Raw genomic sequence first — 115,343 nt, 5'->3', positions numbered from 1 at the left:
GATGCCGGTGGTCTTCTCGGTGGCGGTGTTGATCGGCCCGACCGTCAGCAGGGTCACCGCGGTGCCTTCGGGATCGGTCGGCGACGGCCGGCGCTGGACGAAATCCAGTGCGGTCTGGCAGAGCAGCGAGCTGGTGTCGACCGGATTGCCGCTGCGATCCACGCCCAGCCGGCAATCGGCTTCACGCTTGAGCACGTAACCGTTGGACAGATCGTTGACGCCCTGGTCGAGCTGGATGCTGTAGTAGTCGGCCTGCACCGACAAGCCGTCCAGGATGTCCCAGACGAAACCGGCGGTCCACGACTTGGAGGTCTCTTCCTCCAGCAGGCGGTTGCCGCGCCGTCCGCCCTCGGTGTAGTAGTAGTAGTCGGTGTTGCTGTTGTCGCGGCAAGCCGCCGCCAGCACGTCGTTGTTGTTCTCGGCGCGGCAGCGGTATTCGTCGAAGATCTGGATGTAGTAGCCGGAGGGTTCGGCGAACACGTAGTGCATGTCCGGTGCGCGGAAGCTGGTGGCGTAGCTGCCGCGCAGCAGCAGGCTGTCGACCGGACGCCATTCCAGCCCGGCGTTCCAGGTGACCGCGCCGTCCACTTCGGTGATGTCGTCGTACTTGTCGTAGCGCGCCGCCAACTGCGCCTTCAGGGTGCTGAAGATCGGCACGCTGAACTCCAGGCCCAGCGCATAGCGGTCCCGGGCGCCGCGGCCGCCGGTGTCGTTCCAGTTGTAGGCTTCCTCGGCGGGGTCGGCGTTGGGCAGGGTGCGCGGATCGGCCACCAGCTCATACTCCTGCGAACCCCATTCCAGCACCGAGGCCATGCCGACCGGCCCGGCCGGAAGTTCGAACAGATCGCCGCTCAGGGTGGCCTGGAACTGGCTGGCCTCGGAGTAGCCGCGTGGCCGGATGGTCGCCGACATCGCCGCGAACTGCGACGGCGTCAGCGGGGTGGTGAAGCGGTCGTAGTCCAGCCGGTAAGCCGGGTAGTAGTCGTAGACCGGATCATTGCCCAGGCGCGGACCAAGGAAGTAGTCGGCGACCTTGCTGGCGATCAGGCGCGGGGTGCGGGTGTCGGTCTCGTACTCGGCATGGCTGTAGGAAAGTTCGTAGTCGAAGCGGTTGTCGAACAGGCTGCCGCGGATGCCGGTGGTGATGCTCCAGGATTCCTCGTCGTTGTCGGTCATCAAGCCGTCGCGACCGGTTTCCTCCGGCTGGAACACGCGCAGCGCGTCCATCAGCGCGCCGCGGCCAACATCGTAGTAGTAGTAGCCGGTTTCCTCGTTGTAGGGAGACCACCACTGGGTGCCGGTGGAATAGCGCGCCTTGGACCGCCACCACATCGCATCCATGAAGATTTGCGCGTTCTCGCTGATGTCGAACACGCCGGAGCCGTACAGCGACAGGTTGTCGTCGGAACTGCGGATGGTGGAATCGGCCAGGCGGTCGTACTGCGCGCAGCGGCTGCCGGATGCGGTCGTGTAGACCACGCTATGGCCGAAGAAGCGGTCGCAGGCGTCGGCGATCTCGCTGACATAGCCGGGCGCGTCGAAGTCGTACAGGTACAGGTTGGCCCAGGGCGTGCGACCGCTGGCGATCGGGCTGTCCCGCATCGAATCCATGAAGTCGCGCTGGCGGGTGAAGATGGCCTCGCGGTTCATGTATTCCATCGCGTAGGTCAGGCTCCAGCGGTCGCCGGACTTTCCACCCACGATCTGCAGGTTGCCGGTGTCGCCGCCGCCGCGTGTGGTCGTGCTCCCGTAGAGCTTGGCTTCCAGCCCCTCGTAGTTCTTCTTGGTGACGATGTTCATCACCCCGGCCACCGCGTCGGAGCCATAGATCGCCGAAGCGCCGCCGGACAGCACCTCGATGCGTTCGACCGCGCTGCTGGGAATCGCGCCCAGATTGACGAAGTTGCTCTGGCCGCCATAGGGCAGCGGGTACTCGGCGACGCGGCGGCCGTTGATCAGGATCAGCGACCGGCCCGGGCCCAGGCCGCGGAGATTGATGATGTTGGCGTTGGGCGCGAAGATCGACTGGCTGGCCAAGGTGGATTCGTTGACCACGGTACCGTTGGCCTGGGTCAGCGTGTTCAGCGCGTCGAAGACGGTCTTGAAGCCCTGCTTCTCGATATCGTCGGCGGTGATTACCGTCACCGGTGCCGGGCCTTCGACTTCGGCGCGCTTGATGCGCGATCCCGTGACGGTGACCTGATCGAGCGTCCTGGTCTGGCCATTGGCCGATTGTTCGGCGGTGTCTTCGTCCTGGTCGGTCGATGCCGTGGCCTGCGGTCTTGCGCCGTCGGCCTGCTGCGCGAACAGCGCCCCCGGTGTGCCTGCCGCCAGCGCCAGCACGAGCGCATGGCACAGGATTGTCGGCCGCAGCCGTTCTGAATGCGTCTTCATTCCCTCTCCCCGATGGTGTTTTGGCCGGATGCCGGCAAACGTCGTTCGCCCCTCCCAGGGCTTACGTGTCATTTTTCACATTAGGTGCGAGAGCCGGCCGCGTTCTAGGCATTGATGGCGCGGAGGGATGCGGAAAACCGCATAACGAAAGTGCGTCATGCGGATGTCGGAGAGCCACGGTGAGCTCTGCCGGAGCAACAGGCGCGCAACGCCCGTCACTGGGTTTGCAGATGACATGCTTGATGCCAATGCCCGATCCCGACAAAACGGGAAAAATGGAAACGGGTTTGTGCTCACTTCGCCGCCAGGACCGACGGAATCCGCCAAGACCCGGGCAAAACGCGCTTTCTAGACTCCATTGACCGCCACGCACGGCCGGATGCACCGGACACGGCACGGCAGGACGAATCGCCCGCGGTTCCCGGTGGGGGCCGCGGGCGGAGCACGGCAAGGCAACGAGCTACCCGGGGGGGATGGCATGCAGCAGGGCAAGTTCAAACGAAGTCTTTCCGTGGCGGACCTGACCCTGATCGGGCTCGGCGCCATCTTCGGATCCGGCTGGCTGTTCGCGGCCAGCCACGTGGCGTCGATTGCCGGCCCCGCGGGAATTCTCTCCTGGCTGATCGGTGGCGTGGCGGTGCTCTTGCTGGGCCTGATTTACTGCGAACTCGGCGCCGCCCTGCCGCGCGCGGGCGGAATCATCCGCTATCCCACCTTTTCACATGGACCGCTGCTGGGTTACCTGATGGGACTGATCACGCTGATCGCGTTCTCCAGCCTGATTGCCATCGAAGTGGTGGCGGCGCGGCAGTACGCGGCGGCCTGGTTTCCCTGGATGAACAAGCCTGGTTCCGGCGATGCCAGCCTGGCCGGCTGGACCGTGCAGTTCCTGCTGCTGTGCCTGTTCTTCCTGCTGAATTATTTCAGCATCCGGACCTTCGCATTGGCGAACAACATCGTCAGCGCGTTCAAGTTCGTTGTGCCGATGCTGGTGATCGGCGTGCTCGCGCTGCATTTCCAGCCAGCCAACCTGTCCGATCACGGCTTCGCGCCGTTCGGCATGGCCGGCGTGGGGGCGGCGGTATCCGGCGGCGGCATCATCTTTGCCTACCTGGGGCTGACACCGATCATCTCCGTGGCCAGCGAGGTGCGGAATCCGCAGCGGACCATTCCGATCGCGCTGCTGCTGTCGGTGGTGTTGTCCACGCTGATCTACGTGCTGCTGCAGGTGGTGTTCCTGGGCAGCGTGCCGGCATCGGCGTTGACGCAGGGTTGGGGACCGGTCGGTGGTAAGTACTCGCTGCCGTACCGCGACATCGCGCTGGCGCTGGGCGCCGGCTGGCTGGCGGTGCTGGTCGTGTCCGATGCCATCGTTTCACCCAGCGGTACCGGCAACATCTACATGAACGCCACTCCGCGGGTGATCTATGGCTGGGCGCGGACGGGTACGTTCTTCCGGTTGTTCACCCGGGTCGGGGTGTCGTCCGGCATCCCGCGCCCGGCCCTGTGGCTGACCTTCGCGCTCTCGGTGTTCTGGACGCTGCCGTTTCCGTCGTGGGAAGCGATGATCAATGTGGTGTCGGCCGCGCTGATGATGAGCTACGCCGTCGCACCGGTCACCGCCGCCGCACTGCGTCGCAGCGCGCCCGGACTGGACCGGCCGTTCCGGATGAAGGCGCTGGACGTGCTTGGACCGCTCGCTTTCGTGGTGGCCTCGCTGATCGTCTACTGGTCCGGTTGGTCCACCGTGTCCTGGCTGCTGGGCCTGCAGGTGCTGCTTTATCTGATTTACCTGGCCTGCGCGCGGCTGATGCCAGCGGGACAGCTGCCGCTGCGCGCGCAGATCCGCTCCTCGCTGTGGCTGATCGGGTTCTACCTGATGATGATCGGCGTGTCGTACCTGGGCTCGTTCGGTGGCCGCGGCGTGCTCGTCCATCCCTGGGACGCCACGGCGGTGGCGGTGGTCGCCCTGCTGGCCTATTGCTGGGGTGCCGCCACCGGCCTGCCCGCCACGCAGCTGGATCTGGGTGCGGAGGACGATCAGTAGCGCGCCACCGCAGGGCGGCGGTCAGGTGCCGGCGATCGGCGCCGCGCGCGGATGCCGGCCAAGCGCGCGATAGTCGCGCGGGGTCATGCCCACGGTGGCCTTGAACTGGCGGGTGAACGCGCTCTGGTCGGCGAAACCGCAGGCCTGACCGATGCTGGCGATGCTGGCATCGTCCTGCAACAGGCGCATCGCGGTCTCGATGCGCAGCTTGGTCAGCATCTGCTGCGGGGTGAGCTGGAAGACGCGGCGGAAGTGCCTTTCCAGCTGGGCGACCGACAGGCCGGCGAGATCCGCCAGGGCGGTGATGCGGACGTTCTCGCCGTGGTGCTCCTGCATGTGGTCCACCACCTTCATCAGGCGCGGGAAGGTCGAATGGCGATTGTCCGGCTGGCCGAGATCGCGCGAGATGCCGATCAGCCCGACCACCGCGCCGGCCTGCAACACCGGCCGCTTGAAGGTGAGCGCCCAGCCCGGCATGCGATTGGGGAACAGGTGGACTTCCAGCTGGTTCTCGATGATCTCGCCGCGCAGCACGCGCAGATCCTGCTGCTGGTAGCTGTCGCCGAAGCGTTGCGGGAACACTTCCACGGTGGTCCTGCCGAGCACGTCGGCGCGCTGCTTGCGACCCAGCCGGCGCATCAGGGTGAGATTGCAATGGGTATAGCGGCCCTGCGCATCCTTGATGAAGAACACCACGTCCGGCAGAGCGTCGTAGAGCGCCTGCAATTCCTGTGACGGGATGTCGATGTCGAACGGCATGGGCATGGACTCCGATGGCGGCGGCGGGATCGCCGCATGGCGGCGAAACGCGGAGAGTGCATGCGCGTCCACGCACCGCCAGGGCGCGCGCCGCGTTCGCAATCCTGCGGCATTCGGCATCCGCCACGACGCCGGCGCGGCATCGTGGCGTTAGTGGAACCGCGTTTCCGCGGGCACCGTGTACCCCTCTCCGTGAAGCACCATAACAGTGATTCGCGCCGATATGTCAATGCCATCCGGCAGGGATGGAAATGCTGCGGCGCACCGTTCCGGTCGCGTCAAAATCATGCCGAATTCCGCATCGGCACCGGACATTGCCGGCTATCCGCTGCCAACCCGCGGATGAAAGCATGTCCGCCATGCAGACACTCGACGTCATCGATTCGCACACCGCCGGCGAACCCACCCGGGTGGTCGTGTCCGGTTTTCCCGATCTCGGCGGTGGCGATCCGGCGGCGCAACTGCGCCGCTTCCGCCAGGATTTCGATCATTGGCGCAGCGCCATCGTGTGCGAGCCGCGTGGCTCGGACACGGTGGTGGGAGCGCTGTTGCTGCCGCCAACCGAGCCGGATGTCGCGGCGGGCGTCATCTTCTTCAACAACGTCGGCTATCTGGGCATGTGCGGGCACGGCACCATCGGCGTCGTGCGGACCCTGCATGCGCTGGGGCGGCTGGCGCCGGGCGCGCATCGTCTGCAGACGCCGGTGGGTACGGTCGGCGTGGAACTGCACACCGACGGCCGTGTTTCGGTCGACAACGTGGAGAGCTACCGGCTGGCGGCCGACGTCGCGGTCGACGTGCCTGGACATGGCTGTGTGCGCGGCGACATCGCGTGGGGCGGCAACTGGTTCTTCATCACCGCGCAGACGCCCTTGCCGCTGATGCTGCGCCACCAGCGCGAGCTGACCGCCTACAGCGAAGCCATCGGCAACGCCTTGCGGAAGTCGGGGATCACCGGTGCCGATGGCGCGGAGATCGACCACATCGAACTCAACGCGCCGGCCGGCGACGGCAGCGGGGTAATCGCCAATTTCGTGCTGTGTCCCGGACTGGCCTATGACCGCTCGCCCTGCGGCACCGGAACCAGCGCGAAGATGGCCTGCCTGGCCGCCGACGGAAAACTCGCTGAAGGCGAGACCTGGATCCAGCAGGGCATCCTCGGCACCCGCTTCGAAGGCCATTACCGGTGCGGCACCCGTGGCATCCTGCCGCGGATTACCGGCCAGGCCTATCTCACCGCCAGGGCGCAGCTGTGCATCGATCCCTCCGATCCCTTTGCCTGGGGCATCGGCGCGGCGGGTGACGGCGCGCGGTGAACACGTTCGATCTCATCGTCGTCGGTGCCGGCATGGTTGGCGCGGCCTGTGCCGACGCCGCCTGCGCGGAGGGACTGAAGGTGGCGCTGGTCGAGCCGGGTCCGATCGGCGGTGGTGCGACGGCGGCGGCGATGGGGCATCTGGTGGCGATGGACGAGGATCCGGCGGAACTCGCGCTGGCGGCGTACTCGCTGTCTTTGTGGGAGGAATTCCCGGATCCGTGCGCGGCCGAATTCAGTCGCTGCGGCACGATCTGGGTCGCGCGCGACGAACGGGAACTTGAGCGGGTAGCGCCCAAGATCGCGCGCCTGGCGGCCGTCGGCATCCAAGCCGAGGCGCTGGATGCCGCACGCCTGCGGGCGCTGGAACCGCATCTGGCGCAAGACGTGGCCGGCGGCCTGCGGGTCGAGCGGGAGGCGGTGGTGTATCCACCACGCGCGGCGCGTTGCCTGGTCGATCGCGCGCGGACCCGTCGCCTGCACTTGTTCCTTGGTCGTCGTGCAGAGGCGCGATTCGATGGCGGCGTGAAGCTGGACGACGGCACCCGCCTGCACGGGCCGGTGCTCGTCGCCACCGGATGCGCGGCGCCGGCGTTGTTGCCCGGACTGCCGCTGCGTCCGCGCAAGGGGCAACTGGTGATTACCGACCGCCATCCCGGCATCGTCCACCACCAATTGCTGGAATTGGGCTATGCCGATTCCGCGCACGGCAACGCAACCAGCAGCGTCGCCTTTAACGTGCAGCCGCGTCCCACCGGGCAACTGCTGATCGGTTCTTCCCGCGAGGAAGGCGTGACCGATCCGGCAGTGTCTATTCCCATGTTGCAACGCATGCTGGCACGCACGCTGGACTACCTGCCGATCCTGCGATCCGTGCAGGCCATCCGAGTGTGGACCGGGTTTCGCCCGGCCACGGCGGACGGGCGTCCGTATATCGGAGCGATGCCCGACGCGCGCGATATATGGGTGGCGGCCGGACACGAAGGGCTTGGCATCACCACCGCGCTGGGCACCGCCCGCCTGCTGATGGATCTGTTCCTGGGACGCGAGCCGGCGATCGACCCGGCACCGTATTCGCCCGCGCGGGGGATGTCGTGAGCGGCCCGGTGCGGGTGAGGGTGAACGGCCAGCCGGTGGACGTGCCGGCGGGCAGCAGCGTGGCGGCCGCGATCGCGCGGGCCGGTGTGCTCTCGACACGCCGTTCGGTCGGTGGATTGCCACGCGCGCCGCTGTGCGGCATGGGCGTGTGCTTCGAATGCCGGGTGCAGATCGACGGCCTCGGCCAGCGACGCGCGTGCATGACGCCGGTACGCGACGGCATGCGGGTGGAAACCGATGGCTGAGCGCGTGCGCGACTACGATGTGCTGATCGTGGGCGCCGGGCCGGCGGGCCTGGCCGCGGCGCTCGCGGCACGTGGCCATGGCGCGCGGGTGGGCTGGGTCGATGCGCAGGCCACGCCGGGCGGGCAGGTGTGGCGACACGCGGTCGGCCAGTCCGCCACGCCCGCCGCGGGATATCTGCGGCAGGCGCTGGCCGCCGGCGTGCAGTGGCACGCGCAGACCCAGGTCATCGCCACTGCCGGAACCACCGGGGAACTGCTGGCCGAAGACCCGTCTGGCGCATTGCGCCTGCGTTTCCGCGCCTTGATTCTCGCCACCGGCGCCCGCGAGCTGCTGCTGCCGTTTCCCGGCTGGACGCTGCCGGGCGTGACCGGCGCGGGCGGCGCGCAGGCGTTGGCCAAGCAGGGCGTTCCTTACGACGGTCGCCGGATCGTGGTCGCCGGTCGTGGTCCACTGCTGCTGGCCGCCGCCGACACCCTGCGACGGTACGGTGCGCACGTGGTCGCCCTCTGCGAACGGACCCCGCCCAGGCGCCTGTGGCATTTCGCGGCCGGATTGCCGCGCTGGCCGGGCAAGGCCGGGCAGGCGATCGCGCTGCGCCTGCGGCTGGCACGCGTGCCGTACTGGCACGACAGTGAAGTGCTGGCCGCGCACGGCGGCGGATGCGTGGAAGCCGTCGACATCCGGCGCGGTCGCGAACGCCTGCGCGTTGCCTGCGACGGCGTGGCGGTCGGCTACGGGCTGGTGCCCAATATCGAACTGGCGCAGTCGCTGGGCTGCGCATTGGAACCGGCACCGCGGCATCCGCGCGTGCGGGTGGACGCCAATCAACGGACCAGCCTGGCCGGGGTGTACGCGGCGGGCGAAGCCTGCGGCATCGGCGGCCGCGACAGCGCACTGCTCGAAGGCGCCATCGCCGGCCATGCCGCCGCCGCCGGCGCGGACGCGGTGCCGGTCGCGCTGCGCCGCCGGCAACGGCATGCCCGCGCTTTCGCCACGTGGCTGCAACGCCACTTCGAACCCGACGCGCCGGACTGGCCGGCGATCGCGCCCGGTACCGTGGTGTGCCGCTGCGAGGACGTCACCTTGGATCAACTGCAGCGGTTCGCCGACGCGCGCGACGCCAAGCTGGCCACCCGCTGCGGCATGGGCGCGTGCCAGGGCCGCATCTGCGGTACCGCGCTCACCGAATGGGGGCTGCTCGCCGGCCCCGTCTCCGCCGGGGACCGCCGTCCCCCCGTGTTTCCGGCCCGCATAGACACGCTGGCCGACTTTTCCGTTCCTACCCAGACAGGTGCATCACCATGAATCCAAGCCAATTCCTGCGCGGCGTCCTGCCCGCCATCACCACGCCTTTCACGCAAGACGGCAGCGTCGATCACGCCTTCCTGGCCGAACATGCGCGGAAGCTGGTCGATGCCGGCTGCACCGCGCTTGTGCCGTTGGGATCGCTGGGCGAGGCCGCGACCCTGAGTTTCGACGAGAAGATCGCGATCATCCGCACCCTGGTCGCGGCGGTCGGCGACCGCGCGCCGATCGTGCCCGGCATCGCCGCCCTGTCCACCGCCGAGGCGGTGCGACTGGCGCGCGCGGCGAAGGAAGCCGGCGCGGGCGGCATGATGGTCCTGCCGGTCTACGTCTACACCAGTGATTGGCACGAAGCTTCCGCGCATGCGCGCGCGGTGCTGGAAGCGGTGGACCTGCCGGCCATCATCTACAACAACCCGATCGCCTACCGGACCGACATCACGCCGTCGCAGATTGCCGAGCTGGCGCGCGACTATCCGCATGTGCACGCGGTGAAGGAATCCTCCGGTGACGTGCGCCGCTTCGCCGCCATCAAGGAACTGACCGGCGACAAGCTGGTGCTGCTGGTGGGCATGGACGATGCGATCGTCGAAGGCCTGTCGATGGGCGCCGAGGGCTGGATCGCCGGCCTCGTGAACGCCTATCCGCGCGAGTCCGTGCGCCTGTTCGAACTTGCCCGCGACGGCGGCTACACGGCCGCGCGCGAACTCTACGAATGGTTCCTGCCGCTGCTGCGGCTGGACACGGTCGCCAAGTTCGTCCAGCTGATCAAGCTGGTGCAGGCGCAGGTCGGCATGGGCAGCGAACACGTTCGCGCGCCGCGCCTGCCGGTGGAAGGCGCCGAACGCGAGGCGGCGCTGGCGGTCATCCGTCATGCCATCGCCCATCCGCCGCGGCAGTCATGAGCGGGCCGGCGGCGCCGGTCCTGCTGGCCGGCCAGTGGCGGCAAAGCCAGGATGGATCCGGCGCGAATGGAGCCCATGCGTTCCAGGCCGATGATCCGGACAGCGGCGAGGCTTTCGGCACCGCGTATCCGATCAGCGGCGAGCGGGATCTGGAAACGGCGATCGCGTCGGCCTGCGCCGTCGTGGACGAACTCGCCGCAGCGGATCCGGCCGCCATCGCGGATTTCCTGGAGCGCTACGCCGACGCCATCGAGGCGAACCGCGAATCGCTGGCGGCGCTGGCGCAACGGGAAACCGGGTTGCCGGTTTCCCCGCGTTTCCTCGGTGCCGAGATTCCGCGCACCTGCGGCCAGTTGCGACTGGCCGCCGAGGCGGCGCGCAGCCACGCCTGGACCCTGCCGACCATCGACACCCGCAATGGCCTGCGCGCGTGGCTGGCGCCACTCGGCAAGCCGGTGCTGGTGCTGGGACCGGGCAACTTCCCGTTCGCGTTCAACGCAATTTCCGGCAGCGACTTCGCGTCCGCATTGGTGGCGCGCACGCCGGTGATCGCCAAGGCGCATCCCGGCCATCCCGGCACCAGCGAGCAGCTGGCGCGGCTGGCCCACGAGGCGTTGGTCGCCAGCGGGCTGCCCGCTGCCAGCGTGCAGATGCTGTATCAGTTGCCGGAAGCGCTTGGCCTGCGCGCCGCCGGTGACGCCCGGATCGGCGCGGTCGCATTCACCGGAAGCCGTGCCGCCGGCGTCGCCTTGAAGCGCGCCGCGGACGCGGCCGGCGTGCTGTTCTACGGCGAACTCTCCAGCATCAATCCGGTACTGATGCTGCCAGGGGCATTGGCCGCGCGCGCGGAGACGCTGGCGCAGGAACTACTGTCCTCCTGCACGCTCGGCGCCGGCCAGTTCTGCACCAACCCGGGGCTGGTGCTGGTGCCCGAGGGCAACGATGGCGACGTCTTCGTCGACACCGCGCGCCGCGGTTTCGCCGAGGCGCCGGAAGGCCTGCTGCTGTCGCGCGGCGGCCAGCGCCACCTGCGTGCCGCCGTGGAAGCGCTGATCGCGGCGGGCGCCACGCCGCTGGCCGGTGGTGGTGTCGCCAGCGGCGGTGGTTTTCGCTGTCGTCCGGCACTGCTGAGCGTGGACGGCGAGCGCTTCCTCGCCGCCGCGGACGCGCTTCAGCGGGAAGCCTTCGGACCCGTCACGCTGCTGGTGCGCGTACGCGATCCCGCGCAGATGGACGCCATCATCCGCACGCTGGAAGGCCAGCTGACCGGCACGATCTACCTGGCCGAAGACGGTAGCGACGCCGACCTGTGGCGACAGCTGGCGCCGCCGTTGCGCGCGAAAGTGGGACGCCTGATCGCCAACCGCATGCCTACCGGCGTGGCGGTCAGCGCGGCGATGAACCACGGCGGCCCCTGGCCGAGCGCGAGCCATCCGGGCTTCACCTCGGTCGGGATGCCGGGTGCGATCAGGCGCTTCGCAGCCCTGCACAGCTACGACCAGGTGCCCGACGCGTTGTTGCCCGCGCCATTGCGGAACCGCAATCCCGGCCGCGTGTCGAGACTCGTCGACGGCAGCTGGACCGATCGCGATCTGGAGATTCCGGAATGAGTGCGCAGATCGGCCATCTCTCGCCGACGCAGGCGACCGGCATGCTGCATCCGTGGGAACGGCGTGCCGCGCCCATCGCCGCGCAGGAGTACCAGCAGCGAATCGAACGCGCGCGCGTGCTGATGCGGGCGCGCGGCGTGGATGCGCTGCTGGTCAACGCGGGTGCCTCGCTGCGATATTTCTGCGGGGTTCCGTGGGGCGCCAGCGAGCGGCTGGTAGCCCTGCTGATCACCGGGAATGGCCTGCCAGTGATGATTTGTCCTGCATTCGAAGCTGGTTCGCTGGAGGCGGTGCTGAAGATTCAAGTCGAACCCCGCCTGTGGGAAGAAGACGAGGATCCCTATGCGCGCGTGGCCCAGGCGATGAAGGAGCGTGGCGCGCGCACGCTGGCACTGGATCCGGCCGCCGCCTTCGCGATTCACCATGGCCTGTGCGAACACCTGGACGCACGCCGCATCTGCGAGGCGGGCGGGATCATCGACGGTTGCCGGATGTGCAAGTCGCCGGCGGAGCTGGCGCTGATGCAGCAGGCCTGCGACATGACCCTGCAGGTGCACCGGCTGGCGGCCGGCATCGCCCGCGAAGGCACCACCACCGCCGAACTGGTGCGCTTCATCGACGATGCCCACCGCGCGCTGGGCGCCGATGCCGGTTCCACGTTCTGCATCGTCCAGTTCGGCCACGCCACCGCGTTTCCGCATGGCGTGCCTGGTGTGCAGTCGCTGCGCGAAGGCGATCTGGTCCTGATCGATACCGGCTGCAGCGTGCAGGGCTACCACTCCGACATCACCCGCACCTGGATCCACGGTCGCGCCGATGACGAACAGCGTCGTATCTGGGATCTGGAACAGGCCGCGCAGGCGGCCGCGTTCGCGGCGGTGCGGCCCGGCGTGTCCTGCGAAAGCGTGGACCAGGCGGCGCGACACGTGCTGGAGTCCGCCGGGCTGGGACCGGACTACCGGTTGCCCGGATTGCCGCATCGCACCGGGCACGGTTGCGGGCTGTCGGTGCACGAAGCGCCGTATCTGGTGCGCGGAAATGCCAGCGCGCTGCAGCCGGGCATGTGCTGCAGCAACGAACCGATGATCGTGGTGCCCGGTCGTTTCGGCGTGCGCCTGGAAGATCACTTCCACGTCACCGACGAAGGTGCGCGCTGGTTCACGCCGCCTTCGCCGGCCATCGATCAGCCGTTCGTCTGAGGCAACAACTGGCGTGGCGGGACCTGATGCGGGACCATGGAGCGCCGCGGGCGCGATGCCACGGCGCTTGCCTGGAGAGGGTTCCCATGCGAAACATGCTGCTCTGGTGCTGTCTGGTTCCGCTAGTGGCGCTGGCATCCGAGGACCCGGCGATACCTGCACACGTCCAGATCAGCGAGGGGCCGGACGGTTATCGGCTCACCGTGGACGGTCATCCGTTCCTGATCCGTGGCGCGGGACTGGCGGATGGCAACCAGGAAGAACTCGCGGCGCGCGGTGGAAACTCCTTCCGGACCTGGAGCACCGGTACGGATCGAGCCAGGGTGGCCGGCATGCTGGATCGGGCGCGGCGCAATGGCCTGATGGTCGCGATGGGCATCGAAGTCGCGCGGGAACGCCACGGTTTCGATTACGGCGACTCGGCGGCCGTGGAAAGGCAGTGGAAGCGCGTCCGCGAGGAGGTACGTCTCTACCGGAATCATCCCGCGGTGCTGATGTGGGTGGTCGGCAACGAACTGAACCTCGAATCCCGCGATCCGCGGGTATGGAACGCCGTCAACGACCTGGCGGTCATGATCCATCGCGAGGATCCCCATCATCCGGTGATGACCACGCTGGCGGGATTCGACCCGGATTTGATGGAGCTGATCAGGACGCGCGCGCCAGCCCTGGACCTGGTCGGGATCCAGCTGTACGGAGATATCGTGGATCTTCCTGCGAAGCTGGAACGCAGCCGCTGGACGGGGCCTTACGTCGTCACCGAGTGGGGACCGACCGGGCATTGGGAAAGCCCGCAGACCGATTGGGGCGCGCCCATCGAGGGCGATGCGTCGCGGAAGGCGGCATGGCTCCAGGAGCGCTACCAGCGCGTGATCGCGCGCGATACCCGCCAGGGGTTGGGTTCCTACGTGTTTCTCTGGGGCGACAAGCAGGAGCGAACGCCCACCTGGTACGGCCTGTTTCTGGCGAGTGGGGAAAGCACCCCGGGCGTCGATACGATGCAATACCTGTGGACCGGCCAATGGCCACGAAATCGCGCGCCATCAATCACCCCGATTGCCATCGACGGGAAGCAAGCGGAAAGCAGTCTGGTCTTGCTGCCCGGACAACGCGTCACCGCCCGGACCACCAGCGAGGATCCGGATGCCGACCGGTTGACGTTCCGCTGGCGGATCCGCGAAGAGAGCAGGGCCACCACCGTGGGGGGCGATGCGGAAGCCGTGCCGCCCGCGGTAGCGTTCAAAGGGGAGGAGGATGGCCGTGGAGGCATCTCCTTCCAGGCGCCCGTGGTCGCCGGCAACTATCGGCTGTTCGTGGAGGTGCATGACGGGCGGGGGCATGCCGCATACGCGAACTTCCCATTCCGGGTCGCCGCATCGCAGTGAAATCACGGGCCGGGGGCATCCGTCTGGACCGCGCCCACGCACCGACGGCTCGCCAAACGCATCGATGTCCGGCGACACACGCTGGACACGCGGCAGATCCGGACATGGGTTGACAGCGCTGTCATGTGACTGCTAAACCATGCCGCCATTCGACGCACCGCGTCGGGACAGCGGCTGCCAGGTGCGGCGTCCGAATGTGCGGTCATTGGTTGCGGCGTCGCGACGGGGGCGGATGAAGAATGCGCAGTCGAATCGAGGACGTGGCGGCGGCGGCGGGTGTGTCCATGAAGACCGTCTCCCGGGTGCTGAACCATGAACCCAACGTGCGCGAGGAAACGCGCCAGCGGGTGATGCAGGCCGTGGAGGCGCTGCAATACCGGCCGAACCTCTCGGCACGCAGCCTGGCCGGCCAGCGCTCATACACGGTGGCGCTGGTCTACAACAACCCTTCGCGCAATTACCTGATGGAAGTGCAGGGCGGAATGCTGGAGGCATGCCGCGCCAGTCACTACAACCTGGTGCTGGCACCGGTCGGCGCGCCACGCCTGCGGAAGGCAGCGGACCTCAGGGCCGTTTTCGAGCATTTCGCGCCGGATGGCGTGGTGCTGATTCCTCCCCTGACCGACGACGCGACGGTGCTGGAATACCTCGAAGAACATGAGGTTCCTTTCGCCTGCATCGCGCCGAGGCATTCGACGGGGCGAATCGGCGTGATGATGGACGAGACCGCGGCGGTCATCGAGTTGGTTCGCGGCCTGATCGCGCTGGGGCACCACCGGATCGGGCACATCAAGGGACCGCCCGCGCATGGGGCCTGCCTCTGGCGCTACCGCGGCTACAGGCAGGCGCTCAAAGCGGCGGGCATCGACGAAGAGCCAGGCCTGGTCGTGCAGGGAAGGTTCTCCTTCGAATCGGGCATCGAAGCCGCACATCGCCTGCTGGACATGGCACACCCGCCCACGGCCATCTTCGCGGCCAACGACGACATGGCGGCGGGTTGTATCCGTGTTGCTTCCCTGCGCGGACTTCGTGTGCCCGCCGACCTTTCCATCTGCGGATTCGACGACACGCCTATCGCGCGACATATCCATCCCGCCCTGACCACGGTGCGTCAACCGACTTCCGAGATGGGGCGAATGGCGATGATGGAACTGTTGGCGAGGATCCGCTCCCCCGATGCTGGGCGGATGGTGCATGTGGAGCACGAAGTGCTGTTCCGCGAGTCGACGGGGCACCCGCCGCGCGCACGCTAGGTCCGTTGTCCGATCAAGTCCATATCGGACATGCGCAGGACATCGGCGGACAAGTGAGTGTCTACGCCAGATAAAACAGCGCGGCGTGCCACACGCGAGTCGTTCTTCCCGCGTGTTTATGTACACGTGTATAGAAAAAAATGAAACGAATTTCAGTAGAAGAATATTGCTGGCCCAATGACTGGAAAACGATTTCAGCTGCATTGCACAAATGACGGAAAAGGCTGAAAACAAGTGTTTTTCAACAACAAAAAGCAAAAATGACACGAAAGTTGACAACGCTGTCAATCGGGCGTCCAATTCGGCGCCAGCAGAGGTGACAGCTATCGCTTGAGCAAACGCGCGTCGTGCAGTTCGTGAATTTCCGGGGAGGAAGATCCATGAAGCAGGTGCAGTTCGTTCCGAAGAAGAAACTCCTGACGTCGGCACTGTTGCTGGCATTGGCCAGTCCGGCCTGGTCGCAGGAAAGCGCGCAGAACGAGGGGAATGCGCAGGGCACGCCGCCGCAGGCTGACCCAACCACTCTCGATACCGTCACGGTCACCGGTATCCGTGGCAGTTTCATGTCGTCGATGAACCTGAAGCGTGATTCACAGGGCGTGATCGACGGTATCGTTGCCGAGGACATCGGCAAGTTCCCCGACACCAACCTTGCAGAATCCCTGCAGCGGATCAGCGGCGTGTCCATCGATCGCTCGCTCGGCGAGGGTTCCAAGGTCACCGTGCGCGGCGTCGGACCGGACTTCAACCTCGTGTTGTTGAACGGCAGGCAGATGCCGGGCGGCTTGCTGGGGACCGGCGGTGCGGGTGTTTCCAATTCGCGCGCCTTCGATTTCGCCAATCTGGCCTCCGAAGCGATCAGCGCCATCGAGGTCTACAAGACGGCGCGCTCGGACACGCCCAGCGGCGGCATCGGCGCGACCATCAACATCAAGACCGCACGCCCGCTCGACAATCCCGGATTGGTCGCCAGTGTCGGACTCAAGGCCGTCAACGACACCACGGTGGACAATCTGCCCCGCACCTTCAAGGGCGAGTCGGTCACCCCGGAAATCTCGGGCATCTTCAGCAACACCTTCGCCGACGGAAAGTTCGGCGTGGCTTTGTCGGCCAGCTACCAGGAGCGTGATTTCGGTTTCAGCCAGGCGTCGGTCGCCAACGGCTGGGCCAAGTTCCGTGGCGATGACACCACCAGCTGGAACCGGTTGCCGCAACCGGGCGAACCCAACTCCGAGCTCATCACCAACCGGCCGGGACCCAACGACGTCTATTCGCGGCCGCAGAACACCGGCTACAGCGTCAACGGCGTGCAGCGCCAGCGCACCAACGGCCAGCTCGTCCTGCAATGGGCTCCCACCGACCGGGTGACCACGACGCTGGACTACACCTATTCGGAAAACAAGATCCAGCAGCAGCGCAGCGAGCTTTCGGTCTGGTTCAACTATCAGCCGGGCGAGAGCACCTGGACCGATGGTCCGGTATCGGCGCCGACCTCCTACTCGGAGTTCACCTCGGGGACGGCGGACGTGGCCATGGGCGGAGCACAGTTCGCCACCAAGAGCGAGAACAAGTCGCTTGGCTTCAACGTCGAGTGGGAAGTCAACGACGCGCTGAACCTCGAATTCGACTATCACGACTCCACCGCCGAGACGATGCCGGACAGCCCCTATGGATCGGCCGGCGTGCTGGCCGCGGCGGCCTTCGTGCGCGGCACCACCACCGTCGACTACAGCCGTCCGTTGCCGATCGTGCACATGGAGTTCCCCAATGGTGGGGTGGAGCCCTCGCGCGCGCTGGTGACCGGTTCGGTCTTCCACAACAGCTATACCAAATCGGAAGTTGAACAGGGTCAGGTCAAGGGTCGCTTCAAGTTCGGCGACTACTCCGGGCTGGATTTCGGCGTGGCTTCGACCGAAGTGCAGAACCGGACAGCCTACGGGTACATGCAGCGCGATACCTGGGGCGGCGTGGGCCAGCCCGGCGACTACGACGACGACATCTGGTACGCGGACGACATGTCGCGTTACTTCAGCAGCTTCGACAACCACAGCGACCCCCGCTGGAGCAGCCGGTTCCTGGTGTTCGACTTCGAACGCCTGCGCCAGCGCGCGGCGCAGGTCGGCGACGAGAACAATCCGGCATGCCCGACCTGCTACGTGGCACCGGACGAGTTCACCCGCGACATGCGCACGACGGAAAAGTCAAAGAGCGCGTTCCTGCAGTGGACCACGACCTGGGACTGGAAGGTGCCCATCCACGCCGCGGTCGGGGTCCGCTACGAAAAGACCGACGTGGAATCCACCGCGCTGGTGCCGATCGGACAGACCATCACCTGGCTCTCCGCCAACGAGATGGTGGTGAACTACGGCGAGGCCGGCTTCACCCAGCTGGAAGGCGACTACGCCTACTGGCTGCCCAATCTCGATCTGCGCGCGGACCTGAGCGACAACATGGTCCTGCGTGCCAGCTACGGCCGGACCATCGGCCGGCCCGGCTGGGAGCAGATCCAGGGCGGCAAGACCATCGCCAACATCGTGCGCGTGGACGGTGGCGATGGCAGCCAGGGCAACCCGGCGCTCAAGCCGCTCGTGTCGGACAACTTCGACGTCTCGTTCGAGTGGTACTACGACGAGGCAAGCTTCGTGTCGGTGGGCTACTTCCGCAAGAACATCGACAACTACATCGGCACCACCCAGGTCGCGGATACCTCCTTCGGGCTGCATACGCCGGTGGGCGGCACCTACTGGAACAATGCGATCGATGCCGGCTGCCCGGCCACCGACATGGTATGCATCCGCAACTACATCTTCCGCAATCATGATGGCGACCCCGGGGTGACCCATACCGGCACCAACAGCAACGGCGAGGAGACCGGAACCATCGTCGGTCAGCCGGGGGATCCGGTTGCCAGTTTCGACATCACGGTGCCGGCCAACCAGAAATCGGCGTCGCTGGATGGCTGGGAATTCAACGTCCAGCACATGATCGAGGACACCGGATTCGGCATCGCCGCCAACTACACCATCGTCAATTCGAGCCTGACCTACGACAACTACAATCTCGGCGAACAGTTCGCGCTGGAAGGTCTTAGCGATTCCTTCAACGTGGTCGGGTTCTACGACAAGGACAAGTGGCAGATACGACTGGCGTACAACTGGCGCGACAGGTTCCTGTCGAGCCGCTTCGATGGCCAGGGGCCCAATCCGAACTACACCGAGCCCTACGGGCAACTGGACGCCAACATCAGCTACCAGTTCAACGACCGCCTGAGCCTGAGCCTGGAAGGCATCAACCTGACCGACGAAACCCAGCGCGTCCATGGGCGGCACGTGAACCAGGCGCTGTGGGTCACCCAGAACGGACCACGCTACATGTTCGGGCTGCGCTACAAGTTCTGAAACCAGGCCCATGAAAGGCCGGGCCACCGCCAACGCGCGGGTCCGGCCTATCATGGGCCAGCCCGGACAGCATGGTTCCCGCAATGCCCCGACACGCCCTGCTCAACAACATCGATCACCGCGATCTGCGTATCGACGTCCGCCGCGGCGAGGCGCTGGGCGACGCGGTCATGCTGGCGCCGATCTTCCCGGCCGAGTTCCGCGCCATCCAGCCGCACTATCCGATCGTGTTCCAGCGCCTGCAGGACGGTAGCTTCCAGCCGGTGGCGCTGTTCGGGTTCCAGCCGGGGCAGAACCTGTTCCTGGAAGGGGACGACTGGCAGGCACCCTATCTTCCGCTGTCGGTGGAGCGGCAGCCTTTCCTGATCGGCGCCTCGGGCGGGGAACTGCTCATCCATGTGGATCTGGATCACCCTCGCGTTGGCGGGCATTCGGGAGAGGCCGTGTTCCGCGAACATGGCGGAACCAGCGACTACCTGGAGCGGATCAACTCCGTGTTGCTGGCGTTGCACGACGGGCTTGCCGCCAACCCGGTGCTGTCGGCCGCATTGCTGGCGCACGGCCTGCTGGAATCCTTCGTACTCGATATCTCCCTGGACGACGGTACGCCATGCCGGCTGGCGGGCTTCCACACGATCCACGAGGAACGCCTGAAAGCGCTGGACGCCGGGGTGCTGGCCAGCCTGCATGCCGCCGGCCACCTGGAAGCGATCTACATGGCGATTGCCTCGCTCTCCAATTTTCGCGACCTCATCGCCAGGCTCAATGGCCGTCATGCTGCCTGCCGCTGAACCCATCGAGGAGGTCAACGACGTCGACCCGCAGGCATTGCCGGCACGGCTGCCGGGCTCGTCCCGGCCGATGATCCTGCGCGGACTGGTTGCCCATTGGCCGATGGTCCAGGCAGCGCGGCGCTCGACGGAGGAGGCGATCGCGTACCTGAAGGGCTTCGAGAGTCCCGGCGCGCCGCCGGTGGTGGCGACGGTCGGGCCTCCGGACATCCGCGGCCGATTCTTCTATGACGCGGATCTGCAGGGATTCAATTTCAGGCAGGAAAAGGTGCCGCTGGGCGTGGCGCTGGACACGCTGCGCAAATACCTGCCGGACCCGGCGCCGCCGGCCATCTACGTCGCCTCCACCACCCTCGATACGTGGCTGCCCGGATTCCGCGAACACAACGATCTTTGGCTCGGCGAGCGCGAGGCGCTGGCAAGCATCTGGATCGGCAACCGGACCCGCATCGCCGCGCACCAGGACGTGCCTGACAACCTGGCCTGCGTCGTCGCCGGCCGGCGGCGCGTCACCCTGTTCCCGCCGGATCAGCTCGCGAACCTGTACGTGGGACCCCTCGATTTCACCCCGGCGGGGCAGCCGATCAGTCTGGTCGATTTCGCCGCGCCCGATCTGGAACGCCACCCGCGCTTCGCAGAGGCGTGGAAACACGCGCGGGTGGCCGAACTGGCGCCCGGCGACGCGGTGCTGATTCCGTCGATGTGGTGGCACCACATGGAGGGACTGGAACCTTTCAATGTGCTGGTCAACTACTGGTGGCGGCAATCGCCGGCCTGGATGGACACGCCGATGAACGCGCTGATGCTGGCGCTGATGACGGTGCGCGATCTTCCGCCGGAACAGCGTGCCATCTGGCGAGACGTGTTCGATCACTACGTGTTCCTGCCCGGCGAAGCCACCGCCGGGCACATGCCGGAAGCCGCCCGCCGCGTGCTCGGGCCGATGGACGAGAACCGGGCGCGCGAGTTGCGCGCACGCCTGCTGAAAAGACTCAACCGCTGAGGAGACATCATGGCGCAGGCCGAAGGCATCAACGGAAAAACCGTCAGGCGCGTGGTCATTGCCGGCGGCGGCACGGCGGGCTGGATGGCGGCGGCGGCACTGTCACGGATGCTGGGCAGGGTACTGGACATCACCCTGGTGGAATCGGAGGAGATCGGGACGGTGGGCGTCGGCGAAGCCACCATTCCCACCCTCGTGACCTTCCATCGCCTGCTGGAGATCAACGAGCAGGAGTTCATGGCCGCCACCCAGGGCACGATCAAGCTCGGCATCTCCTTCGAAGGCTGGCGCGAGGTCGGGCATCGCTACATCCACTCGTTCGGCGTCACCGGACGCGACCACTGGATGGCGAACTTCCACCACTTCTGGATGCGTGCCCATGCGCTGGGGCTGGCGGGGAGCTACGACGATTACTGCATCGAATTGAAGGCGGCGCTGGAGGACCGGTTCGCGCACCTGCCGCGCTACCAGATGAACTACGCCTATCACCTGGACGCCAGCCTGTATGCACGCTTCCTGCGCCGCTTCAGCGAGGGCTACGGGGTCCGCAGGGTGGAAGGCAAGATCGCGGACGTGCAGGTCGATGAGACGTCGGGCTGCATCGCCGCGTTGCGCCTGGAAAATGGCGACGTGATCGAGGGCGACTTGTTCCTGGACTGCACGGGCTTTCGCGCGTTGCTGATCGGCAAGGCGCTCAACGTGGGATTCACTGACTGGTCGCACTGGCTGCTCAATGACAGTGCACTCGCCACCCAGACCGCCGCCGTGCGCGACGCGGTGCCGTACACGCGCGCGATCGCCGGCAAGGCGGGCTGGCAATGGCGGATTCCACTGCAGCACCGGGTAGGCAACGGCATCGTGTACTCCAGCCGCTTCATCGGCGACGACGAGGCGCGCGAGGAGTTCCTGTCCAGCCTGGAAGGCGAGATCATCAAGCAGCCTTGGCCGGTGCGGTTCCGGCCTGGCCAGCGGCACAAGTGCTGGAGCCGGAACTGCGTGGCGCTGGGGCTTGCGGGCAGCTTCATCGAACCGCTGGAATCCACCACCATCCATCTGATCCAGCGAGGCATCCTGCGCCTGCTGCATGCGTTTCCGCATGTGATCACCCAGGAAGCCATCGACGACTACAACGCGCGCCTGGACGCGGAACTGCAGCACGTCCGGGATTTCGTCGTCCTGCACTACCATGCGACCCGGCGCCGGGACACGCCCTATTGGCGCACGGTCGGGACGATGGAGCTGCCGCCGTCGCTGCAGCGGCGGATCGATCTGTTCCGGGAGACGGGCAATGTCTACCACGTGCCGACGGAGCTGTTCGCGGAGAATTCCTGGATCCAGGTGATGACCGGGCAAGGCATCGTCCCGAAGCGCCATCACCCGCTGGCCGACGTGATGGGCGAAGCCGAACTGGCCCGCTTCATGCGCGAGATCCGGGAAGGCGTGGACGCCACCGTGCGCCAGCTGCCCGCGCACATGGATTATCTTCGCGGCTATTGTCCCGGCGAGCGACCGCAGGCCCTGCCGGCCTGAACAGCGATCAGAGGCGGTAGTGGCTCGCTGGCGGCGGGAAGCGGCTGCTCTGGTCCGCCGGCAGCATCAGGCCGGCGCCGAGTTCGACCAGGCGCGACCAGACGTAGGGTTGCAGGTCCACCGGCGCGCCGGCATAGACGCGGGTCCACAGGTCGTCCAGGAATTCCTGCGCGGGTTGGCGCACGAGGCCACGCGCCAGCCGGTCGCTGGCGGCATCCAGAGCAATCCGGATTTCGGCCAAGGTCTCCATGCGGCGGACTATACGAAGGCCGCGTTCTGATTGTGTGACAGTCGGCGCCGGCGATCCTATTCCGTGACCGGTTCCGCGGTTGCCACGCCGTGCAGGCCCAGGCCGTGCCGCTTGGCATGCCGTTTGGCGGCAGCGGCGTCGGAGGCGACCTGCTCGGCGCTGTCGTAGCGGGCCGGGTCCACCTGGACCACGCCGATGGTCAGGGTGGTCAGCGGGAAGGTGGTGTAGCGGCCGCTGCGGTCTTCGCTTTCCAGCACGCCACGCGCCAGGTCCGGTTCGTCGAACAGCGCCCGCGAGGCGGCGTTGAAGTCGGCGATGATGTCGCGGCAGCGCCGCTCCCAGTCCTCGCTCTGCAGCAGCACCACGAAATCGTCGCCGCCGACATGGCCGACGAAATCCATGCTCGGCTGCACGTGCTTGAGCAGGGTGGAGGCGACCAGCCGGATCATGCGGTCGCCGCGGAAGTAGCCGTACTGGTCGTTGTACGGCTTGAAGCTGTTGAGATCGCAGTAGGCCGCGACGAAGGAGCGACCGGTTTCGAGCAGGCGGCCGATATGCTCGGAGATGGGGATATTGCCGGGCAGCAGGGTCAGCGGATTGGCGTAGCGCGCAGCCTCGATGCGCAGTTCGGTCACCCGTCGCACCAGTGCTTCGCCGGTGCCCACGCCCAGGTAGCGACCGTCGCGGGTGATGATGAAGCCATCCGACAGGTAGCGCTGATCCTCGCCCAGCAGGATTTCCGACATCGCGTCGATGCTCTGGCCGACGTCGCAGACGATCGGCGCGGCGTGCATCAGCAGTACGCAGGATTTTCGGCCGTTGAGCTCGCGTGCGAACGGCACCGCCATGCGTTCATTGAATACCCGCCGGTTGATCAGGCCCAGTGGCTGGCCATCGGCGTCCACCACCGGCAGCGACGGCAAATCGGGATGATTGCGGAACAGCTGTTCCGCATCGAAGTTGCTTGCCTCGTCGGTCAGCGACGGCGCATCGATCAGCAGGTGCGCGGCGGTGACCCCGCGGAAATCGGAGGCGCGCCGCGCGCGCGGCCACACCGGCAATTTCTCGAAACGCGCCTCGCGGACTTCCGCCGGCACCGCCAGCGCCACCTCGCTGGCCGGGCGCCCCAGCAGGTAGCCCTGCGCGTAGGGGATGCCGAGATCCTTGATGATCGCCAGGTCCTGCAGGCGTTCGACACCTTCGGCGACCAGTTCGGCGCCCAGGCTTTCGGCCACCTGCACCAGCGAGCGGACGATGCTCAGCCGACCCGGGCTGTCGGCGATGTGGTGGATCAGGTAGCGGTCGAGCTTGACGTACTCCGGCGACAACTCGTGCCAGAGCTCGAAGTTGGAATGGCCATTGCCGAAGTCGTCCAGGGCGATGCGGATGCCGGCCGCGCGCAGGTAGCCCAGCGCGTCGGCCAGCCGGCCGACGTCCTCGACGATGTCGCGTTCGGTGATCTCGATGACGAAGCGGCCCAGGTCGCGGCCGGCCGACAGCAGCACCTCGATGACCTGCTGCGGGCGCAGCGCGCCCTGCAGGATCGCGTGGGCGCTCAGGTTGACCAGCAGGCGGCCGCCGCGATCGAAGTCGAAGCTGCGCGCCAGCGTGCCGGCGGCGACGGTCTCCAGTTCGCCCAGGCGGCCGGCGGCGCGCGCGCGATCCAGCAGCTCCAGCGGCGAGCAGGCGCGGCCGGCGATGCGCATCAGCCCCTCGTGCGCGACCACCTTGTTGTCCTCCAATCGCACCACCGGCTGGAACGCCGCCAGCAGTTCGCGGCCACGCAGGACCGTATCCAGCAGCGGATCAGACGAGACGGCGGAATCGGGTGTGCACATGGGGCCGCGAACCTAGCGCGCCTTCATGACAGTTCCGCGACGCGGCTGATGACGTTCCGTCATCTGCAAGTGGCGCTTCGACATGGCGGTGATCACGCGACGTCATCGCGGTGTCGCACACACCGGGTACAACATCGTTGCCGCCGATGCACTGCGCAAACGGCCTGAAAACCGGCATTAAAGTCCAGAAGGAACCGGCCGATACCGATGCGGAATTCTGCCCGGAGTCCGCCATGCCGACCGCCTTCCGCCTGCCTTTCTCCTGGAAGCGCCCGTTTCCCCGACGCCTTTCCTTCCGCGACACCCACGCCGCGCTGACACGGTGGCTGGGGCGGATGACGATAGCCGGCAAGCTGCGCCTGTGCGCATGGGTGGCCGGCGCGGGATTGTCGCTGATCGCGCTGTCGTACTGGCACGCCAGCACCGGACAGGCGCGCGCCGCCGCCAGCTTCCAGGCGCAACAGGGCTACGGTGCGCTGCTCGCCGCGCTGGAGCGCCAGGTCGAGCAGACCCGGCGATTGCAGACGGTCTATGCGACCCGCCTGGATGACGCCGATCGCGATGCCCTGCGGCAGGCGCAGCAGCGTTTGCGTCGCGATCTGGAACGACTGCGCAAGCATCCGGCCGGCGCGGCGGACAGGAAACTGCTGGACGCGGCGGCCGGCCGCATCGACGAGTTCGCCGCCGGCATCGATGCGCTGAACGCACGGGTGGACGAGATGGGACAGGGCGACGCCAGCCTGTCCGCGACCTTGCGCGGTTCCGGCCAGGCGCTGGAAGAGGCGGTGCAGGTCGAGCAGGTCGTGGCGCTGGACGCCCCGATGCAGCGGATGCGCCGTTTCGAGAGCGAGTTCCTTCGCAGCGGCGATTCCGCATTGGCGGACCGGGTCAGCGAGGAGAAGCTGCCGTTCGAACTGGCGCTGTCGGCGAGCCGCATCGACGAGGTTCGGCGCGACGAGCTTCGCCAGCAGGCGGAGGCTTACCAGGCGGCACTGCTGGCGTATACCGCCGCGCGGGTCGGACTGGACGTGGAAGTCTCGTCGCTGGAAGACACCGCCGCCGCCATCGCGCCGGCGCTGGCGGATCTGGAGCAGGCCCGCGAACGCGGGCTGGCCGTCGCGGCGCGCCAGCAGCGCTCGCAACGGTTCGGCATGGCGGTGTTGTTCGTGGTGACACTCGCCGGCGTCGCCCTGGTGTTGGGTGGCGTGTTGTGGGCAGTGCTGCGGGCGGTGCGCCGGCCCCTGGCCGAAGCCGCCGAAGTGGCGGGCGCCATCGCCGACGACCGCCTCGACACGGTCGTGCGGGTCGACAATCCGCATGACGAAATCGGCCAGCTGATGACGTCGCTGGCGCACATGCAGGCCCGCCTGCGCGAACGCATCGCCGGCGAGCGCGCGGCGGCCCGCGAGAACGCGCGCATCCGCCAGGCGATGGACCACGCGCATGCGGGATTGATGGTGCTCGCCGCCGACGGCACGGTCGCTTTCGCCAACCACGGCCTGCGCGAGGCGCTGGCGGATCACGGCATCGCGGCGCCTGACGGCCTGCCGCTGGAAAAGCTGGATGACACGCTGGCGCCGACGGCGCGACGCATCCAGGACGAGGAGGCGGGTTTCGAACAGACCCTCACGCTGGGCGAGCAAGACTATCTGCTGGTCGCCAGCCCGATCCGGATCGACGGGGAACGGATGGGTGCCACCCTGGAATGGAAGAGCCTGGCGATGGAGAAGATGGTGGAGCGCGAGATCACCGCGCTGCTGCGCGCGGCCGCGGAGGGCGACCTCGCGGGCCGCATCGAGGTGTCCGGCAAGCAGGGCTACCTGCAACCGTTGGCGCGCAGCATCAACGCGCTGTTCGAGGTCCTGCAGGGCAATCTGTCCAAACTCCAATACGTGTTGTCCGCGCTCTCGCAGGGCGACCTGACGGTGCGGATGGAAGGGGATTTCCACGGCGTGTTCGCCCGCATGCGCGATGACGCCAACGCCACCGTCGCCCAGCTCACCGACATCGTCAGCCGGATTCAAGACGCCTCCACCGCCATCAACACCGCCGCCGGCGAGATTGCTTCGGGAAATGCGGATTTGTCCCGCCGCACCGAGCAGCAGGCCGCCAACCTGGAAGAAACCGCCGCCTCCATGGAGGAACTGACCTCCACCGTGCGCCAGAACGCCGACTCCGCCCGCCAGGCCAATCAGCTCGCCATCGGCGCCGCCTCGGTGGCTTCGCAAGGCGGCAACGTCGTCGGCCAGGTCGTCACCACCATGCGCGACATCGAAGCGGCCTCGCGCAAGATTGCCGAAATCATCGCCGTCATCGACGGCATCGCCTTCCAGACCAACATTCTGGCCCTGAACGCGGCCGTGGAAGCGGCCCGCGCCGGCGAACAGGGCCGGGGCTTTGCGGTGGTGGCCTCGGAGGTACGCACCCTGGCCCAGCGCTCGGCCAACGCGGCCAAGGAAATCAAGGGGCTGATTGAAGCCTCGGTGGACCAGGTGGCCACCGGCTCGGCCCTGGTCAACCAGGCCGGCGCGACCATGGGTGAAATCGTCGCCTCGGTCCAGCGGGTCACCGACATCATGGCCGAGATTGCCGCTGCCTCGCAGGAACAGTCCGCCGGCATCGAGCAGGTCAACCAGACCATCACCCAGATGGACGAGACCACCCAGCAGAACGCCGCCCTGGTCGAGGAAGCCTCCGCCGCCGCCCGCAGCATGGAGCAGCAGGCGCAGGGCCTGGCCGAAGCCGTCGATGTGTTCGTCATCGAAGACAGCGCGATGGCCGCATCCCCGTCGGTGGGAGCGCCGTCCCCGGCGCGAGCTTCTCGCGCAAACGGTACCCACCCCGCCAAGAGCTCGCGGCCGGAGGCCGCTCCTGCCCGCGCCTAGCGCTCCGCCTGGCGCGTGGTCACCAGCCGCAGGAAGGCCTCGTGCTGGTAGCGGCTCATGCGCAGTTCCTGGCCGGTGTCCAGGGTGACCACGTGGTGGCCGTTGAACCAGGGATGGATGGCCTTGACCCGGCGCACGTTGATGATCGCCGAGCGGTGGATGCGGGCGAAGTGGCGCGGGTCCAGGCGCTCGGCCAGCGCCGCCATGGTTTCGCGCAGCTCATGCACACGATCGGCCAGGTGCAGTTCCACCGTGTTGCGGTTGGCCTTGATCCAGACGATGTCATCCACCGGCACCAGCACCACGTGCTCGTCCACGCGCACCGGAATCCGCTGCAGCCAGGCATCGCGCTGGCGCAGATCCTCCAGCGCCTGCAGGATGCGCCGGGATTCGCCGCCGTGCGGACCGCGATCGGCCGAAAGCCGATCCTTGGCGCGCGCGAGCGTCGCCGCGAAGCGCTCGCGGCTGAACGGCTTGACCAGGTAGTCCACCGCGTTGGCCTCGAAGGCCTTGACCGCGTACTGCTCGTAGGCGGTGACGAACACCATCGCCGGCATCCGCGCCTGACCGATCGCGTCGACCACCTCGATACCGGTCATCGCCGGCATCTGGATGTCCAGGAACACCAGATCCGGCGACTGCGAACGGATCGCCGCCAGCGCCGACGCGCCGTCGCCGTATTCACCCAGCAGCTCGATGTCCGAATCCGCGCGCAGGTGGCGGACGATCGCATGGCGTGCGATCGGCTCGTCGTCGACCACCAGCACGCCGATGCTCATGCCGGCACATGCTCCGGCACGTCGTCCAGTTCTTCCAGCAACCGGTAGGGCAGGCGGATGCGACAGGCCACGCCCTGCGGCCAGGTCATGTCCAGGCGCAGGTCGGCGCCCTCGCCGTACAGCTCGCGCAGGCGCAGGCGGGTATTGGACAGGCCGATGCCGTGGCCGCCCGGACTGCCGCCTTCTTCCAGCACGCTGTTGCCGTTGCGTACTTCCAGCAGCAGGTGTTCGCCCTCGCGCCGCGCTTCGATCTCGATGCGGTCGCCGCCCACGCGCTGGCCGATGCCGTGGCGGATGGCGTTCTCCACGATCGGTTGCAGCAGCAGGCTGGGCACCGCGCAGTCGAGCAGGTCCGGGGCGATGTAGATCTGGGTGGCGAGGCGATCGCCGTAGCGCTTGCGCTGGATGCCCAGGTACAGATCCAGCAGCGCCAGCTCGCGCCGCAGGGTGATCTCCTGGCCGTCGTAGTCCTCCAGGAACGCGCGCAGCAGATCGCTCAGCCGCAGCAGCATGTCCTCGGCGCTGACCTTGTCCTCGTCCAGCAGGGTGACGATGGCGTGCAGCGTGTTGAACAGGAAGTGCGGCTGCAACTGGGTCTTCAGCACCTGCAGGCGCGACTGCGCCAGTTCGGTGGCCAGCTGGCTGGCCTCCAGTTCGCGGCGGGCCTTCTCGGCCTGGAAGCGCAACGAATGCTGGATGGCCACCAGCGCGCAATAGGTCACCACGCCGATGGTGATGTATTTGGTGAAGAACTGGGCGAGCTGCTCGCCGAAGGAACTGGGTTCGAAGAAGGTGGAGATGAAGGCACCCGCCACCATCGACAGGAAGGTCAAGCCGCTGGCCGCGAACAGATGGAAGAGCAATGGCCCGGCGCGATACGGCGGCTGCACGGGGTGGCGTTCGGCCAGGCGGAACACCCACGGCGCCAGCGCGGCCCAGATGTACCAGACGATGACCGACCAGCGCACGTAATCCGTGAGCGCCCACAGGTGGCCGGAGGCGAGGTCGTCAATGATGCCCTGCACGATGAATACAAAAGTCACCGGCAGCCACAGGGCCAGGTAGCGGGCCAGGCCGATTTCGATGGTTCCCAGACGAATCTTCATGCGGCGGTCGCGGCGGGTCGGTGGCGGATGGGGCAGGGCATCCTAAGCGCACTTGCGCGCAAAGAAAAAGCAAGGGCCTGCCCACTACGATTGGGAATCCGGCCACGACGATTCGTCCCAACTCCGTTGCCGGAAATGCGCGGGACGTCGCCTGATGCATGCAACGGCGGCCATGACGGCGGCCGGTTGCCCTGGAGAGTTCGTCATGCGTCAGCGTCATTGCTTCCCGATTGCCGCGCTGGTCGCGGTACTGATGGTCCTTCCCGCCGTGCGCGCGGCCGCAGCGGAACCTGCCGCATCCGCCGGGATCCGCTACCTGGCGTTGGTCAACCGGGCCCACGACAGCATCGACCGGCTGGAAGTGGCCGAACCCGGCAGCGGCCGGTTCCAGGACGTGGCCCTGGGTGAGGCGGTGCGTGGCGGCGGCGACTCCTCGACCGTCGAACTGCATGGTGTCGGCTGCCGCTACGACGTGCGCTTCACCTTCCGCACTGGCCAGAAGATGGTCTACGAGAATGTCGAAGTCTGCGGCCTGCAGGCGCTGCGCGTGCAGCGGCCGCCGCGGGATCAGCTGGATCGGCGCCATGCCACCACGCCCTGATCGGGCGCGGTCTCAGGTGGCCGGAACCCGTGCCGCGCGCAGCCAGCCGCGCGCGTTCTCTCTCGCTCGTGCCGCTTCGCCTTCCAGCCACTCGCCGAAGCAGGCAATCTTGCGGCTGGCGTGCCGCGCCACCGGATAGGTGAACCAGAACGTGCGGCCGTCGCCGGCGACGTGCGGATGCGCGGGCACCAGCCGGCCGGCGGCGATTTCGTCATGGAACAGCAGCGGCGAGCCGATCGCGATGCCCTGGCCGGCGATGGCGGCGGCGATGTCCAGGTGTTCGGCGGACAACTGGGTGGCGAAACGTTCGGGCGGCGCATGCGCGTCGTTGCCGAGGCTGCGGAACCACAGCGCCCACCAGTCCGGCCGGCCCAGCAGCGGCACGGGTGAGATGCCGCCCGGCCGCGCGAGATCGGCGGCGGCGGCCTTCAGCGCCGGCGCGCACAGCGGCATGAAGATGCTCGGGAACAGTTCGATCGCGCGCAGGCCGGGCCACTGCCCGTGGCCGTTGCGGATCGCCGCGTCGAAACGGCCGCCCGCCAGATCCTCGGCGGTGGCCGACAGATCCAGTTCGATCGCGATGTCCGGATGGCGCTGGCGGAAGCCACCGAGTTTCGGCGTCAGCCAACTGGCGCCCAGGGTCGGCAGGGTGGTCAGGGACAGCCGCGACTCGTTGACCGCAGCGGCGCGGATGAAGCTGGCGCGCAGCGCGGCGAATGCGCGGATGGCCTCCTGCGCGACGATTTCGCCAGACTCGGTCAGCTGCACCCGGTTGGCGCCGCGCAGGAACAGCGGCGCGCCAATCTGCTGTTCCAGCCGGCGCACGTGGTAGCTCACCGAGGCCGCGGTGGTGTCCAGTTCCTCGGCCGCGCGCGCGAAACTGCCCGACCGCGCGGCCGCCTCGAAGGCGCGGATGGCAGCAAGCGAAGGGAAGCGGTGTTCACCGACCATAAGTGCGGCTTAGTCTGGGCACCGATGTTCGCGTGGTCAACGTGCGGGCCGGGGCGGCAGCATGGCGGTGAACCTCACTCCACCGCCGGGTCCGCCATGCCGATTGCTCCCTCCGCCGACACCGATTCCGGGCGCCGCCGCCTGCTGATGGCCTTCGCCGCCAACGCGGCCGCCGCGCTCCCCTGGCCGGTCCCGGCGATGGCGATGGCGGGGAGCACGGCGCCGGCAACCGATCCGCGCGCGGATTGGCGCTGGCTGATCGGCAACTGGAACGTTCGTCACCGGCGCCTGAAGGAGCGTCTGTCCGGCAGCGACGAGTGGGAGTCGTTTGCCGGCCGCGGCGCGGTATGGTCGACCCTGGATGGACTCGGCACGATCGACGACAACCAGATGGACTTGCCCGGCGGCAGCTATCACGGCATGAGCATCCGCGCGTTCGATCCGGCTACGCGCCAGTGGGCGATCTGGTGGCTGGACGCGCGCAATCCCACCCGCATCGACCCGCCCGTGCGCGGCGGCTTCGCCGGCGACGGCGGCACGTTCCTCGGGCGCGACACCCTGCGCGGCCAACCGATCCTCATGCGTTTCCGCTGGCACGACATCCACGGCCCGCGCCCGTGGTGGGAACAGGCGTTTTCGGGCGACGATGGCGCCAGCTGGGAGGTCAACTGGCGCAACTGGTTCACCCGCACGGATGCCGAACCCACACCGTTGCCGCGATTGCCGCAGGCGCCGGACGACTGGAATTTCCTGGCCGGCCAATGGCGGGTACGGCATCGGCGCCGCCCGCGGCTGTCGCGGACCGAAGACTGGGACGAGTTCGATGGCACGTTCCACAACTGGCCGGTGCTGGGTGGTTTCGGCAACGTCGGCGACAACCTGATGCGGATGCCCGGTGGCGACGTGCGCGGGATGGGTATCCGCGCGTTCGATCCGGCGCGCGGGGAATGGTCGAGCTGGTGGCTGGACGGACGCACGCCGGATCGCATCGGCGCACCGCTGCGCGGCCGGATCCGCAACGGCGAGCGCGTGTTAATCGGCGAGGAGATCGTCGATGGACAAGTGATCCTCACGCGGGTGATCTGGTCGCGGATCACGCCGCGTTCGGCGCGCTGGGAGCAGGCCAGCTCCCGCGATGGCGGGACGAGCTGGGACACCGACTGGATCAGCGACTTCACCCGGAACGGCTAGAGGGTCGCGATGATGATGCGATACATGGCGCTGATTCTCGGGATGGTCGCGGCCGACGCCGCGGGCGATCGACCGATGCGGGTGACCGGCGCGGTCGAGCGCTTCGCGCCGGGCGAGGTGTCCACCTCCTACAGCGAGGTGCGCCTGACCCTCAGCCCCGATGGCGATACCGCGGTGTGGTTCAGCCGGGATCGGCCAGGCGGCGCGGGCGGTTATGACCTGTGGACGTCGCGACGGAAGGCGGGCAGGTGGTCGCCGCCGACACCGGTGCCGTTCAACACCACGGGCCGCGATTTCGATCCGGCGTTCTCGGCGGACGGACGCCAGCTGTACTTCTGTTCGGATCGACCGGGCGGCGCCGGTGGCGACGACCTGTACCGGGTGGAAGTGCGCGGCGACGCTTTCGGTGAGGTGGAATGGCTGGGGCCGGCGGTGAACAGTGCCGGCAAAGAGTTCGCGCCGATGTTGTCGCCGGATGGCGAAAGGCTGCTGTTCTCCAGTGATCGCGCGGGTGGCGCGGGGCGGCAGGATCTGTATGTCGCCGAACGGCGCGGCGCGGGGTTTGCAAGCGCCCAATCCCTGCCGGGCGGCATCAACACCGATGCCGATGAATTCGACGCCACCTTCCTGGATGACGGGACGACGATTGTGTTCACGCGCGCGGGCGATCTGCGTCGCGATCGCGTGGACCTGTTCGTGGCCGCGCTCGACGCCGCCGGCACCGGCTACGACACCGGTCATCGCCTGGCGGATGGCCTGAACCATCCACGCTACGACAGCTATGCGCCGATGCTGGACTGGTCGCGCCCCGGGCACCTGCTGTTTTCCGGCCAGCGCGACGAGGCCGGCGGCATGGACGTGTTCCGGGTGGCCTACGCGCTGCCCGGGGCGAAGTGACGGATAGCCGGGGCCGCCGGACGGTTGGCAGGCCCAAGGGAGCGGCCTAACCTGTCGCCTTCGCCGCAACCGGAAGGCCGCATGTACAGGGAACGTGTGTTGCTGCTGGGCGTGTCACTCGCGGTGTTCGCCAGCCTGGGCGCGCTGGGCGGCATGGGCTATCTGAGCTGGCAATCCGGCCTGCGCCAGGAACAGGCGCATCTACAGCGCTACGCGGCCGGCGCGATCGCGCGCACCCGCGATGCCTTCACCGAAATCGATGAGGCGTTCGACACCCTTTCCCGCTCGAACGCGGTGCCGTGTTCGCCGCGGCACATCGAGGAACTGCGCCTGGCCACGCTCGATACGCGTTCCGCCGAGGACGTGGCGTACTTCCGGGACGGTCGCCTGCTTTGCAGTTCCTGGGGCGCGCTGCGTGGACACATCCCGCGCGCGGCGAGCGACTTCACCACCGGCGACGGCATCGGCGTCAGCACGCACGTGCAGCCGCACATCCGCGATGCGCCGTCCATGCTGGTGCTGCATCGCGGCGGCTACAGCGCGCTGGTCAATCCGGAACGGCTGGTGGACGTGCTGGCCGACGACGATGTGCAGATCGCGGTGTATGCACCGGGCGGCGCTCCGATCACGGCCACAGCGCCGGCGGCCTCCGGGTTGCTGGCGCGTGCAGGGGCGGGCGCTTCGCGCGGAACCCAGGCTGGCCAGCTGTACGGCGCGGCCACGCAGGACGGCTGGCGTGCGATGGCGGTCCGGCCGCTGGCGGGGATTTCCGATCGCCTGCGCGAGGAACAGCTGAAGCTGCTGCCCCTGGCGCTGGTGCTGGTGGCCGCGCTGGTGGCGCTGTCGGTCTGGCTGATCCGCCAGCGGCTGTCACCCCTGGCGGAACTGGAACGCGGGATTCGCCGGCGCCAGTTCCTCGTTCATTACCAGCCCATCATCGAACTGCGCACCGGCGCGTGCGTCGGCGCCGAGGCGCTGGTGCGCTGGCGTCGCGAGGGCGCGCTGGTGCCGCCGGACGAATTCATACCGCTGGCCGAGGAGAGCGGCCTGATCGCACCGCTCACCGATCAGGTGCTGGACGGGATCATCGGTGATCTGGAAGCGGAACTGGCCCGGGATCGTTCGCTGCACATCGCCATCAACCTGAGCGCGCAGGACATCCGCAGCGGGCGTTTCCTGGACGTGGTCCGCGAGGCGTTGCCGCGCACCCGGATTCGGCCGGAACAGATCTGGCTGGAAGCCACCGAACGCGGCTTCATCGACATCGAGGCAGCCAGGCTCACCCTGGGCGAGGCGCGCGAAGCGGGCCATTCGGTGGCCATCGACGACTTCGGCACCGGTTATTCCAGCCTGCGCCATCTCCAGGATCTGCCGCTGGACGCGTTGAAGATCGACAAATCGTTCGTCGATACCATCGGCCTGGACACCGCCACCAGCCTGGTCACCGCGCACATCGTCGAGATGGCGCAGGAACTGGACCTGCGCATCGTCGCCGAAGGCGTCGAGACCCAGGCGCAATTGGACTACCTGAAGGCGCGTGGCGTGGATTATGCGCAGGGTTGGCTGTTCTCGCGGCCGCTGCCGGCAACCGATTTCATCGCCTTCCTGCGCCGCTCGCGCGTGGCGCAGGGTGGTGCGGGTTCGGAGTGATCCGCCGCTCCGAGCGCTGAAGCGGTGCCGCCCCTTCCCCCCGCTTGCGGGGGAAGATTGGGATGGGGGGCGCTTTCAGCGCCGCAAGGTGTACGGGCACGTTCGCCCCCACCCCGGCCCTCCCCCGCAGGCGGGGGAGGGAGCGGAATCCGTGGTCCGTTTGTTTCCCCCGCGAGCGGTGCCGCTCCTTCCCCCGCTTGCGGGGGAAGGTTGGGATGGGGGCGCTTTCAGCGCCGCCAACGGTACGGACACGTTCGCCCCCACCCCGGCCCTCCCCCGCAGGCGGGGGAGGGAGCTGAATCCGTGGTTCGTTCGTTTCCCCGCGAGCGGTGCCGCCCCTTCCCCCGCTCGCGGGGGAAGGTTGGGATGGGGGCGCTTTCAGCGCCGCAAACGGTACGGGCACGTTCGCCCCTACCCCGGCCCTCCCCCGCACGCGGGGGAGGGAGCGGAATCCGTCGTCCGTTTGTTTCCCCGCAAGCGGTGCGGCTCCTTCCCCCGCTTGCGGGGGAAGGTTGGGATGGGGGCATCACGGAACTGCCGTGCGGCGGCGGCTGGCTGGAGAGGGGATCACCAGGCCGCCGACCGCACGTCAGTAGTACCCGGTGATGTTGAGGAACCAACCTTTGTGGCGGTAGTCGAGCTGGGTCAGGTCGCCGCTGAAGTCGGTGAAGTTGTAGCCCACGCCGACCTTGAAGTTCTCGCGGATCTGGCGATCCAGCCCGATCAGCCAGCCGCGCCGGTCGCCGCCGTCGCGGACTTTCAGCCAGCGGTATTCGGCCAGTCCGTCCCAGCGCCCGATCAGGTGGTAACGCACCTGCAACGCGGCGAAGTCGGTGCGGCTGTCCAGCCAGCTGCCGGTACCGCGCCCCATCCGGTAGTCGCCCCAACGCCCGGCGAGCTTGCCCGCCAGTTGCCAGCGATCGTCCAGCTGCACCGTGCCTTCGAACGACAGCACGTGCGATCGCTGGTCGTACAGGTCCGCGTCTTCCTGGCCGGGCGAGGCGCGGTCGTACAGGTAGGTGTACTTGCCGAACGCGGCCCAGCGGGTGTTGTCGTGCGGGCGCCAGGCGAAACCGAGATTCGCCTCGGCCAGGCGCGCGCCGGCGGCGGGATTGAGATCGTCCTTCGTATCGGCGTAGTTGGCGCGCAGCGCCAGCCGCCAGTCCTCGTTGACCCGGTAGAACAGCCGGTTGGTGGTCACCCACTGGGTACGCTGTTCGGCACCGCGGTCGCGGCGGTATTCCAGTTTGCTGGACCAGTCGGTACGCGCGTCGGTGCGGCCGCCGCTGACGCTGTAGGCGCGCCGATCCACGCGCCCGTCGCGCGCGTCCAGTTCGCCGTCCATCACGGTGAAGCCGAGGTTCCAGCCCGGCGCCGGACGGAAGTCCAGGCCGAAGGTGTGGACGATGCCGTCGCCGTCGCGGCGGTTGTCGCGCAGGTATTGGCTTTCGTTGTAGACGTTGACCTGGTTGTTCAGCCGCCAGCGCTGGCCGAGGGTCCAGCCCGATTGCAGCGCGGTGTCGAACAGGCCGTCGCGTTCGGTGCGGTCGGTGCTGTAGTTATAGGCGCCGTAGAGCGTATGGTCCGGATCCAGCCGGTATTCGGCGTCCAGTTTTCCGCCGTGGCCGCGGCTGCCGCTGCTGACTTCCGCCCCGATGCTGGAGCGATCGCCGAACAGGTATTTTCCGCCCACGGTGAGCAGGTTGTTGCGATCATAGCGGCCGGAATCGTCGTCCAGCGTGTACTGGCCGACGCCGTAGAGTTCCCACTTGTCGCCGAAGCGCTGGCGGTAGCTGAGCGCCAGCAGGGTGGCGTCGGCATCGCGGTTGGCGTCGCGCTCGCGCAGTTGGCGCAGTTCGCCGCCGAAGCGCCCGTCCTCGGTGATCTGCCAGTCGAAGGTCAGCTGCGACTGTTCCAGTTCCTGCGCGCCATGCGAGGCGTGGCTGTAGCGGCCGTACAGGGTGAAGTCCTCGTTGAGCTGGCCGGTGAATTCGGCGCCGTATTCCTCGATCGCCAGGCCGGTGTCCTGGCGGCCGATCGAGAAGCCGGCATCGACGTCGCGCCACCACGCGCCGAACGACCATTCTCGCCGGGTCCAGCCCAGCTCCTGCAGGTTGGCGCGTGCCTCGATCATGCGCGCATCGCCGGAGCGTGCGCCGGCAACCGGATTGCGCTGGATGAAGCTCAGGCCGCCGTTGTCGGAGTAGAAGATCGGCGCGACCGTGGACTCGCTGCGGGTCGCTTCCATCCGCAGGTAGGTGCCGCGCCCGGCCTGCAGGGTCAGGTCCGCGCCCTTGAGCGAGTAGTCGTCGCCGCTGCGGTTCTCGTCGACGTAGGTGGCGCCGATCGCGACGTGATCGCCCAGCCATTGGCGGCCGCGCAGGCCGATGGTGGCGTCGTCCGAGTCGAAGCCCGATGGCACGTATTCGTAGTCCACCAGCAGCACCTGCCGGTAACCGTCCAGCGGGGTGTCGCGGGTCAGCGTGCGCACGTTCTCGCGGGTGATCTGCGAGAGCGCGCGGGTCAGGAACAACCGGCCCTGCAGATCGTCCATCTCGTAGTCAACGCCCGGTTGCAGGCTCACCCGCGCTTCGACCCGGCCGGTGGTGGGATCGCGCACTTCCATCACCACCTGTTCGGACCCGGGCAGCACGTCGGTGTGGCGCAGGTAGTACAGGCTGCCGCCGGTGCCGAGGAATTCGGTGTGGCCGAGCGCGGTGCGCGCCTCGGCGCCGAACACCTTCAGCAGGCTGCGCGGATCGCCCAGCGCGGTCGCCGAGCGCGAGCGCCAGTGCAGCGCCGCGCCGTACAGCGCGCGGTTGTACTGGGCGTACTCGGTACCGGTGAATCCGGTGGCGTAGTTGCCCCACAGCGCCTGGTTCTGGTCCCAGTCCAGGCGCAGGTACAACTTGCCCTGGGTGTCGACGTCGCGCCAGGTGCGCGAATCGTCGCCATATACCGGGTAGTACAGATCCGGATCCAGGCGCCGGAAGATGTCGGTCGGGCGCGCATCCAGGAAGCCGTCGAAAAGATGCTCCAGATCGTTCTCCCAGGTGTCGGCCTGGGCGGTGAGCAGGTAGCGTCCCTTCCATTTGCCCTTGGCGTAGAACGCCAGCCGGCCTTCGCGCAGGAAGCCGTCGTCCCGGCGGATGTCGCCGGCCAGCGCGTCCAGTCCGCCGCTCGCGTCGTTGCTGGACAGGGTCAGGTCCGCCAGCGCGGCGACGAAGGCATAGCGGCCGCTGACATCCACCTCCAGCGGCGTGTCGGCGACCACGCCCTGCGACGACTTCACCTGCACCTGGTAGCGGTGCGGACCGACCGGTTGCAGGAACTCGGCGACGAACTTGCGCTCCTGATCGACCGGGAAGGACTGCCCGTCGATCACCACCTGCATGCCTTCGGGAATATCGCGCCCGAGGATGCGCACGCGCGATCCGTACACTGGGATGTTGCGCAGGCGCAGGTCGCTCTTGCCGTAGATCGACTCGATGATCTGCACCGACTCCGCGGTGGCCGCGTCCAGGGTGTCGACGTGGCTGCGCTGCACCTCGTCGCGCAGCACCTGCGCGCCGCGGGCGTAGTCACCGGGGGTGACCAGCTGGATGCGGCGCGGATGGGTCTCGTCGAAGCTGCCGTCGGCGGCGCGGGCGCGCGCCACGTATTGCAGGACGTCGCCCGGTTGCAGGCGCAGGCCAGCCGGCAGCGCGCCGTCCCAGCGCGTGTCGGTCACCGCGCCGACCGGCAGGCTGACGGTGGCGAGCGGGGTTACCCGATCCTCGTCGTCGCCACGGTAGATCACCACCTCCAGCCGGTCGTAGAACGCGGCGTAGTTGCTGTAGGCATGGAAGCGGACCGGTTGGGTGATGCGGCCATCCTCGAACGGCGCCAGCGAGCCGGCCTGCACGTTGAGGATGGGCAGGCCCAGCGCCGGATCCTCGGTCGCCCAGAGGGTGCCCCCCTGCGGCAGGTCCACGGTGAAGCGGCCGGTGATGCGCGCCTGATCCTCGGCCAATACCTGACTGGTGCCCGCGTAGCTCTGCGCGGTCACGGTTTCCACCCGACGGTTCCGCTGCAGGGCATCGCCGTCTCCGCTGGTCGCAGCCGGCCGGTCCTCGCCGTAGGCATTGATGCGGAACAGGCTGCCCTGCGCGCTGGCGCAACCCTGCGCGTCGCAGCGCAGGGGCGGCGGTGGTGCATCCGGCGGGGTCGATTGCGCGTTGGCGACACTGGCGAGCAGGCAGCACAGGGCCAGGGCTACGCGGTTCGGAACGTGCTTGCTGATGTCCATGGTCATGTCCCCCTCAGCGTCCTTCCCCGCGTGCCGCGGTCGGTGTGGGTGGCCCTGCCTCCACCCGCAGGCGCGAGCGCGCCGTCGGCGAGAGCAGCGCGGCCAGCGCCCCGGCGACTGCCTCGGCGCGATCGCGGCTCAGGCGCAGGTTGTGTTCCTGCGTGCCGCGCGCGTCGGCGTGGCCGGCGATGCTCACGATCACGTCCGGACCGCTTTCTATGCGTTGCGCGATCGCCCGCAGCAACGGCTGGTATTGCGGACGAATGCCGACGCTGTCGGTATCGAACAGCAGGTTGCCCAGGCCGATGTCGCGATCCAGGGTGACCAGTGCCGTGCGCCCATCCACCTGGGTGCGCAGTTCGATCGCGGTCGCCTCGCGCAGCTCCGGCGCAAGCCGTGCATCCAGGGCGGCGCGCACCGCGGCGGCGCGATGGAACGCCAACACCAGCCCGTCGGCCTGCGCGGTGATGACCACGCGCCCGCCCCGGCCTTCGCGCAGGCGCCCGGCGATGCGTTCGAACAGCGGTGCGTGCTCGGCCGGAACTTCCGCGCTGCCACTGGCGAAGAACACCTGGCCCAGATCGATCTCCACCTCGCCGGTACCGCCGCCCAGCGGCATGCCCGGTACCTGCACCCCGAAATCGAAGCGCACCGGCACGCCGGGGGTGATGCGCAGGACGCGCGGGTTCTCGGTGGTGAAGCGGCTGCCCGGAGGCAGGGTCGCGGCGTCGACCTTGATCAGGAAATTGCGCCCGCGCGCCCAGCGACCGCCGTCGATGCCGGCCAGATGGAAGCGGCCATGGCGATCGGTCTCGATCAGCAGGCCTTCGACCGTGCCCAGGCGCACCCCGGGCAGGCCGCGTTCGCCTTCGTCCTGGCGGCCGTTGCCGTTGGCGTCGTGGAAGACGCTGCCGATGATCAGGCTGTCGTCCAGCAGGGGATCGCCGGTGACCTCCACGTCGGCGGTGGCCTCGTTGCTCAGCGCGGCGCCTTCGTCGTCGCGGACGATGGCGCGGTTGGTGTGCACGCCCGGACCGACGCCGGCGCCCACCCGCAGCACGTAGATCACGGTCGCGCTGCGGCCCACCGCGATGTCCAGCGCGCCTACCCGCAACGGGCGGGCGTTGGACAGGGAACCGGCGGCGTCGCCATCGATGACCTGAAGCGAGTCGGGCACCATCACGAAGCCCTCGGGCAGGCGATCGAGCAGGCTGACCTGTTCGGCGTCGGCTTCGCCGACGTTGTCGATGCGCAGGGTGTAGCGGACCAGATCGCCGATGCGGGCGGTACGCTGCGCGGCGGTCTTGCTCAGGCGCAGGACCACCGGTTCGGCTTCCACCTCGATCTCGACCGCGGCCTGCGCGCATACCGGCGTGGGCACCGACACATCGCACACGCGGTACTCGAACCGGTCCTGGCCCACGTAGCGCGGCGAGGCCGTATAGGTGCAGACGCCCTGCGCGCAGGTCGCCTGGCCGTGCGCGGGTGCGACCGCGACGACCAGCGAAGCCGGATCCAGCGGTGCGTGGCTGACCATGTCGTTGGCCAGCACCGGGATGGCGACCGGCGCCTGGCGCGCGCGGGCCTGGTCATCGACCGCGGTGATGACGTTCGCCAGCACGGTGACATTGACGATGGCGGTGTCACAGTTGGTGGGGACGGCACGTTCGCAGGCGTCGTACTGGAAGCTGTCGGCGCCACTGAAGTAGCCGGTCGGGGTGTAGCTCACGCTGCCATCGGCATTCACCTCCACCGTGCCGTGCGCGGGCGTGGTGAGGTTCTGCACCAGCAGGCGGGTGGCATCGGAGGGGGCACCGGCGTAGCTGTCGTTGGACAGCACCGGTATCACCAGCATCGTTCCCTGCGGGGTCTGCCCGCTGTCGTCGGTCGCCGCGATCACGGTGGCGTTGACGACTATCGTGACGGTGGCGCTGTCGCAGCTGGCGGGATTGATGGCATCGCACAGCGTGTAGGTCAGGGTGTAGCTGCCGCCGGGCGTGCCGGCCGCCACATCGATGCTGCCGTCGGCATTGAGGGTCAGCGGTCCCTGTACCAGCGGCGCGAGGATCACGCCCGGCGGCGCGGCCGCGCCACCATCGTATTGATCGTTGGCCAGCACGTTGAGCACGCCGGTGGCGGCCACGCCGCCGGGAATCGGAGGCGCGGTGTCGTCCTGCGCATCGATGGCCGGCAAGGCCACCACCAGGCTGGCGGTGGCGCTGTCGCAGTTGGCGGGGTTGAGCCGTTCGCACAGGCGGTACACCACCGAGTAGGTGCCCGCCGGCGTGCGCGGCAACACGGTCACCGCGCCACTTCCGGCCTGCAGCTGCACGCTGGCATGGCTGGTGGTGGTCTGGCTCAGTACGATCTGGGCCGGATCCACCGCCACGCCGTTGAGCAGATCGTTGGTCGCGACGTTGGCGATCGCCTGCCCGCCGGCCACGGATCCCACCGCGGAAGGCGCGGTGTCGTCGACCGCGTCGATGGCCGCGGCCTGTACCTGCACGGTCACCGTGGCCTGGTCGCAGTTGGCGGGATTGAGCACTTCGCACAGGCGATAGCTCACGGTGTAGCTGCCGGCCGGCGTGCCCGCGGCGACGTCCACCTGGCCGTTGGCCTGCACGGTCAGCGCCGGATTGGCGGACAGCACGGTGAACACCACCTCCGCCGGCGGCGCGGTGGCGCCGTCCAGGGTGTCGTTCGCGAGCAGGTTGACCACGCCGGTGGCGCCGGTGAGGCCGTTGACCGGGCCGGCCGGATCATCGATAGCGTCCACCGCCGCGGGATTGACCGTGATCGACGCGGTGGCGCCCGCGCAATTGGCCGGTGCGGCGATCTGGCAGATCGTGTATCCGAGCGTGTAGCTGCCGGCGGGCGTGCCCGCCGCCACCGTCACCGCGCCGCTGGCGGTATCCAGCACGATGCCGGGATGCGATGGCGCGGCCGTCTGGGTGAGCGTGACGGTGGCCGGGGTCGGCGTGGTGCCGCCCAACTGGTCGTTGGCGAGCACGTTGGCGATCGCGGTGCCGCCACCGCGGCCGGCAGCCGAGCCGCTGTCGTTGCCTGCGCTGATCGGCAGCGGGCCGGCGGCCACGGTGACCGTCACCGTGGCGGTATCGCAGATCGACGGTGCCGCGAGCGAGCACAGGGTGTAGGCGAGGGTGTAGCTGCCGGGCGCGGTGTTCGCGGCGACGATCACGTCGCCATTGGCGCCCAGGCTCAGCGGCGGCGTGGCCGTCGCGCCCACGGTGGCGGTGGCGGTCGACGCCGTGGCGCCATCGACGCTGTCGTTGCCCAGCACGTTGCCGGCCACGCCGCCGCTGCTGCCGTTGGCCAGGGCCAGGCCATCGTCCTGTGCATCCACGACCACCACCTGCACGCTGATCGCGGCGGTGTCGCAATTGCCCGGATTGGCGGTCTCGCAGATCGTGTAGGTCGCCGTGAGCGTGCCGGCCGGCGCGCCGGGAGCGACCGACAGCGCGCCGCTGGCGTCGACCGCGAGCGGTGCGGCCGCGGTACTGGTCACGGTCACGCTGCCGGGAGCGACGGCGCCGCCGTTGAAGGTGTCGTTGCCCAGCAGGTTGGCGACGCTGGCGTTGCCGGTGGTGCCGTTCACCACGTAGGGACCGTCGTCGACCGCATCGATGGCGGCCAATACCTGCACGGTGACCGTCACCTGCGCGCTGTCGCAATTGGAAAGATTGCCGGTTTCGCAGATCTGGTAGCTGGCGTTGTAGATGCCGGCGGCCGTTCCCGCGGCAACCGAGACCACGCCATTGGCGTCGATCGCCAGCGGCGAACTCGCGTTGGGCGTGAACACCACGTTGGCCGGCGTGATCGCGCCGCCGTTGAAACTGTCGTTGCCCAGCACGTTGCCCGCGTTGGTGCTGCCGGCGACGCCATCGATCGGCCCGAAACTGTCGTCCACCGCGTTCAGCGCCGCGTCGGCGATCACCGTGACGTCGATGGTGGCGGTGTCGCAGATGGACGGATTGGAAACCTGGCAGATCTGGTAGCTGGCGGAATAGGTTCCGGCGGCGGTGCCGGCGGTGACGGTCACGTTGCCGTCCGCGCCAATCGTCAGTTGCGGCGTGTTGGTCGGCGTGAGCGTCACCGCGGTGGTGGCGAAGGGCGCGCCGTCGAGGCGATCGTTGGTCAGGACATTGCCGGCGATGCCGCCGATGCCGCCGTTGACCGGGCCCAGGGCGTCGTCGACCGCATCGAGCGTGCTCACCGCGACCGTCACCGTGGCGGTGTCGCAGTTGGCGGGATTGACCACTTCGCACAGGTCGTAGCTGGCCGAATAGCTGCCGGCCGCGGTCCCGGGGGCCACCGACACGGTGCCGTCGGTACCGATGGTGATCGGCGCCACGTTGTTCGGCGCCACCGTCACCTCGGCGGGCGTGACCGGCGCGCCGTTGAGGGTGTCGTTGTCGCGCACGTTGCCGGCCGCCACGCCGCCGGAGGCGCCATTGACCGGACCGAGCGTGTCGTCGACGGCTATCAGGGTGCCCGCGGCGACGGTGACGGTGATGGTGACGCTGTCGCAGATGGAGGGATTGGCGACCTGGCAGATTTGGTAGCCGCCGCTGATCGGGCCGGCCGGCGTGCCCGGGGCGATGGTGACGCTGCCGTCGGGCGCGATGGTCAGGGCCGGGCCGCCGCTGGTCTGGGTCAGGGTGACGGCGCCGGGCGTGGCAGGCGCGCCGTCGACGAAGTCGTTGTCCAGCACGTTGCCCGCCGGGGTGCCGGCCGGTGCCGGGCCCAGTGCATCGGTCACCGCGTCGATGGTGGAGACCGTCACGCTGACCGTGGCGGTGTCGCAGTTGTCCGGCAGTGCGGCTTCGCAGATTTGATAGCTCGGCGTGTAGATGCCGGCCGGCGTGTTCGGCGCGACGCTTATCGTGCCATCGGCGGCGATGGTGACCGGCCCCGCGTTCGTCGGCGTGAGCACGATGTCGCCCGGCGCCACCGGAGTTCCGTCGAGGGTGTCGTTGTCGAGCACGTTGCCGACAGCGGGATTGCCACTGGTGCCGTTGATGCCGCTGTAAGTGTCGTCGTTGGCGACCAGCGCGCCCGGCGCGATCACGCTGATCTGCACGCTGGCGCTGTCGCATACGGTCGGCGGATCCAGGTAGCAGATCGTGTAGGTGGTGGCGTGGGTGCCGGCGGCCGTGCCGGCGGGAACCGTGACGCTGCCGTCTGCGTTGAAGACGATCGCCGCGGTGCTGACACCGGCCAGGCTTACCGTGGCCAGCGAGGCCGGGCTGCTGCCGCCGGCGCTGTCGTTGGCCAGTACGTTGATCAGCGAGGTGGCGCCGGTGGCGCCATTGACCGGACCGGCCACATCGTCGACGGCATCGATCGCCGCGACCACCCGCACCGTGGCGGTCGCGGTGTCGCAGTTGGCGGGCACCGCGGTTTCGCAGATCTGGTAGGTCGCCGAATAGGTGCCCGGCGCCGCGACGGGATCCAGCGTGACCGTGCCGTCGCCGGCGATCGTCAGCGGGCCGCTGGGCGTGGAGGTCAGGGTGACCAGCGCCGCAACCACCGGTGCACCGGCGAGGGTGTCGTTGTCCAGCACGTTCGCGGTCAGCGCGATGCCGCCGGCCGCCTGCGCCGGCAGCGCGTCGTCGACGGCGTTGATGGTCGCCGTGGCGTTGACCGTCACCGTGATGGTGGCGCTGTCGCAGTTGCCGGGATTGGCGGTCTCGCAGATCTGGTAGGTGGTGGTGTAGGTGCCGTTCGCAGTGCCCGCAGGCACATCCACCGAGCCGTCCGCGTTGACGATCAGCTGCGCGGTGCTGACCGGCGTGAAAGTGATCTGCGCGGGAGTCACCGCCGCGCCGCCGAGGGTGTCGTTGGCCAGCACGTTGACCACGTTGGCCTGGCCGACGATGCCATTTATGGGGCCGGCGCTGTCGGCCACCGCCACGATCGGGCGTGCCGCGACCGGGACCGGCGGGGTGGTGTCGGTGTTGTCGGCGGGATCGGGATCGGTGGTGCCGGCCGGCGGGGTGACGGTGGCGGTGTTCGCACCGATGGTGGACGGCGTGGTCAGCGGCGCGGTGCCGGTGACGTTGACGGTGACGGTGCCCGCGGCCGCGACATCCAGGATGAGCGCGACGTGGCCGGTGCCGCTGCCGGCGCTGCAGGTGGATCCGGCGCTGGCGGCGCAGGTCCAGCTGACGTTGGTCAGTTCGGCGGGAACGGTGTCGGCCAGGCTGGCGCCGAGGGCGGCCGACGGACCGGCGTTGGTGATGGTGATGCGATAGGTGACCGTGCCGCCGGTGACCACCGGCGAAGCGGTCAGCAGGATCTTGTCGACGCCCAGCGCGGCCTCGGCCGCCAGGGTGTTGGTATCGGTGCCGCTGTTGTTGCCTGCCTGCGGGTCGGTCACCGTCGGCGGCAGGGTCACGGTGGCAGTATTGCTGAGGTTCGCCGGATAGGTCTGCGCGAACGCGCTGCCGGCTGCCAGCAGCCCGCCCAGCAATGCCACCGCGCCTGCGGCCGCGTGCCTGAATCCGGCGCGCGACGGAATCCGGGTCTTGGAGGGGGTTGGCGCTCGGCTGTCCATACGGCGTTCCTCGCGGTGGCTTGCGGCGCCGGGTGCGCGGGCAAGCGGGTCGTGCAGGTGGATTCGGTGATGCGATGCCGATGGCATCGGGGCGCGGCGGTCAGTACGCCGTGGGGTCGGCGCTGAAGGTGACCGGGACGGTGATCGTCGCGGTGCCCATCGCATCCAGGCTCACGCTGAGGGTGATGGCCGCATCCCCCTGTGCGCCGCCACTGGCCGGACAGCTGCTGCCCGCGCCGGCGGCCGTGCACGTCCAGGGCGCGGATAGTCGGGCGCCGTCGGGCAGGGTGTCGTTGACCACCACGCCGCTGACCGCATCGGGTCCGGCATTGCTCACGGTGATCACGTAGCTGGCGCTGCCGCCGGGCGTGTAGCTGCCCTGGCCGTCGGTCTTGCTGACCGACACGTCGGCGCGCAGCGCGCGGGTGTTGGTGATCCGGCAGGTGATGCTGACCGGATCGGTACCGGCGGCCGGTGCGGTCAGGCTGAAGCTGGTGCCGCTGCCGGAACTGATCGCCGTGCCGTCCTGATCCGTGCACGCCCAGGTGGTGGTGTAGCTGCTCAGCAGGGTGCCGGTGCCGGCGGTTTCGGCCAGGTCGTAGCTCAAGCCGGGTGTGGTCAGGGCGGGCGTGGTGGTGCCGTTGTTGCCGACGTCGCCGGCGGTCGCCACGGAGGTGCCGGCCTGGGAGATGCTGAGATTGAAGCGGCCCGGATCGGTGGTCGGCGCGAGGATCTTCGCCAGCGCCAGGGTGGCGACGCAGGATCGCGTCACGCCTTCGACGGTGAAGACCGCGTTGCCGACCCGGATGCCGAGCAGCGCCAGCAGGTTGTCGACCAACCCGCCGAGCAGCGTGGTCAGCACCGGCTGCAGGATCGGGACGACCGCGCCCTGCAAGGTCGCTTCGACGGTGTCGACGATGGTGTCCAGGATCGGAACCAGCGTCTGCGGCAGGGCGATCACCACCGGCGGCAGCGGGAATGGCGGTATCAGGGTGACGGTCGGGGTTCCGCGGCTGACTTCGATGTCCAGGTTGTTGAGCAGATCCACGATCAGGGTGCCGGCACTGACCGTGCCACTGCTGGCGGTGCGCGTCTGCGGGTACGGCGCGTTGACGGTGAAGTTGCGCAGCTCCGGCGAACCGGTCGCGGCGGCGCGGCCGGTCACGGTCAGCGGCACCTGCACGTCGATCAGGCCGACGCCGAGGAGATTGAGCCGGAACCCGAGCTGGAGGTTGTTGATGACCACCGGCGAGACATCGGCGTTGGTCACCACCCGGGTGCGGTTGAAGAAGATGCTGTCGGCGATGGTGCCGATGTAGAAATTCACCAGCCCCGGCCGCGCCTGGAAACTCACTGCGCCGGCGACGTAGTCGATGGCGGTGATGGTGCCTTCGGCACGCGCCACGTCGGCATACAGCTGGAGCTTGAGTACGTCGGCGGTCAGGGTGAGGTTGGTCAGGCCCAGGCCGGCCGCGTTGAGCGCGTTGACGATCGCCTGGGTATCGAAGCCCTGCAGCACATCGACGTTCATCTTGATGCGGATGGCGCTGCTGTGGAACGAGGTGCCCTGCGGGCCGCAGACGATCACCGGCGGTTCCACCACCTGCAGCCACAACTGCAGGTTGGCCACGCCGGTCAGGTCCAGCGTCGCGGTGTTGACCGTGATCGGCGTGGGTGTGGTCAGCACGTTGTTGTAGTTGTAGAGCTGCGCCGAACCGGTGATCAGGTCCAGCAGGTCCAGGTCGATGTCGGCCAGCGATCCCTGCGGCAGGCTGATCTGCAACAGATCGCCCAGCTGGATTTGCCCGGTCAGGCCGGCGACGTTGAGCGGCAGCAGGTTGAGCGCGTTGGCGGCGGCGGTCTGTCCGTCGGCCTGCAATACCTGCACCATCGCCAACTGCAACTGGGCCAGGGTGATGTTGGTGTTCAGTACCTGGCTGGTGTCGCTGATGCCCAGGTTCAGTCCGAGCTGCGTGACCAGCGCATTGAGGTTGATGTCGGCGCCGGCAAGTGCGTTCCAGTCCAGCACCGACAGATTGACGGTGGTTCCCGGCAACAGCGTTTGCAGCAGCAGGTTGAGTACGGGCCCCTGCGTGCTGTCCACCGACACCAGTCGCGGTCCGGCGGAAATGCAGGCGCCGGTGGTGCATCCGGTCTGCGCCTTCAACGGCGCGGGCACGAACGCGATGGCCGTGACGGCCAGCAGGGCGGCCATGGCGATGCGGCGGGCGAAGCGCCGCGCAAACCCCTTCGTATCCATCAAACTACCCCCCGTAGTCGATGTCCAAATCCGTCTGTAAGCGTTTTCTTTTTTGTTGGATTCCGGATTACGCCTACGGCGATCGATCCGGTGTGCGGACAACGCGACGTGGGTCGTTGATAGATGGGCGCGCTGTCGTTACATTCCCCGGCATCGTTACTAATGCGTGATCGTCGCGTTGGCAACGCGGGAGGAACGCCATTGCAGTAAGCGCCACTTGCCAGTCACTGCATTTCGCGCCGATGCACCTTGGTGCGAAAGGGGAGGCAAGCGGAACCGGTCAAGTTTTGGGCAGTGTCACTTGTGGGGCAGCAGCACTGACTTTTGGTCCCATGCGGGAAAGGAGTTCCTGATGATTCCGATGGCATTGCGCATTCGACGTGCGCGCGTGCTGGCAAACCTGTCGCAGGCGGAGCTCGCGCAGCGCGCGGGCGTAAAGCGGAGCGCGGTCACACAATGGGAGCGCGAGGGGGGCACCCATCCCAGTCTCGAGCATCTGACCCTGATCGCCGTGGCGACCCACGTACCGTTCGAATGGTTGGCGACCGGCCGTGGGGAGGCGGGCAACCATCCGGTGTTCGAAGTGCCGGCGGCGGCGTCCGGCCAGGTGCTGGACGACGTGGAGGCCCGGGTCCTGGTACTGCTGCGCCGGATGCCGGTACGCAAGCGGCAGGCGATCTGCGCATTGCTGGAAATGCTGGTATAGGAATGGGCGGCCCCGATCGGTGCCGCCCGCCTTCCCGGAACCCGCATGCTCCACGTACTGGAAACCCGCGTCCCGCCTCCCATCGTCCTGTTGCTTGCCGCCGCGTTGATGTGGTGCCTGGCGAACCTGTCGCCCGCCTCGCCGCGTTGGCCTGGCACGGGATGGTTGGCGGCCGTGCTGGGCACGGCGGGACTGGCGCTGAACCTGGCGCCGAAGTGGTGGTTCGGCCGCGCCGGCACCACGGTCAACCCGATGCGCCCACAGGCGACCCGCCGCCTGGTGGTCGCCGGTCCGTATCGCTTCAGCCGCAATCCGATGTACCTGGGCCATGCGTTGTTGCTGCTGGCCTGGGCCAGCGTGCTCGCCCAGCCGTTCGCGCTGGCCGGCGTGGGGCTCTATCTCGCCTGGATTACCCGGTTCCAGATTCTTCCGGAGGAACGGATGCTCGCCGAGCGGTTTCCCGACGCCTACCCGGCCTATCGCCGGCGGGTCCGGCGCTGGCTGTGATCAGCGGGCGCGGCGCGCGCGCGGCGAGCGGGCGGCCGGAGCGCAATAGGCGTCGTACAGCGCCTGCATGACGCCGAACGCGGGCCCCGGCAAAGGCGAGTAGAGGATCGATTGGGCCACCCGCCGGTTGCCGACCAGTCCCGCCTCGCGCAGCACCGCCAGGTGCTGGGACAGCGCCGACATCGACAGCCCGGTCAGGCCCTGCAGATCCGACACGCTCGCCTCGTTCTCCATGATTCGGCACATCACCAGCAGGCGGGCGGGGTGCGCCAACGCCTTCAGCAGGCCGGCCGCGTCCTCCGCGTGCCGGCCCATCCGTTGCATGTCATGAGAGGAAGGCATCGGCTTGCACCGTATTTAAGGCGATGCTAATTTAGCAAATACTTGAATAATATTGCAAGGAGCGGGACATGGCCGCCACCGCCATCCATCCACGCGTCGAGAGCTTCTTCCACGCCGACACCAACACCTTCAGCTACGTCGTGTCCGCGGGCGCCGATGGCGGCGCGGCCGTCGTCATCGATCCGGTGCTGGACTACGACGCGGCGAGCGCGCGCACCTCCACCACCTCCGCCGACGCGGTGCTCGGGTACATCCACCAGCATCGCCTGAAGGTCGAGTGGATCCTGGAGACCCATGCGCATGCCGACCACCTCAGCGCGGGCGGCTACCTGCGCGATGCGCTGGGTGCGCCGCTGGCGATCGGCCGCGGCATCGTGCAGGTGCAGGCCCGCTTCAAGGCGCTGTTCGGGCTGGGCGACGACTTCGTCGCCGATGGCGGCCAGTTCGACCGCCTGCTCCAGGACGGCGACCGCCTGGATGCGGGCGGACTGGACGTGCGCGTCATCGCCACGCCCGGACATACCGACGACAGCCTCAGCTACCTCATCGGCGATGCCGCCTTCATCGGCGACACGATGTTCGCGCCGGAAACCGGCACCGCGCGGGTCGACTTCCCGGGCGGGGACGCCCGCAAGCTGTACGCCTCGATCCAGAAACTGCTCGCGCTGCCGCCGGAAACGCGCGTGTTCCTGTGCCACGACTATCCCGCCGGGCGCGAACCGCGCGCGGAAAGCAGCGTGGCGGCGCAGCGCGAAGGCAACATCCACGTCGGCAACCGGCGCGGCGAAGACGAGTTCGTCGCCCTGCGCGAAACACGCGACGCCAGCCTGCCGGTACCGCGCCTGATCCTGCCGGCCTTGCAGGTGAACATCCGCGGCGGTCGCCTGCCGGAGACCGATGCCAACGGCATCGCCTATCTGCGCCTGCCGCTCAATCAGCTGGGCCGCCCTTCGTGAGCGGCATGTCCGAGGCATTGCTGGGCGGCGTATTGATCGGTCTCGCCGCCGCGGCGTTGCTGTTCTTCAACGGACGCATCGCCGGCATCAGCGGCATCGTCAACGGTCTGGCGGGGCAGGGCGCGGGGGAACGGGGCTGGCGGATCGCCTTCCTGCTCGGGCTGGCCGGCGCCGGCGTGCTGGTGATGAAACTGACCGGACAGGTCTCCGCCTCGCCGGCCATGACGCCGGTGCTGGTGCTGGCCGGCCTGCTGGTGGGCTTCGGCACCCGGCTTGGCAATGGTTGCACCAGCGGGCACGGCGTGTGCGGGTTGGCGCGGCTGTCACTGCGTTCGCTGGTGGCGGTGCTGGTATTCATGACCGCCGCCGTGCTCACCGTGGTCGTGACCCGGCACCTGGCGGGTGGCGCGGGATGAAACGCTGGTTCGCCGCGTTGCTGGCCGGTGCGTTGTTCGGCGCCGGACTGGCGCTTTCGCGCATGACCGACCCGAACGTCGTGCTCGGCTTCCTCGATGTGGCCGGCGACTTCGATCCGCGCCTGGCGTTCGTGCTGGCGGGCGCGGTCGTCACGGCGCTGGTGGCGTTCCGGCTGGTGCTGCGTCGCCGGCGTCCGTTGCTGGCGGATCGTTTCCGCCTGCCGCTGTCGCGCGCAATCGACCGTCCGCTGGTGATCGGCGCGTTGCTGTTCGGCATCGGCTGGGGATTGGCCGGCTACTGTCCCGGTCCCGCGCTCGTCGGCGCGGCCGCGGGCGCGGACAGCGCATTGATCTTCATCGCCGCGATGCTGGCGGGCAGTGCCGTGCAGGCGATGACGGCGCGGCGGCGACCGGCGTGACATCGAAAACGTGCCATCGCTGGCACGCTGCTTTGCGCGCGGGTTGTTGCAATGATTGCCAGGCTTCCTAGACTTGGGGATTCCACCGGTCGATGGACGGCGAAGCGATGAACGATGTGATCCTGCTCTACGGTACCAACGACTTCGAGCGCGAGCGCTGGGACGATCTGCCCGAGCTGGTCGAGCGCCGTGGCCTGGTGCTGTCGCGCAAGGCCGGACCGCGCACGCCGCTGCCGACCGACCACGACTGGGAGCCGGTTTCGATCTATGCCTCCGACGATCTGACCGAGGAGGAGTTCCAGGAACTGTACGAGGCCAACCGCGCGCACGTCACCGAGCTGAACCTCAAGTACTGAATCCCGCGCCGGTTCACGCCCTGGGCTTGAGCTGGTGCAGCAGGATCGAATTGCCCTCGCTGTCCTCGCACACCGCCATCCGGCAGACCGGGCTGTGGATGACGTCGCTGCGGAACGGCACGCCACGATCCTTCAGCTTCCGCATCAGGTCGTCCAGATCCTCCACCTCGAACGCTATCGTGCCGCCCGCTGTCGCGCTGGGCAGGTCCTCGATGAAATTGGTCAGCGCCAGGCAACCGCCGCCCGGCAGATCGTATTCCACCCAATACTTGTCGCCGTGATTGCCGACCGAGCCGGTGCGCAGGCCCAGCGCGTTCTCGTAGAAGTCGCGGGCACGCGGCACGTCGCGGACGGGATACATGGTGAACGCCACGTTCTTCAGCACGGGAGGCTCCTGTCGATGTCGGTTGTCGATGATGGAAAGCCGTCGATGAACATGTGGAGTCCGACGCCACGATACGGGTACCGGGCTCATCCGCGAACAGCGTCACGCAAGGCGCGTGCATTTCCGACGAACGGTCTCGCCGGCGTCCGTTTTTTCGGCGTCGAATGCGTTGTTTCTGCTGATGCTGTCATGTTGGACGCGGATATTGGGGGTGTCCGCCGGAGAAAGGAGGCAGAAGGATGCTGTTGCAGGGACTCACCCCGGAAAGCAAGTGCGAAGTCATCGACGTCGAGGCCGAGCTGCAGCGGTGGCAGCATTGCGGCCCGATGGCCGGCCACCGCGATCGGGCGTTCAGGCGTTTCGAGCCGACGTTCCGTTTCGCCTACGATCTTTATCTGCAGTGGCATCGCGAACCGCTCGACGCATTGGCCGATCGCATCGAAGGCGCCTACGAACGCCAGTTGCCACCCTGCGACCGCCTGGATCGCGAGACCGTGATGACGATCGTGGCCGCGGTGTGGGAACGCATGGGAGGACGGCTCCAGGCCTGCCGTGTTCCCGCCACCGCGCGCCCGCGTTCCCGGCCGGAGACGCGCCAGCCACCGCCGCCGGTCTGAACGCGTCGGCAAGGGACGGCAAGAAAAAAGGGAAGGCCGGAAGAGAAGGAACGTCTCCTCCGCGCCTCCTATCGGGACAGCCAGCGCCAGGTTTCGTGGATCAACATGCGCGCCACCGGCCACGCCGCGGCGGGCGGGCTGGGCAGGCGGTCCCATTGCGCTTCCAGATCATCGTCGGTCGCCGGGTCGGTGCGTCCGGCGTGACTGGCATGCGTGGCCAGTCCAAGCGCGTACGCGCGACATGCGTCGTGCCAGTCCAGATCCGGATGCAGGCGTATCCGCCGCTGGAAGTCCTCGCGGCTGAAGGCTTCGAAATCCTCGGGAATGTCGGGCGGCTCGTCGAAGGCGAGGCAGGCGGCGACCTGCTGGCTCGCGCGCTCCAGGCTGGCGGGGCCGTACGGACTGCGGAGGTATTCCATGAGGGGGCTCCGTCGGGTTTGCACCGATTGTCGATCCGGCTGGCATGACCGTTTCGTGAAAGGCCGGACGGATGAGCAGCATTCGTCTTAAAGCCCGATTAAAACGGGTGTGCCTATCGTGCGCCTCCCGCGTGCCCCCACGCCTTCCCCGCAGGAGTCTTCATGTCGTCCGTCCGCCCCCTGGTCTGCCTGGGTCTGCTTGTCTGCGCCGCCGCGCCCGTGTCCGCGCAGGTCGTGTCCGAATCCAATCGCGAAGCCGGACAGGCCTCGGCGTCACATTGGCGCATCGGCCTGGCGGTCGCCAGCCGCGAAGGCATCTACGCCGGCGAGGACGACCGGACGCTGGTGTTCCCCAATGTGTCGTACGAAGGCGAGCGCTTCTTCTGGCGTGGCGCGCAGGCCGGCTTGCATCTGTTCTCGCGCGGAGGTTTCGTGCTGGACGGCTATGTCGCCGGGCGCCTGGACGGCGTGGACGCCGATGACTTCGGCGTTACGGAACTGGCCGAGCGCGGTATCGACCGTCGCCTGCTGGAGGACCGCGACGATGCCGCGGACGTGGGCATGAGCGCGCGTTGGCGCGGTGCGGCCGGCGAACTGGAACTGGATGCGCGCGCCGACGTGACCAGCACCAGCGAAGGCCAGCAGGCATCGATTACCTACCGCTATCCGTTCAAGGCCGGCGGCTGGCTACTCACGCCCGGCGTGGGCGTGCGCTGGCTGTCCTCGGATCTGGCCGACTACTACTACGGCACCCTCGACGAGGAAATCGCCCGCGGCGTGGTGCGCTACCGTCCCGGCAGCGTCACCGTGCCCACCGCCAGCCTGATTCTGATGCGTCCGTTCGCGGAAAAATGGCTGTTCATCGCCAGCGCCGAATACCGCCGGTTGCCATCGGCGCTTCGCGACAGTCCGCTGGTCGAACGCGACACGGATGGCGGCGCCACCGTGATGGTCGGTTTTTCACGCGGGTTCTGATTCCGTGGACATGGGCGCGGATTTCCGCGCCGGCAGGGAAGGGGACGCATATCGCGTCCCCTTCGCATCCCCTGCGCGTTCCAGATGCTTCCTTCAGCGGCTCATCGAATAGGGACGCGCGTCGCGTCCCCATGCGCGGTTCGGCTCGGCCTGCATCGTGAAGCGCAACTCGCCGCCGGCCAGGATTTCGGCGTGCTCCAGATAGGCGCGGTCCAGCGGCTTGCCGTTGAGGGTCGCGCCGCCGATATAGGGATGCGCTTCGTCCAGGCCCTCGGCGATCACGGTGAAGCGCTTGCCGTTGGGCAGGTTGAGGCTGGCGCGCGGAAGGAACGGCCGCCCGATGACGTACTGGTTGCTGGCCGGCGCGACCGGATAGAAACCCAGCGCGGTGAACACGTACCACGCCGACATCTGGCCCAGATCGTCGTTGCCGGCCAGGCCGTCCGGACGCGGTGCGTACTGGCTGGCCATGATCGCGCCCAGCCGCGCCTGGGTGCGCCAGGGCTGGCCGGCGTGCGCATACAGGTAGGCGACGTGATGGCTGGGTTCGTTGCCGTGCGCGTACCAGCCGATCAACCCGGTGATGTCTTCCATGTGGGCGAAGATCTTCGGATCCACCTTGGCCTCGAACACCTGGTCCAGCCGCGCCAGCAGCTTGTCCTCGCCGCCGTGCGCCCGCGCCAGTCCGGCCACGTCCTGCGGCACGTACCAGGAGTACTGCCAGGCATTGCCCTCGGTGTAGTCGGTGCCGTAGCCGCTGGCGGATGGATCGAAGGGCTCGCGGAACGCGCCGTCGCGCTTGCGCGCGCGCATGAAGCCGGTGGCGGGATCGAAGGCATGCTTCCAGTTGGCCGCACGGCGGCTGAAGTCGGCCGCGACGTCCTTGCGTCCCATCGCCTCGGCCACCTGCGCGATGGTCCAGTCGTCGAACGCGTATTCAAGGGTCTTGGAGGCGGCCTCGCCTTCCTCGTCGATCGGCACGTAGCCGAGTTCGCGGTATTGGGCGATGCCGTCGTAGGGTCCGTAGTTGGCGCTGGCGACCATCGCCTCCAGCGCCTCGTTGGCGTCGTAGCCGCGTATGCCCTTCATGTAGGCGTCGGCGATCACCGGCACGGCGTGGTAGCCGATCATGCACCACGTCTCCTGGCCGTGGAACGCCCATACCGGCAGCACGCCATAGGGGCTGTGCCGGCGCGCGGCCAACAGCGACTGCACGAAGTCGTTGGTGCGCTGCTCCGGCTGCACCAGGGTCAGCAACGGATGCAGCGCGCGGTAGGTATCCCACAGCGAGAAGGTCGAGTAGTGGGTGAAGCCCTTGGCCTGGTGCACCGCATTGTCCGGTCCGCGGTAGCTTCCGTCGCTGTCCATGAACAGGGTCGGTCCCAGCAGCGTGTGGTACAGCGCGGTGTAGAAGCTGCGCCGCTGCGGTTCCGGCGCGTCCACGTCGATCGCGCCCAGCGCCTGCGTCCACTGCCGGCGCGCGTCGGCGCGCACGCCGTCGAAGTCCCAGCCCGGCACTTCGGCGTCGAGATTGGCGATGGCGTTGTCCTCGCTGACCGGGGAGATCGCGACCTTGACCAGCAACGGTTCCCGCGCGTCGGTGAAATCGAACGCCGCCACGATCTGCCGGCCCTCGATTTGCGCGCGCTGGCGCGGATCCTTCTCGCCCGGCGGCGGGAAGCCCTTGTAGGCGACGTCCTGCTCGGTGTCGTGCAGTTGCCGGCCCTGGATGGGCCGCGAGAAGCGCAGCGCGAAATACAGTTGCCGCGCCGGCGCCCAGCCGCGGGTCTCGCGGAAGCCGGTGACGGTGCCGTCCGGGCGCAGGCGCAATCGCGACCACAGCACCTTGCCCGGATAGTCGTACAGGCTGGTGCGCAGGTCGATCAGCACGTGCGCGGGCTTGCCGCGCGGAAAGCTGTAGCGGTGCACGCCGACCCGCGCGGTGGCGGTGAGCTCGGCGCGCACGCCGTAGTCGTCGAGGGTGACCGCGTAGTAGCCGGGCTGCGCGGTTTCGTCGTCGTGGCGGAAGCGCGAGGTGTAGCCGCTGCCGGGCTGGTCGGGATTGCCGCGCTCCAGCTTCACCTCGCCGCTGATCGGCATCAGCAGGACGTCGCCGAGGTCCGAATGGCCGGTGCCGGAGAAGTGGGTGTGCGAGAAGCCGACGATGGTGCGATCGTCGTGGCGATAACCGGCGGCCCAGCCGTAGGCGTCCTTGCGTGGCTGGATGCGGGTGTCGGGACTGAGCTGGACCATCCCGAACGGAACGGTGGCGCCGGGATAGGTATGGCCCTCGCCGCCGGTGCCGATGAACGGGTCGACGTCGGCGTAGGCGCGTTCGCCCGGATTGTCCGCCAGCAGCGGCGCCGCCATCAGCCAGAGACACATCGCGCCTGCGGCGCGCTTCCACGTCTTGCGCATGCCCGTCCCAACGTCGTCATGGAGAGGCGGGGAACGTAGCACGCCGCGCCGGCAACGCACCGGTATCCGGTCACGCCGCGCCTTCGCGCCGCAGCAGTTCGCGCTTGCGATCCACGCCCCAGCGGTAGCCCGACAGCGCACCGTCGCTGCGGACCACGCGGTGGCAGGGAATGGCCACCGCCAGGTGGTTGGCGCCGCAGGCCTGCGCCACCGCGCGCACCGCCCGCGGCATGCCGATGCGCTGGGCGATCTCTGCGTAGCTGGCGGTACTGCCGGGCGGAATCTGCCGCAGCGCCTGCCACACCCGTTCCTGGAAGGCGGTGCCGCGCACGTCCAGCGGCAGGTCCAGGCCGATGCCGGGCGCCTCGACGAAGCCGACCACCTGCGCGACCCAATCCTCGAAGCCCGCGTCGCCGCCGATCAGGTGCGCGCGCGGGAACTGATCCTGCAGGTCCCGCACCAGCGCTTCCGGATCCTCGCCCAGCAGGATCGCGCAGACCCCGCGCTCGCTGCGCGCGACCAGGATCGCGCCCAGCGAGCACTGGCCGATGGCGAAGCGGATGTCGGTATTGGCGCCGCCGGCGCGCCAGTCCTTCGGGCGCATGCCCAGGCGCTGGTTGGAGGTTTCGTAGAAGCGGCTGTTGGAACCGAAGCCGGCATCGAAGATCGCATCGGTGATGGTGGCGTCGCCTTCCAGCCCCTCGCGCATGCGGCGCGCGCGCTGCGCCTGCGCGTAGGCTTTCGGGGTCACGCCAGTGATGGCCTTGAACACGCGATGGAAGTGGTAGGGGCTCATCCCCGCGGTTTCGGCCAATTGCGCCAGCGAGGGCGGCTCGTCGGTGTTCTCCAGTTGCCGGCAGGCATGCGCCACCCGTTCCGCGTGCTGGCGGGCCAGCGCCGCGCGATCGGCGGCGGCGCGACGGTTGGCGCGGTAGCCGGCGGCCTCGGCCGCTTCGGGAGTATCGAAGAACACCACGTTCTCCGGCCGCGGCAGGCGCGACGGGCTGCTGGGATGGCACCAGACGCCGGTGGTCTTCACCGCGTACACGAAGCGGCCATCGGCGGCCGGATCCCGTGCCCGCAGCGCGGCCCAGCGCGGGTCGTCCTGGATGGCGGTGGCGGCGGTACGCGAGCGGGAAGGGGAGGATGCGTTCATGGCGGAAAGGCTCGTCGTGGGGGACGACGCCATCTTGGTTCCCGCCAGCCTAGCCCACACTCCGCGGCTTGCGATCAAATTCGGGCATGGAAGGGATAATCGTGCGTCGTCTGGCAGTCCGGTCGTTTCGCCCCCACCCCAGCCCTCCCCCGCGGGCGGGGGAGGGGGCAGTGTCCGTGCGTTGTTCAGAAATTCGCAACGTTGGAATGCATCCGCGAGCTACGCACCGCCGCCGCAAGTTGAAGACTTTCCCGAACCCGGAAACCGCCCCTTCCCCCGCAAGCGGGGAAGGGGCCCGAAGGGCGGATGGGGGCAAGGCTCCGGAGAGCGGCCCCCACCCCAACCCTCCCCCGCGGGCGGGGGAGGGGGCAGTGTCCGTGCGTTGTTCAGAAATTCGCAACGTTGGAATGCATCCGCGAGCCACGCACCGCCACCGCAAGTTGAAGACTCTCCCGAACCCGGAAACCGCCCCTTCCCCCGCCTGCGGGGGAAGGCTGGGATGGGGGCCGCCTTCTGCGGCGGAACCACGACGCGGCGATCTCCCGCACCACCCCAGCTCGCCGCCGCGAGCGGGATTCACAAGTTTTCCGGACGGAAGGCCCGTCGGCGGCTGATCGTGCGCCCGGAGATCATGAACTCGCCGTTGCCGCGGTAGTGCACGGTCTCGGGCAGGCGCGGGGAAATGGCGACATGCGCCGCAACCATTTCCCAGATGAACAGGTGATAGGCGTCGGTCTGGCGCTGCTCGTACAGCCGGCACTCGAAGTTCGCATGGCACTCGCGGATCAGCGGGGCGCCAACCTGGCTCGCGCGGCCGGCGGTGAGCCCGAAGCGTTCGAACTTGTCCACCTGCGCGCCGCTGCAGTTGCCGATGCCGACCACCGCGTCCAGCAGATGCGAGCCGGGCAGGTTGATCACGCATTCGCGGCTGCGCCGGACCAGTCCGTAGGTATGGTTGCCGCGCCAGAGATAACAGGCGAACAGCGCCGGCTCGAAGCCCATCATCATGTGCCAGCCCATCGTCATGATGTTGCGCTGGCCGCCGTGGGCCGAGCTCACCAGCACCACTGGACCGGGTTCGAGGAAACGGCGGATGTCGTCCAGCGGATAGGCGCGCTTGCGGGGAATCTTCATCGCGTTTGCCATTGGAAACTGCCGATGGATTGCAGCATGCCGCCGTGCAGACGCGATGAAGAGCGGGCTTCAGCACAGCGGCTTCACTCGCCCGGCAACCGCTCCAGGAACGCTTCCAGCGCCAATCAGCCGGACAGTCCCAAGCCGCCGGTCAAATACCACAGAAGAATCAGAATGTTGCAAATTCCATGGGCGATGGCTCGTTGAACGCTTGTCATGTTCAGCCGGAGCGCGCAGAAGCAAAGCAGAAGCGAGGCGAAACAAGCCCACAGCATGGAATTCGCATGGAGGAGCCCGAATGCGGCGGAGGTCACGAGTGATGATGCGAACCGGCCCACGAGACGCGACAGTCCGTCGAGCATCAACTGACGGACCACCTTCTCCTCGAACAGGGGAGCAGCGACCCCGGCGGTCAGGACGCCCAGGGCAATGTCCACAGCCGAAAAATCCGTCGCGGCCGGGAATTTCGTGTTGCCAAGGTTGGGCAAACCGACGGCGAGGATCCAGACGGCGCCCAACAGGCTCCCGGTGAAAATACTGAAGAGCAGCGGTGTGATTCCCGATTGGTTCGCCAAGCGCTCGGGATAGCACTTCATCAGTACCAGAAACAGGGCAATCTGTTGAATCGCGTCCGCACCACGGATTTCGAACCGTGCTCCCAGCTCGGACAGGCCGCCGGCCAGCAGCGTGGCCAGCATGGCGACGCCGATTTCACCCAGCGCAAGCGATTTCTTGTTCATCGGGGGAGAAAGTCCGGGGTGCTTTCGCACCCCGGGAACCCGTTTTTATTTCTGGGACAACCGATAGAAGTGGAGGCGCATAACGACGCCCGGGAAGGTGAAGGGGCTGGCCGCGAGGAGGTTCCATGCCCCTCGCGCCGCGCTGCGCCAATCGCTGAGCGTTCCTTCGCATGACACACCGGAAGGAAAGCCCACCGAGCAATTCAGTTCGCCACCGCTTACCGCTGCAACTTCGCTTGCCTGTAGTTCACGCATTGGGGACTTCTCCTTGACTCGATTTGGCTGGAGGATTCAGTCGTCCTCTTTTCGCGAACAACGGACAAGAAGCCAATAAGACATTTCCGAAAGCCAGGTTTCGGCGACATTCCTGCGTGGGAGAATGGAATCGCAGCGAACCGCGGCCGGACGATGCCGTGTTTGCCCTACGCGCCCGGCAATTGCTCCAGGAACGCTTCCAGCGCCGGCGAGCGACGCCGGTTGAGCAGTTCCAGCCGGTACAGCCGGCGGCTCAGCGCGGCCTGGCCGTCCAGCGACAACGTGCGGACGCGGCGCATCGCGATCAGATCCTCCACCACCACCGAGGGCAGGATGGCGACCCCGGCACCGGCCGCCACCGCGCGGGCGATGGCCTCGTTGCTGCCGATCTCCACCTGGTGCTTCGGGGTGATGCCGTGCGCGTGCAGCAGCCGCTCGGCCACCCGCCGGGTGCCTGAGCCTTCCTCGCGCAGCAGCCAGGTCTGTTCGCTCAGGCTGGCGGCGGTCGCGAGCCGGCTGCCGCTGCCGGCCAGATCGTCGGGCGCGATCACCACCAGCGCCTCCTCGCGCCAGACCCGTCGATCGATGCGCGGGTCGTCGACCGGACCTTCGACGAAGGCGGCATCCACCGTGCAGTCGATGATGGCCTGGGCGATCTGGGCGGTGTTGGCGACCATCACCCGGGTGCGGATGTCCGGATGCCGGCGCGCGTAGGCGGCCACGTGCACCGGCAGCCAGTAGCCGGCCACCGTGGTGCTGGCGCCGATGCGCAGTTCGCCCTTGCGCAGGCCGACCCGCTCGCGGACGTCCTCCAGCGCGATGCGCTCCATCGCGAAGATGCCGCGCGCGTGTTCGTACAGCACCTGGCCGCCCTCGGTGAGGCGGATGCCGCGCACGCCGCGGGCGCCGCCGGGGCCACGGTCGATCAGCGGCAGTTCGAGCTGGTGTTCCAGTTCGCGCACCGCCTTGGACACCGCCGACTGGGTGATGAACATCGTCTCGGCCGCGCGCGAGAAGCCCTGCTGCTCGACGACCGTGGCGAATACCCGCAGGAGGTGCAGATTAATCGAATGAGGAATATTCATGCATGAGGGAATTATATGCATTGGACTCATTCAATGGCCGGGACTATGGTGCCGTCCGTCGGCGGGTTGTCCCGCCCGCATCTCCGTTTTTTCCGGGTTTTCCGATGTCCAGCCAGTCCATGTCTTCCGTATCGGTCCCGCCGCACCGCCAGTCCGGCTGGTGGCTGGGCCTTGCCCTGGCCGCGCTGCTCGCGGCCGCCGGCCTTTGGCTGGCGAGCCTGCCGACCGTGCAGGGCTGGGGCATCAGCGCGCTGACCGCCGCGATCCTGCTGGGCATCGTCGCCGGCAACACGGTGTTCCCGCGCATCGCCGCGCGCACCGCGCCGGGCGTGGATTTCGCCAAGAGCACCCTGCTGCGGCTGGGCATCGTGCTGTACGGCTTCCGGGTGACCGTGCAGGACATCGCCCAGGTCGGCATGGCCGGGCTGGTGATCGACGTGATCGTGGTGGCCTCGGTGTTCCTGCTGGCGGTGTGGCTGGGCACACGCCTGTTCAAGCTGGATCGCGAGACCTCGATGCTGATCGGCGCGGGCAGCGCGATCTGCGGCGCCGCCGCGGTGATGGCGGCCGAGCCGGTGGTCAAGGCGCAGCCGCACAAGGTGGCGGTCGCGGTGGCGACGGTGGTGGTGTTCGGCACCGTGGGCATGTTCCTGTATCCGGCGCTGTATCCGCACCTGGGCATCGATGCGCACGCCTATGGCGTCTACGCCGGATCGACGATCCATGAAGTCGCGCAGGTCGTGGTCGCCGGCAAGGCGATCAGTGAATCCGCTGCGTCGGTGGCGGTGATCGAGAAGATGATCCGGGTGATGCTGCTGGCGCCGTTCCTGCTGATCCTGTCCGCGCGCCTGGGCGCGGAAGCCGGCGCCGATGCCAACGGCGCGCGGCCGAAGCTGATGATTCCCTGGTTCGCGGTGATGTTCATCGTGGTCAGCCTGCTCAACTCGCTGCACGTGCTGCCGACCACGTGGGTGGCGGTGATCGTGCAGCTGGATACCGTGCTGCTGGCGACCGCGATGGCCGCGCTGGGCCTGCGCACCCATGCCGGCGCCATCCGCCAAGCCGGGGTCAAGCCGCTGCTGCTGGCGCTGAGCCTGTTCGCGTTCCTTCTGCTGGGCGGCGGCGCGATCAACTGGCTGGTGATGCGCCTGTTCGGTTGAGTTTCGTCGTGGCGGCGGCGCGGAGGTAATAAAGATTCCGGTCGCGAAGCCGATAGGTGGGGTCTGGGACCAATGCCGGACGAACCATTGATGCCCTGGGGAGAGGGCCCGCAATGGAATCCACCGCCGCACCACCGCGAAGGATCGCACCCGCCTGGATAGGGCCGGGCCTGCTCGTGCTCTGGCTGGGCGCGATGGTGCCCGCGCTGGCCCGGCTCGAAACTGGCGCCGTGCGTGCCTCGCCGGTCTCCGAAGCCGATGCCCTGCTCACCGCGCTGCGCGGACAGGTGGGCCTCGAACGCCATCGCGGTGCCGCGGTGGTCTTCCACTTGCCCGTGGCGTGCACCTGCGACGACCGCGAAGACACCCGCCAGGTGCGGGACGCGCTGCGCGCGCGGGGCATCCGCTGGGTTGAACTGGCCGGCGTCGCCAGCACGGATCTGCCCCATTCCCTGATCGCCCTGGATGCCGAGGGCCGGCTGCGCTACGCCGGCCCGATGCGTCCGGATGGACTGTGCGCCGGCACCGCGACCGCGCCGTTGGCGACCCGCTACCTGTCTTTCCACCGCGAAGACGCGCCGCGCGCGCTCGTCAGCGGATCCCGTTGCCCGTGCAGATAAGGAGAATCGCATGTCCGCCCAACCGCATTCACTTCGAAACGATGGCGGCCTCGTTGGTCGCGAACGCTACGCCTACCTGGAGGAACTGGCAGCCGATGCCGACCGCATCTTCCTGTGGTTGGTGGCCACCTTGGGTGTCGCCACGCTGCTGCTGGCGCTGCGCAATGGCCAGTGGATGCCGGTTTTCGCGGTCGCGCTGCCGAGCGTCGCGGTCGCCGCGTTGCAGGCACGCCTGTTTCCGGGCACGCGGCTGAGCCGGGTTACCCTGGCGCTGGTGCTGATGGTGCTGTCGGCGGTGCTGATCCACCAGTCCGGCGGCATGGTCGAGGCGCACTTCGGCGTGATCCTGATGATCGCGCTGCTGCTGTACTACCGCGACTGGGTGCCGATCGTGGTCGCGGCCGCGGCCATCGCCGTACATCACGTGGCGTTCTTCTTCATGCAGCAGGCCGGCTGGCCGGTGCCGGTGTTCCCGGCGGGCAGCGGCTTTGGCATCGTGCTGCTGCACGCGGCCTACGTGGTGGTGGAAACCGTGCTGCTGGTGATCATGGCCGTGCAGTTGCGGCGCCAGTTGCTGTGGCTGGGCTACGGGCCGCGCCGGCTGACGACGCTCGCGCGCGAGGTGGCGGCGGACAAACCCGTGCCGGAGGAAATCGCCCGGATGGACTTCCCGCCGGCGTCGCTGGCGACCGCGCTGGTGTCGATGAGCGGCCAGCTGCAACAGCGCCTGCATCACGAGCGCACGGCCGGGCAGGAGAACCTGCGCATCCGCACCGCGCTGGACGGGGTGACCACCCACGTGATGATCGCCGACGCCGATCGCAACATCGTCTACGCCAACCGGCCGCTGCTGGCAATGCTGTCGCAGGTGGAGGAACAGATCCGCCGCGATGTGCCGCGTTTCGACGTGGCCACCCTGATCGGCAGCAGCATCGACATCTTCCACAAGCATCCGGAGCATCAGTCACGCCTGCTCGCGGAACTGCGCGGCACCCACCAGGCCCAGATCCGGGTGGGCGGGCGGGTCATGCGCTTGATCATCAATCCGGTGGTGGACGACGCCGGCCGGCGCCTCGGCTTCGTGGTCGAGTGGTCCGACCGTACCGCCGAGGTGGAAGTCGAGGAGGAAATGACCCGCATCGTGCAGGCCGCCGCGTCCGGCGACATGAGCGGACGCATCGGCACCGCCGGCAAGCAGGGGTTCTTCCTGACCCTGTCCGAACGCATCAACGGATTGCTGGACGCGAACGCGCTGGTTCTGGATCGGGTGTCCACGCTGCTGTCCGCGCTCTCGCAGGGCGACCTGACGGTGCGGATGGAAGGGGATTTCCACGGCGTGTTCGCCCGCATGCGCGACGACGCCAACGCCACCGTCGCCCAGCTCACCGACATCGTCTCCCGCATCCAGGACGCCTCCACCGCCATCAACACCGCCGCCGGCGAGATTGCTTCGGGAAATGCGGATTTGTCCCGCCGCACCGAGCAGCAGGCCGCCAACCTGGAAGAAACCGCCGCCTCCATGGAGGAACTGACCTCCACCGTGCGCCAGAACGCCGACTCCGCCCGCCAGGCCAATCAGCTCGCCATCGGCGCCGCCTCGGTGGCTTCGCAAGGCGGCAACGTCGTCGGCCAGGTCGTCACCACCATGCGCGACATCGAAGCGGCCTCGCGCAAGATTGCCGAAATCATCGCCGTCATCGACGGCATCGCCTTCCAGACCAACATCCTGGCCCTCAATGCGGCGGTGGAAGCGGCCCGCGCCGGCGAACAGGGCCGCGGCTTTGCGGTGGTGGCCTCGGAGGTACGCACCCTGGCCCAGCGCAGCGCCAATGCGGCCAAGGAAATCAAGGGGCTAATTGAAGCCTCGGTGGACCAGGTGGCCACCGGTTCGGCCCTGGTCAACCAGGCCGGCGCGACCATGGGCGAGATTGTCGCCTCGGTCCAGCGGGTCACCGACATCATGGCCGAGATTGCCGCTGCCTCGCAGGAACAGTCCGCCGGCATCGAACAGGTCAACCAGACCATCACCCAGATGGACGAGACCACCCAGCAGAACGCGGCGGTGGTGGAAGAGGTGGCGGCCACGGCTGGCGATCTGCGGCAGCAGGCGCAGGGGCTGGAACAGGCGGTGTCGGTGTTCCGCCTGGCCGGCTCCGCCGATGAAGAGGTACGCCGTTGGGTTACCGAGGCCGGCCGGCGCGTACTCGCGCCCTGATTGGCTGCGACGCTTCCCGCGTTTGCCGCATCCCGGGAAAGGTGGGTCGGACAGAAGGTCCGGCCCGCCTCTTTCTTCGCCCCTGTTTCAACCCTCCGCGCGCACGCGGCATCGAAACAGGACGTCGCCCGCCGGATGCGGAGCGCAAAAAAGGACCGGAAGCGCATGAAAACCCTGCCGTTGCTGTTCGCCGCCCTGATGAACCTGTGGCAGATATCGACCGGTTCATTGCAGTTGCCGGCCACCGGCGGCGGTGGCGACAGGCCGGCCAGTGCCGCGGCTCCGGCGCAGGCGCCGGCCGGGCTCGACGACTACCTGCGGACGAAAATGCAGAACCGGCGCATCCCCGGCATGCAGGTGGCGGTGATCCGCGACGGTCGCATCGTTTTTTCCCGCAGCTACGGCAAGGCCAACCTGCAGGACGACGTGGCGGTGACGCCGGACACGGTGTTCTCGATCAACTCGGCCACCAAGACCTTCACCGGCGTGGCGATCCTGCAACTGGCGCAGGCCGGCAAGCTGTCGCTGGACGATCCGGTGTCGCGCCACCTGGCGGATCTGCCGCGCGAGTGGCAGGCGATCACGGTGCGGCAACTGCTCAACCACACGTCCGGCCTGCCCGACATCCTGGTGCCGCCGCGCGCGCAGGGTACCGGCTCGCTGGTGGGCGAAGGCGGCGAGGAATCGGCCTGGGAGACGGTACGCACACTGCCGATGGCATTCCCCACCGGCAGCGCCTATCGCTACAACCAGACCAACTATGTCCTGCTGGGCCGGATCATCGATTCGCTGGGCGGTGTTCCGTTCACCCGCTTCATCGCCGAACGCCAGTTCGCGCCGGCCGGCATGCGCCACGCCGGCTTCGGCGACTCGCGCGACGTCACGCCGCGTCGCGCGCAGCCCTACCGTTATCCGGGCGGCGCCACCTCGCCGGCCGCCGGCGCGTTGCAGCATGCGTTCGACGAGTTCCCGGCCATGCTGCGCACCGGTGCCGGCATCAACGCCAGCGCCGAGGACGTCGCGCATTGGCTGATCGCCCTGCAGGACGGCCGCCTGCTCGACCGCGAACACCTGCGTGAGCTGTGGGCGCCGGGCCGGTTCAACGATGGCCGGCTCACGTCGTGGGCATCGGGCTGGCCGCTGATCGACCGCGAGGACCATCCGGCGGTGGCGGGCATCGGTGGCCGCCGGTCGGCGTTCTTCGTCTATCCGCGGGATGGGCTGTCGGTGGTGGTGCTGACCAATCTGGCCGGGGCCAACCCGGAGGAATTCATCGACGAGATCGCCGGGTTCTACCTGCCGGATTTCAGCGTGGCCAACGGCGGCGGACTGCCGCGCAACGTCAAGGCGCTGCGGCGTGACCTGATCGCGCGCGGCTGGGACCAGGGCGTCTCCATCGTCGCCGGGCTCAAGCGGCAGGATCCGGACTTCGAACTGCGCGAGGACGATCTCAATGCCTGGGGCTACCGGCTGGTGACCGACGGTCAGCGCAGGGAAGGCATCGAGGTGCTGAAACTCAACACCGTGCTGTACCCGAAAAGCGGCAACACCTTCGATTCGCTGGCCGAGGCCTATGCGATCACCGGCGATCGCGAGGCGGCGATCCGCAACTACCGCCTTTCGCTGGAACGCGATCCGGCCAACCGCAACGCGGTGGAGCAACTGCGCGCGCTGGGCGCGCCGCCGCCGGCCGGGACGCGCGCCACGCACTGAATCCGCTTGCCCGGCGGTGCGGACTGATATCCAATCGGTCCCTTGACCACGGGGAGCGATGCAGATGCGCGAAGGTGCTGCCGGCCGGATGGGCCGGCGTGGTTTCCTGGTGGCCGCTTCGGCCTGCGCGGCGATGGCGGCACTGCGATCGCCTCCGCTGCGCGCGGCGGACGCGGCCCGCTACGATCATCCGTGGATTCCCTCCGATGCCTTTCTCGCCGATCTGCCGGAATGGATGCGCGCGTTCGGCGTGCCCGGCGTGGGCATCGCGGTGGTCGAGGAGGGCGAGTTGACCTGGCAGCGCGCGTTCGGCGTGGCCGATGTGGACAGCGGCACCGCGGTGGACGCGGACAGCGTGTTCGAATGCGCCTCGCTGAGCAAACCGGTATTCGCCTACGTGGTCCTGCAATTGGTCGATGCGGACATGCTGCAACTCGACCGGACCCTGGCGCATTACCACCGCCCCGACTACCTGGCCAAGGACGATCCGCGCCTGGATCGGATCACCGTGCGCGACGTCCTGCGCCACAGCACCGGCCTGCCGAACTGGCGCGAACATCCGGATCGCGAACCCTTGCGCACGCTGGCCGAACCCGGCAAGGGCGTGAACTATTCGGGCGAGGCCTTCTTCTGGCTGCAGCGGGTCGCCGAGACGGTGACCGGCGAAAGCCTGGACCGGCTGGCGCGAAGGCACCTGTTCGAACCGGCCGGCATGCGCGGCAGCACCTATACCTGGAACGCGCATGCGGCGCGGCACTCGGTGACGGGCCAGCCAGCGCCCGGCGCGACACCGGTCGTGCAGACCTTCCGTAGCCAATGGTCGCTGCTGCAACCCATCGCCGAAGCGCAGGGCAAGCCGTTGCCCGAATGGGTCTGGGACGATGCGGTACGCGCGTTGCCGCGGGCGCAGGCCGCCGCGCCCACGGGCATGTTCATCTGGCCCGGCGATCTGCTCGCCAACGCCGCCGCCAGCCTGCGTGGGCCGGTGCAGGACTATGCGCGTTTCATCGCCCATGTGATGCGTCCGGATGCGGGCCCGCCGCGTGCAATCACTGAAACCACGCGGCAGGCGATGCTGGCGCCGCAGATGCCGCTGCGCGCCGGCTGGCTGGACAAGGGACTGGGCTGGAATCTGGAACGCATCGACGGCGATGCCCGCTGGTTCTTCCACGGCGGCGCCAACGCGGGTCGCTACAAGACCTTCACCGTCGGAGATCCGCAGCGACGGCGCGGACTGGTGGTGATGACGAATGGCGGCGGCGGCACGGGCGTCTACCAGCGCATCGTGCGCGCGGCCACCGGGCGGGACATGCTCGCCTTCGATCTGTGATCGCCGGAGCGATGCGCCGGAACCGCGCCGGATCATCGCTTTGACGCGGTTCCGTCATCCAGGCCGCGTACTCTGCCGCCCGCTCAGGGGGCAGTCTCACGATGAAATCACGCGGTTACCGAATCCTTCCCGTTCTGTTGGCGCTCGGCGCCTGCCAGCCCACGCCGCCCGTAGCCGCGCCCGATGCCCAGGCATCGGCGATCGTGCCCGCGGCCGCGCAGCCGGCGGTGTCGCCGGACGGCGTCATCGACAACAGCGAACTGCAGCGCCTGGCCAGCCAGGCGCTACAGGCGAACCGCCTGTACGCGCCGGCCGGCGACAACGCGGTGGAGTTCTACCTGGCGGCGCGCGTGCGGCGTCCCGATGACGCCGCCATCCGTGCCGCGCTGACCGAAATCCAGCCGTATCTGCTGATCGCCACCGAACAGGCGTTGGAGCGTCGCGACGGCGCCGAGGCCGCGCGCCTGTTCGAACTGTTGCGCCGGCTGGATCCGCAGGCGCCGGCCTTGCCGCGTCTGCAGGCCGGCTTGACGGCGCTGCCGGCGGCGCCGGAACCCGCGCAGGCCACCGCGGACACGCAAGCGCGCCTCCCGCCGCAGGACATCTCGCCGCAGGCCGGCCGATCGCAGGGCCCTGCGCCGACCTCCGCGCCCGTCGCGTCCGCACCGGCGCAGGTGCCTCGCCCGACCGCATCGGAAACCCCCAACGCCGCGATGGCTTCGCCGCCGCCGGCGCCGGCGCTTCCCCCGCCGGAGCCCGCGCGCGCGGCGGTGGCGAGCCCGGTAGCCGCGCCCGCGCGCATGGCCACAACCTCCTCCTCGCCGCGCCTGCTGCAGGACGCGCAGCCGCGTTATCCGTTGCCGGCACTGCGCAATCGCGTGGAGGGCGAGGTGGAACTGGCGTTCGTGATCCGTCCCGACGGCAGCGTCGGCGACGTGCGCCTGACCGCGGCACGGCCGCAGGGCGTGTTCGACGCGGCCGCCGTCGCGGTGGCCTCGCGCTGGCGTTTCGAGGCGACCGGACGCGCGCAGTCGTGGCAGCGCACCGTGCGGTTCCGCCTGCCGCCGCAATAGCCGGCGCTGGCACCCGTCGTTCGCTGCGGCGACAATGACGGCATGAACGACACCACCACCGAACTGCTGGAAACCGTCGAACAGGAAACCGGCGCCGCGCCGGCCTGGTCCGTGCTGTGGCTGCATGGCCTGGGCGCCGATGGCCATGATTTCGCGCCGCTCGTGCCGGAACTGTTACGCCCGGGTTGGCCCGCGCTGCGCTTCGTGTTCCCGCACGCGCCGGTGCGCGCGGTGACCATCAACAACGGCGTGCGCATGCGCGCCTGGTACGACATCGTCGGCATGGACTTCGCCACCCGTGCCGAGGCCGATGGCATCGAAGCCTCGATCGTCCAGGTCGAGGCCCTGATCGCGCGCGAACTGGCCCGTGGCATCGCCCCGGAACGCCTGCTGCTGGCCGGCTTCTCGCAAGGTGGCGCGATCGCCCTGTCGGCCGCGCTGCGCCGCGGCCAGCCGCTGGCCGGCGTGATCGCCCTGTCCACCTACCTGCCCGGCATCGACCAGGCCCACCGCCATCTCGACGCGGCCGCGACGCGCCAACCGGTATTCATGGCGCACGGCATCGGCGACCCGGTAATCCCGCTCATCCATGCCGAACGCAGCGCGCAGGCCCTGCAGGCCATGGGATTCGCCGTGGACTGGCACCGCTATCCGATGGCCCACCAGGTCTGCGCCGAGGAAATCCGCGATCTCGGTGACTGGATGTCGCGCGTTTTCGCGTTGTAGGGAGAAATCCGCGAGAAATCGCGATTCTTCGCCATGGATGACGTCCGCAACGACGGGGGCTACCATCGGCGAGGACGTCCCTGGCGTTCGAACGTGAGGAAGCCCGTGCCGTGAAGGTGGTCATTGCCGACGACGAACCGCTGGCCCGCGAGCGCCTGCGCGCACTGCTGGCCGAACAGCCCGGCGTGGAAGTGGTGGCCGAGGCCGAGAACGGCGTGGGCGCCTTGCAGGCCTGCGCCGAGCACAAGCCGGACGTGGTGCTGCTGGACATCGCCATGCCCGGTGTCGACGGACTGGAAACCGCGCGCCATCTGGCCGCCTTCGATCCGCGCCCGGCGGTGGTGTTCTGCACCGCCTACGACGCGCATGCGCTATCCGCCTTCGAGGCCGCGGCAATCGATTACCTGATGAAGCCGATCCGGGCCGAACGCCTGGCGGCGGCGCTGGAGCGCGCGCGCATGTTCATCGCCGGCCGCGCCAACGGCGGCGGCGCGCAGGATCCCGGTCCGGCGCGCCAGGTCCGTACCCATCTGTGCGCGCGGATGCGCGGCAGCCTGCGGCTGATTCCGATCGAGGAAGTGCATTACCTCCAGGCCGAGGAAAAGTACGTGGTGGTCCACCACGCCCGCGGCGAGGATCTGATCGAGGAATCGCTGAAGTCGCTGGAAGAGGAATTCAATGGCCGCTTCGTGCGCATCCACCGCAATTGCCTGGTGGCGCGGCACGAACTGGTCGAACTCAAGCGCGCCGGCGACGGCCATGTCCAGGCCATCCTGCGCCACGGCAAGGCCCCGCTGGAAGTCAGCCGCCGCTGCGTGGCCGGCCTGCGCGAGACGGTCAAGCATCTCTGACGCCGCCTTCGGGGCGCCGGTTGCCCGATGGACCGTGCCCACCGGCGCGGTGTGCGGGATAATGCGCCGATGAAACTCCGCATCGCCACCCGCAAGAGCCCGCTCGCCCTCTGGCAGAGCGAACATGTCGCCGAACGCCTGCGCGCCGCCCATCCGGACCTGGAAGTGGAACTGGTGCCGATGAGCACCCGTGGCGACGAGGTGCTGGATCGCTCGCTGGCGGCGATCGGCGGCAAGGGCCTGTTCCTCAAGGAGCTGGAACTGGCGATGCTGCGCGGCGAAGCCGATTGCGCGGTGCATTCACTCAAGGACGTACCGATGGAACTGGAGCCGCCGTTCGCGCTGGCCGCGATCCTGGCGCGCGCCGATGCCGCCGACGCCTTCGTTTCCAACCGCTATGCGGATCTGGACGCGTTGCCGCAGGGCGCGATCGTGGGCACGTCCTCGCTGCGCCGGCAGGCGCAGCTGCGCGCGCGCCGGCCGGATCTGCAACTGCGGGACCTGCGCGGCAACGTCAACACCCGCCTGGCGAAACTGGATGCGGGCGAGTACGACGCGATCGTGCTGGCCTGCGCCGGCCTGCAGCGGCTGGGCTTCGACGCGCGCATCCGCGCGCGCCTGCTGCCGCCGGCGTGGTTGCCGGCACCGGCACAGGGCGCGGTCGCGGTGGAATGCCGCGACGACGACGCGGCGACGATGGCACTGTTCGCCGCGCTGGACGATGCCGATACCCGTTGTTGCGTGGAAGCCGAGCGGGCGATGAACCGCGCGTTGCATGGCAGTTGCCATGTGCCGGTGGCGGCCTTCGCGGCCCTCTCGGCCGACGGCGCCGAACTGCATCTGCATGGCCTGGTGGGATCGGCGGTGGATGGCCGCGCAGTGCGTGCCGACGGCACCGGCGCGTCGCGGTTTCCGGAAGAACTGGGCAAGGCGGTTGCCGCGCGGTTGCTGGCGGATGGCGCCGGCGATCTGCTGGATGCTGCGCTGGCCTGAAAAGCAAATCCCCCTCAGTCCCCCTTTTGCAAGCGCTCCTCAACAGCCGAATGGCTGGTCAAGGGGGAGGTAAAAGCCGTTAGCCCCCTTGGAAAAAGGGGGCGGGCGCCCGCGCCAGCGGGTGACGGGGGATTTGCCTGCTGGAGTGGGGAAGGCAAGTTCACCCGCTCGCCTTTTTTGCTTCTCAGCAGCCGGATGGCGGGGCGAGAAGAGATACAAAGGCGGCTACCGATCGTACCGATAGACCTGGCATGGAAAAAGCAGGCCCCGTCGACACCGCGATTGGCGAAGCAGGGTATCCGGACAGCGGAGCAAGCTCCGCTCTACTTGAACTTGTAGACCACGTTCATGGTGGTCAGGGTGTCGGTGCGCTTGAGGTTCTCGGCGGCGTCGCTGTTGTGGCGTGCCTGCCAGCCGGCCTTCAGTGCCAGGTGCGAGTTCATCGTCACCGACAGGCCGAGATCGTTCTGGGCGAAGGTGTTGTACTCGCCGGATTCCACCAGCAGCTTGTTGACCAGTTCGGTGTTCTCGCTCAGCGAAACCCGCAGGTCCACCAGGCCGCGGCCGATCATGCTGGATTCGTTGCGCTCTTCCAGGGTGTCGTAGGCGCGGCGGAAACCCGGGCCTACCTGCAGATCCAGTTGCGCGCGCTCGTTGTCGACCACGCGATTGCCGTAGCTGACGCTGACCGAGGTCTGCCGGCTGAAGGTGCCGAAATCATCTTCCTCATGGCGCAGCGAAGTATTGACCGTGCCGCGCGAATCGGTGCGATAGGCGCCGTTGCCGGTGAGCGTGTAGCGGTTGGCGGTGGTGCGGCGATCGCGCTTGATCGTCCCGTCGGGCTGGGTCGACTTGTATTCGGAACTGGCGCGCAGGCCGGACAGGCTGCCGCTGTACTTCCAGGCGCCGCCATCGGCGTAGTTCAGATCCAGGCGCGCATTGAGGCTTTCGGTGGTGCTGTTGCCGTGGGCCGAGGCGAATCCGAGTTCGCCGCCGCCGCTCCATGGGGAACTGGGCTGCAGCGGCTCGGCCGGCGCTTCGGCCATCGGGCGCGGCGGCGGCACCGGCAGCGCCGGTCCCTTGTGGCTGACCGCGAGGGATTCCTTTTGGGTCACCGCGCCGCCGGCCTTGGCTTTCGCGCCGGTGGCCTGGGTGCTCGTCTTCAGGTTGTTGACCTGCGGGTTGCTTTCCTGCGCATGCGCAAGCGGCGCGCCGGCCAGGCACAGCAGGGAAAGGGACAGGGCAAGCAGGTTGGGACGGGGCATGAAAGGCCTCGGCGGGCGGGGGACGCGATTCCGGCGTCGTCGCCATGTGAACGTTGAAAACGGTTACAGGATAACAATCCGAACATCCAGCCTCAAGGCAAGTGATTGTTTGGATTCAGATTCGTGACCGATTCTGCCATGCTTTCATTCACATTTGTGGCGTCTGGACGCCCCCGGATCAGGTGCGTTTCACGTTTTCGCACACCGATGTGACGGAGAAGGTTCAGCGCATGCATCGGAATGCGTATTCATCCAGTTCCCAGCCCAGCCGCTCGCGCCCCTGGTCGCTGAGGTCGGTCATCAGGCTGTCCACGTTGTGGCGGATGCGCCGGCAGGGATCGGTGTCGTAGCCGGGGCCGGCGAACAACTCGCCAATGAACTTCACCACCTGCTCCGGGCTGACCGAACGGCGCATCACGAATCGCCCCGGCTGCTCCCCGCCGGGCAACCGGGTCCGACGTTGACGCAGCGGATTGCTGCCGAAATCCGGCACCGGATCGCCCGTCCGCGCCCACGCGGCACCCTGCGCCAGGAAATCGGCCGCGGAGGCGGGACCGGCAGGTGGTTGGACGGAGACGGGAACCTTATTTGTGGTTGGACGGGGAGCGGTCGGGGAAGCCGCGTCGGCGGGTACGGCAGGTGCCCTTGTCGGCGCACTGTTGGCAGGAATGAATGGGATGGCCGGCGCTTCGCGTGGCCAGAAGCGGAGCCGCAGAACGGAACCATCGCCCGCCATCGAGGCCAGGGATGCCGGCTGCCGCAAAAGTAGGTCGATCATTAGCGCATGCAGTGCAATGACGACGATGATGGCAATGCCATGGTGCCTGATGCGTTCGGACAACCTTGTCGCTCTCCCTTCCCGGTCCTGGAGTGTGGCCGTGCGTGGGTTAAACGGGAGTTAGACGTGGGGGTGTTTCGTTCGATGTGACTTTCGGACCTTTCCGGTCCCCGCACCGCCGCGACAACATGCCGGCGACACGACCTTGTCCCGGAAGCGCAGGTATCCGCCATGCCCAGGAAAATCCTCATCGGTCTGTTGCTGGTGGCGCTGGCCTGCGCCATCGCCGGTTCCGGCTACGCGTTCGGCAAGTATCTGGCACAGCGCGATCACGCGGCCGGTGGATCGGCCGCGACCGTCTAGGGCGACTCGATGGTGATGGTGGGATCGTTGAAGCGCGAATACGCCAGGGTCATGGTGTAGGGACCGCCGTTGGCGGTCTCGCCGCTGTGCTGGAGCTGCAGCGGACGCCCCTCGCGATCGATCCAGTACAGGAACTCGCCGGGCTCGGGTTGGGTATGCCGCACGCGATAACGGCGCGCGCGCTGGCCGGCGAGATCCTCCTCGCCCAGGAACTCGGCCGACAGGCCGCTGCGGTTCTCGCGGATCTTCATCGGATCGCGCCATTGGCTGACGGTGCCTTCGGGAATCGGCACCTTGGTCTGCTGGCCGTGCATTTCCATGTACATGGTGTCGCCGATGATCACCTGGGTACCGACCGGCATGATCATGCGGTAGCGGTCCGGTGCGACGAAGTCCATTTCGTTCTGCATCGGCTGGCTGCCCTCCACGGTCATCACCGCGTGGAAGCTGCGCGCCGCCAGGAATTTCTCCATCGACGCGGTGACCTCGCCCAGCGCATCCACGGCCGGTGCCGCGGGCGCCGGGGCGCGCGCGGCGTCGGGTCCGGGGGCGGGCGTTCCGGTCGTGGCCGGTTCCGGTTGCCGCGAGCACGCCGCGGCCAGGGCCAGGGCAGCCGTCGCCAGCAGCAGGGGAAGGAATCGGGATGGTCGGGGAGGCGACACGCGGCTGGGGAACATGGTGGAACTCCGGGTGTGGGAACGGCGGCCGCTTGGGTCCGTGCGTTGGGGGAGTCCGGGCGGCGCGTTCACGCCCCGGGCCCCAGGCACCGCACGGGCCCAAGCGGCCGGGACCCTATCGATGCCAACGCGAACCGGGCGTCGAAAACGGCCACGGCTCGGCCATAATCATGGCATGGACAAGATCGAACGCATCACCGCCCTGCATCGCATCCTGAAGGCCTCGCGCTACCCGGTCACGGTCAAGCGCCTGCAGGAGGAACTCGGTTGTTCGCGCGCCACCGTCTATCGCGATCTGGCCTACCTGCGCGACGCGTTGATGGCGCCCATCGAGGGCGACGGCGAGGCCGGTTTCCGGTACGACGCGGCCGAAGGCGAGCGGTTCGAACTGCCCGGCCTGTGGCTGAGCTCGGAAGAACTGTATGCCCTGCTGGCGGCCCAGCAGCTGCTGGTGCGCACCGGTGGCGGCGTGCTGTCCGGCGCGCTGGCGCCGTTGCAGAAGCGCATCGAGGGGTTGCTCGCCGATCACGCGGGCGTGTCCCAGTGGCCGGTGGATCGGGTGCGGGTGATTCCGCATCGCGGACGCCGGCTGGACGAGGCCAGCTTCCGCACCGTCGCCTCGGCCGTGCTGGAGCGCAAGCAGCTCGCGTTCGAGTATCGCGCCCGCTCCACCGACGAGCGCACCCGCCGCACCGTGTCACCGCAGCGCATCACCCACTACCGCGACAACTGGTACCTGGATGCCTGGGACCACGAGCGCAGGGCGCTGCGCAGCTTCGCGGTGGATCGCATCGGCGGCGCGCGCCTGCTGGAAGAGGCGGCGCAGGATCTGGCCAACGACGACCTCAACCAGCACCTGGCGTCCAGCTACGGCATCTTTTCCGGTGAACCGAAGGGATGGGCGACGATCCTGTTCAGCCCCAAGGCCGCGCGTTGGGTCGCCGACGAGCAGTGGCATTCAAAGCAGCAGGGGCGCCACCTTCCCGACGGCCGCTACGAGTTGAAGGTGCCCTACAGCGTTTCCCGCGAATTGCTGATGGACATCCTGCATTACGGCGCGGACGCGGAAATCATCGAACCGTCGGTGCTGCGCGAGCAGGCCAAGTCCCTGCTGGAACTGGCGCTGTCCAATTACGGGAAGCGTTGAGCGGTAGTGTTTCGGTCAGCGGAGCAAGCTCCGCTCTACGGGTACGCTGTATCCCTTATGGGGAGAGAGCCCCTTTGACCAGCCACTTCGGCTGTTGAGGAGCGCTTGCTCTTGGCGCTAAAAGCAAATCCCCCTCGGTCCCCCTTTTACAAAGGGGGAGGCAAAGCGGAGCTTGACTCCCGACTCCCGACTCCCGACTCCCGACTCCCGAATCCCGAATCCCGAATCAGGGATTCTTCGGTTCTGCAAACCCCGGTTTGCCCACCTGCGAAGGCAGCTGCGGCTCGCGGACCAACTGGCGTGCGTTGACGCCGTGGTCGCGCATCTTGCGGATGAGCTGCTGGTAGAGCGCGTCGTCCATGTCGGGGGAGCGCGAGAAGATCCAGCCGAGGTCGCGCTCGGGATAGCTGATCAGCGCCCAGGAGTAGTCGGGCGCGACTTCCAGGATGCGGAACTTGGCGGGTACCACGCCGACGAACCACAGGGTCCAGTCGCGGTTGCCGCTGCCACCTTTCACCGACGCGCGCGCTTCGCGAACTTGTTCAGGTTCATCGAAGCCTTCGCGGTGGAGATAGCGCACGCCGATGCGGTCGCCTTCGCGGGCGGTGTACTCGTACCGGCCGGTTACGTGGCCGCGTTCGGCGAAATAGGGAATGTGCGCGGTCACGTACCAGGTGCCCATGAACCGCGGCAGGTCGATGTCCGTCGCCTGCACCGGTGCCTCCAGGCCCATCGATCGGGTCTCGCTCTGGCTGGCACAGGCGGTCACCGCGGCAATCAGGGCGCACGTCAGGACGGCGCGAAGACGGCACAGCGATGGGGACATGCGGGACTCCTGGGTGATGGATCGTCACAACCCGCCGCTGGAACGGTGGGCAGGGCGAATATCGCATATCGGCATGAAGGCGAGAATCTCTGAACGGTTACATCGCGTCGCAATCCGTGAGAAGGCGGCGCGGCAGGCTGGAGCCCTGTCCATCGGAGCCCTGCCATGCGCGACTTTGCCCACTCGATTTCCGCCGACGCCCGTCCCTCCCGCGCGCCGGACCCGCAGCTCGAAAGGTTGTTGCGCCGCGTGGTTGCGATCGGCCTGGCGCTGGTGCTGCTGTTCCCGCTGGCCCGCGGGCAGATTCCCTGGCTGGGATGGGCGCCGCTGTGGCTGGTGGGCATGCCGCTGGCGGCCTGGTGGGCGCTGCACCGCTTCCGCCTGCCGCAATGGCCGGTGCGCCGCGACGCGGCCGGACGCCGGCGGAACCGTCCGCAGGCCCGGCGCCGGGCGCGGATGCCGCGTACCGCCGGGTTGCGGGCGGCCTGAGCCGTCCGTGGGCCTGACGCGCACTGACGTTCGACAGGGGAGGGCGGCCACGGACTTGTGCTAGCGTGAAGGAATTGTCTTCGCAATCCGGAGTTTCCCTCATGTCCAAGCTTGTCCATGCCTGCCTGGCGGCAGGCCTCGCCGCCGCTGCCGTCAGTGGCCACGCCCAGGAGCAGAACAACGTGGCCAACGACCCCTACGCATGGCTGGAAGAGGTGGAAGGCCAGAAACAGCTGGACTGGGTGCGGGCGCAGAACGCGAAGGCCGAGGCTGAAATCGCTTCCACGCCGGAGTTCAAGCAACTGGAGGCCAGCATCCTGGCCATCCTGGATTCGGACGCCAAGATTCCGGGCGTGCAGAAGATCGGCCCGTACTACTACAACTTCTGGAAGGACAAGCAGCACGAGCGCGGCCTGTGGCGCCGTACCACCCTGGAGGAGTACCGCAAGCCGCAGCCGCAGTGGGAAACCGTGCTGGACCTGGACGCGCTGAACAAGGCCGAGGGCAAGAACTGGGTCTGGCACGGCGCCGACTGTCGCAAGCCCGACTACACCCGCTGCCTGATTGCGCTCTCGCGCGGCGGCGCCGACGCCGACGAGACCCGCGAATTCGACCTGACCACCAAGACCTTCCTCAAGGACGGCTTCTACCGTCCGGAAGCCAAGGGCGGCCTGGGCTGGAAGGATGCCGACACCGTCTATGTCTTCACCGATTTCGGCGACGGCAGCATGACCACCTCCGGCTATCCGCGCATCGTCAAGGAATGGAAGCGCGGCACCCCGCTGTCGGCCGCCACCGTCGTCTACGAAGGCAAGCCGGACGACATGTACATCGCCGCCTTCCATGACGACACCCCGGGCTTCCAGCGCGACTTCGTCAGCCGCACACTGGCCTTCTACAACGACGAACTGTTCCTGCGCGGCGCCGACGGCAAGCTGGTCAAGATCGACGTGCCCAATTCGGTCAACAAGGGCGCCTTCCGCGAATGGCTGACCCTGGAACTGCGCGAACCGTGGACCGTCGGCGGCAAGACCTACAAGGCCGGCTCGCTGCTGGTCGCCAAGCTCGACGACTTCATGGCCGGCAAGCGCGAGTTCGACGTGCTGTTCGAGCCGACCGACCGCACCTCGCTGGCCAGCTTCACCTTCACCCGCCACCACCTGGTGCTCAACGTCCTGGAGGACGTCAAGAACAAGCTCAGTGTGCTGACTCCCGGCGAAGGCGGCTGGAAGAAGAGCGAATTCGTCGGCGCGCCCGCGTTCGGCACCCTCGGTGTCAGCGCGGTCGATTCGGATGAAAGCGACGCGGTCTGGCTGACCGCCACCGACTACCTGACCCCGACCACCCTGTCGCTGGCCGACATCGGCAAGCAGCCGGAACAGCTGAAGACGATGCCGACCTTCTTCGATGCCTCGAAGGACGTCATCGAGCAGCATTTCGCCACCTCCAAGGACGGCACCAAGGTGCCCTACTTCGTGGTGCGTCCGAAAGACCTGAAGCTGGACGGCAATACCCCGACCCTGCTGTACGGCTACGGCGGCTTCGAGGTCTCGCTGACCCCGGCCTACTCCGGCGCGGTCGGCAAGGGCTGGCTGGAGAAGGGGGGCGTGTACGTGGTCGCCAACATTCGCGGCGGCGGCGAGTACGGTCCGCGCTGGCACCAGGCCGCGCTGAAGGCCAACCGCCACAAGGCCTACGAGGACTTCGCCGCGGTCGCGCAGGATCTGGTCGCGCGCAAGATCACCACCGCCAGCCGCCTGGGCACCCAGGGCGGCAGCAACGGCGGCCTGTTGATGGGCAACATGCTGACCCAGTACCCGGAACTGTTCGGCGCGATCGTCGTGCAGGTGCCGCTGCTGGACATGAAGCGCTACAGCCACCTGCTGGCCGGCGCGTCGTGGATGGCCGAGTACGGCAATCCCGACACCGCCGATTGGGACTACATCAGGACCTTCTCGCCGTACCACCTGTTCGATCCGGCCAAGACCTATCCGGCGACCCTGTTCACCACCTCCACCCGCGATGACCGCGTCCACCCGGGCCACGCGCGCAAGATGATGGCCAAGATGCTGGAAGCCAACAAGGACGTGCGCTACTACGAGAATATCGAAGGTGGCCACGGCGGCGCGGCCAACAACGCCCAGGCCGCGCACATGAGTGCGCTGGCCTACACCTTCCTGTGGCAGCAACTGGCCAAGTAACCGCAAGCGCGTGAATGCCTTCCCCGTTCGCAGGGAAGGCGAACAGCTCCCTTCCCCCGCGAGCGGGGGAAGGTGCCCGAAGGGCGGATGGGGGCAAGCCCGGAAACCGCGCCACAGGCGCCCGCCAGCCCCGTCCCTCCCACCATTGCATCCCGCCGGAACGGACCCCATCCATGAAACCGACTTCCTTCCTGTTCGCGACCGTACTGATGACCGCTCCCTTCGCTTCCGCCGCCGCCGACCTCACGCCGCCCGATGCCGCCAGGAAGCCGCACGTGGTCAAGGCGCCATTCGGTGCCGAGCGCAATGACGAGTACTACTGGCTGCGCGACGACGATCGCAAGAACCCGGAAATGCTGGCCTACCTCAAGGCCGAGAACGCCTACGCCGACGCGCTGATGGCGCCGCTCAAGCCGTTGCAGGACGCCATCTACAAGGAGATCGTCGGCCGCATCAAGCAGGATGACAGCAGCGTGCCGTACCGCGAGCGCGGCTACTGGTACTACACCCGTTTCGAGACCGGCAAGGACTATCCCGTCCATGCCCGTCGCAAGGGCAACATGGAAGCGGCCGAGGAAGTGCTGCTGGACGTCAACGCGCTGGCCGAAGGCAAGGGTTACTACAGCGTGGGCGACTACGAGGTCACCCAGGACAACGGCATCCTCGCCTACGCCGAGGATGCGGTCGGCCGCCGCCAGTACGTCATCAGGTTCAAGAACCTGGCCACCGGCGAGTTGTACCCGGATCAAATCACCGGCGTCTCGCCCAACCTGGTCTGGGCCGACGACAACAAGACGCTGTTCTATGTCGAGAACGACCCGGAGACCCTGCTGACCGTGCGGGTGAAGAAGCACGTGCTCGGCACGCCGGCCTCGCAGGACGTGCTGGTCTACGAGGAGAAGGACGACAGCTTCTACATGGGCATCGGCCGTACCCGCGACGACAAGTTCATCTGCATCGGCGTGGAAAGCACGGTGTCCTCCGAATCGCGCTGCGCGCCGGCCGCCAATCCGGCCGAGTTCACCGTGCTGGCGCCGCGCGAGCGCGACGTCGAGTACAGCGCCGACCATCTGGATGGCCGCTGGGTCATCCGCACCAACTGGAAGGCGCAGAACTTCAAGATCATGACCGCGCCCGACGGCGCCACTTCCCGCGAGCAGTGGAAGGAGTGGGTGCCGCACAGCGACAAGGTCTACATCGAGGGCTTCGAACTGTTCGACGGCTTCACCGCCATCAGCGAGCGTTCCGAGGGTCTGGAGCGGATCCGCCTGCTGCGTGCCGACGGCAAGGAGGAGTACGTGAAGGCCGACGAGCCGGCTTATTCGATGGGCCTGGACGTCAACTCCGAACACGACACCGACTGGCTGCGCTACAGCTACACGTCGATGACCACGCCGGCCACGACCTATGAGTTGAACACGAAGACCGGCGAGCGCCGCCAGCTCAAGCAGCAGCCGGTGATCGGCTACGACGCGTCCAAATACACCACCGAACGCGTATGGGTCGAGGCCCGCGACGGCACCAAGGTGCCGGTGTCGCTGGTGTACAAGAACGGCTTCAAGAAGGACGGCACCGCCGCCCTGCTGCAGTACGGGTACGGCAGCTATGGCGCCTCGATGGATCCGGGTTTCAGCGGCCCGGTGGTCAGCCTGCTGGATCGCGGCATGGTGTATGCCATCGCCCACATCCGCGGTGGCCAGGAAATGGGCCGCGCGTGGTACGACAACGGCAAGCTGCTGCACAAGAAGAACACCTTCAACGACTTCGTCGACGTCACCGACGCGCTGGTCAAGCAGGGCTACGCGGCCAAGGATCGCGTCGCCGCGATGGGCGGCAGCGCCGGTGGCCTGCTGATGGGCGCGATCACCAACCTGGCGCCGGACAAGTACCGCGCGATCGTCTCGCAGGTGCCGTTCGTGGACGTGGTGACGACCATGCTGGATCCGACCATCCCGCTGACCACCAATGAGTACGACGAGTGGGGCAATCCGGAGAAGAAGGAGTTCTACGACTACATCGTCACCTACTCGCCGTACGACAACCTCAAATCGCACGCCTACCCGGCGATCTTCGTCGGCACCGGCCTGTGGGACTCGCAGGTGCAGTACTGGGAACCGGCCAAGTACGTTGCCCGCCTGCGCGACGTCAACACCGGCAAGCTGCCGGTGCTGTTCCGCACCAACATGGAAGCCGGCCACGGCGGCAAGTCCGGCCGCTTCCGCCGCTACCAGGAAATGTCGGAGTACTACGCGTTCGTGCTGGATCAGCTGGGTGCCGATACGACGGCCAAGTAATCCGCCTGCACGTCATCGCGGTGCTTGTAGAAGAGCCGGGCCATGCCCGGCTCTTTTTTTGCACCTGGCTCATGGAGTGATTTTCCTTATCGAGCGCCCCCATCCCAGCCTTCCCCCGTAAACGGGGGAAGGGGCTTTCCTGACGTACTTGTTTTCCTGTCAACGGAAACAGTGCTGCCCCCTCCCCCGCGAGCGGGGGAGGGCTGGGGCGGGGGCAGACCGGCACCATGACAGCGGCCGACCGGAACCAGGTATCGAACGTTGATGCGCCTGCCCGGTTCACAAGGATGATGTGATACGGCGCCGCATGCGTCACTCGGTGGCTGACGCGGTCCGCCCACATGCGGTAAAAGGTGCCGGTGAACAATGACACGCCGCCGCCGGCTTCCTCGCGACGCTTCCGATGGGCGTGGTGGCTGCTGGCCTACGCCAGCCTGGGCACGGGCATCCTGGGCATCTTCGTGCCGGGCTTGCCAACCACCGTCTTCATCCTGATCGCGGCCTATGCGGCGTCGCGCGGTTCGGATCGCCTGCACCACTACCTGCTGTCGCATCCCCGCTTCGGGCCGATGATCCGCGACTGGCAGGCCCACGGCGCGGTGTCGCGCCGGGCCAAGTGGGCGGCGACCTGGACGATGCTGGCCTCCGCGCTGATCCTGCTGGCGGTGATGCTGATCGCCGGATCCCACCGGCTGTGGATGGTGTTGCTGCCGATTGGCTGCATGGCGGCGGTAGGGACCTGGCTGTGGCGCCGCCCGGAACCGCCGCGCTGACGCCATTCCGATTCATCCCCGGCTGGCTATACTGCGCCGCATGAACCGATCGCTCCGTCTGCTGTCCGCCGCCATCGCCATGGCGCTCCTCGCCGCCTGCGGCGCCAAGGGTCCGCTGTTCCTGCCGGAGAAGCCGGCGCCGGAGACCGAGATCCCGGCCGAAGCGCCGGTCGAACCGGCTGCCGAAGGCACCGAAACCGCGCCGGCCGATTCGACGGATTCGACCGACACGGCGACGCCGCCCGCCGAACCCACCGCGGAGCCGGCCAACCCGCCCAGCACGCCATGAGCGCACGGCCTCCGGCCTCGGCGATGATTTCCTTCACCAAGATGCACGGCGCGGGCAACGACTTCGTCGTGCTCGATCTGCGCGGCGACATCCCGCCTCCGGGGCCCGAACTGGCCGCGCGCCTGGCCGATCGCCACTTCGGCGTCGGCTGCGACCAGATCCTGACCATCGAGCCGCCGCGCAGCGCCGGCGCGGTGGCGTCCTACCGGATCTGGAATTCGGACGGCTCCACCTCGCAGCAGTGCGGCAACGGCGCGCGCTGCGTGGCGGCCTGGCTGGTGCGCGACGGCGTCGCCAGCGGCGAGCGCTTCCGGGTCGACAGTCCGCTGACCACGCATGACGTGGAACACCTGGGCGGCGATCGTTATGCCATCGCCATGGGGGTGCCGCAGTTCGTGCCGGCGCGGATTCCGCTCGCCGGGTTCGAACAGGTGCAGGACGAGTACGACGTGCGGTTGGACGAGGACCTGCGACTGCGTTTCGGCGCGGTGTCGATGGGCAACCCGCATGCGGTCGTCGAGGTGCCCTCGGTGGCCGACGCGCCGGTGTTGAAGGTCGGCCCTGCCTTGCAGCAGTCGACGTGGTTTCCGGAGTCGGTCAACGTCGGTTTCGCCGAGGTGGTCGCGCGTGACCGCATCCGCCTGCGCGTCTACGAGCGCGGCGTCGGCGAGACCCTGGCCTGCGGCAGCGGCGCCTGCGCCGCCGCGGTGGTGCTGATGAAGCGTGGCCGCATCGATCGCGCCGCGACGGTATCGCTGCCGGGCGGCGACCTGCACATCCAATGGCCGGCGGACGATGCCGAAGTGGTGATGTCCGGTCCGACCGCATTCGTATTCGAAGGGGAATGGAACGCATGAACGAGAACGAGAAGCTGGGTGCCCACGAAATCGCCGCCTGGCTGCGCCGCCACCCCACCTTCCTGAAGCAGTTCCCGGACCTGGCGCTGAGCATGGTGGTGCCGCGCGACGATGGTCGCACTGCCTCGCTGGCCAGCTACCAGCTGGAAGTGCTGCGCGACAAGAACCGCGAGTTGTCCAAGCGCCTGAACGATCTGTTCGCCAACGCGCAGGAAAACGAGCGGCTGGCGGTGCGCACGCACCAGCTGACCCTGTCGTTGCTCAAGCAGAACAGCGCCGCAGACACCCTGCGCGCGATGGCCGCCTCGCTGGCCGAGGACTTCAACGGCGACCGCGTCAGCATCGTGCTGCTCAAGCCGGTGGCTGGCCTGGAAGAGGCGGAATGGTTGCAGGTGATTGCCGAAGGCAACGCCATCCTGGCGCCGTTCCGCGATTGCCTGAAGGACGGCGAGCCGATCTGTGGCCGCCTGCAGCCGGAAAAGAACGTCGTGCTATACGCCGCCCGCGCCGAGGAAGTGCAGTCTTCCGCCCTGCTGCCCTTGCCGGGCGTGGGCCTGGTGGCGGTCGGCAGCCTGGACGGCAACCGTTTCTACCCGGGCATGGGCACGCTGTTCCTGCGCATGATGGGCGAGGCGCTGACCACGGCACTGAAGCGATTCGAGGGCTGAGGACCAAGGCGTCCCGGCGCCTCGTCCAACTCTCCGATCCGTCATTCCGGCGTATGCTGGAATCCATTGCGCGGGACGCTGGCGCGGCAGTCGATGAGCAGGAACCGTCAACATAAGTCGGATATCGAGCCCGCACCGGCTACTCGCCAGGGCGAAGCCGGTCTTGGCGAACCGGTCGGTGTCGTCGAGGAATTCCTTGCCCACCTGCGGGTCGAGCGGCGCATGTCCGCGCATACGCTGGATGCCTATCGCCGCGACCTGACCGCGCTCGCCGCGTGGTCCGCCGCGCAGGAGGCAGACGTGGTCGGACTGCACACCGAGCAACTCCGCAGCTTCGTTGCCAGCGAGCACCGTCGCGGGCTGTCACCCAAGAGCCTGCAACGCCGCCTGTCGGCCTGCCGCAGCTTCTACCAGTGGTTGCTGAAACACGGGCGCATCGCCGCCAGCCCGGCCGCCGCACTGCGCGCACCCAAGGCGCCGCGCAAGCTGCCGCAGGTGCTGGACGCCGACGAGGCGACGCGGCTGGTGGAAGTGCCGACCGACGTGCCGCTGGGCCTGCGCGATCGCGCGTTGCTGGAACTGTTCTATTCCTCCGGCCTGCGCCTGAGCGAGCTGTGCGCGCTGCGCTGGCGCGATCTGGATCTGGCTTCCGGCTTCGTGACCGTGCTTGGCAAGGGCAGCAAGGAGCGCAAGGTGCCGGTCGGCTCCCACGCGCGCAACGCGCTGGAGGCGTGGCGCGCCGAACAGGGCGGCACCAGCGAGGCGCACGTGTTTCCCGGTCGCGGCGGCGGTCCGATTTCCCAGCGCGCCGTGCAGATCCGGCTCAAGCAGCTGGCGCAGCGGCAGGGCCTGTTCAAGCACGTGCACCCGCACATGCTGCGGCACAGTTTCGCCAGCCACATCCTGGAATCCTCCGGCGACCTGCGTGGCGTGCAGGAACTGCTCGGCCACGCCGACATCGCCACCACCCAGATCTACACGCATCTGGATTTCCAGCATCTGGCGAAGGTGTATGACGCGGCGCATCCGAGGGCGAAGCGGAAGCGGTGAGCTTGGCCTCCCTCTCTCAAATGGGGCTGTTCCTTCTCACGAGCTGCTTTTTTGCCTCCTCTTGACCAGCTGGTCGGCTGTTGAAGCGAAAAAGAAGCATTGAGGGGCTTTCCTTCTCTGCGCAAAGAGCAAATCCCCCGTCGCCCGCTGACGCGGGCGCCCGCCCCCTTTTTCAAAGGGGGCTGTTCCTTTTCACAAGCTGCTTTGCCTCCTTTTGTCAAAGGGGCTATTCCCTCCCACAAGCTGCTTTTTCCTCCCCCTTTGAAAAAGGGGGACTGAGGGGGATTTGCTTTTGGCGCGGAGAAGCAAACTCCCTTCACCCGCTGACGCGGGCGTCCGCTCCTTATTCGTTTTCAGCAGCCGAATGGCTGGTCAAGGGGGCTTACCCCTCCCCAGAAGTCACGCTTGATCCACCCCCGGGCGTCCCCACCTCAGGGAGAACCCCCCGGAGGCCTCCATGGACCCAAGCCAGAATCCCAACGTGTTCCACGCCACCACCATCATCTCGGTCCGCCGCGACGGTCATGTCGCCGTGGCCGGTGACGGGCAGGTGACGCTGGGGCATACCGTCATGAAAGGCAATGCGCGCAAGGTGCGCCGGCTGGGCCGCGATGGCCAGGTGCTGGCCGGCTTCGCGGGCGCCGCCGCCGACGCCTTCACCCTGTTCGAACTGTTCGAGGCCAAGCTCGAGAAGCACGGCCAGTTGCAGCGCGCCGCCGTGGAGCTGGCCAAGGATTGGCGCACCGAGCGCCGCCTCGGCAAGCTGGAAGCGCTGCTGGCGGTGGCCGACAAGGAAACCTCGCTGATCATCAGCGGCACCGGCGATGTCATCGAGCCGGAGGACGGCATCATCGCGATTGGTTCGGGCGGTTCCTACGCGTTGTCCGCCGCGCGCGCGCTGCTGGCGCACACCCAGCTCGATGCGAAGTCGATTGCGGTCGAGGCGCTGAACATCGCGGGCGATATCTGTATCTATACCAATCGCAACGTGGTGGTTGAAGAGCTCTAGTTCCGGGATTGGGGATTCGGGATTGGGGATTCGCGGAAGCGGGTCCGGATCCTGGTCCTCCCGTCCTCTTTCATTCCCTGTTTCCCACGAATCACGAATCCCCCATGGCCAATCTCGAATCTTCCACCATGACCCCGCGCGAGATCGTGCAGGAGCTGGACCGGCATATCGTCGGCCAGCATTCGGCCAAGCGCGCGGTCGCCATCGCGCTGCGCAACCGCTGGCGCCGCATGCAGCTGCCCGAGGCGCTGCGCAATGAAGTGATGCCCAAGAACATCCTGCTGATCGGCCCCACCGGCGTCGGCAAGACCGAAATCGCGCGCCGGCTGGCGACGCTGGCGAACGCGCCGTTCGTCAAGGTCGAAGCGACCCGTTTCACCGAGGTCGGCTATGTCGGCAAGGATGTCGAGCAGATCGTGCGCGATCTGGCCGACACCGCGGTCAAGATGTATCGCGAGCAGGCCAAGGTGCGCGTGCGCACCCAGGCCGAGGAGCGCGCCGAGGATCGCATCCTGGACGCGCTGCTGCCGCGCCGCAGCGTCGGCGTCGGCTTCGATCCGGAAGCCGCGCGCAACGAGCCGTCGGCGCAGGACAACGACACTCGCATCAAGTTCCGCAAGATGCTGCGCAACGGCGAGCTGGACGACCGCGAGATCGAGCTGGAGCTGGCCGCCAATGTCGGCGTGGACATCATGACCCCGCCGGGCATGGAAGAGATGGGCCAGCAGCTGCGCCAGATGTTCTCCAACCTGGGCGGCGCCAAGACCCACAAGCGCACCGTGACCATCAAGGCCGCGCGTCCGCAGCTGATCGAGGACGAGGCCGCCAAGCTGGTCAACGAGGACGATATCCGCACCGCGGCCATCGAAGCCTGCGAGCAGAACGGCATCGTCTTCATCGACGAGATCGACAAGGTCGCCAAGCGCGGTGACAACATCGGTGGCGGCGACGTCAGCCGCGAGGGCGTGCAGCGCGATCTGCTGCCGCTGGTGGAAGGCTCCAACGTCAGCACCAAGTACGGCACGGTCAAGACCGACCACATCCTGTTCATCGCCTCCGGCGCGTTCCACCTGGCCAAGCCCAGCGATCTGATTCCGGAGCTGCAGGGCCGCTTCCCGATCCGGGTGGAGCTGTCGGCGCTGTCCAAGCAGGATTTCATCCGCATCCTGACCGAGCCCAAGGCGGCGCTGACCAAGCAGTACGTCGAGCTGATGAAGACCGAGGGCGTGGCGCTGGACTTCAGCGACGACGCCGTCGATCGCCTTGCCGAGATCGCCGCGCAGGTCAACGAGCGCCAGGAAAACATCGGCGCGCGCCGCCTGCACACCGTGCTGGAACGGTTGCTCGATACCCTGAGCTACGAAGCCCCCGACCGTGACGGCCAGGCCGTGTCCATCGACCGCGCCTACGTCGACTCGCACCTGGGCGAACTGGTGCAGGATCCGGATCTGAGCCGGTACATCCTGTAACTACGTGAATCGCCGTCGTTCGCGGCGGCCTGGCGATCTTCGGAACGGGCGGTGCGGATGCGCCGCCCGTTTTCGTTCGTGGAACCCGGAACCTGGAGACGAACCCGTCAGCCGGCCGTCCGCGCCGCCTCGTCGATCAATCCGGCCACCGCCGCGGCCTGCGAGGCCAGCGAGGCGTGGCTGGCATCCAGCGCCAGCAGCGCGCGCGGATTCATCCGTTCGGCCATGTGCTTCTGGTTGTCGGGATGGATCATGCGGTCCTGGGTCGAGAGCTGATACCAACTGGGTTTTTTCTTCCAGGCCGGTGCCGTGACGGTGTCGCCGAAGGTACTCGCCAACGGTGCTTTCTGCGCTATCGCCATGACCAGTGCGTCGTCGGCATCCAGATCCTGGCAGAAGCTCTCGTGGAATTTGTCGTACCGGATCCACAGATAGCCGTCGCTGTCGGGTGCGAGGTTGGCAATCGCGGCAGGTGGATGCGCCTGGCTGATGCCGCCCGGGCTTTCGCCCGCATCCGGGGCGAACGCGGCGATGTAGACCAGGCCGGCGACGTTGGGCTGGTCGCCAGCCTCGGTGATCACCGCGCCGCCGTAGGAATGCCCGACCAGCAGCACGGGGCCGGGCTGCTGGGCGACCATCTTGCGGGTGCGTTCGGCGTCGTCGGCCAGCGAGGTGAGCGGGAGTTCGACCGCGCGGATGCGGTCGTGCCCCTTGCGCGAGAGTTCCAGGATGACGTTCCGCCAGTGCGCCGCGCCGCCCCAGAAACCATGGACCAGGACGAGGGTGGGGGTGCTCATGAGTCGACTCCCTTGATTGAGTGGTGTTGCCCGATGACACCGTGGCCCGGCCGTGGCCGGGACGAACTGGACTATGGCAGGCCGATCGTTCATTCCGGGTCTGCATCCGGTGTCGCCCCGATGACGCTGCGGCAATGCCGGGTGGCCGCCCGGGGACGGCCGGGCCGCCGGCGGCCCTCAATCCTCGCCGATGTCCTCGTTCCACACCTCGGGGTTGGCGCGGATGTAGTCGCCGAGCAGGGCGATGCATTCCTCGCTGCGCAGGTCGATGACGTTGACGCCGCTCTCGCGCAGCCAGTCGATGCCGCCGCGGAAGTTTACCGATTCGCCCACCACCACCGTGCCGATGTTGAACTGGCGCACCAGCCCGCTGCAGTACCAGCACGGTGCCAGGGTGGTGACCATGATGGTGTCCCGGTAGCGGCGCTGGCGTCCGGCCTTGCGGAAGGCATCGGTCTCGCCGTGCACGGAGGGATCGTTCTCCTGGATGCGGCGGTTGTGGCCGCAGCCAAGCAGGCGACCGTCGTCGTGGTACAGCGCCGCGCCGATCGGGATGCCGCCTTCGGCCAGGCCCTGGCGGGCTTCGGTGATGGCGGTCTCAAGCAATGCGCGATAGTCGATGGACATGGACGATTCCGGGTGGCGGGCAGGGCGTGATACTGCCATGCTCGGAGGCCGGAACGGGCGTGGGGTCCCGCACCGCCCCGGCTGCGGCCGGGGCACCGGCGACAAGGGGAGAAGCCATGAAACACCGTAGTCGACGGTCGCGCTGGCAGACCGCGTGGTCCGCCTGCATCGTCGCGCTGGGCATTGTGCTGGGCGCGGCCCATGCGCAAGCGCAGGCCGCAGGCGCCACCATCGTCCAGGGACGCCTGGCGCTGCACTGGGGCGATCCCGCGCCCGTGCCGCGCCAGCAGAAAGCGCCCCCCGCGCGGCTGCGTGCGGTGTTGCTGGTTGATGATGGCCGCCGTATCCCGCTCGATCCTGCCCAAGCCAAACGCGCGGCGGTGGACCTGTATGCGCTGGCCAATCGCCGGGTCGCGGTTTCGTTGCCGGCGCAGGCGCGAGGTGTCTCCGCCCGGGAACGCTTCGTGGATGCGATCGTGCCCGCGGATCGGCTGGCCCAGGCGGCGCCCGTACTGGGCGGCAAGCAGGTTGCCGCCGCGGCCGCGGTGATGGGCAACACCCGCTGGGTGACCCTGATGTGCAAGTTCTCCGACATCGCCACCGAGCAGAAGGACCGGGCGTTCTTCACCAGCCAGTATGGCAATGCGATCGGGCAGCTCGGCCACTACTGGAGCGAAGTCTCCTATGGCCAGATCAACCTGGCGGGCAGTTCGGCCTATGGCTGGTTCAGCCTGCCCAATCCGCGATCCAGCTATGTGACCACGGTCGAGGGGAAGGACGAGGCGGATCTGGATCGCCTGTTCCAGGATTGCGTCGCCGCCGCGGACGCGCAGGTGGATTTCGCGGGCACGCAGGGCATCAACATGATGTTCAACGGCGATTTGGATGGCTATGCCTGGGGAGGCGGCGCGTGCGCGGTGATGGACGGTGCGCGCCGATGCCCGCGCACCACCTGGAATCCACCGTGGTCGTTCGCCAATCTCGCGCCGCTGGCGCACGAGATGGGGCATGGCTACGGGCTGCCGCATTCGGACAACTCGGATGGCGACGACGATACCTACGACAATCCGTGGGACGTGATGAGCGATGGTTGGCGCAACGCGGTCGCCGATCCGGTCTACGGCACGAGGCCCAAGCACATCAACATGATCCAGCGGGACCGCCTGGGCTGGGTGGCGGGCGCGCGCAAATGGGTGGTTCCCGCCACGCTTACGGGCAGCTGGCAGTTCGAGCTGGAGTATGCGGCCCTGGCCGATGGCACCGGTCGCCAGTTGGTGGTGCTGGATACGCCGGAGCAGGCCGATCCCGCGCTCACGGTTTCGTACACGCTGGAGGCGCGCAGCCGGTCGGGCAATTACGAGGCGGCGCTGGCCGGCAGTGCGGTGATCGTGCATCGCGTGCGCGGCGGCACCGCCTACAGCGAAGACGCCGACATGCCGCCGGCGAACGTGGCCAACAACGAGGGAACGATGTTCAAGGTGGGCGAGACGTGGTCCGCGCCGAATGGTGGCTACCGGCTGCGCGTGGACGGCGCCACCGCGCGGGGATTCCTGGTCACGCTGACCGCGGGCGGGCAGGTCACCGGCGGGCCGTTGCCCGCGCGGGTGGGCACGCCGCCGGCCAGTGCGCCCGCGCCTGCGGTCGCCGGCCCGGGTCGGATCGGCGCGCGTCCGCCGCTGCTTCGTCGCAAGCCCTTCCGCGATCCTCGCCGGATCCGCTGATGTACGCGCCGCTCAGCGGTCCGCGGCGGCGGTGTCCACGCTGACCACCACCGACATGCCCGGACGCAGTCGTGCCGCGGCGGCCTGGCCGGAATCGATCGCGATCTTCACCGGAATGCGCTGGGCGATCTTCACGTAATTGCCGGTGGCGTTGTCCGGCGGCAGCACGCTGAACTCGGAACCGGTGGCGGGCGAGATCTCCAGCACGCGCCCGCGCAGGCGTTCCCCACCGAGCGCATCGACGGTGAAGCTGGCCGGCTGGCCCAGCCGCACCTTCGCCATCTGGGTTTCCTTGAAATTGGCGATCACCCACATCGTGTCCGGCACCAGCGCCATCAGCTGGGTGCCGTTGGTGACGTAAGCGCCCTGGCGCACCGTCACCTGGCCGAGCTGGCCGTCGCGCGGGGCGTGGATGCGGGTGTTGTCGAAATTGATCTGCGCCAGTTGCACCGCCGCGCGCGCGCTGGCGACCGCCGCTTCCAGCACCGCGAGGTTGACGTCGACGCTGCGCACGCCCTGGCGTGCGACCTCCAGCCCGGCGCGGGACTGGCTGAGGTTGGCTTCGGCCTGGGCGTTGGCGGCGAAGGCCGTATCGCGGTCCTGCTCGGAAAGCAGATGCTCGTGGGCGAGCTGATCCGCGCGCCGCAGCGCCGAACGGGTGCGTCGTTCCTGCGCCGCGTTGCTGGCGATCACCGCGCGGCTCTGGGCGACGTTGGCCTCGGCGCTGCGGTGCTGCTGGGTCCAGTTGGCGAGATTGGCCTCGGCGGACTGCAACTGCGCGCGTGCCTGGTCCAGCTGTTGCCGGTAGATCCGATCATCGATCGCCACCAGCAGCGCGCCCTTGCGCACATGTTGGAAATCCTGCACCGGCACGTCGGTGACGTAGCCGCTGACCTGCGGGCTGATCAGGGTCGTCTGTCCACGCACCATCGCGTTCTCGGTGGTCTGGAGCGCGCTGGTGAAGGGCGGCAGTTGCCAGGCGTAGAGCACCACGCCCACGCCCAGCAGGGCCAGCAGTGCGAATCCGGTCAGGCCCAGCAGGCGGCGCCGGCGGCGTGCGGCCTGGCGGGCGGCCGGTTCGGCATCGGGAGGAGGATTGGCGGCTGTGTTCATGCTTGCGTCGGCCGTGGAGAAGGGGAAGGCGAAGGCGGTGCGGGCGTGGGGGGCGGCGGATTCAGTCGTCGCCACCACAGGTCCGCGTAGATCCAGAGCAGGGTGAAGATGGCCAGCCAGGCCACCACCAGGAAGACATCGTTGTAGGCCAGCACGTTGGCCTCGCGGGTCACGGTCGCGCCCATCGCGCGCATGCCCTGCGCGTTGCGCAGGACCGGATCGCCGAGCGTGTGCGCATAGCCGGCCGCTGTTCCCTGCACGCGGGCGGCCACCTGCGGATCCAGCAGGGTGATGTGCTCGGCGAGCTGGCTGGCATGGAATTTCTCGCGCACCACCTGGAACGTGCCCAGCAGCGCGGAGCCGAGCAGGCCGCCCATGTTCTGGGTCATGCCGAACAGCACCACGAAGCTGATCAGGTTGCCGGGCTGGGACAGGATCGCGCCGATGCCGCTGATCATCGCCGGGCCGATGAAGAAGGTGCTGCCGAACGCCAGCAGGAACTGGCTGAAATACATCTGTTCGGGGCGGGTCAGGTTGCTGGAATGCGCGTCCATGAACGCGCCGGTGGCGATCAGCAGCACCGCGAACATCAGGTGCTGGCCGGTGTGCTGCGGGCGGATGGTCAGCGCGCTGACGGCGACGCCGGCCACGCAGCCGACCAGCACCCACGCGTACATCGTGTGCAATTCGTCGTTGTTCAGGCCCAGGTTCTGCATGAACCCCACGGCGCCGATGCTCTGCTCGGACAGTACGATGCGGATCAGCACGATGGACAGCGCCAGCCGCATCATCGTGCCGCTGGCCAGCCAGCGGGTGTTGATGAGCGGATTCTTCCGGTAATGCTCGATCGCCACCGAACTGATCAGCAGCACGACCGCCATCGCCAGGGTCACCCCCAGCCACGGATTCTCGGTCCACCACAGATAGCGGCCCAGCGACAGCACCGCGGCCAGGCAGGCGGCGCCGCCGGCGAACAGGGAGAAGGTCAGGAAATCCAGCTTCTCGAACACCTTCGTGCGATCGCTGGGCGGCAGCTTGAGCACCAGCACGCAGGCCAGCGCCACGATCGCCAGGCCCAATTCGAACAGATACAGGCCGCGCCATTCGCCATACTGCAGCAGTTCGGTGGAGAAGATGCGCGCCAGCGGCAGCGCCAGCTGGCTCATGCCCAGCCCGATCACCACCGCCTTGAGCCGCATCCGCGCCGGAAACGCCTGGATCATGTAGTACAGGCCCAGCGTGCTCAGCGCCGCGCCGACCAGCCCGTGCGCGGCGCGCACCGCGATGGCCGAACCGAGATCGTTGACGAACAGGTGGGCGAACGCGATCAGCGCGTACAGCACCAGGAAGATCTCGGTGAACAGCCGCAGGCCGTACTGCTGGCGGAACTTGACCAGCAGCAGATTGGCCGAGACGTTGGTCATCACGTAGGCCGCCGGCAGCCAGGCCATTTCCCAGGCGTAGGCGCCCAGGGTGCCCTGCAGGTTCAGCAGGTTGGCGGTGACCAGGGCGTTGCTCAGGCCGCCGGTGAGCGCGACCACCACGCCGACGATGGCGAACTGGATGCGCCGGCGGACCGGGTGCAGCGGGGTGGAGGGCGACCCGGGGAAGGTGGGGCGCTCGTGCGGCAGCCATTCGCGGGGGGTATAGCGGCTGCTCACGGGCGGGTCGGCATCCTCTGGAAGACGAATGGCGTTGTCACCACGGTATTGTCCCACGGCCGCGCCGGCAAGATCCCCCCGGACGGTGCGATAATCCGTCCCATGAGCGAATCCCCCTACCAATCAGGCACCACCCATTTCGGTTTCCGCGACGTCGACGCCCGGGACAAGCAGAAACTGGTCGGCGAGGTGTTCACCTCGGTCGCCGGCAAGTACGACCTGATGAACGACCTGATGAGCCTGGGCATCCATCGGATCTGGAAGCGCTATTTCGTCGGCACCTGCCAGGTCAAGCGCGGCGATCGCGTGCTGGATCTGGCCGGCGGTACCGGCGACATCGCCGCGCTGCTGAAGGATCGTGTGGGCGAGACCGGCGAGATCGTGCTTGGCGACATCAACGCCGGCATGCTGTCGGTCGGCCGCGATCGCATGACCGATCGCGGGCTGGTGTCGGGCATGGACTACGTGCAATGCAACGCCGAGGCGCTGCCGTTCCCCGACCGCAGTTTCGATCTGGTCACGATCGCCTTCGGCCTGCGCAATGTCACCGACAAGGATGCCGCGCTGCGCGAGATGCATCGGGTACTGAAGGTTGGCGGCCAGGCGCGGGTGCTGGAATTCTCGGAAGTGACCGCCGAGTGGTTCAAGCCGGTCTACGACTTCCATTCGTTCAAGGTGCTGCCGAAGCTGGGCCAGCTGTTCGCCCGCGACGCCGGCAGTTACCAGTACCTGGCCGAGAGCATCCGCAAGCATCCGCCGCAGGAACAGCTGAAGGCGATGATGGACGAAGCCGGCTTCGCCCGCGCCAGCTACAAGAACCTCAGCGCCGGCATCGTCGCAGTGCATACGGGTTACAAGGTTTAAGGGCGACGCTCCTTTTTCCGCAAAGAGCCAAATCCCCCGTCACCCGCTGGCGCGGGTGCCCGCCCCCTTTTTAAAAGGGGGCTATCACGTCGTCACGTGCTTGCAGCGACTGGCTTTTCCTCCCCCTTTTGAAAAGGGGGACCGAGGGGGATTTGCTTCTGGAGCCATCCCCAAGCTGCGCCGCATCAAGGCATCCGCCGCGCGGGCGGGTAAACTTGCCGCTTCCCTGTCGCAGGAATCCCTGATGCGCGCCGTACTGTTGACCCTGTCCTGCGCCGCCGTGCTGGCGGCCGGCTGCTCCCAAGAATCCGCCCCCGCTCCCGAAGCTCCCGCCGCCAAGCCCGCGCCGACCGCCGTGAAGACCGAACGCAGCCACGACGAAAGCTCCTACGCCGAGCCGACCAAGGTCGTCATCAAGGATCTGGCGCTGGATCTGGCGGTCGATTTCGACCAGAAGCAACTCGGCGGCACTGCCAGCTACACCCTGGAATGGAAGGACAAGGCGGCCAAGCAGCTGGTCCTGGACACACGCGACCTGAGCATCGAGAAGGTCGAAGGCCAGGACGCCGCCGGCGCCTGGGCGCCGCTGCAGTTCAACCTGGCGCAGGCCGACAAAATCTTCGGCAGCAAGTTGACCATCGAGGCGCCGGCGCAGAACGCGCACGTGCGCATCGCCTACAAGACCTCGCCGCAGGCGTCGGGCCTGCAGTGGCTGGCGCCGTCGATGACCGAAGGCAAGCAGTTGCCCTTCATGTTCAGCCAGTCGCAGGCCATCCACGCGCGCAGCTGGGTGCCGCTGCAGGACACCCCGAGCGTGCGCTTCACCTACAGCGCGCACGTGACCTCGCGTCCGGACGTGATGGTGTTGATGAGCGCGGACAACGATCCCGCCGCGTCGCGCGATGGCGATTACAGCTTCAAGATGCCGCAGCCGATTCCGTCCTACCTGCTGGCCATCGCGGCCGGTGATCTGGTGTTCAAGCCGATCTCCAACCGCAGCGGCGTGTGGGCCGAACCGTCGATGGTCGAGAAGGCGACCAAGGAGTTCGAGGACACCGAGAAGATGATCGGCGTGGCCGAATCGCTGTACGGCCCGTACCGCTGGGAACGCTACGACATGCTGGTGCTGCCGCCGTCGTTTCCGTTCGGCGGCATGGAGAACCCGCGCCTGACCTTCGCCACCCCGACCGTGATCGTCGGCGACAAGTCGCTGGTCTCGCTGATCGCGCACGAGCTGGCGCACAGCTGGTCAGGCAACCTGGTGACCAACGCCAGCTGGAAGGACATCTGGCTCAACGAAGGCTTCACCACCTACGTGCAGGACCGCATCACCGAGGCGCTGTACGGCAAGGAACTGGCCGAGATGGAGCGACAGATCGACCAGACCGAACTGCTGGACGAGGTGAAGAACATGTCGCCGGCCGATCAGGCGCTGGCGCTGCCGCCGCTGACCGACCGCGATCCGGATGACTCGCTGAGCCAGGTCGCCTACGTCAAGGGCGCCTGGTTCCTGAAGTTCCTGGAAGAACGCTTCGGCCGCGCCACCTTCGACCCGTTCCTGCGTGGCTGGTTCGACGACCACGCCTTCCAGAGCGCGACCACCGACCAGTTCGTCGAGTACCTGAAGAAGAACCTGCTGCCGAAGAACCCGAACGCGGTGACCGAGGCCGAACTGAACGCCTGGCTCAACGAACCCGGTATTCCCAAGTTCGCCGCCAAGGCGCAGTCGCGCGGTTTCTCCAATACCGACACCGCGCGCATCGCCTGGCTGGGCAGCGGCCAGTTGCCGAACCCGCAGGTGACCTCGGGCTGGGTGACCCAGCAGTGGGTGAGTTTCATCAACGGCATGGGCGAGAAGCTGACCGTCGAACAGCTGGCGCAGCTGGACAAGGCCTACCACTTCACCGGCACCCAGAATGGCGAGATCGCCATGCGCTGGTACCCGCTGACCGTGCGCAGCGGCTACCTGGATGCGCGCCCGGAGCTGGGCAAGTTCATCGAGCGCGTCGGTCGCCGCAAGCTGATCATGCCGATCTACGAGGAACTGGTGAAAACCCCGGACGGCCTGGCCTTCGCGGAGGACAGCTTCGCCCGCGCCAAGCCGGGCTACCACCCGATCACCACCGCGTCGGTCGAGGCCCTGCTGGCCAAGGCCAAGGCGGGCGAAAGCAAGTAAGCGATGCGTCGCCCACGCATCTCCTGGAAAACGGTCGCCGTCACGGCGGCCGTTTTCGTTTGCGCGCTGCTGATCTGGGTATGGCGCGATCCGATGGTGCTGGTGCGCGGCGAGCTGGCGCGGCAGCGCTGGATGGCGGGATTGAGCCTGCATCACGCCGGGGTGGCCGGGCATCGCTGGGCCTATGCCGAACGCGGAGCGAAGGACCCGGCCGCGCCGACGCTGGTGATGATCCACGGCTTCACCGGCAGCAAGGAAAACTGGTATCCGCTGGCCGAGCGCCTGGTGGGGCAGTACCGGGTGGTGATTCCGGATCTGCCCGGTTGGGGCGCGAGCGAACGCAAGGCGGGCGAGGACTACGGTTTCGACGCGCAGAACCGGCGGCTGGCCGAGTTCATCGCCCGGGTCGCGCGCCGGCCCGGCAGTCCGCTGGTGTTGCTCGGGCATTCGATGGGCGGCGGCATCGTCGCCCTGACCGCGGCGGATCGTCCGGATCTGGTGGACCGGGTCGCGCTGATCGATGCGGCCGGGGTGCGCTTCCGCGACAACGTGTTCGGCGAGCAGGTGCTGGCCGGACACAATCCGTTCGCGGTGCATGACGAGGCTTCGCTCAAGCGCTACCTCGATACCGTGTTCCACCGCGAGGAAGCCAAACCGTCGATTCCTTGGCCGGCCTCGCGCGGCCTGATCGACTGGCGCCGAGCGCAGGCGCCGTTCGAGCAGGCGGTGCTGGATCGCATCGGCCGCGGGCCGGAAGCCTTCCTGCCCGGACAGGCCGCCGCACACGTCCGCCAGCCCACGCTGCTGTTGTGGTGCGCGCAGGATCGGGTGATCGATCCGAGCGCGCTGGAGCTTTACGCCGAACGCATCCCGCAAGCGGTTAAAGTGCGGCTGTCCGACTGCGGCCACATGTCGATCATGGAACGTCCCGACGACGTCGCCGCCGCGGTCGATTACCTGATACGCAACGGAGTCCCCCGATGAAACGCACCCTGATCGTCCCGGCCATGCTGGCCAGCGTCCTGGCCCTGTCAGCCTGCGGTGACCGCGAGGCCGAGCAGCGCGCCGCCGCGCAGGCCCAGGCCGCCGCCAACGAGGAGGCGGCCACCCAGCTGGCCGGCAAGTTCGATGCGGCACAGGCCTCGCGCGACTGGGAAATGGCGCGCATCCATGGCGTGGCCCTGCTGGATCAGTATCCGGACACCCAGGCGGCCACGCGCATCAAGCCGCTGCTGGAAGAGGTGAAGGCCAAGGCCGAGGGCGCGCGCGAGGAGCGCCGCCTGCAGGCATTGTGGGACTACGCCCAGATCGCCACCGATGGCGGCACCCAGCGCACCGCCGCCATCCACAGCAAGGATCCGGTCGACGTGGACGGCAGTGGCGCCAAGCCGGTGCAGCTGATCTTCCGCGATCATCCCAAGTGGAAGCGCAGCAGCTACCTGGTCCTGCAGGCCAGCGACTTCCGCTGCCCGGGCGGCTGCAAGGTCAAGGTGACCGCCGATGGCGCGCCGGCCCGGGCGATGGATGCCTGGCGCCCGGACACCGACGAGGCGATCGCCATGTTCATCACCGACCAGAACGCGCTGTGGAAACTGGCGGGCAAGACCAGGATGCTGGAAATCGAGTTCCCGGTGAAAGCCGGCGGCACCCGCAAGGCGGTGTTCGAGACCAGCGGCCTGGACGGCAGCCAGATGCCCGGTTGGGAGTGATCCCGCGCTTGCCGCGGTCCGTCTCGTACCCGGGAGCCTAGGACTCCGACGCCGGCAATGGCGCCTGTTCCATCCGGTTGCGGCCATTGAACTTGGCCTGGTACAGCGCGCGATCGGCGCGCTTGAGCAGGGTTTCCAGCGAGGCGCCGTCGGTCAGCGGCGGCTGCATCGCCAGGCCGATGCTGATGGTGATGTCCAGGCGGCGGCCGTCTTCGAGCGCGAACGGTTGCGCGGACACGCGCAGCAGTTGATCGGCCAGCCGCAGCGCGTCGCGCTCGCCGACGCCCGGTGCCAGGATGGCGAATTCCTCGCCGCCGAAACGGCCCAGCAGATCGCCTTCGCGCAGCAGTCCGCGCGCGCGTTCGGCGAAGGCGACCAGCACGGTGTCGCCGGCGGCATGGCCGTGGCGATCGTTGATCGCCTTGAAGTGATCCAGATCCACCATCAGCACGGCGAGACCGCCACCCTGCGTGCGGGCGCGTTCCAGCGCGGCCTCGCCGCGGCGCTCGAAGGCGCTGCGGCTGAGCGTCTGGGTCAGCGCGTCGTGGTTGGCGGCATGGTTGAGCGCGTTGAGCAGCCGGTTGCGCGCGGCATGGGCGCCGGCCACGGTCAGCGGCGCCACCGCGACCAGCGCCATGCCGATGCGCATCGAGACAATCGCGGCCATGTCGTCCTGCACGTGCAGGTCGATCCAGCCATTGGCGATGCCCACCAGGGTCCAGATGCACAGCAGGGCGGTGGCGGTCGCGGTGGTGAATAGCCGGTAGCTCAGTGCGCACCACAGCAGCGCCGGCACCGGGAAGGCAATCGCGCCGGGACCGCCAATCGCCACGCCCAGCAGCACCGTCAGCAGCAGGGACAACGCGGGCAGGCGGTGGCCGGGCATGTTCAGGAAGCGCGCCAGCGGTTCGCGCCAGGCGTGGCGCAGCTGTCGCGGAGAGGGCAGCAGCAGGATCACCGGCACCAGCGCCACGTAACTGACCAGTTCGGCCGAGAACCAGATGCCGATGGCCTGGACCAGGTCGGCGCCGATCAGCGAGCGGGCGATCAGGCAGCCCGAAAGCGCGGCGGCCAGGGCGGCGCCGGCGCACACCATCAATACCCGCAGCATCGACTGCGCGCGCTGCAGGCCCAGATCCTCGCGCCGGAACCGGTGGAACAGCAGGCAGCCGACCGCCACGCCGGCCAGGTTGGCGCCGGTCAGGCGCAGCGTGGCGGACAGGCTGCCACCGGTGAGCAGGTCCGCGCCCAGGTAACCGGCCGCCGCGGCGAGCCAGCCCAGCGGGGTCGCCAGCGCGGGCCGGCGCGCGAACACGCCCAGCAGTAAGGCGTTGGTGGGCCAGAACGAGGCCAGCTGGTGCTCGGGACGGCTGAGGATGCCGAGCCAGGAAGCGACCAGCACCAGCAGGCCGATGCCGGCGGCGGCCGCGAACTGGCGGAAAACGAGGGAAAAACGGGACGGCGGAACCGCCGGAGTGGTGTCCTGGGAGTTCCCCTTGCGGGGATGTCCTGCGTGCGTACCTGTCATTGCCGCCTTGCGCAGACGGTCGTGTTACCCGCCCTTCGCCATCACCTTACGCCGGAATGGTGACGGATTTCATCCCGCCGCCGTGGACCAGGTCCGGGATGCATCCCGGCCGCGCCGGAATCAGAGCGAGTAGCCGAATTGCTGCTTGAACTGCTCGTTGAACTCGTCGAAGTCGAAGCGCTGGTTCTGGGTGCCGGGGTGCTCGACCTTGAGCGCGCCCATCAGGTTGCCCATGCGGCCGATGGTCAGCCAGTCGTAGCCCTTCTCGATGCCGAAGATCAGGCCGGCGCGGAAGGCGTCGCCGCAGCCGGTCGGGTCGGTGACCCGGCGCTCGTGGGCCGGCGGGATGTCGTAGGTCTTGTCGGGGGTGTGGATCTGCGAGCCGTGCGGGCCACGGGTGGTGATGTAGGCCTTGACCCGCTTGACGATGTCGGTTTCGCTCCAGCCGGTGCGTTCCTGCAGCAGGTTGGATTCGTAGTCGTTGACGGTCACGTAGTCGGCCAGTTCGATGAACTGGCGCAGTTCCTCGCCGTTGAACAGCGGCATGGCCTGGCCGGGATCGAAGATGAAGGGAATGCCGGCCCCGGCGAACTCGGCGGCGTTCTGCAGCATGCCCTCGCGCCCGTCCGGGCTGACGATGCCGAAGGTCACCCCGGGCACGTCCTTCACGTGGTTCTCGTAGCTGCGCATCATCGCGCCCGGATGGAACGCGGTGATCTGGTTGTTGTCGTGGTCGGTGGTGATGAAGGCCTGCGGGGTGAACAGTTCCTCGATCACCTTGACCTGGCTCAGGTTGATGGCCTGCTCCTGGAACCACTCCCGGTACGGGCCGAAGTCCTGGCCCACCGTGGCCATCGGGATCGGGTCGCCGCCCAGCAGCTTGAGGTTGTAGGCGATGTTGCCGGCGCAGCCGCCGAACTCGCGGCGCATGCGCGGGACCAGGAAGGACACATTCAGGATGTGCACCTTGTCCGGCAGGATGTGGTTCTTGAACTGGTCCGGGAACACCATGATGGTGTCGTAGGCGAGGGAACCACAAATCAGTGCGGACATCGGCAAGGCTCGGCGGGTGGACGGCGGCCGGCCATGCCTGGCCGGTCGAAAAAAACGGGACGGCCACCCCGGTTCGGGCAGGCCGGTGCGAAGGTTACCGGCTGAGGGCGCGCGGGGCCAGTCTTGATCCGCCCCCGGCGAACCGTACGTGGAGGCCGCCGGCGGTATCCATCCGCATCGGTCGAACCGTCGCCATGCGCGTTTTTCCCCGCATTTTCACGAGATTTTTCCTTGCCCGCGCACAGGCGGGTTGCTAGGCTAGCCGACTTCGTTTCGTGCCCAAAAAATCGCCAGCCCCGCTGCGCGATCCGCCACCAGCAGGACCCACTCCCCGATGTTCAAAAAGCTCCGCGGCATGTTCTCCAACGACCTGTCCATCGACCTGGGCACGGCCAACACCCTCATCTACGTACGCGGACAGGGCATCGTGCTGAACGAACCGTCGGTGGTGGCGGTGCGCCAGGACCGGGCGATCGGCGGCTCCCGTTCGGTCGCCGCGGTGGGCGCCGAGGCCAAGCAGATGCTGGGCCGCACCCCCGGCCACATCACCACCATCCGGCCGATGAAGGACGGCGTGATCGCCGACTTCACCTACACCGAGGCGATGCTCAAGTACTTCATCAAGAAGGTGCACAAGTCGCGCGTGCTGCGCCCCAGCCCGCGCGTGCTGGTATGCGTGCCGGCCGGCTCCACCCAGGTCGAGCGCCGCGCCATCAAGGAATCGGCCGAGGAGGCCGGTGCCCGCGACGTCTACCTGATCGAGGAACCCATGGCCGCCGCCATCGGCGCCGGCATGCCGGTCACCGAGGCCCGCGGCTCGATGGTCATCGACATCGGCGGCGGCACCACCGAGGTGGCGGTGATTTCGCTGAACGGCATCGTCTACTCGCAGTCGGTCCGCATCGGCGGCGATCGCTTCGACGAATTCATCACCAACTACGTCCGCCGCAACCACGGCATGCTGATCGGCGAAGCCACCGCCGAGCGGATCAAGCTGGAAATCGGCTGCGCCTACCCGCAACCGGAGCTGCAGGAAATGGAAATCTCCGGCCGCAACCTCGCCGAGGGCGTGCCGAAGATGATCAAGATCAACTCCAACGAAGTGCTGGAAGCCCTGCACGAGCCGCTGTCGGGCATCGTCAGCGCGGTCAAGCTGGCGCTGGAACAGACCCCGCCGGAGCTGTGCGCCGACGTCGCCGAACGCGGCATCGTGCTGACCGGTGGCGGTGCCCTGCTGCGCGACCTGGATCGCCTGATCTCCGAGGAAACCGGCCTGCACGTGCAGGTGGCCGACGATCCGCTGACCTGCGTGGCGCGCGGCGGCGGCCGCGCCCTGGAGTTGGTCGACATGCACGGCAACGAGTTCTTCGCGCCGGAATGAGGCTGGGGATGCGGAACCGGGGGCGGGGAATGGGTGTCTGTTCTTTCCGTGGTTCCGGTTCGCGCGTCCACCCGCCGTTTTCGCGACGGGGATCTGAAACACCCGCAACGACTCCCGACCCGGAATGCCGCCCGCGCGCATTCCGGCTTTCCCGATTCCCCCCATCCGATTCCCGGCCCTGATGCCTGCCTACGCCGGTCCTCCCGTCGCCTCCCGCCCCGGAGAAGTCGCCAGCACCCTGCGCCTGCTGGGCTATCTGGCGCTGGCGATCGCCCTGATCGTGCTGGATCACCGCGGCGGCTGGCTGTCGCAGGCGCGTGCGCAGGTCAGCGTGGTGACCCAGCCGCTGTGGTGGCTGGCGGGCCTGCCCGGGCGGGTCGGCACGCGGGTCAAGGACGATGCGGTGACCCGCACCCGGCTGATGGAGGAAAACCGCCAGCTGCGCAATGAGCTGCTGGTGGCCAATGCCCGCCTGACCCGGCTCAGCACGGCGGCGGCCGACAACATGCAGCTGCGCGCGTTGCTGGGCGTGGCCGAGAGTCGTGGCCTGGACGTGCAGCTGGCGCCGATCCTCGACATCGATCTGGATCCCACCCGCCAGCGCCTGGTGCTGGATGCCGGCAGCGGCGATGGCGTGCGCATCGGCCAGCCGGTCATCGACGCCGGCGGCCTGATGGGACAGATCACGCAGGTGACCCCGGCGCATGCGATCGTCCTGCTGCTGACCGATCCCGATCACGCGGTGCCGGTGGTGGTCGCCAGCAGCGGCGTACGCCTGATCGCCTACGGGCGCGGCCGCCGCGATCTGCTGGAACTGGCCGATATCCCGCTCAACAGCGGGGTCAAGGTGGGTGACGTGGTGGTCACGTCCGGCCTGGGCGGGCGGTTCCCCGCCGGCTTCCCGGTCGGGACCATCGCCGCCCTGAGGCCGGACGACAGCCATGCCTTCCTGGTTGGCGACGTGCGCCCGGCCGCGCAACTGGATCGCGGCCGCGACGTCCTGTTGCTGCGCTCGGCGCCGCCGCTGCGCCTGCCGTTGCCGGCCACGCGTCCGGCCAACGCACCGGTCGATCCGGACAGCGTGCCGGTCACGCCGGCCGTGAACGGCGTGACGCCGGCAACGGGCGGCGCCGCCAACGCGGCCGGTGCCGCGACACCCGGCTCCGTCGGCACGGCAACGACCACCCCTTCACCCGCCGGTACATCGGCCAATCCGCCGCGCACCAGCGCCGCGCCCTCCCCGCAGACGCCGCCGCCGTCGGCCAGTCAGGCCACTCCGGCCACGGAGCCTGCCCGATGAGCCGTATCCGCAGCGGCTGGATCCTGCCGCTCAGTTTCATCGTCGCCCTGTTGCTGGGCCTGCTGCCCTTGCCGGAGATGTTGCAGCCGCTGCGTCCCTACTGGCTGGCGCTGGTGCTGGCCTACTGGGTGATCGAAACCCCCGAGCGCGCCGGCCTGGGACTGGCGATGGGCGTGGGCGTGATCGCCGACGTGATGTTCGGCAGCCTGCTGGGCGAACAGGCGCTGCGGCTGGTGATCATGGCCTTCATCCTGCAGCGGTTCCGCCTGCAGCTGCGGTTCTTCCCGGTATCCCAGCAGGCGCTCGCCATCGGCGGCCTGCTCATCAACGACCGCATCGTCGACGCGGCCATCCACTGGCTGCTCGGTGAACCCCGGTTGCCCTGGAATTACTGGTGGGCGCCGCTGCTGGGCATGCTGCTGTGGCCGTTGATCTACGTGCTGCTGGACATGCTGCGCCAGGGCCGGCGCAACTGATCCGGCCATGATCAGCCGCCGCGCCGCCAAGAATCCGCACGCCGAAGCCGAGCAGTTCCGGCGTCGCGCGATGCTGGGCTTCGCGGTGGTCGCGCTGGCGCTGATCGGCCTGGGCGGCTGGTACTTCAAGCTGCAGGTGCTGGATCACGACGAGTACGCCACGCGTTCGGAAGCCAACCGGATCAAGCCGCGCCCGGTGGTGCCGGGACGTGGCGCCATCTACGACCGCAATGGCGTGCTGCTGGCGGAGAACGTGCCGGCGTTCCGCCTGGACGTCACCCCGGACAAGGTCGGCGATCCGGCCCGCCTGATCGCCGAACTGGGTCGGGTCATCGCGCTGGCGCCGGAAGACATCGAACGCTTCGAGGCCACTCGCAAGAGCACGCGCGGGTTCCGCCCAATCACCCTCAAGCTGCGCGTCAGCGAAGAGGAAATGGCCCGCTTCGCGGTGGATCGCTGGCGCTTCCCCGGCGTGGAGCTGGTGCCGTACCTGACCCGGCGCTATCCCTACGGCGACCTGTTCGCGCACATCATCGGCTACGTGGGCCGCATCGACGAGAAGGATCTGGAAGTCCTCGGCGAGGGCAACGCCGCGCTCACCCACATCGGCAAGACCGGCCTGGAGCGCTATTACGACGAGGCGCTGCGCGGCAAGGTCGGCTACGAGAAGGTCGAGACCAACGTCGAAGGCCGCGCGCTGCGGGTGGTCGGCCGGGTGCCGGCGGTGGCGGGCACGGACCTGCGCCTGAGCGTGGACCTGAAACTTCAACAGGCGCTGGTCGCCGCGTTCGGCGAACACGAAGGTTCGGCGATCGCGATGGATCCGCGCACCGGCGAGATCCTGGCGATGGTCAGCCTGCCCAGCTACGACCCCAACCTGTTCGTCAACGGCATCTCCAGCAAGGATTTCAAGGCGCTCAACGAGAATCCCTCGCGCCCGCAGTTCAACCGCCTGGTGCTGGGCGGCGTGGCGCCCGGTTCGACGCTGAAGCCGCTGATCGCACTGGCCGGCCTGGACAGCGGCCTGCGCCGGCCCGAGGACAAGGTGTTGTCCACCGGCATGTTCTACCTGCCCGGCACCAGCCGTGGCTGGGGTGACGCGCATCGCGGCGGCCACGGCTGGACCGATCTGCGCAAGTCGATCGCGCAGTCGGTGAACACCTACTACTACCGGCTGGCGCTAGATCTGGGCATCGAACGCTTCGACGATTACATGACCCGCTATGGCTTCGGCCATCCGACCGGCATCGACCTGACCGGCGAGATCAGCGGCATCCTGCCGTCGCCCGCCTACAAGGCCAAGAGTCGCAAGGAGCGCTGGTATCCCGGCGACACCGTCAACATCGCCATCGGCCAGGGCGACTGGAAGGTCACCCCGCTGCAACTGGTGCGGGCGATCTCCGCGATCGCCGACGGCAACCTGCGCCAGCCGCACCTGGTGCGCGATCAGCGCACCGGCTTCGACGCCGCGTGGACGCCGCTGCCGGTGGCCACGCCGCTGCCGATCAGCCCGAGCCCGGCCAATGTGCAGGTCGTCCGCGAAGGCATGATGGCGACCATGCAGCCGGGCGGCACCGGCGCCTCGATGGCGCGTGGCGCGCCCTACCTGATGGCGGGCAAGACCGGCACCGCGCAGGTGATCAGCCGGCGCGGCACCGCCGCGGTCAATCCCAAGAGCCTGCCCATGCACCTGCGCCATCGCTCGCTGTTCGTGGGCTTCGCTCCGGCCGATGCGCCGGCCATCGCGATCGCGGTGGCGGTGGAAGGCGGCGGCTACGGCGGCACCACCGCCGCGCCGATCGCGCGCAAGATCCTGGACGCCTTCATGCTGGGCAAGATGCCGGAGGGGGTCGATGATCCGGAAGCGGCGAGCAGCGATCCCGAAGCACTGCCGGTGACGGCCGCACCAGGCACCCCACCACCCGCCACGACGAATGCGCCCGCGGCCACGCCCGCCGCGCCATCGCCGGCCGGTCCCACGCTGCCGGGACGCGCGCCATGATCGAAATGCTGCGCTGGGCCATCGATCTGCTGCGCTACCTGTTGCGCACCCTGGACTGGCCGCTGCTGGGCGCGCTCGGCGCGCTGATGGCGATCGGACTGGCGGTGCTGTACAGCGCCGGCGGCGAGGATCTGGGGGCGCGCCTGTTGCTGGCGCAGGGCGCGCGCTTCGCGGTCGGGCTGGTGGCGATGTGGGCTTTGTCGCGGGTATCGCCGGTGCGCCTGCGCGGCTGGACGCCCGGCGTGTTCATCGCCTCGCTGCTGCCGCTGCTGCTGGTGCTGTTCATCGGCACCGGCAAGCATGGCCGCCACTGGATCGACCTGAAGGTGTTCTACCTGCAGCCGTCCGAGCTGCTGAAGATCACCCTGCCGATGATGATGGCCTGGTACCTGCATCGCGAGCCGCTGCCGCCGCGCATCAGGACGGTGATCGTCGCCGGCATCCTGATCGCCATTCCCACCGGCCTGATCCTGCTGCAACCGGATTTCGGCACCGGCATGCTGGTCGCCGCCAGCGGCGTGTTCGCGCTGCTGCTGGCCGGCCTGCCGTGGTGGTGGGTGGGCGTGGGCGTGGGCAGCGTGGCCGCCGCCGCGCCGGTGGCGTGGTTCTGGTTCCTGCGCCCCTACCAGAAGGATCGCATCCTGACCTTCCTCAATCCGGAGAACGATCCGCTCGGCACGGGCTGGAACATCATCCAGTCCAAGATCGCCATCGGCGGTGGCGGGCTGTCGGGCAAGGGCTGGGGGCAGGGCTCGCAGTCGCACCTGAACTACCTGCCCGAACACACCACCGACTTCATCTTCGCGGTGCTGTCCGAGGAGTTCGGCTGGATCGGCGTGGCGGTGGTGCTGGCGCTGTACCTGTTCGTGATCGGGCGCTGCCTGTGGATCGCCATCGAGGCGCGCGACACCTATTCGCGCCTGCTGGCCGGCTCGCTGGGCCTGGCCTTCTTCGTCTACGTGATCGTCAACGGCGGCATGATCTCCGGCCTGCTGCCGGTGGTCGGCGTGCCGATGCCGCTGCTGAGCTACGGCGGCACCTCGGCGGTCTCGCTGCTGGCCGGCCTGGGCCTGGTGATGGCGGTACGCGCGCACCGGCCGGTGCATGGGTATTGATCGGGCCGGGATTGGGGATTCGGGATTGGGGATTTGCAAAAGCAGAAGCAGAGCTTTCGCTGTTCACGAATCCCGTATCCCGAATCCCCAATCCCGGCCCCTAAAACATTCACTATTCCTCACGTTGAGCGTGCTACCCTCGCGCCGATGATTCGACGCGCCCTTGTCTGCCTGATCACCTTCGGCCTGGTTGCCTGCGCGACTCCGCCGAAGAACCCGCCGACCGCCGCGCCCGCGGCGAGCGGAGCCCAGTCACCCGCTCCGAAAACTTCGGCCAATCCGGCCGAAACCTCGGTGGAGCGCGTGGCCGACGTGCCGATCCTCGTGGAGGATTTCGCCACCGCGCGCGCCAACTTCGTGCGCGATACCGCGGCGCGCTACGGCATCGACCCGCAGTACATCGATTCGGTGCTGTCGCAGGCGGTGTTCCGCGACGACGTGATCGCGCTGATGTCGCGACCCGCCGAGCGGGTCAAGCCGTGGAGCGAGTACCGGCCCAACTTCATCACCGCCTCGCGCATCAGCGGCGGGCAGGCATTCCTCGCGAAGCATCGCGACGCGCTGGCGCGCGAGGAAAAGGCCTACGGTGTACCGGCCGAGATCGTCGTCGCCATCATCGGCGTCGAGACCAGCTACGGCGGCTACACCGGCAAGCACCGCGTGCTGGACGCGCTGTACACGCTGGCGTTCCGCTATCCGCGCAGCGGCAATCCCGCGCGCGCCGCCTACGAGCAGCGCCGCGAGCTGTTCTTCCGCGACGAGCTGGCGCAGCTGTTCGCGTTGGGCCGCGAGGAGAAGCTGGACATCACCACGCTTATCGGCAGCTACGCCGGCGCGATGGGCATGGGCCAGTTCATGCCGTCCAGTTACCGCGAGTTCGCGGTGGACGGCAACGGCGACGGCCGCCGGGATCTGTTCAACAGCGTCGATGACGTGTTCGCCTCGGTCGCCAATTACTTCCGCAAGAAGGGCGGCGAGCGCGGCGGCTGGGTGCCGGGCGGTCCGGTGGTGGCGCGCGCCGAACTGCAGGCCGGCTATCCCGAGTTCAACCCGGACACCTGGACCCCCGACTACACCCTGGCCGATCTGGCCCAGCGCGGTTACCGTCCGCTGGAGCCGGTCGCCGCCGATGCCACCGCCACCCTGGTGTCGCTGGAAGGCAGCGCCGGCAAGCAGTATTGGCTGGGCTTCCAGAACTACTACGCGATTACCCGCTACAACAACTCCAAGATGTACGCGATGGCCGTGTACCAGCTGTCCCAGGCCATCGCCGGCAGGGAGATTCCGCCCGCATGAAATGGCTTCTGCCCGCGCTGCTCACCCTCAGCCTGGCGGCCTGCAGCACGGCGCCGAAGAAACCGGTCCCCCCGCCACTGTCCGGCAAGGGCAAGCCGGGGTCATCGACCGCGCACCAGGGTCGCGGCCCCGCCAGTGGCAAGGACTGCTCGTTCTATGCGCCGGCGCAGGAAGATCCGTCCACGCGCGGCAACTACACCGCCGGTGGCCTGTACAAGCCCGGCGTCTCCGACACCACCCCCGACCACCTGCCGGATCTGGACTGCATCGCCGAGCCGATGGTGACCGCCGAGGCGCGCTCGCCGATCGGCAACCGCTCGCCGTACACCGTGCTGGGAAAGAAGTACCAGGTGCTGGACAAGGTCGATGGCTACGTCGAGCAGGGCACCGCTTCGTATTACGGCAACAAGTTCCATGGTCGCCGTACCTCCAACCAGGAGGTGTACGACATGTATGCCTTCACCGCCGCCCACAAGACCCTGCCGCTGCCCAGCTTCGCGCGGGTCACCAATCTGGACAACGGCCAGTCGGTGGTGGTGCGGGTGAACGATCGCGGGCCCTTCCATGACGGGCGCGTGATCGATCTGAGCTACGCCGCCGCCTACAAGCTGGGCATCACCCAGCGCGGTACCGGCCGGGTGGAAGTGCGCGCGCTGACACCGGGCAAGGACGAGCGTGGCTATGCCGCCGCGCGCTCCGCATCCACGCCCGCCGTCCCGGCCAGCAGCGGCATGGATGCGCTGGTCGAGAAGCTGCCGGCGTCGAATCCGGCGGCTCAGGCCGCTGCCGCAACGGCTACCGCGGCCAACGCGGCGGTCGTCGCCACGGTGGATAGACGCGGCAGCCGGCGCTACCAGGTCATTCCGGACACGAAGAATCCGGCCAGCGCCGACCGCTTCGATGCGTGGATGCAGGCCAACGGCGTGCGCGTGGCCACCGGCAAACCGGCTGCACCGGCACCCACCGGGACGCAGGCCACCGCCGTCTCCACGACGATTGCGTCGCCCGCGCCCTCCCGTGCGGTCGCGCCGACATCGACGGCGGTGACATCGGCAGGCGCGTCGTCGATTGCGCCTGGCGTGATCCCGCGCGCGCTGGGCGCGCCGCTGCAGTTGCAGGTGGGCAGCTTCGCCAGCCGCGAGAATGCCGACCGGGCGCTGGCCCGGCTGGTCGCGGCGGGCATCGCCGGGGCCAGCCTGAGCGATGTGCAGAGCAACGGACGGGTGCTGTGGCGGCTGCGGGTCGGCGCGACCGACCCGGCCGGCGCCGATGAACTGGCCGGCCGCATCGCCAAACTGGGCTTCGGACGCCCGCAGCTGGTCCGCGACTGAGCCGCGCTGCGGTTTTTTCGCCTGTTTTTCGGCCTTGGTGGATTCCCAGCCGCCAATGCCTGCCTAAAATGTCGTTTTCGTCGAACGGGCCCCGCGCCCAGTCAGGAGTTCGCAGCAGATGAAGTTCCGTTTCGCCCTGGCCGCCCTGGCCACCGCCGCCTTCGGCGCGGCGATCGCGCAGACCCCGGCACCGCAGCCGGCGCCGGTCGCCCCCCCCGCCGAATCCGTCGCCATCCCGCCGCCGCCCAAGCCGGTCGGCACCGCATGGGTGCTGATGGACTACATCACCGGCCAGGTGCTGGCGGGCGAGAACTACGACCAGCGCGTCGAGCCGGCCAGCATCACCAAGGTGATGACCTCCTACGTGCTGGCGGCCGAGCAGAAGAACGGCAAGATCCGTCCGGAAGACCAGGTGATGATGAGCGAGCGCGCCTGGCGCGAGGGCGGCGCCGGCACCGACGGCAGCTACAGCGGTTTCGCGGTCAACAAGACCGCGCCGCTGCTGGACATGGAAAAGGGCATGGCCGTGCAGTCGGGCAACGATGCCGCCATCGCGCTGGCCGAACACGCCGCCGGCAGCCAGGAAGCCTTCGCGTCGCTGATGAACAACTATGCCGCCAAGATCGGCATGAAGGGCTCGCGCTTCGCCAACGCCCATGGCCTGTCCGCGCCGGAGCACTATTCCACCGCCTACGATCTGGCCCTGCTGGGCCGCGCGCTGATCCGCGACTATCCGGAAACCTACGCGTTCAACAAGATCAAGGAATTCACCGTCGGCACCATCACCCAGCCCAACCGCAACCTGCTGTTGTGGCGCGACGGCAGCGTGGACGGCATCAAGACCGGCCACCATTCCGGTGCCGGCTACTGCCTGATGAGCTCGGCCAAGCGCGGTGACCAGCGCCTGATCGCGGTGGTGATGGGTTCGACCTCCGAGAAGCAGCGCGCCGACGACAGCCTGGCGCTGCTCAACTGGGGCTTCCGCTTCTATGAAACCCACCGCCTGTACGAGCCGGGCAAGGTCATCGCCAGCCAGCGCGTGTGGAAGGGCCAGGCCAAGGAAGTGCAGCTAGGCGTGGCCCAGCCGATGCTGGTCAGCGTGCCGCGTGGCCGCTACGCCGATCTGAAGCCGAGCATGAACGTGCCCAAGACCCTGGTCGCGCCGATCACGAAGGGCCAGGCCATCGGCGACGTGAAGGTCACCCTGGACGGCAAGGTCGTCGCCCAGGCCCCGCTGGTGGCGGTCAACGCCGTCGAGGAAGCTGGCTTCTTCAAGCGCCTGTGGGACGCCTTCTGGATGTGGTGGGAGTCGGACTGATTTCCACATCCAACACGCAATGATGACGAAGCCGGCGCAAGCCGGCTTCGTCGTTTTCGCATCCTCGATCCCGATCAAGGGTCATCGAGGGCCCGCAACACGCGCGCGCGACCGATGCTTCCTGGCGTTCCGGCCGGGCGTGGCGAGCGCACCCGCCGACGCCGCCTTCAGGATCCGCCGGAACGTCGGGCATTCCATGTGGCTGGGCGCGCGACAGGCGGCGGCGTGGCGCAGGCCGTCGCGCATGGCGCCGAGCTGGCGGATGGTGCGGTCCAGCTCGGCGCTCTTGTCCAGCAGCATCCGCCGATCGATGCGCGGCTGCCCGTCGGGCGCGAACATCGCCGCGATCTCGTCCAGCGAAAAACCGGCGGCCCGGCCCAGCGCGATCAGCGCGAGCCGGTCCAGGACGCGGGCGTCGAACACGCGCCGCAGCCCGTGCCGACCGATGGCGCGGACCAGGCCTTTTTCCTCGTAGTACCGTAAGGTCGAAGCGGGTACCCCGGTGCGTTCGGCCACCTGGCCGATATCCAGTTCCTGCATGGGCTTGACTTCAAGTCGACTTGAAGTCGCACAGTGCCCTTCCTCCTCCCCCGGCGCAAGCGGGCGCAGAAAACCATGGATACGAAGACGATCGCCGATGAGCAGGCCAGGCTCTGGAATGGCACCGGCGGCCAGGCCTGGGTGGACCAGCAGGCGCTGCTGGACGCGATGCTGGAACCGTTCATTCCCATCCTGCGGGAGGCATTGAACGAGCCTGCCGCGCGGGTGCTGGACATTGGCTGCGGCACCGGTGCCGCCACCCTGGCGATGGCGCGGGTGTTGGCGGGGCAGGGCGAGTGCATCGGTGTCGACATTTCCGCGCCGATGCTGGCGCTGGCCCGCGAGCGTGCGCAGCGCGAAGACCTGCGCGTGCGGTTCGTCCAGGCCGACGCGCAGACACACCCGTTTCCAGCGGAACACTTCGATCGGATCATCTCGCGCTTCGGCGTGATGTTCTTCGCCGATCCGGTACGGGCGCTCGCCAACCTTCACCGATCGGCAAGGCCGGATGCACGATTGTGTTTCATCGCCTGGCGCAGCGCCGCGGACAATCCGTTCATGACCACGGCGGAACGTGCCGCCGCACCGTGGCTTGCCTTGCCCGAGCGGCGTGCGGATGGTCCCGGCCAGTTCGCGTTCGCCGACCCGCATCGCGTCCATCGACTGCTCGAGGAAGCCGGCTGGCGCGACATCGAGATCCGTCCGGTCGATCCGATCTGCTCGCTGCCCGAATCCCGGTTGGTTTCCTACATCACCCGGCTGGGGCCGGTGGGACAGGCATTGCAGGAGGCGGATGCCGAAACCCGGACGCAGGTCGTCGGCGCCATGCGTGCCGCGTTCGAATCCTACGTGCGGGGATCCGAAGTCCGCTTCACCGCCGCCTGCTGGCGGATCGATGCGCGCCGAGGGAGTGCAGCGCGATGATGCCGCCGTCGGAATTCGTCGTGCATGCGATTGTGCTTGGCCTGGGCGCCACCGCGCTGATGGATGCCTGGATCTGGCTGCGCCAGCGCTGGTTGGGCGTGCCGGGACTGAACTACACACTGCTTGGACGCTGGGTGGCGTGGTTGCCGCGTGGCCGTTTTCTTCACGATCCCATCGCGGCCACTCCACCGGTGCATGGCGAGCGGGTGATTGGCATCGCGGCGCATGTGCTGACCGGGATTGTCTTCGCTGCGATTCTGCTGGTGTTCGGAGGTGAAGCGTGGCTTCGCGCGCCAACGCTTCCGCTATCCCTGATGGTCGGCATCGGTTCCGTGGTTGCGCCGTTTCTGATGATGCAGCCCGGCATGGGGCTGGGCATCGCCGCCCGCCGCGCGCCGCATCCCGGCCGCACACGCCTGCACAGCCTGGTGACGCACGCGATGTTCGGCGTCGGCCTGTATCTGAGCGGAAAGATCCTGTCGTGGATGGCATGACCGCATCAACGCGAATCGCCGGCGCGAGGGTGCGTTGCGCAGCAACAGCACTGGCGTGAAGGATGACGTCTTCCGCGTCGCCACGAGCATGCGGACAGGCAAGCGGACTCCACCTGTATTCCGCGACGGGCGGAAAGGCCGGAATACTTCCGGCACATGCACGCGTCCGGCATCGCCTCGAGCATGCGGGCCGGACGTCCATCCGGTGGAGGCAGCAGATGAACCCGTGTCGTTCCGTTCTCCCATGGTGTGCCCGGCGCGTGCTTCCGGGTGTATCGGGACTGGTGCTGCTGGCGGCCTGGGTTGCCGGCGCCGGCGCGGTCGAACCCCGCCTTCGCGTCGATGGCGCCAGCGTGGAATCGTTCGAACCGCCAGCCACGGTGCGGGTGCCGGCTTCCGCCGAATACCTCGGCAACCGGCGCTGGGTGCTGTACGGCTATGCCGATTGCGATCTGCATGTATACGCGCAGAAGGACGCCAAGGGCATGGTGCAGCGGCTGTACTGGATACAGTCGGAAGCCTACATCCCCAGCCGGCCCGAACTGACCCATGCCGGCGATTACGCCAAGTCCCGCGCGCTGAAGATGGGTGGACTGGATTTCCATGTCGACACCTGGGGTCGCGCGCTGAGCGACGAGGCGCCCGCCGACTCGGATCTGGAACAGGTCGAACAGCTGGTCGCCGCCGCGAAGCTCAAGTTGCCGCAGCACATGGCCTTCGTCCGTCTGGTGCATTTGCCGGACGCGGCGCAGCGCAAGGAACTGATGCTCGTCTATGCCGAGCGCGCCGACACCGACGCCGCGCCCGACGACAGCGTGGTTGCGCGCATGCAGCAGGCCATCGGTCTGGAAAGCCGGCCGGGGCCCTAGCGCCTGGAGCGGATGACGCGGCATGGCGGGAGTCACCGTGACCAACGGCCATTGATCCGGTACCTGTCCCCTCCGTAGCGTGGTCCGCATTCCCCACGGAGCAACGGAACATGCGCTTGGCATTGATGGCGGTGATGGTGTGCGCGGTGCTGGGCGCGACCACATCGCAAGGATGGGCGGCGGACGCGAAGGCCGGCGATCCGGTTGTCGATATCGACGATGTCGAGCGCTTCTACCGGCTCTACGACAGCGTCCAGGGACACCCGAGCGCCGAACAATTGCAGCGCGATTACCTGGATGCTGGATCCGAGGGACTACACCACTTCGCCAAGGCCCGCCGCATCACCGGCGAGGCGATCGCCGCGAACCTGGCGAAGAATCCGCAGGCCTACATCGATGCCAAGCGCTGCATGGAAGTGCTGCCGGACACCCGGAACCGGCTCAGGGCTTCCTTGCGGAAACTGGTGGAACTGTATCCGGAAGCGCGCCTGCCCACGGTCACGATAGCGGTGGGACGCGGCAAGCCGGTCGGCACCGCCAGCGCCGACACTGGCGTGCAGATCGGACTGGAAGCGCTGTGCGCGACAGACTGGCTCAATCCCGACCTGGAGGATCGCTTCGTCCACGTGATCGCGCACGAATATGTGCACGTCCAGCAGGTGCCGGCGTTCGTCGAAACCGAGCAGGCCACGGTGCTGGAGAGCGCGCTGATGGAAGGTGCCGCCGAATTCGTCGGCGAGCTGATCTCCGGCGAGGTCGCGTACCTGCATCTGAAACAGAACACGAAGGGGCAGGAGCTGGCCATCGAAACCAAGTTCCAGGCCGACATGGACAAGCGCGATCTGTCCGACTGGATCTACAACAGCAAACCGGGAAACCCGGGCGATCTCGGCTACTGGGTCGGTTACCGGATCGTGAAATCGTATTACCAGAACGCCAGCGACAAGCGGCAGGCGCTGCGTGACATCATCGGTTTGCAGGATGCACGGGCGTTCCTCGCACGCAGCGGCTGGCAGCCGGGCATCGAGCTGCGCTAGCGGCGCGACAGATGCGGCTTGCCCACGCCCATCACGCCCCAGCCGGTGCCATGGTCGTAGGTGGAATTGCGCGCCGGATGGATGAAGTGATCGCCGAAGCAGAGCTTGCGCAGGATGGCGTCGGGCCGCAGGTGCCAGCTGGCCCAGCCCAGCGGTGAATCGCCATTCCGGTCGCGGGCATCGATGCGCGCGCCCGCGGCCAGCAGCAGATCGATCGCGCGCTCGCTGCCGAATGCGGCGGCGCGATGCAGCGGCGTTTCCCCCTGGGTGCGGGCATCGCGCATGAAGCTGCCGGTTTCGACGCCCGGCAGGGTGGCGCAATCGGGATCGGCACCGGCGGCCAGCAGCATGTCAACGATGGCGTCGTAGGCGGGGCGATTGGCCTTGCACAGGGCCAGGTGCAGCGGCGATTCGCCGGTGTCGGGCAGGACATGGCCGGGGTTGGCGCCCTGTTCGATCAGGAACTGGCACAGCGGCCAGTGGCCGTGGAAGACCGCATCGCCCAGGCCGAGATTGTCGCCGAGCGATGCGAGGGTTTCACCATGGGCAAGCAGGAAGCGGATGGCGCTGACGTCGCCGTAGTACGCGCACCACTGGATGAGCCGAACACCATTTCCATCCGCGTCGGTGGCGGCATGGCCGTCGTCGACATGCTCGAACACCAGATCGGTGCGGCCATCGCGGATGCGGTCGAGGCGATCGCTGTTCATGGGAAGGCGCTCCACCAGGTTCCGAACCGGTGGGTCGATTCTGCCATCGGAACCGGAACCCCTCGTTC

Annotated in this window: 94 protein-coding genes and 1 pseudogene (1 of these 95 running past the window's edge); 65 read left to right on the top strand and 30 right to left on the bottom strand. The window is 68.0% G+C overall.

The genetic code is table 11. The features are described 5' to 3' along the window. Window positions 1-2,394: the 5' portion of a TonB-dependent receptor gene (locus tag FHW78_RS08355; RefSeq protein ID WP_183639452.1), read on the bottom strand. Its footprint begins 456 nt before the window's first position; only the first 2,394 of its 2,850 coding nucleotides appear in the window; the start codon lies at window positions 2,392-2,394; its stop codon lies beyond the left edge, outside the window. A 478-nt stretch (window positions 2,395-2,872) separates the two neighbouring features. Here FHW78_RS08355 and FHW78_RS08350 point away from each other — a divergent pair, with 478 nt between their 5' ends. Next, complete coding sequence (locus tag FHW78_RS08350) at window positions 2,873-4,441, top strand: APC family permease (RefSeq protein WP_183639451.1); 1,569 nt, start codon at window positions 2,873-2,875, stop codon at window positions 4,439-4,441. Between the two features lie 21 nt (window positions 4,442-4,462). On the opposite strand, the gene FHW78_RS08345 is transcribed toward FHW78_RS08350, so the two are convergent. Then, on the bottom strand, window positions 4,463-5,200 hold the full coding sequence (locus FHW78_RS08345) for an AraC family transcriptional regulator (protein WP_183639450.1): 738 nt from the start codon (window positions 5,198-5,200) through the stop codon (window positions 4,463-4,465). Between the two features lie 359 nt (window positions 5,201-5,559). Between FHW78_RS08345 and FHW78_RS08340 the strand changes: the two genes are divergently transcribed. The 13 genes and pseudogenes from FHW78_RS08340 to FHW78_RS08280 all read left to right on the top strand — a co-directional run bounded on the left by FHW78_RS08340 (window position 5,560) and on the right by FHW78_RS08280 (window position 22,238). Next, entirely contained in the window at window positions 5,560-6,516 is a 957-nt protein-coding gene (locus tag FHW78_RS08340) for a proline racemase family protein (protein WP_183641259.1), read from the top strand. Further along, window positions 6,513-7,613 carry an FAD-dependent oxidoreductase gene (locus tag FHW78_RS08335; RefSeq protein ID WP_183639449.1) on the top strand — a complete coding sequence of 367 codons (1,101 nt, stop codon included), beginning with the start codon at window positions 6,513-6,515 and terminating at the stop codon, window positions 7,611-7,613. The genes FHW78_RS08340 and FHW78_RS08335 overlap by 4 nt, the downstream gene beginning before the upstream one ends. Further along, complete coding sequence (locus FHW78_RS08330) at window positions 7,610-7,858, top strand: (2Fe-2S)-binding protein (protein WP_183639448.1); 249 nt, start codon at window positions 7,610-7,612, stop codon at window positions 7,856-7,858. Before FHW78_RS08335 ends, FHW78_RS08330 begins: the two co-directional genes overlap by 4 nt. Continuing rightward, window positions 7,851-9,164 (top strand): FAD/NAD(P)-binding oxidoreductase, encoded by a 1,314-nt coding sequence (locus tag FHW78_RS08325; RefSeq protein ID WP_183639447.1) that lies wholly within the window; start codon window positions 7,851-7,853, stop codon window positions 9,162-9,164. The genes FHW78_RS08330 and FHW78_RS08325 overlap by 8 nt, the downstream gene beginning before the upstream one ends. After that, window positions 9,161-10,069: a dihydrodipicolinate synthase family protein gene (locus FHW78_RS08320; protein WP_183639446.1), complete on the top strand. Its 909-nt coding sequence runs from the start codon at window positions 9,161-9,163 to the stop codon at window positions 10,067-10,069. The genes FHW78_RS08325 and FHW78_RS08320 overlap by 4 nt, the downstream gene beginning before the upstream one ends. After that, window positions 10,066-11,679, top strand: coding sequence for an aldehyde dehydrogenase family protein (locus FHW78_RS08315; protein WP_183639445.1), 1,614 nt, complete (start codon window positions 10,066-10,068; stop codon window positions 11,677-11,679). The genes FHW78_RS08320 and FHW78_RS08315 overlap by 4 nt, the downstream gene beginning before the upstream one ends. Next, window positions 11,676-12,878, top strand: a complete 1,203-nt coding sequence (locus FHW78_RS08310; protein WP_183639444.1) for a Xaa-Pro peptidase family protein — start codon at window positions 11,676-11,678, stop codon at window positions 12,876-12,878. The genes FHW78_RS08315 and FHW78_RS08310 overlap by 4 nt, the downstream gene beginning before the upstream one ends. A 158-nt stretch (window positions 12,879-13,036) precedes the next feature. Continuing rightward, window positions 13,037-14,263: pseudogene (locus FHW78_RS08305) on the top strand (glycoside hydrolase family 2 TIM barrel-domain containing protein); the annotation flags it as partial. A 239-nt stretch (window positions 14,264-14,502) separates the two neighbouring features. Further along, complete coding sequence (locus FHW78_RS08300) at window positions 14,503-15,516, top strand: LacI family DNA-binding transcriptional regulator (RefSeq protein WP_183639442.1); 1,014 nt, start codon at window positions 14,503-14,505, stop codon at window positions 15,514-15,516. Between the two features lie 380 nt (window positions 15,517-15,896). Next, complete coding sequence (locus tag FHW78_RS08295; protein ID WP_183639441.1) at window positions 15,897-18,914, top strand: TonB-dependent receptor; 3,018 nt, start codon at window positions 15,897-15,899, stop codon at window positions 18,912-18,914. A gap of 83 nt (window positions 18,915-18,997) precedes the next feature. Further along, window positions 18,998-19,705: a SapC family protein gene (locus tag FHW78_RS08290; RefSeq protein WP_183639440.1), complete on the top strand. Its 708-nt coding sequence runs from the start codon at window positions 18,998-19,000 to the stop codon at window positions 19,703-19,705. Beyond that, window positions 19,692-20,708, top strand: coding sequence for a cupin-like domain-containing protein (locus FHW78_RS08285; protein WP_183641257.1), 1,017 nt, complete (start codon window positions 19,692-19,694; stop codon window positions 20,706-20,708). Before FHW78_RS08290 ends, FHW78_RS08285 begins: the two co-directional genes overlap by 14 nt. Before the next feature lie 9 nt (window positions 20,709-20,717). Beyond that, the gene (locus FHW78_RS08280) at window positions 20,718-22,238 is read left to right on the top strand and encodes a tryptophan halogenase family protein (protein ID WP_183639439.1); all 1,521 of its coding nucleotides are present in this window, start codon (window positions 20,718-20,720) and stop codon (window positions 22,236-22,238) included. A gap of 7 nt (window positions 22,239-22,245) precedes the next feature. On the opposite strand, the gene FHW78_RS08275 is transcribed toward FHW78_RS08280, so the two are convergent. Both FHW78_RS08275 and FHW78_RS08270 read right to left on the bottom strand, forming a co-directional pair. Then, complete coding sequence (locus tag FHW78_RS08275) at window positions 22,246-22,488, bottom strand: hypothetical protein (RefSeq protein WP_183639438.1); 243 nt, start codon at window positions 22,486-22,488, stop codon at window positions 22,246-22,248. 56 nt (window positions 22,489-22,544) lie between these two features. Continuing rightward, window positions 22,545-24,326, bottom strand: coding sequence for an EAL domain-containing protein (locus tag FHW78_RS08270; protein ID WP_183639437.1), 1,782 nt, complete (start codon window positions 24,324-24,326; stop codon window positions 22,545-22,547). 233 nt (window positions 24,327-24,559) lie between these two features. Between FHW78_RS08270 and FHW78_RS08265 the strand changes: the two genes are divergently transcribed. Beyond that, complete coding sequence (locus FHW78_RS08265) at window positions 24,560-27,211, top strand: methyl-accepting chemotaxis protein (protein ID WP_255443163.1); 2,652 nt, start codon at window positions 24,560-24,562, stop codon at window positions 27,209-27,211. Here FHW78_RS08265 and FHW78_RS08260 read toward each other — a convergent pair. Both FHW78_RS08260 and FHW78_RS08255 read right to left on the bottom strand, forming a co-directional pair. Continuing rightward, the gene (locus tag FHW78_RS08260; protein ID WP_183639436.1) at window positions 27,208-27,990 is read right to left on the bottom strand and encodes a LytTR family DNA-binding domain-containing protein; all 783 of its coding nucleotides are present in this window, start codon (window positions 27,988-27,990) and stop codon (window positions 27,208-27,210) included. The two genes, FHW78_RS08265 and FHW78_RS08260, sit on opposite strands and share 4 nt — an antisense overlap. Beyond that, on the bottom strand, window positions 27,987-29,096 hold the full coding sequence (locus FHW78_RS08255; RefSeq protein ID WP_183639435.1) for a histidine kinase: 1,110 nt from the start codon (window positions 29,094-29,096) through the stop codon (window positions 27,987-27,989). The genes FHW78_RS08260 and FHW78_RS08255 overlap by 4 nt, the downstream gene beginning before the upstream one ends. 205 nt (window positions 29,097-29,301) lie before the next feature. Here FHW78_RS08255 and FHW78_RS08250 point away from each other — a divergent pair, with 205 nt between their 5' ends. Next, on the top strand, window positions 29,302-29,697 hold the full coding sequence (locus FHW78_RS08250) for a hypothetical protein (RefSeq protein ID WP_183639434.1): 396 nt from the start codon (window positions 29,302-29,304) through the stop codon (window positions 29,695-29,697). A gap of 12 nt (window positions 29,698-29,709) precedes the next feature. On the opposite strand, the gene FHW78_RS08245 is transcribed toward FHW78_RS08250, so the two are convergent. Beyond that, window positions 29,710-30,648, bottom strand: a complete 939-nt coding sequence (locus FHW78_RS08245) for a LysR substrate-binding domain-containing protein (protein WP_183639433.1) — start codon at window positions 30,646-30,648, stop codon at window positions 29,710-29,712. A gap of 96 nt (window positions 30,649-30,744) precedes the next feature. Here FHW78_RS08245 and FHW78_RS08240 point away from each other — a divergent pair, with 96 nt between their 5' ends. From FHW78_RS08240 to FHW78_RS08230, 3 genes are all read left to right on the top strand, one after another. Continuing rightward, window positions 30,745-31,839, top strand: coding sequence for a hypothetical protein (locus tag FHW78_RS08240; protein ID WP_183639432.1), 1,095 nt, complete (start codon window positions 30,745-30,747; stop codon window positions 31,837-31,839). A gap of 24 nt (window positions 31,840-31,863) precedes the next feature. Next, the gene (locus tag FHW78_RS08235; RefSeq protein ID WP_255443162.1) at window positions 31,864-32,736 is read left to right on the top strand and encodes a hypothetical protein; all 873 of its coding nucleotides are present in this window, start codon (window positions 31,864-31,866) and stop codon (window positions 32,734-32,736) included. Between the two features lie 81 nt (window positions 32,737-32,817). Further along, a complete protein-coding gene (locus tag FHW78_RS08230; RefSeq protein ID WP_183639431.1) occupies window positions 32,818-34,386 on the top strand; it encodes an EAL domain-containing protein in 1,569 nt (522 codons plus the stop codon). 589 nt (window positions 34,387-34,975) lie between these two features. Here FHW78_RS08230 and FHW78_RS08225 read toward each other — a convergent pair. The 3 genes from FHW78_RS08225 to FHW78_RS08215 all read right to left on the bottom strand — a co-directional run bounded on the left by FHW78_RS08225 (window position 34,976) and on the right by FHW78_RS08215 (window position 47,511). Next, on the bottom strand, window positions 34,976-38,680 hold the full coding sequence (locus tag FHW78_RS08225; RefSeq protein WP_183639430.1) for a hypothetical protein: 3,705 nt from the start codon (window positions 38,678-38,680) through the stop codon (window positions 34,976-34,978). 7 nt (window positions 38,681-38,687) lie between these two features. Further along, window positions 38,688-45,251, bottom strand: a complete 6,564-nt coding sequence (locus tag FHW78_RS08220; RefSeq protein WP_183639429.1) for an Ig-like domain-containing protein — start codon at window positions 45,249-45,251, stop codon at window positions 38,688-38,690. 100 nt (window positions 45,252-45,351) lie between these two features. Then, window positions 45,352-47,511 (bottom strand): DUF11 domain-containing protein, encoded by a 2,160-nt coding sequence (locus tag FHW78_RS08215; RefSeq protein WP_183639428.1) that lies wholly within the window; start codon window positions 47,509-47,511, stop codon window positions 45,352-45,354. A 352-nt stretch (window positions 47,512-47,863) separates the two neighbouring features. On the opposite strand from FHW78_RS08215, the gene FHW78_RS08210 reads away from it, so the two are divergent. Continuing rightward, a complete protein-coding gene (locus tag FHW78_RS08210; protein ID WP_141455359.1) occupies window positions 47,864-48,217 on the top strand; it encodes a helix-turn-helix transcriptional regulator in 354 nt (117 codons plus the stop codon). A 45-nt stretch (window positions 48,218-48,262) separates the two neighbouring features. Next, window positions 48,263-48,724, top strand: coding sequence for an isoprenylcysteine carboxylmethyltransferase family protein (locus FHW78_RS08205; protein ID WP_183639427.1), 462 nt, complete (start codon window positions 48,263-48,265; stop codon window positions 48,722-48,724). Here FHW78_RS08205 and FHW78_RS08200 read toward each other — a convergent pair whose 3' ends face one another. Continuing rightward, entirely contained in the window at window positions 48,725-49,066 is a 342-nt protein-coding gene (locus FHW78_RS08200; RefSeq protein WP_183639426.1) for a metalloregulator ArsR/SmtB family transcription factor, read from the bottom strand. Between the two features lie 68 nt (window positions 49,067-49,134). On the opposite strand from FHW78_RS08200, the gene FHW78_RS08195 reads away from it, so the two are divergent. From FHW78_RS08195 to FHW78_RS08180, 4 genes are all read left to right on the top strand, one after another. Continuing rightward, on the top strand, window positions 49,135-50,022 hold the full coding sequence (locus tag FHW78_RS08195; RefSeq protein WP_218533458.1) for an MBL fold metallo-hydrolase: 888 nt from the start codon (window positions 49,135-49,137) through the stop codon (window positions 50,020-50,022). Window positions 50,023-50,027: 5 nt separating this feature from the next. Next, window positions 50,028-50,438, top strand: coding sequence for a YeeE/YedE thiosulfate transporter family protein (locus FHW78_RS08190; RefSeq protein ID WP_183639425.1), 411 nt, complete (start codon window positions 50,028-50,030; stop codon window positions 50,436-50,438). Beyond that, window positions 50,435-50,857 (top strand): DUF6691 family protein, encoded by a 423-nt coding sequence (locus tag FHW78_RS08185; RefSeq protein WP_183639424.1) that lies wholly within the window; start codon window positions 50,435-50,437, stop codon window positions 50,855-50,857. Before FHW78_RS08190 ends, FHW78_RS08185 begins: the two co-directional genes overlap by 4 nt. A 107-nt stretch (window positions 50,858-50,964) precedes the next feature. After that, window positions 50,965-51,213, top strand: coding sequence for a hypothetical protein (locus tag FHW78_RS08180; protein WP_141455365.1), 249 nt, complete (start codon window positions 50,965-50,967; stop codon window positions 51,211-51,213). Window positions 51,214-51,226: 13 nt separating this feature from the next. Here the strand turns inward: FHW78_RS08180 and FHW78_RS08175 are convergent, their stop codons facing one another. Next, window positions 51,227-51,598 (bottom strand): VOC family protein, encoded by a 372-nt coding sequence (locus FHW78_RS08175; protein ID WP_183639423.1) that lies wholly within the window; start codon window positions 51,596-51,598, stop codon window positions 51,227-51,229. Window positions 51,599-51,837: 239 nt separating this feature from the next. On the opposite strand from FHW78_RS08175, the gene FHW78_RS08170 reads away from it, so the two are divergent. After that, window positions 51,838-52,215, top strand: a complete 378-nt coding sequence (locus tag FHW78_RS08170) for a hypothetical protein (protein ID WP_183639422.1) — start codon at window positions 51,838-51,840, stop codon at window positions 52,213-52,215. Between the two features lie 68 nt (window positions 52,216-52,283). Here the strand turns inward: FHW78_RS08170 and FHW78_RS08165 are convergent, their stop codons facing one another. Then, window positions 52,284-52,634, bottom strand: coding sequence for a hypothetical protein (locus tag FHW78_RS08165; protein WP_183639421.1), 351 nt, complete (start codon window positions 52,632-52,634; stop codon window positions 52,284-52,286). 162 nt (window positions 52,635-52,796) lie between these two features. Between FHW78_RS08165 and FHW78_RS08160 the strand changes: the two genes are divergently transcribed. Next, on the top strand, window positions 52,797-53,609 hold the full coding sequence (locus tag FHW78_RS08160) for a MipA/OmpV family protein (RefSeq protein ID WP_218533459.1): 813 nt from the start codon (window positions 52,797-52,799) through the stop codon (window positions 53,607-53,609). Window positions 53,610-53,702: 93 nt separating this feature from the next. Here FHW78_RS08160 and FHW78_RS08155 read toward each other — a convergent pair whose 3' ends face one another. The 5 genes from FHW78_RS08155 to FHW78_RS08135 all read right to left on the bottom strand — a co-directional run bounded on the left by FHW78_RS08155 (window position 53,703) and on the right by FHW78_RS08135 (window position 60,397). Next, a complete protein-coding gene (locus tag FHW78_RS08155; protein WP_255443264.1) occupies window positions 53,703-55,979 on the bottom strand; it encodes a GH92 family glycosyl hydrolase in 2,277 nt (758 codons plus the stop codon). 118 nt (window positions 55,980-56,097) lie between these two features. Next, window positions 56,098-57,183, bottom strand: a complete 1,086-nt coding sequence (gene ada / locus FHW78_RS08150) for a bifunctional DNA-binding transcriptional regulator/O6-methylguanine-DNA methyltransferase Ada (RefSeq protein ID WP_183639419.1) — start codon at window positions 57,181-57,183, stop codon at window positions 56,098-56,100. Window positions 57,184-57,759: 576 nt separating this feature from the next. Next, on the bottom strand, window positions 57,760-58,317 hold the full coding sequence (locus tag FHW78_RS08145) for a flavin reductase family protein (RefSeq protein ID WP_183639418.1): 558 nt from the start codon (window positions 58,315-58,317) through the stop codon (window positions 57,760-57,762). A 125-nt stretch (window positions 58,318-58,442) separates the two neighbouring features. Then, window positions 58,443-59,057: a CPBP family intramembrane glutamic endopeptidase gene (locus tag FHW78_RS08140; RefSeq protein WP_183639417.1), complete on the bottom strand. Its 615-nt coding sequence runs from the start codon at window positions 59,055-59,057 to the stop codon at window positions 58,443-58,445. A 422-nt stretch (window positions 59,058-59,479) separates the two neighbouring features. Next, complete coding sequence (locus FHW78_RS08135) at window positions 59,480-60,397, bottom strand: LysR substrate-binding domain-containing protein (protein ID WP_221188927.1); 918 nt, start codon at window positions 60,395-60,397, stop codon at window positions 59,480-59,482. Window positions 60,398-60,501: 104 nt separating this feature from the next. Here FHW78_RS08135 and FHW78_RS08130 point away from each other — a divergent pair, with 104 nt between their 5' ends. The 9 genes from FHW78_RS08130 to hemC all read left to right on the top strand — a co-directional run bounded on the left by FHW78_RS08130 (window position 60,502) and on the right by hemC (window position 71,078). Beyond that, window positions 60,502-61,557 (top strand): YeiH family protein, encoded by a 1,056-nt coding sequence (locus FHW78_RS08130; protein WP_218533460.1) that lies wholly within the window; start codon window positions 60,502-60,504, stop codon window positions 61,555-61,557. Between the two features lie 113 nt (window positions 61,558-61,670). After that, window positions 61,671-62,177 (top strand): hypothetical protein, encoded by a 507-nt coding sequence (locus FHW78_RS08125; RefSeq protein ID WP_183639415.1) that lies wholly within the window; start codon window positions 61,671-61,673, stop codon window positions 62,175-62,177. Window positions 62,178-62,187: 10 nt separating this feature from the next. Then, window positions 62,188-64,392: a methyl-accepting chemotaxis protein gene (locus FHW78_RS08120; protein ID WP_183639414.1), complete on the top strand. Its 2,205-nt coding sequence runs from the start codon at window positions 62,188-62,190 to the stop codon at window positions 64,390-64,392. 165 nt (window positions 64,393-64,557) lie between these two features. After that, window positions 64,558-66,105, top strand: coding sequence for a serine hydrolase domain-containing protein (locus FHW78_RS08115; RefSeq protein ID WP_218533461.1), 1,548 nt, complete (start codon window positions 64,558-64,560; stop codon window positions 66,103-66,105). Window positions 66,106-66,169: 64 nt separating this feature from the next. Beyond that, window positions 66,170-67,435 (top strand): serine hydrolase domain-containing protein, encoded by a 1,266-nt coding sequence (locus FHW78_RS08110; RefSeq protein WP_183639413.1) that lies wholly within the window; start codon window positions 66,170-66,172, stop codon window positions 67,433-67,435. 101 nt (window positions 67,436-67,536) lie between these two features. Further along, the gene (locus tag FHW78_RS08105; protein ID WP_183639412.1) at window positions 67,537-68,508 is read left to right on the top strand and encodes an energy transducer TonB; all 972 of its coding nucleotides are present in this window, start codon (window positions 67,537-67,539) and stop codon (window positions 68,506-68,508) included. Between the two features lie 42 nt (window positions 68,509-68,550). Further along, on the top strand, window positions 68,551-69,234 hold the full coding sequence (locus FHW78_RS08100; protein WP_183639411.1) for an alpha/beta hydrolase: 684 nt from the start codon (window positions 68,551-68,553) through the stop codon (window positions 69,232-69,234). Between the two features lie 110 nt (window positions 69,235-69,344). Then, window positions 69,345-70,085: a LytTR family DNA-binding domain-containing protein gene (locus FHW78_RS08095; RefSeq protein WP_183639410.1), complete on the top strand. Its 741-nt coding sequence runs from the start codon at window positions 69,345-69,347 to the stop codon at window positions 70,083-70,085. Between the two features lie 69 nt (window positions 70,086-70,154). Further along, window positions 70,155-71,078, top strand: coding sequence for a hydroxymethylbilane synthase (gene hemC, locus FHW78_RS08090; protein ID WP_183639409.1), 924 nt, complete (start codon window positions 70,155-70,157; stop codon window positions 71,076-71,078). 323 nt (window positions 71,079-71,401) lie between these two features. On the opposite strand, the gene FHW78_RS08085 is transcribed toward hemC, so the two are convergent. After that, complete coding sequence (locus FHW78_RS08085) at window positions 71,402-72,343, bottom strand: DUF481 domain-containing protein (RefSeq protein WP_255443160.1); 942 nt, start codon at window positions 72,341-72,343, stop codon at window positions 71,402-71,404. 223 nt (window positions 72,344-72,566) lie between these two features. After that, window positions 72,567-73,184: a hypothetical protein gene (locus FHW78_RS08080; protein WP_183639408.1), complete on the bottom strand. Its 618-nt coding sequence runs from the start codon at window positions 73,182-73,184 to the stop codon at window positions 72,567-72,569. A 168-nt stretch (window positions 73,185-73,352) separates the two neighbouring features. On the opposite strand from FHW78_RS08080, the gene FHW78_RS19935 reads away from it, so the two are divergent. Beyond that, window positions 73,353-73,484: a hypothetical protein gene (locus FHW78_RS19935; RefSeq protein ID WP_255443159.1), complete on the top strand. Its 132-nt coding sequence runs from the start codon at window positions 73,353-73,355 to the stop codon at window positions 73,482-73,484. On the opposite strand, the gene FHW78_RS08075 is transcribed toward FHW78_RS19935, so the two are convergent. After that, window positions 73,481-74,161 carry a hypothetical protein gene (locus FHW78_RS08075; protein WP_183639407.1) on the bottom strand — a complete coding sequence of 227 codons (681 nt, stop codon included), beginning with the start codon at window positions 74,159-74,161 and terminating at the stop codon, window positions 73,481-73,483. The genes FHW78_RS19935 and FHW78_RS08075 overlap by 4 nt on opposite strands. Before the next feature lie 175 nt (window positions 74,162-74,336). Between FHW78_RS08075 and FHW78_RS08070 the strand changes: the two genes are divergently transcribed. Then, on the top strand, window positions 74,337-75,308 hold the full coding sequence (locus FHW78_RS08070; protein ID WP_183639406.1) for a YafY family protein: 972 nt from the start codon (window positions 74,337-74,339) through the stop codon (window positions 75,306-75,308). A 226-nt stretch (window positions 75,309-75,534) separates the two neighbouring features. On the opposite strand, the gene FHW78_RS08065 is transcribed toward FHW78_RS08070, so the two are convergent. Further along, complete coding sequence (locus tag FHW78_RS08065; RefSeq protein ID WP_225562324.1) at window positions 75,535-76,134, bottom strand: lipocalin family protein; 600 nt, start codon at window positions 76,132-76,134, stop codon at window positions 75,535-75,537. 165 nt (window positions 76,135-76,299) lie between these two features. Here FHW78_RS08065 and FHW78_RS08060 point away from each other — a divergent pair, with 165 nt between their 5' ends. The 10 genes from FHW78_RS08060 to hslU all read left to right on the top strand — a co-directional run bounded on the left by FHW78_RS08060 (window position 76,300) and on the right by hslU (window position 87,233). Beyond that, the gene (locus tag FHW78_RS08060) at window positions 76,300-76,623 is read left to right on the top strand and encodes a hypothetical protein (RefSeq protein ID WP_183639405.1); all 324 of its coding nucleotides are present in this window, start codon (window positions 76,300-76,302) and stop codon (window positions 76,621-76,623) included. 101 nt (window positions 76,624-76,724) lie between these two features. Next, window positions 76,725-78,824: a prolyl oligopeptidase family serine peptidase gene (locus FHW78_RS08055; RefSeq protein WP_183639404.1), complete on the top strand. Its 2,100-nt coding sequence runs from the start codon at window positions 76,725-76,727 to the stop codon at window positions 78,822-78,824. A 173-nt stretch (window positions 78,825-78,997) separates the two neighbouring features. Beyond that, window positions 78,998-81,118 (top strand): S9 family peptidase, encoded by a 2,121-nt coding sequence (locus tag FHW78_RS08050; protein ID WP_183639403.1) that lies wholly within the window; start codon window positions 78,998-79,000, stop codon window positions 81,116-81,118. 359 nt (window positions 81,119-81,477) lie between these two features. Continuing rightward, window positions 81,478-81,891, top strand: a complete 414-nt coding sequence (locus tag FHW78_RS08045; RefSeq protein WP_183639402.1) for a YbaN family protein — start codon at window positions 81,478-81,480, stop codon at window positions 81,889-81,891. Window positions 81,892-81,931: 40 nt separating this feature from the next. Continuing rightward, window positions 81,932-82,180: a lipoprotein gene (locus tag FHW78_RS08040; RefSeq protein WP_183639401.1), complete on the top strand. Its 249-nt coding sequence runs from the start codon at window positions 81,932-81,934 to the stop codon at window positions 82,178-82,180. A 23-nt stretch (window positions 82,181-82,203) separates the two neighbouring features. Continuing rightward, window positions 82,204-83,037, top strand: a complete 834-nt coding sequence (gene dapF, locus FHW78_RS08035; RefSeq protein WP_255443263.1) for a diaminopimelate epimerase — start codon at window positions 82,204-82,206, stop codon at window positions 83,035-83,037. Beyond that, window positions 83,025-83,705 carry a DUF484 family protein gene (locus FHW78_RS08030; RefSeq protein ID WP_183639399.1) on the top strand — a complete coding sequence of 227 codons (681 nt, stop codon included), beginning with the start codon at window positions 83,025-83,027 and terminating at the stop codon, window positions 83,703-83,705. The genes dapF and FHW78_RS08030 overlap by 13 nt, the downstream gene beginning before the upstream one ends. Window positions 83,706-83,798: 93 nt before the next feature. Further along, entirely contained in the window at window positions 83,799-84,755 is a 957-nt protein-coding gene (gene xerC / locus FHW78_RS08025; RefSeq protein WP_183639398.1) for a tyrosine recombinase XerC, read from the top strand. 457 nt (window positions 84,756-85,212) lie between these two features. Beyond that, window positions 85,213-85,764, top strand: a complete 552-nt coding sequence (gene hslV / locus FHW78_RS08020) for an ATP-dependent protease subunit HslV (RefSeq protein ID WP_141455391.1) — start codon at window positions 85,213-85,215, stop codon at window positions 85,762-85,764. Between the two features lie 104 nt (window positions 85,765-85,868). Beyond that, complete coding sequence (gene hslU / locus FHW78_RS08015) at window positions 85,869-87,233, top strand: ATP-dependent protease ATPase subunit HslU (RefSeq protein WP_183639397.1); 1,365 nt, start codon at window positions 85,869-85,871, stop codon at window positions 87,231-87,233. 107 nt (window positions 87,234-87,340) lie between these two features. Here the strand turns inward: hslU and FHW78_RS08010 are convergent, their stop codons facing one another. Then, the gene (locus FHW78_RS08010) at window positions 87,341-88,030 is read right to left on the bottom strand and encodes an alpha/beta hydrolase (protein WP_183639396.1); all 690 of its coding nucleotides are present in this window, start codon (window positions 88,028-88,030) and stop codon (window positions 87,341-87,343) included. A gap of 177 nt (window positions 88,031-88,207) precedes the next feature. Further along, the gene (locus FHW78_RS08005) at window positions 88,208-88,657 is read right to left on the bottom strand and encodes a nucleoside deaminase (protein ID WP_183639395.1); all 450 of its coding nucleotides are present in this window, start codon (window positions 88,655-88,657) and stop codon (window positions 88,208-88,210) included. Window positions 88,658-88,773: 116 nt separating this feature from the next. Between FHW78_RS08005 and FHW78_RS08000 the strand changes: the two genes are divergently transcribed. After that, window positions 88,774-90,378 (top strand): hypothetical protein, encoded by a 1,605-nt coding sequence (locus tag FHW78_RS08000; RefSeq protein WP_183639394.1) that lies wholly within the window; start codon window positions 88,774-88,776, stop codon window positions 90,376-90,378. Between the two features lie 12 nt (window positions 90,379-90,390). Here the strand turns inward: FHW78_RS08000 and FHW78_RS07995 are convergent, their stop codons facing one another. Continuing rightward, entirely contained in the window at window positions 90,391-91,491 is a 1,101-nt protein-coding gene (locus tag FHW78_RS07995) for an HlyD family secretion protein (protein ID WP_183639393.1), read from the bottom strand. Continuing rightward, window positions 91,488-93,152, bottom strand: a complete 1,665-nt coding sequence (locus tag FHW78_RS07990; protein WP_183639392.1) for an MFS transporter — start codon at window positions 93,150-93,152, stop codon at window positions 91,488-91,490. Before FHW78_RS07990 ends, FHW78_RS07995 begins: the two co-directional genes overlap by 4 nt. A 102-nt stretch (window positions 93,153-93,254) precedes the next feature. On the opposite strand from FHW78_RS07990, the gene ubiE reads away from it, so the two are divergent. The 4 genes from ubiE to FHW78_RS07970 all read left to right on the top strand — a co-directional run bounded on the left by ubiE (window position 93,255) and on the right by FHW78_RS07970 (window position 97,901). Further along, entirely contained in the window at window positions 93,255-94,016 is a 762-nt protein-coding gene (gene ubiE, locus FHW78_RS07985; RefSeq protein WP_183639391.1) for a bifunctional demethylmenaquinone methyltransferase/2-methoxy-6-polyprenyl-1,4-benzoquinol methylase UbiE, read from the top strand. 244 nt (window positions 94,017-94,260) lie between these two features. Further along, window positions 94,261-96,192: a M1 family metallopeptidase gene (locus FHW78_RS07980; RefSeq protein ID WP_183639390.1), complete on the top strand. Its 1,932-nt coding sequence runs from the start codon at window positions 94,261-94,263 to the stop codon at window positions 96,190-96,192. 3 nt (window positions 96,193-96,195) lie between these two features. Continuing rightward, window positions 96,196-97,176, top strand: a complete 981-nt coding sequence (locus FHW78_RS07975; protein ID WP_183639389.1) for an alpha/beta hydrolase — start codon at window positions 96,196-96,198, stop codon at window positions 97,174-97,176. Further along, window positions 97,173-97,901 (top strand): hypothetical protein, encoded by a 729-nt coding sequence (locus tag FHW78_RS07970; protein ID WP_183639388.1) that lies wholly within the window; start codon window positions 97,173-97,175, stop codon window positions 97,899-97,901. Before FHW78_RS07975 ends, FHW78_RS07970 begins: the two co-directional genes overlap by 4 nt. 37 nt (window positions 97,902-97,938) lie before the next feature. On the opposite strand, the gene FHW78_RS07965 is transcribed toward FHW78_RS07970, so the two are convergent. After that, window positions 97,939-99,429 carry a sensor domain-containing diguanylate cyclase gene (locus tag FHW78_RS07965; RefSeq protein WP_183639387.1) on the bottom strand — a complete coding sequence of 497 codons (1,491 nt, stop codon included), beginning with the start codon at window positions 99,427-99,429 and terminating at the stop codon, window positions 97,939-97,941. A gap of 120 nt (window positions 99,430-99,549) precedes the next feature. Further along, the gene (locus FHW78_RS07960; RefSeq protein WP_141455403.1) at window positions 99,550-100,482 is read right to left on the bottom strand and encodes a carbohydrate kinase family protein; all 933 of its coding nucleotides are present in this window, start codon (window positions 100,480-100,482) and stop codon (window positions 99,550-99,552) included. 334 nt (window positions 100,483-100,816) lie between these two features. Here FHW78_RS07960 and FHW78_RS07955 point away from each other — a divergent pair, with 334 nt between their 5' ends. The 8 genes from FHW78_RS07955 to FHW78_RS07920 all read left to right on the top strand — a co-directional run bounded on the left by FHW78_RS07955 (window position 100,817) and on the right by FHW78_RS07920 (window position 110,701). Further along, a complete protein-coding gene (locus FHW78_RS07955; RefSeq protein ID WP_141455404.1) occupies window positions 100,817-101,863 on the top strand; it encodes a rod shape-determining protein in 1,047 nt (348 codons plus the stop codon). A 181-nt stretch (window positions 101,864-102,044) separates the two neighbouring features. Further along, window positions 102,045-103,163: a rod shape-determining protein MreC gene (gene mreC / locus FHW78_RS07950; protein ID WP_183639386.1), complete on the top strand. Its 1,119-nt coding sequence runs from the start codon at window positions 102,045-102,047 to the stop codon at window positions 103,161-103,163. Beyond that, a complete protein-coding gene (gene mreD, locus FHW78_RS07945; protein WP_183639385.1) occupies window positions 103,160-103,639 on the top strand; it encodes a rod shape-determining protein MreD in 480 nt (159 codons plus the stop codon). Before mreC ends, mreD begins: the two co-directional genes overlap by 4 nt. 7 nt (window positions 103,640-103,646) lie before the next feature. Further along, window positions 103,647-105,641, top strand: coding sequence for a penicillin-binding protein 2 (mrdA, locus tag FHW78_RS07940; protein ID WP_183639384.1), 1,995 nt, complete (start codon window positions 103,647-103,649; stop codon window positions 105,639-105,641). Beyond that, window positions 105,638-106,756 carry a rod shape-determining protein RodA gene (rodA, locus tag FHW78_RS07935; RefSeq protein WP_183639383.1) on the top strand — a complete coding sequence of 373 codons (1,119 nt, stop codon included), beginning with the start codon at window positions 105,638-105,640 and terminating at the stop codon, window positions 106,754-106,756. Before mrdA ends, rodA begins: the two co-directional genes overlap by 4 nt. Before the next feature lie 147 nt (window positions 106,757-106,903). Beyond that, window positions 106,904-108,052, top strand: coding sequence for a lytic murein transglycosylase B (gene mltB / locus FHW78_RS07930; RefSeq protein WP_183639382.1), 1,149 nt, complete (start codon window positions 106,904-106,906; stop codon window positions 108,050-108,052). Beyond that, complete coding sequence (locus FHW78_RS07925; protein ID WP_183639381.1) at window positions 108,049-109,383, top strand: septal ring lytic transglycosylase RlpA family protein; 1,335 nt, start codon at window positions 108,049-108,051, stop codon at window positions 109,381-109,383. The genes mltB and FHW78_RS07925 overlap by 4 nt, the downstream gene beginning before the upstream one ends. A gap of 118 nt (window positions 109,384-109,501) precedes the next feature. Continuing rightward, on the top strand, window positions 109,502-110,701 hold the full coding sequence (locus FHW78_RS07920) for a D-alanyl-D-alanine carboxypeptidase family protein (RefSeq protein ID WP_183639380.1): 1,200 nt from the start codon (window positions 109,502-109,504) through the stop codon (window positions 110,699-110,701). Between the two features lie 81 nt (window positions 110,702-110,782). Here the strand turns inward: FHW78_RS07920 and FHW78_RS07915 are convergent, their stop codons facing one another. Then, window positions 110,783-111,241: a helix-turn-helix domain-containing protein gene (locus FHW78_RS07915; protein WP_183639379.1), complete on the bottom strand. Its 459-nt coding sequence runs from the start codon at window positions 111,239-111,241 to the stop codon at window positions 110,783-110,785. A 75-nt stretch (window positions 111,242-111,316) separates the two neighbouring features. Between FHW78_RS07915 and FHW78_RS07910 the strand changes: the two genes are divergently transcribed. The 4 genes from FHW78_RS07910 (at window position 111,317) to FHW78_RS07895 (ending at window position 114,565) form a co-directional block, all read left to right on the top strand. Continuing rightward, on the top strand, window positions 111,317-112,165 hold the full coding sequence (locus FHW78_RS07910) for a class I SAM-dependent methyltransferase (protein ID WP_183639378.1): 849 nt from the start codon (window positions 111,317-111,319) through the stop codon (window positions 112,163-112,165). Then, a complete protein-coding gene (locus FHW78_RS07905) occupies window positions 112,162-112,659 on the top strand; it encodes a DUF2938 domain-containing protein (protein ID WP_218533462.1) in 498 nt (165 codons plus the stop codon). The genes FHW78_RS07910 and FHW78_RS07905 overlap by 4 nt, the downstream gene beginning before the upstream one ends. Window positions 112,660-112,919: 260 nt before the next feature. Continuing rightward, window positions 112,920-113,528 (top strand): hypothetical protein, encoded by a 609-nt coding sequence (locus FHW78_RS07900; protein ID WP_183639377.1) that lies wholly within the window; start codon window positions 112,920-112,922, stop codon window positions 113,526-113,528. A 110-nt stretch (window positions 113,529-113,638) separates the two neighbouring features. After that, window positions 113,639-114,565, top strand: coding sequence for a DUF2268 domain-containing putative Zn-dependent protease (locus FHW78_RS07895; protein WP_183639376.1), 927 nt, complete (start codon window positions 113,639-113,641; stop codon window positions 114,563-114,565). On the opposite strand, the gene FHW78_RS07890 is transcribed toward FHW78_RS07895, so the two are convergent. Further along, window positions 114,562-115,275 carry an ankyrin repeat domain-containing protein gene (locus FHW78_RS07890; protein WP_183639375.1) on the bottom strand — a complete coding sequence of 238 codons (714 nt, stop codon included), beginning with the start codon at window positions 115,273-115,275 and terminating at the stop codon, window positions 114,562-114,564. The genes FHW78_RS07895 and FHW78_RS07890 overlap by 4 nt on opposite strands. Between the last annotated feature and the right edge of the window lie 68 nt (window positions 115,276-115,343).

This window comes from Pseudoxanthomonas sp. OG2 (genome assembly GCF_014192765.1).
Lineage (GTDB): Bacteria > Pseudomonadota > Gammaproteobacteria > Xanthomonadales > Xanthomonadaceae > Pseudoxanthomonas_A > Pseudoxanthomonas_A beigongshangi.
Note: the sequence above shows the minus strand (reverse complement) of the source record. Positions and strands in the feature narration are given on the sequence as shown.

Bases quoted from the DNA above. Each gene is read 5' to 3' on its own strand.
- FHW78_RS08350 (WP_183639451.1), top strand. From the start codon at position 2,873: ATGCAGCAGGGCAAGTTCAAACGAAGTCTTTCCGTGGCGGACCTGACC.
- FHW78_RS08345 (WP_183639450.1), bottom strand. From the start codon at position 5,200: ATGCCGTTCGACATCGACATCCCGTCACAGGAATTGCAGGCGCTCTAC.
- FHW78_RS08340 (WP_183641259.1), top strand. From the start codon at position 5,560: ATGCAGACACTCGACGTCATCGATTCGCACACCGCCGGCGAACCCACC.
- FHW78_RS08325 (WP_183639447.1), top strand. From the start codon at position 7,851: ATGGCTGAGCGCGTGCGCGACTACGATGTGCTGATCGTGGGCGCCGGG.
- FHW78_RS08320 (WP_183639446.1), top strand. From the start codon at position 9,161: ATGAATCCAAGCCAATTCCTGCGCGGCGTCCTGCCCGCCATCACCACG.
- FHW78_RS08315 (WP_183639445.1), top strand. From the start codon at position 10,066: ATGAGCGGGCCGGCGGCGCCGGTCCTGCTGGCCGGCCAGTGGCGGCAA.
- FHW78_RS08310 (WP_183639444.1), top strand. From the start codon at position 11,676: ATGAGTGCGCAGATCGGCCATCTCTCGCCGACGCAGGCGACCGGCATG.
- FHW78_RS08300 (WP_183639442.1), top strand. From the start codon at position 14,503: ATGCGCAGTCGAATCGAGGACGTGGCGGCGGCGGCGGGTGTGTCCATG.
- FHW78_RS08295 (WP_183639441.1), top strand. From the start codon at position 15,897: ATGAAGCAGGTGCAGTTCGTTCCGAAGAAGAAACTCCTGACGTCGGCA.
- FHW78_RS08290 (WP_183639440.1), top strand. From the start codon at position 18,998: ATGCCCCGACACGCCCTGCTCAACAACATCGATCACCGCGATCTGCGT.
- FHW78_RS08280 (WP_183639439.1), top strand. From the start codon at position 20,718: ATGGCGCAGGCCGAAGGCATCAACGGAAAAACCGTCAGGCGCGTGGTC.
- FHW78_RS08275 (WP_183639438.1), bottom strand. From the start codon at position 22,488: ATGGAGACCTTGGCCGAAATCCGGATTGCTCTGGATGCCGCCAGCGAC.
- FHW78_RS08270 (WP_183639437.1), bottom strand. From the start codon at position 24,326: ATGTGCACACCCGATTCCGCCGTCTCGTCTGATCCGCTGCTGGATACG.
- FHW78_RS08265 (WP_255443163.1), top strand. From the start codon at position 24,560: ATGCCGACCGCCTTCCGCCTGCCTTTCTCCTGGAAGCGCCCGTTTCCC.
- FHW78_RS08260 (WP_183639436.1), bottom strand. From the start codon at position 27,990: ATGAGCATCGGCGTGCTGGTGGTCGACGACGAGCCGATCGCACGCCAT.
- FHW78_RS08255 (WP_183639435.1), bottom strand. From the start codon at position 29,096: ATGAAGATTCGTCTGGGAACCATCGAAATCGGCCTGGCCCGCTACCTG.
- FHW78_RS08250 (WP_183639434.1), top strand. From the start codon at position 29,302: ATGCGTCAGCGTCATTGCTTCCCGATTGCCGCGCTGGTCGCGGTACTG.
- FHW78_RS08245 (WP_183639433.1), bottom strand. From the start codon at position 30,648: ATGGTCGGTGAACACCGCTTCCCTTCGCTTGCTGCCATCCGCGCCTTC.
- FHW78_RS08240 (WP_183639432.1), top strand. From the start codon at position 30,745: ATGCCGATTGCTCCCTCCGCCGACACCGATTCCGGGCGCCGCCGCCTG.
- FHW78_RS08235 (WP_255443162.1), top strand. From the start codon at position 31,864: ATGGCGCTGATTCTCGGGATGGTCGCGGCCGACGCCGCGGGCGATCGA.
- FHW78_RS08230 (WP_183639431.1), top strand. From the start codon at position 32,818: ATGTACAGGGAACGTGTGTTGCTGCTGGGCGTGTCACTCGCGGTGTTC.
- FHW78_RS08225 (WP_183639430.1), bottom strand. From the start codon at position 38,680: ATGACCATGGACATCAGCAAGCACGTTCCGAACCGCGTAGCCCTGGCC.
- FHW78_RS08220 (WP_183639429.1), bottom strand. From the start codon at position 45,251: ATGGACAGCCGAGCGCCAACCCCCTCCAAGACCCGGATTCCGTCGCGC.
- FHW78_RS08215 (WP_183639428.1), bottom strand. From the start codon at position 47,511: ATGGATACGAAGGGGTTTGCGCGGCGCTTCGCCCGCCGCATCGCCATG.
- FHW78_RS08210 (WP_141455359.1), top strand. From the start codon at position 47,864: ATGATTCCGATGGCATTGCGCATTCGACGTGCGCGCGTGCTGGCAAAC.
- FHW78_RS08205 (WP_183639427.1), top strand. From the start codon at position 48,263: ATGCTCCACGTACTGGAAACCCGCGTCCCGCCTCCCATCGTCCTGTTG.
- FHW78_RS08200 (WP_183639426.1), bottom strand. From the start codon at position 49,066: ATGCCTTCCTCTCATGACATGCAACGGATGGGCCGGCACGCGGAGGAC.
- FHW78_RS08195 (WP_218533458.1), top strand. From the start codon at position 49,135: ATGGCCGCCACCGCCATCCATCCACGCGTCGAGAGCTTCTTCCACGCC.
- FHW78_RS08190 (WP_183639425.1), top strand. From the start codon at position 50,028: ATGTCCGAGGCATTGCTGGGCGGCGTATTGATCGGTCTCGCCGCCGCG.
- FHW78_RS08185 (WP_183639424.1), top strand. From the start codon at position 50,435: ATGAAACGCTGGTTCGCCGCGTTGCTGGCCGGTGCGTTGTTCGGCGCC.
- FHW78_RS08180 (WP_141455365.1), top strand. From the start codon at position 50,965: ATGAACGATGTGATCCTGCTCTACGGTACCAACGACTTCGAGCGCGAG.
- FHW78_RS08170 (WP_183639422.1), top strand. From the start codon at position 51,838: ATGCTGTTGCAGGGACTCACCCCGGAAAGCAAGTGCGAAGTCATCGAC.
- FHW78_RS08165 (WP_183639421.1), bottom strand. From the start codon at position 52,634: ATGGAATACCTCCGCAGTCCGTACGGCCCCGCCAGCCTGGAGCGCGCG.
- FHW78_RS08160 (WP_218533459.1), top strand. From the start codon at position 52,797: ATGTCGTCCGTCCGCCCCCTGGTCTGCCTGGGTCTGCTTGTCTGCGCC.
- FHW78_RS08155 (WP_255443264.1), bottom strand. From the start codon at position 55,979: ATGGCGGCGCCGCTGCTGGCGGACAATCCGGGCGAACGCGCCTACGCC.
- ada (WP_183639419.1), bottom strand. From the start codon at position 57,183: ATGAACGCATCCTCCCCTTCCCGCTCGCGTACCGCCGCCACCGCCATC.
- FHW78_RS08145 (WP_183639418.1), bottom strand. From the start codon at position 58,317: ATGAAGATTCCCCGCAAGCGCGCCTATCCGCTGGACGACATCCGCCGT.
- FHW78_RS08140 (WP_183639417.1), bottom strand. From the start codon at position 59,057: ATGAACAAGAAATCGCTTGCGCTGGGTGAAATCGGCGTCGCCATGCTG.
- FHW78_RS08135 (WP_221188927.1), bottom strand. From the start codon at position 60,397: ATGAATATTCCTCATTCGATTAATCTGCACCTCCTGCGGGTATTCGCC.
- FHW78_RS08130 (WP_218533460.1), top strand. From the start codon at position 60,502: ATGTCCAGCCAGTCCATGTCTTCCGTATCGGTCCCGCCGCACCGCCAG.
- FHW78_RS08125 (WP_183639415.1), top strand. From the start codon at position 61,671: ATGGAATCCACCGCCGCACCACCGCGAAGGATCGCACCCGCCTGGATA.
- FHW78_RS08120 (WP_183639414.1), top strand. From the start codon at position 62,188: ATGTCCGCCCAACCGCATTCACTTCGAAACGATGGCGGCCTCGTTGGT.
- FHW78_RS08115 (WP_218533461.1), top strand. From the start codon at position 64,558: ATGAAAACCCTGCCGTTGCTGTTCGCCGCCCTGATGAACCTGTGGCAG.
- FHW78_RS08110 (WP_183639413.1), top strand. From the start codon at position 66,170: ATGCGCGAAGGTGCTGCCGGCCGGATGGGCCGGCGTGGTTTCCTGGTG.
- FHW78_RS08105 (WP_183639412.1), top strand. From the start codon at position 67,537: ATGAAATCACGCGGTTACCGAATCCTTCCCGTTCTGTTGGCGCTCGGC.
- FHW78_RS08100 (WP_183639411.1), top strand. From the start codon at position 68,551: ATGAACGACACCACCACCGAACTGCTGGAAACCGTCGAACAGGAAACC.
- hemC (WP_183639409.1), top strand. From the start codon at position 70,155: ATGAAACTCCGCATCGCCACCCGCAAGAGCCCGCTCGCCCTCTGGCAG.
- FHW78_RS08085 (WP_255443160.1), bottom strand. From the start codon at position 72,343: ATGCCCCGTCCCAACCTGCTTGCCCTGTCCCTTTCCCTGCTGTGCCTG.
- FHW78_RS19935 (WP_255443159.1), top strand. From the start codon at position 73,353: ATGCCCAGGAAAATCCTCATCGGTCTGTTGCTGGTGGCGCTGGCCTGC.
- FHW78_RS08075 (WP_183639407.1), bottom strand. From the start codon at position 74,161: ATGTTCCCCAGCCGCGTGTCGCCTCCCCGACCATCCCGATTCCTTCCC.
- FHW78_RS08070 (WP_183639406.1), top strand. From the start codon at position 74,337: ATGGACAAGATCGAACGCATCACCGCCCTGCATCGCATCCTGAAGGCC.
- FHW78_RS08065 (WP_225562324.1), bottom strand. From the start codon at position 76,134: ATGTCCCCATCGCTGTGCCGTCTTCGCGCCGTCCTGACGTGCGCCCTG.
- FHW78_RS08060 (WP_183639405.1), top strand. From the start codon at position 76,300: ATGCGCGACTTTGCCCACTCGATTTCCGCCGACGCCCGTCCCTCCCGC.
- FHW78_RS08055 (WP_183639404.1), top strand. From the start codon at position 76,725: ATGTCCAAGCTTGTCCATGCCTGCCTGGCGGCAGGCCTCGCCGCCGCT.
- FHW78_RS08050 (WP_183639403.1), top strand. From the start codon at position 78,998: ATGAAACCGACTTCCTTCCTGTTCGCGACCGTACTGATGACCGCTCCC.
- FHW78_RS08040 (WP_183639401.1), top strand. From the start codon at position 81,932: ATGAACCGATCGCTCCGTCTGCTGTCCGCCGCCATCGCCATGGCGCTC.
- dapF (WP_255443263.1), top strand. From the start codon at position 82,204: ATGATTTCCTTCACCAAGATGCACGGCGCGGGCAACGACTTCGTCGTG.
- FHW78_RS08030 (WP_183639399.1), top strand. From the start codon at position 83,025: ATGGAACGCATGAACGAGAACGAGAAGCTGGGTGCCCACGAAATCGCC.
- xerC (WP_183639398.1), top strand. From the start codon at position 83,799: ATGAGCAGGAACCGTCAACATAAGTCGGATATCGAGCCCGCACCGGCT.
- hslV (WP_141455391.1), top strand. From the start codon at position 85,213: ATGGACCCAAGCCAGAATCCCAACGTGTTCCACGCCACCACCATCATC.
- hslU (WP_183639397.1), top strand. From the start codon at position 85,869: ATGGCCAATCTCGAATCTTCCACCATGACCCCGCGCGAGATCGTGCAG.
- FHW78_RS08010 (WP_183639396.1), bottom strand. From the start codon at position 88,030: ATGAGCACCCCCACCCTCGTCCTGGTCCATGGTTTCTGGGGCGGCGCG.
- FHW78_RS08005 (WP_183639395.1), bottom strand. From the start codon at position 88,657: ATGTCCATCGACTATCGCGCATTGCTTGAGACCGCCATCACCGAAGCC.
- FHW78_RS08000 (WP_183639394.1), top strand. From the start codon at position 88,774: ATGAAACACCGTAGTCGACGGTCGCGCTGGCAGACCGCGTGGTCCGCC.
- FHW78_RS07995 (WP_183639393.1), bottom strand. From the start codon at position 91,491: ATGAACACAGCCGCCAATCCTCCTCCCGATGCCGAACCGGCCGCCCGC.
- ubiE (WP_183639391.1), top strand. From the start codon at position 93,255: ATGAGCGAATCCCCCTACCAATCAGGCACCACCCATTTCGGTTTCCGC.
- FHW78_RS07980 (WP_183639390.1), top strand. From the start codon at position 94,261: ATGCGCGCCGTACTGTTGACCCTGTCCTGCGCCGCCGTGCTGGCGGCC.
- FHW78_RS07975 (WP_183639389.1), top strand. From the start codon at position 96,196: ATGCGTCGCCCACGCATCTCCTGGAAAACGGTCGCCGTCACGGCGGCC.
- FHW78_RS07970 (WP_183639388.1), top strand. From the start codon at position 97,173: ATGAAACGCACCCTGATCGTCCCGGCCATGCTGGCCAGCGTCCTGGCC.
- FHW78_RS07965 (WP_183639387.1), bottom strand. From the start codon at position 99,429: ATGACAGGTACGCACGCAGGACATCCCCGCAAGGGGAACTCCCAGGAC.
- FHW78_RS07960 (WP_141455403.1), bottom strand. From the start codon at position 100,482: ATGTCCGCACTGATTTGTGGTTCCCTCGCCTACGACACCATCATGGTG.
- FHW78_RS07955 (WP_141455404.1), top strand. From the start codon at position 100,817: ATGTTCAAAAAGCTCCGCGGCATGTTCTCCAACGACCTGTCCATCGAC.
- mreC (WP_183639386.1), top strand. From the start codon at position 102,045: ATGCCTGCCTACGCCGGTCCTCCCGTCGCCTCCCGCCCCGGAGAAGTC.
- mreD (WP_183639385.1), top strand. From the start codon at position 103,160: ATGAGCCGTATCCGCAGCGGCTGGATCCTGCCGCTCAGTTTCATCGTC.
- mrdA (WP_183639384.1), top strand. From the start codon at position 103,647: ATGATCAGCCGCCGCGCCGCCAAGAATCCGCACGCCGAAGCCGAGCAG.
- rodA (WP_183639383.1), top strand. From the start codon at position 105,638: ATGATCGAAATGCTGCGCTGGGCCATCGATCTGCTGCGCTACCTGTTG.
- mltB (WP_183639382.1), top strand. From the start codon at position 106,904: ATGATTCGACGCGCCCTTGTCTGCCTGATCACCTTCGGCCTGGTTGCC.
- FHW78_RS07925 (WP_183639381.1), top strand. From the start codon at position 108,049: ATGAAATGGCTTCTGCCCGCGCTGCTCACCCTCAGCCTGGCGGCCTGC.
- FHW78_RS07920 (WP_183639380.1), top strand. From the start codon at position 109,502: ATGAAGTTCCGTTTCGCCCTGGCCGCCCTGGCCACCGCCGCCTTCGGC.
- FHW78_RS07915 (WP_183639379.1), bottom strand. From the start codon at position 111,241: ATGCAGGAACTGGATATCGGCCAGGTGGCCGAACGCACCGGGGTACCC.
- FHW78_RS07910 (WP_183639378.1), top strand. From the start codon at position 111,317: ATGGATACGAAGACGATCGCCGATGAGCAGGCCAGGCTCTGGAATGGC.
- FHW78_RS07905 (WP_218533462.1), top strand. From the start codon at position 112,162: ATGATGCCGCCGTCGGAATTCGTCGTGCATGCGATTGTGCTTGGCCTG.
- FHW78_RS07895 (WP_183639376.1), top strand. From the start codon at position 113,639: ATGCGCTTGGCATTGATGGCGGTGATGGTGTGCGCGGTGCTGGGCGCG.
- FHW78_RS07890 (WP_183639375.1), bottom strand. From the start codon at position 115,275: ATGAACAGCGATCGCCTCGACCGCATCCGCGATGGCCGCACCGATCTG.